This window comes from Arthrobacter sp. ISL-30 (assembly GCF_018613855.1).
In the GTDB taxonomy this organism is placed as follows: Bacteria; Actinomycetota; Actinomycetes; order Actinomycetales; family Micrococcaceae; genus Arthrobacter.
The window spans coordinates 112,592-194,890 of record NZ_JAGGPK010000009.1 but is presented as its reverse complement, the minus strand read 5'-3'; the positions used below and the strand labels follow the sequence as shown (position 1 = coordinate 194,890).

The 82,299-nt window shown below is 63.7% G+C and carries 80 protein-coding genes, 3 pseudogenes and 1 riboswitch; of the genes and pseudogenes, 33 read left to right on the top strand and 50 right to left on the bottom strand.

From position 1 onward, the window contains the following. Window positions 1-253: 253 nt before the first annotated feature. Both J7E82_RS03765 and J7E82_RS03760 read right to left on the bottom strand, forming a co-directional pair. The gene (locus J7E82_RS03765) at window positions 254-1,549 is read right to left on the bottom strand and encodes an MFS transporter (protein WP_214860496.1); all 1,296 of its coding nucleotides are present in this window, start codon (window positions 1,547-1,549) and stop codon (window positions 254-256) included. A 50-nt stretch (window positions 1,550-1,599) separates the two neighbouring features. Further along, window positions 1,600-2,820 carry a M20 family metallopeptidase gene (locus J7E82_RS03760; RefSeq protein WP_214860495.1) on the bottom strand — a complete coding sequence of 407 codons (1,221 nt, stop codon included), beginning with the start codon at window positions 2,818-2,820 and terminating at the stop codon, window positions 1,600-1,602. Window positions 2,821-2,971: 151 nt separating this feature from the next. Here J7E82_RS03760 and J7E82_RS03755 point away from each other — a divergent pair, with 151 nt between their 5' ends. Further along, entirely contained in the window at window positions 2,972-3,985 is a 1,014-nt protein-coding gene (locus tag J7E82_RS03755) for an Lrp/AsnC family transcriptional regulator (protein ID WP_214860529.1), read from the top strand. A gap of 119 nt (window positions 3,986-4,104) precedes the next feature. Here the strand turns inward: J7E82_RS03755 and J7E82_RS03750 are convergent, their stop codons facing one another. After that, entirely contained in the window at window positions 4,105-4,752 is a 648-nt protein-coding gene (locus tag J7E82_RS03750) for a cyclopropane-fatty-acyl-phospholipid synthase family protein (protein WP_214860494.1), read from the bottom strand. A gap of 393 nt (window positions 4,753-5,145) precedes the next feature. Between J7E82_RS03750 and J7E82_RS03745 the strand changes: the two genes are divergently transcribed. Beyond that, window positions 5,146-6,870 (top strand): DEAD/DEAH box helicase, encoded by a 1,725-nt coding sequence (locus J7E82_RS03745; RefSeq protein ID WP_214860493.1) that lies wholly within the window; start codon window positions 5,146-5,148, stop codon window positions 6,868-6,870. A 116-nt stretch (window positions 6,871-6,986) separates the two neighbouring features. On the opposite strand, the gene J7E82_RS03740 is transcribed toward J7E82_RS03745, so the two are convergent. The 5 genes from J7E82_RS03740 to J7E82_RS03720 form a co-directional block, all read right to left on the bottom strand. After that, window positions 6,987-7,637 carry an MBL fold metallo-hydrolase gene (locus J7E82_RS03740; protein ID WP_214860492.1) on the bottom strand — a complete coding sequence of 217 codons (651 nt, stop codon included), beginning with the start codon at window positions 7,635-7,637 and terminating at the stop codon, window positions 6,987-6,989. A gap of 66 nt (window positions 7,638-7,703) precedes the next feature. Beyond that, window positions 7,704-8,705 (bottom strand): aldo/keto reductase, encoded by a 1,002-nt coding sequence (locus tag J7E82_RS03735; RefSeq protein ID WP_214860491.1) that lies wholly within the window; start codon window positions 8,703-8,705, stop codon window positions 7,704-7,706. An 89-nt stretch (window positions 8,706-8,794) separates the two neighbouring features. After that, a complete protein-coding gene (locus tag J7E82_RS03730; protein ID WP_214860489.1) occupies window positions 8,795-9,145 on the bottom strand; it encodes a multidrug efflux SMR transporter in 351 nt (116 codons plus the stop codon). Between the two features lie 2 nt (window positions 9,146-9,147). Continuing rightward, on the bottom strand, window positions 9,148-9,471 hold the full coding sequence (locus tag J7E82_RS03725) for a multidrug efflux SMR transporter (protein WP_214860487.1): 324 nt from the start codon (window positions 9,469-9,471) through the stop codon (window positions 9,148-9,150). Between the two features lie 10 nt (window positions 9,472-9,481). Then, window positions 9,482-9,546, bottom strand: a riboswitch (guanidine-III (ykkC-III) riboswitch). Window positions 9,547-9,619: 73 nt separating this feature from the next. After that, entirely contained in the window at window positions 9,620-10,270 is a 651-nt protein-coding gene (locus J7E82_RS03720; RefSeq protein ID WP_214860485.1) for a HutD family protein, read from the bottom strand. 97 nt (window positions 10,271-10,367) lie between these two features. On the opposite strand from J7E82_RS03720, the gene J7E82_RS03715 reads away from it, so the two are divergent. From J7E82_RS03715 to J7E82_RS03690, 6 genes are all read left to right on the top strand, one after another. Continuing rightward, window positions 10,368-10,967, top strand: coding sequence for a phosphoribosylanthranilate isomerase (locus J7E82_RS03715; RefSeq protein WP_214860483.1), 600 nt, complete (start codon window positions 10,368-10,370; stop codon window positions 10,965-10,967). Between the two features lie 107 nt (window positions 10,968-11,074). Further along, window positions 11,075-11,452: a helix-turn-helix transcriptional regulator gene (locus J7E82_RS03710; RefSeq protein ID WP_214860482.1), complete on the top strand. Its 378-nt coding sequence runs from the start codon at window positions 11,075-11,077 to the stop codon at window positions 11,450-11,452. Beyond that, window positions 11,449-11,925, top strand: a complete 477-nt coding sequence (locus tag J7E82_RS03705; RefSeq protein WP_251041381.1) for an SRPBCC domain-containing protein — start codon at window positions 11,449-11,451, stop codon at window positions 11,923-11,925. Before J7E82_RS03710 ends, J7E82_RS03705 begins: the two co-directional genes overlap by 4 nt. A 151-nt stretch (window positions 11,926-12,076) precedes the next feature. Then, a complete protein-coding gene (locus J7E82_RS03700) occupies window positions 12,077-12,523 on the top strand; it encodes a hypothetical protein (RefSeq protein ID WP_214860481.1) in 447 nt (148 codons plus the stop codon). A gap of 88 nt (window positions 12,524-12,611) precedes the next feature. Beyond that, on the top strand, window positions 12,612-13,013 hold the full coding sequence (locus tag J7E82_RS03695) for a YccF domain-containing protein (RefSeq protein ID WP_214860480.1): 402 nt from the start codon (window positions 12,612-12,614) through the stop codon (window positions 13,011-13,013). A gap of 11 nt (window positions 13,014-13,024) precedes the next feature. Next, window positions 13,025-13,921: a DMT family transporter gene (locus tag J7E82_RS03690; protein WP_214860479.1), complete on the top strand. Its 897-nt coding sequence runs from the start codon at window positions 13,025-13,027 to the stop codon at window positions 13,919-13,921. Here J7E82_RS03690 and J7E82_RS20515 read toward each other — a convergent pair. Both J7E82_RS20515 and J7E82_RS21150 read right to left on the bottom strand, forming a co-directional pair. Continuing rightward, the gene (locus J7E82_RS20515) at window positions 13,911-14,018 is read right to left on the bottom strand and encodes an Lrp/AsnC ligand binding domain-containing protein (protein WP_308113595.1); all 108 of its coding nucleotides are present in this window, start codon (window positions 14,016-14,018) and stop codon (window positions 13,911-13,913) included. The genes J7E82_RS03690 and J7E82_RS20515 overlap by 11 nt on opposite strands. Window positions 14,019-14,247: 229 nt before the next feature. Continuing rightward, window positions 14,248-14,292, bottom strand: a pseudogene (locus J7E82_RS21150) (hypothetical protein); the annotation flags it as partial. 59 nt (window positions 14,293-14,351) lie between these two features. On the opposite strand from J7E82_RS21150, the gene J7E82_RS20965 reads away from it, so the two are divergent. Then, window positions 14,352-14,582, top strand: coding sequence for a hypothetical protein (locus J7E82_RS20965; RefSeq protein ID WP_214860478.1), 231 nt, complete (start codon window positions 14,352-14,354; stop codon window positions 14,580-14,582). 92 nt (window positions 14,583-14,674) lie between these two features. Here the strand turns inward: J7E82_RS20965 and J7E82_RS03675 are convergent, their stop codons facing one another. Next, complete coding sequence (locus tag J7E82_RS03675) at window positions 14,675-16,090, bottom strand: PLP-dependent aminotransferase family protein (protein ID WP_214860476.1); 1,416 nt, start codon at window positions 16,088-16,090, stop codon at window positions 14,675-14,677. 58 nt (window positions 16,091-16,148) lie between these two features. On the opposite strand from J7E82_RS03675, the gene J7E82_RS03670 reads away from it, so the two are divergent. Together J7E82_RS03670 and J7E82_RS03665 are read left to right on the top strand one after the other, a co-directional pair. Further along, window positions 16,149-17,072: a DMT family transporter gene (locus tag J7E82_RS03670; protein ID WP_374223584.1), complete on the top strand. Its 924-nt coding sequence runs from the start codon at window positions 16,149-16,151 to the stop codon at window positions 17,070-17,072. A gap of 19 nt (window positions 17,073-17,091) precedes the next feature. Continuing rightward, complete coding sequence (locus J7E82_RS03665) at window positions 17,092-17,739, top strand: FMN-binding negative transcriptional regulator (RefSeq protein ID WP_214860472.1); 648 nt, start codon at window positions 17,092-17,094, stop codon at window positions 17,737-17,739. A 2-nt stretch (window positions 17,740-17,741) separates the two neighbouring features. On the opposite strand, the gene J7E82_RS03660 is transcribed toward J7E82_RS03665, so the two are convergent. Continuing rightward, on the bottom strand, window positions 17,742-19,091 hold the full coding sequence (locus J7E82_RS03660; protein ID WP_251041401.1) for a permease prefix domain 1-containing protein: 1,350 nt from the start codon (window positions 19,089-19,091) through the stop codon (window positions 17,742-17,744). Continuing rightward, on the bottom strand, window positions 19,091-19,453 hold the full coding sequence (locus J7E82_RS03655) for a PadR family transcriptional regulator (protein WP_214860467.1): 363 nt from the start codon (window positions 19,451-19,453) through the stop codon (window positions 19,091-19,093). Before J7E82_RS03655 ends, J7E82_RS03660 begins: the two co-directional genes overlap by 1 nt. A gap of 185 nt (window positions 19,454-19,638) precedes the next feature. On the opposite strand from J7E82_RS03655, the gene J7E82_RS03650 reads away from it, so the two are divergent. Then, entirely contained in the window at window positions 19,639-22,029 is a 2,391-nt protein-coding gene (locus J7E82_RS03650) for an excinuclease ABC subunit UvrA (RefSeq protein ID WP_214860459.1), read from the top strand. Window positions 22,030-22,515: 486 nt separating this feature from the next. Here the strand turns inward: J7E82_RS03650 and J7E82_RS03645 are convergent, their stop codons facing one another. After that, the gene (locus J7E82_RS03645; RefSeq protein WP_214860457.1) at window positions 22,516-22,758 is read right to left on the bottom strand and encodes a hypothetical protein; all 243 of its coding nucleotides are present in this window, start codon (window positions 22,756-22,758) and stop codon (window positions 22,516-22,518) included. Window positions 22,759-23,348: 590 nt separating this feature from the next. Here J7E82_RS03645 and J7E82_RS03640 point away from each other — a divergent pair. From J7E82_RS03640 to J7E82_RS03630, 3 genes and pseudogenes are all read left to right on the top strand, one after another. Next, window positions 23,349-23,651 carry a DUF4193 domain-containing protein gene (locus J7E82_RS03640; protein ID WP_214860527.1) on the top strand — a complete coding sequence of 101 codons (303 nt, stop codon included), beginning with the start codon at window positions 23,349-23,351 and terminating at the stop codon, window positions 23,649-23,651. 52 nt (window positions 23,652-23,703) lie between these two features. Then, a complete protein-coding gene (locus tag J7E82_RS03635) occupies window positions 23,704-24,090 on the top strand; it encodes a VOC family protein (protein WP_214860455.1) in 387 nt (128 codons plus the stop codon). Between the two features lie 478 nt (window positions 24,091-24,568). Further along, a pseudogene (locus tag J7E82_RS03630) lies at window positions 24,569-25,940 on the top strand (CoA-acylating methylmalonate-semialdehyde dehydrogenase). Window positions 25,941-26,009: 69 nt separating this feature from the next. Here the strand turns inward: J7E82_RS03630 and J7E82_RS03625 are convergent. From J7E82_RS03625 to J7E82_RS03615, 3 genes are all read right to left on the bottom strand, one after another. Then, window positions 26,010-26,771, bottom strand: coding sequence for a class F sortase (locus J7E82_RS03625; protein WP_214860453.1), 762 nt, complete (start codon window positions 26,769-26,771; stop codon window positions 26,010-26,012). Between the two features lie 79 nt (window positions 26,772-26,850). Next, on the bottom strand, window positions 26,851-27,420 hold the full coding sequence (locus J7E82_RS03620) for a hypothetical protein (RefSeq protein WP_214860450.1): 570 nt from the start codon (window positions 27,418-27,420) through the stop codon (window positions 26,851-26,853). Between the two features lie 245 nt (window positions 27,421-27,665). After that, window positions 27,666-29,198: a PucR family transcriptional regulator gene (locus J7E82_RS03615; protein ID WP_214860448.1), complete on the bottom strand. Its 1,533-nt coding sequence runs from the start codon at window positions 29,196-29,198 to the stop codon at window positions 27,666-27,668. A gap of 131 nt (window positions 29,199-29,329) precedes the next feature. Between J7E82_RS03615 and J7E82_RS03610 the strand changes: the two genes are divergently transcribed. Together J7E82_RS03610 and J7E82_RS03605 are read left to right on the top strand one after the other, a co-directional pair. After that, a complete protein-coding gene (locus J7E82_RS03610) occupies window positions 29,330-30,658 on the top strand; it encodes an aspartate aminotransferase family protein (RefSeq protein WP_214860446.1) in 1,329 nt (442 codons plus the stop codon). Between the two features lie 509 nt (window positions 30,659-31,167). After that, window positions 31,168-31,554 carry a response regulator transcription factor gene (locus J7E82_RS03605; protein WP_214860444.1) on the top strand — a complete coding sequence of 129 codons (387 nt, stop codon included), beginning with the start codon at window positions 31,168-31,170 and terminating at the stop codon, window positions 31,552-31,554. A gap of 58 nt (window positions 31,555-31,612) precedes the next feature. On the opposite strand, the gene J7E82_RS03600 is transcribed toward J7E82_RS03605, so the two are convergent. The 9 genes and pseudogenes from J7E82_RS03600 to J7E82_RS03560 form a co-directional block, all read right to left on the bottom strand. After that, the gene (locus J7E82_RS03600) at window positions 31,613-32,797 is read right to left on the bottom strand and encodes a glycosyltransferase family 4 protein (protein ID WP_214860443.1); all 1,185 of its coding nucleotides are present in this window, start codon (window positions 32,795-32,797) and stop codon (window positions 31,613-31,615) included. A gap of 611 nt (window positions 32,798-33,408) precedes the next feature. After that, window positions 33,409-34,218 carry a 2-phosphosulfolactate phosphatase gene (locus tag J7E82_RS03595; protein ID WP_214860442.1) on the bottom strand — a complete coding sequence of 270 codons (810 nt, stop codon included), beginning with the start codon at window positions 34,216-34,218 and terminating at the stop codon, window positions 33,409-33,411. Beyond that, on the bottom strand, window positions 34,215-35,084 hold the full coding sequence (locus J7E82_RS03590) for a DUF4031 domain-containing protein (protein WP_214860441.1): 870 nt from the start codon (window positions 35,082-35,084) through the stop codon (window positions 34,215-34,217). Before J7E82_RS03590 ends, J7E82_RS03595 begins: the two co-directional genes overlap by 4 nt. 60 nt (window positions 35,085-35,144) lie before the next feature. Further along, window positions 35,145-36,479, bottom strand: a complete 1,335-nt coding sequence (locus tag J7E82_RS03585) for an FAD-binding oxidoreductase (RefSeq protein ID WP_214860440.1) — start codon at window positions 36,477-36,479, stop codon at window positions 35,145-35,147. A 269-nt stretch (window positions 36,480-36,748) separates the two neighbouring features. After that, window positions 36,749-37,234 carry a flavin reductase family protein gene (locus J7E82_RS03580; protein ID WP_251041380.1) on the bottom strand — a complete coding sequence of 162 codons (486 nt, stop codon included), beginning with the start codon at window positions 37,232-37,234 and terminating at the stop codon, window positions 36,749-36,751. After that, window positions 37,167-38,159 (bottom strand): TauD/TfdA family dioxygenase, encoded by a 993-nt coding sequence (locus J7E82_RS03575; RefSeq protein WP_214860438.1) that lies wholly within the window; start codon window positions 38,157-38,159, stop codon window positions 37,167-37,169. The genes J7E82_RS03580 and J7E82_RS03575 overlap by 68 nt, the downstream gene beginning before the upstream one ends. 68 nt (window positions 38,160-38,227) lie before the next feature. Continuing rightward, a pseudogene (locus J7E82_RS03570) lies at window positions 38,228-38,994 on the bottom strand (ABC transporter permease); the annotation flags it as partial. Window positions 38,995-39,132: 138 nt separating this feature from the next. Further along, window positions 39,133-40,056 (bottom strand): ABC transporter ATP-binding protein, encoded by a 924-nt coding sequence (locus tag J7E82_RS03565; protein WP_308113594.1) that lies wholly within the window; start codon window positions 40,054-40,056, stop codon window positions 39,133-39,135. Next, window positions 40,053-41,105: an ABC transporter substrate-binding protein gene (locus J7E82_RS03560; protein ID WP_214860436.1), complete on the bottom strand. Its 1,053-nt coding sequence runs from the start codon at window positions 41,103-41,105 to the stop codon at window positions 40,053-40,055. The genes J7E82_RS03565 and J7E82_RS03560 overlap by 4 nt, the downstream gene beginning before the upstream one ends. Window positions 41,106-41,568: 463 nt before the next feature. On the opposite strand from J7E82_RS03560, the gene J7E82_RS03555 reads away from it, so the two are divergent. From J7E82_RS03555 to clpB, 5 genes are all read left to right on the top strand, one after another. Continuing rightward, the gene (locus J7E82_RS03555; RefSeq protein WP_214860435.1) at window positions 41,569-41,979 is read left to right on the top strand and encodes a molybdopterin-binding protein; all 411 of its coding nucleotides are present in this window, start codon (window positions 41,569-41,571) and stop codon (window positions 41,977-41,979) included. Next, window positions 41,976-42,812, top strand: coding sequence for a molybdate ABC transporter substrate-binding protein (modA, locus tag J7E82_RS03550; RefSeq protein ID WP_214860433.1), 837 nt, complete (start codon window positions 41,976-41,978; stop codon window positions 42,810-42,812). The genes J7E82_RS03555 and modA overlap by 4 nt, the downstream gene beginning before the upstream one ends. An 8-nt stretch (window positions 42,813-42,820) precedes the next feature. Beyond that, window positions 42,821-43,633, top strand: coding sequence for an ABC transporter permease (locus J7E82_RS03545; protein ID WP_214860431.1), 813 nt, complete (start codon window positions 42,821-42,823; stop codon window positions 43,631-43,633). After that, window positions 43,630-44,685: a sulfate/molybdate ABC transporter ATP-binding protein gene (locus J7E82_RS03540; RefSeq protein WP_214860429.1), complete on the top strand. Its 1,056-nt coding sequence runs from the start codon at window positions 43,630-43,632 to the stop codon at window positions 44,683-44,685. The genes J7E82_RS03545 and J7E82_RS03540 overlap by 4 nt, the downstream gene beginning before the upstream one ends. 194 nt (window positions 44,686-44,879) lie before the next feature. Then, window positions 44,880-47,552, top strand: a complete 2,673-nt coding sequence (gene clpB / locus J7E82_RS03535; RefSeq protein WP_214860427.1) for an ATP-dependent chaperone ClpB — start codon at window positions 44,880-44,882, stop codon at window positions 47,550-47,552. Window positions 47,553-47,596: 44 nt separating this feature from the next. Here clpB and J7E82_RS03530 read toward each other — a convergent pair whose 3' ends face one another. Next, window positions 47,597-48,427, bottom strand: coding sequence for a septum formation family protein (locus J7E82_RS03530; protein ID WP_214860425.1), 831 nt, complete (start codon window positions 48,425-48,427; stop codon window positions 47,597-47,599). A gap of 257 nt (window positions 48,428-48,684) precedes the next feature. On the opposite strand from J7E82_RS03530, the gene J7E82_RS03525 reads away from it, so the two are divergent. Further along, window positions 48,685-48,918 carry a DUF3073 domain-containing protein gene (locus tag J7E82_RS03525; RefSeq protein WP_214860423.1) on the top strand — a complete coding sequence of 78 codons (234 nt, stop codon included), beginning with the start codon at window positions 48,685-48,687 and terminating at the stop codon, window positions 48,916-48,918. 312 nt (window positions 48,919-49,230) lie between these two features. Here the strand turns inward: J7E82_RS03525 and purM are convergent, their stop codons facing one another. From purM to J7E82_RS03505, 4 genes are all read right to left on the bottom strand, one after another. Further along, the gene (gene purM, locus J7E82_RS03520) at window positions 49,231-50,376 is read right to left on the bottom strand and encodes a phosphoribosylformylglycinamidine cyclo-ligase (protein WP_214860421.1); all 1,146 of its coding nucleotides are present in this window, start codon (window positions 50,374-50,376) and stop codon (window positions 49,231-49,233) included. Then, window positions 50,373-52,043, bottom strand: a complete 1,671-nt coding sequence (purF, locus tag J7E82_RS03515) for an amidophosphoribosyltransferase (protein ID WP_214860419.1) — start codon at window positions 52,041-52,043, stop codon at window positions 50,373-50,375. The genes purM and purF overlap by 4 nt, the downstream gene beginning before the upstream one ends. Before the next feature lie 87 nt (window positions 52,044-52,130). Beyond that, on the bottom strand, window positions 52,131-52,379 hold the full coding sequence (locus tag J7E82_RS03510; RefSeq protein WP_214860526.1) for a hypothetical protein: 249 nt from the start codon (window positions 52,377-52,379) through the stop codon (window positions 52,131-52,133). Between the two features lie 211 nt (window positions 52,380-52,590). Next, the gene (locus J7E82_RS03505; protein WP_214860417.1) at window positions 52,591-53,253 is read right to left on the bottom strand and encodes a metalloregulator ArsR/SmtB family transcription factor; all 663 of its coding nucleotides are present in this window, start codon (window positions 53,251-53,253) and stop codon (window positions 52,591-52,593) included. Window positions 53,254-53,385: 132 nt separating this feature from the next. On the opposite strand from J7E82_RS03505, the gene J7E82_RS03500 reads away from it, so the two are divergent. Next, window positions 53,386-54,222 (top strand): methyltransferase domain-containing protein, encoded by an 837-nt coding sequence (locus J7E82_RS03500; protein ID WP_214860415.1) that lies wholly within the window; start codon window positions 53,386-53,388, stop codon window positions 54,220-54,222. Window positions 54,223-54,249: 27 nt separating this feature from the next. On the opposite strand, the gene uraH is transcribed toward J7E82_RS03500, so the two are convergent. Both uraH and uraD read right to left on the bottom strand, forming a co-directional pair. Beyond that, window positions 54,250-54,591 carry a hydroxyisourate hydrolase gene (uraH, locus tag J7E82_RS03495; RefSeq protein ID WP_214860412.1) on the bottom strand — a complete coding sequence of 114 codons (342 nt, stop codon included), beginning with the start codon at window positions 54,589-54,591 and terminating at the stop codon, window positions 54,250-54,252. Continuing rightward, entirely contained in the window at window positions 54,588-55,085 is a 498-nt protein-coding gene (uraD, locus tag J7E82_RS03490; RefSeq protein ID WP_214860409.1) for a 2-oxo-4-hydroxy-4-carboxy-5-ureidoimidazoline decarboxylase, read from the bottom strand. The genes uraH and uraD overlap by 4 nt, the downstream gene beginning before the upstream one ends. Window positions 55,086-55,427: 342 nt before the next feature. Between uraD and J7E82_RS03485 the strand changes: the two genes are divergently transcribed. Further along, window positions 55,428-56,558, top strand: a complete 1,131-nt coding sequence (locus tag J7E82_RS03485; protein ID WP_214860407.1) for an alanine--glyoxylate aminotransferase family protein — start codon at window positions 55,428-55,430, stop codon at window positions 56,556-56,558. Window positions 56,559-56,618: 60 nt separating this feature from the next. On the opposite strand, the gene J7E82_RS03480 is transcribed toward J7E82_RS03485, so the two are convergent. The 13 genes from J7E82_RS03480 to J7E82_RS03420 form a co-directional block, all read right to left on the bottom strand. Further along, on the bottom strand, window positions 56,619-57,362 hold the full coding sequence (locus tag J7E82_RS03480) for a ThuA domain-containing protein (protein WP_214860405.1): 744 nt from the start codon (window positions 57,360-57,362) through the stop codon (window positions 56,619-56,621). A 1-nt stretch (window position 57,363) separates the two neighbouring features. Next, a complete protein-coding gene (locus J7E82_RS03475; protein ID WP_214860398.1) occupies window positions 57,364-58,467 on the bottom strand; it encodes a Gfo/Idh/MocA family protein in 1,104 nt (367 codons plus the stop codon). Window positions 58,468-58,499: 32 nt separating this feature from the next. Next, entirely contained in the window at window positions 58,500-58,931 is a 432-nt protein-coding gene (locus J7E82_RS03470) for an ATP-binding protein (RefSeq protein ID WP_214860396.1), read from the bottom strand. Further along, window positions 58,924-59,256 carry an STAS domain-containing protein gene (locus tag J7E82_RS03465; RefSeq protein ID WP_214860394.1) on the bottom strand — a complete coding sequence of 111 codons (333 nt, stop codon included), beginning with the start codon at window positions 59,254-59,256 and terminating at the stop codon, window positions 58,924-58,926. The genes J7E82_RS03470 and J7E82_RS03465 overlap by 8 nt, the downstream gene beginning before the upstream one ends. After that, on the bottom strand, window positions 59,246-61,195 hold the full coding sequence (locus J7E82_RS03460; protein ID WP_214860392.1) for a glycosyltransferase family 2 protein: 1,950 nt from the start codon (window positions 61,193-61,195) through the stop codon (window positions 59,246-59,248). The genes J7E82_RS03465 and J7E82_RS03460 overlap by 11 nt, the downstream gene beginning before the upstream one ends. 26 nt (window positions 61,196-61,221) lie before the next feature. Next, window positions 61,222-62,415, bottom strand: a complete 1,194-nt coding sequence (locus J7E82_RS03455) for a PP2C family protein-serine/threonine phosphatase (RefSeq protein WP_214860390.1) — start codon at window positions 62,413-62,415, stop codon at window positions 61,222-61,224. 273 nt (window positions 62,416-62,688) lie between these two features. Then, window positions 62,689-63,156, bottom strand: coding sequence for a thioredoxin-dependent thiol peroxidase (gene bcp / locus J7E82_RS03450; RefSeq protein WP_214860388.1), 468 nt, complete (start codon window positions 63,154-63,156; stop codon window positions 62,689-62,691). A gap of 96 nt (window positions 63,157-63,252) precedes the next feature. Continuing rightward, the gene (locus tag J7E82_RS03445) at window positions 63,253-63,939 is read right to left on the bottom strand and encodes a winged helix-turn-helix domain-containing protein (protein WP_308113592.1); all 687 of its coding nucleotides are present in this window, start codon (window positions 63,937-63,939) and stop codon (window positions 63,253-63,255) included. Between the two features lie 10 nt (window positions 63,940-63,949). After that, window positions 63,950-65,293 (bottom strand): allantoinase AllB, encoded by a 1,344-nt coding sequence (gene allB, locus J7E82_RS03440; protein WP_214860386.1) that lies wholly within the window; start codon window positions 65,291-65,293, stop codon window positions 63,950-63,952. Continuing rightward, a complete protein-coding gene (locus J7E82_RS03435; RefSeq protein WP_214860384.1) occupies window positions 65,286-66,461 on the bottom strand; it encodes a glycerate kinase in 1,176 nt (391 codons plus the stop codon). Before J7E82_RS03435 ends, allB begins: the two co-directional genes overlap by 8 nt. A gap of 30 nt (window positions 66,462-66,491) precedes the next feature. Further along, window positions 66,492-68,270: a glyoxylate carboligase gene (gene gcl / locus J7E82_RS03430; protein ID WP_214860382.1), complete on the bottom strand. Its 1,779-nt coding sequence runs from the start codon at window positions 68,268-68,270 to the stop codon at window positions 66,492-66,494. Window positions 68,271-68,378: 108 nt separating this feature from the next. Beyond that, complete coding sequence (locus tag J7E82_RS03425) at window positions 68,379-69,263, bottom strand: 2-hydroxy-3-oxopropionate reductase (RefSeq protein WP_308113598.1); 885 nt, start codon at window positions 69,261-69,263, stop codon at window positions 68,379-68,381. A gap of 37 nt (window positions 69,264-69,300) precedes the next feature. Next, window positions 69,301-70,101 carry a hydroxypyruvate isomerase family protein gene (locus tag J7E82_RS03420; protein ID WP_214860379.1) on the bottom strand — a complete coding sequence of 267 codons (801 nt, stop codon included), beginning with the start codon at window positions 70,099-70,101 and terminating at the stop codon, window positions 69,301-69,303. Between the two features lie 286 nt (window positions 70,102-70,387). Here J7E82_RS03420 and J7E82_RS03415 point away from each other — a divergent pair, with 286 nt between their 5' ends. Continuing rightward, entirely contained in the window at window positions 70,388-70,756 is a 369-nt protein-coding gene (locus J7E82_RS03415; RefSeq protein WP_214860378.1) for a hypothetical protein, read from the top strand. A gap of 372 nt (window positions 70,757-71,128) precedes the next feature. Further along, window positions 71,129-72,505 (top strand): FAD-binding oxidoreductase, encoded by a 1,377-nt coding sequence (locus J7E82_RS03410; protein WP_308113590.1) that lies wholly within the window; start codon window positions 71,129-71,131, stop codon window positions 72,503-72,505. A gap of 67 nt (window positions 72,506-72,572) precedes the next feature. On the opposite strand, the gene J7E82_RS03405 is transcribed toward J7E82_RS03410, so the two are convergent. Beyond that, window positions 72,573-73,283: a GntR family transcriptional regulator gene (locus J7E82_RS03405; RefSeq protein WP_214860376.1), complete on the bottom strand. Its 711-nt coding sequence runs from the start codon at window positions 73,281-73,283 to the stop codon at window positions 72,573-72,575. A 288-nt stretch (window positions 73,284-73,571) separates the two neighbouring features. Here J7E82_RS03405 and J7E82_RS03400 point away from each other — a divergent pair, with 288 nt between their 5' ends. Genes J7E82_RS03400 through J7E82_RS03385 form a run of 4 tightly spaced genes read left to right on the top strand, consistent with a single transcriptional unit; the run spans window position 73,572 to window position 77,427 of the window. Beyond that, the gene (locus J7E82_RS03400) at window positions 73,572-74,492 is read left to right on the top strand and encodes an ABC transporter substrate-binding protein (protein ID WP_214860375.1); all 921 of its coding nucleotides are present in this window, start codon (window positions 73,572-73,574) and stop codon (window positions 74,490-74,492) included. Between the two features lie 5 nt (window positions 74,493-74,497). Beyond that, complete coding sequence (locus J7E82_RS03395; protein ID WP_214860373.1) at window positions 74,498-75,460, top strand: amino acid ABC transporter permease; 963 nt, start codon at window positions 74,498-74,500, stop codon at window positions 75,458-75,460. Next, entirely contained in the window at window positions 75,457-76,221 is a 765-nt protein-coding gene (locus tag J7E82_RS03390; RefSeq protein ID WP_251041379.1) for an amino acid ABC transporter ATP-binding protein, read from the top strand. Before J7E82_RS03395 ends, J7E82_RS03390 begins: the two co-directional genes overlap by 4 nt. A 30-nt stretch (window positions 76,222-76,251) precedes the next feature. After that, window positions 76,252-77,427 (top strand): alpha-hydroxy acid oxidase, encoded by a 1,176-nt coding sequence (locus J7E82_RS03385; RefSeq protein ID WP_214860371.1) that lies wholly within the window; start codon window positions 76,252-76,254, stop codon window positions 77,425-77,427. Window positions 77,428-77,462: 35 nt separating this feature from the next. Here the strand turns inward: J7E82_RS03385 and J7E82_RS03380 are convergent, their stop codons facing one another. Continuing rightward, entirely contained in the window at window positions 77,463-78,359 is an 897-nt protein-coding gene (locus tag J7E82_RS03380; RefSeq protein ID WP_214860369.1) for a hypothetical protein, read from the bottom strand. A 9-nt stretch (window positions 78,360-78,368) separates the two neighbouring features. Continuing rightward, window positions 78,369-79,448: an SPFH domain-containing protein gene (locus J7E82_RS03375; RefSeq protein WP_251041378.1), complete on the bottom strand. Its 1,080-nt coding sequence runs from the start codon at window positions 79,446-79,448 to the stop codon at window positions 78,369-78,371. 105 nt (window positions 79,449-79,553) lie between these two features. Here J7E82_RS03375 and J7E82_RS03370 point away from each other — a divergent pair, with 105 nt between their 5' ends. After that, the gene (locus tag J7E82_RS03370; protein ID WP_214860367.1) at window positions 79,554-80,288 is read left to right on the top strand and encodes an NUDIX domain-containing protein; all 735 of its coding nucleotides are present in this window, start codon (window positions 79,554-79,556) and stop codon (window positions 80,286-80,288) included. 77 nt (window positions 80,289-80,365) lie between these two features. On the opposite strand, the gene J7E82_RS03365 is transcribed toward J7E82_RS03370, so the two are convergent. Next, on the bottom strand, window positions 80,366-80,947 hold the full coding sequence (locus tag J7E82_RS03365; RefSeq protein WP_214860366.1) for an AAA family ATPase: 582 nt from the start codon (window positions 80,945-80,947) through the stop codon (window positions 80,366-80,368). Window positions 80,948-81,453: 506 nt separating this feature from the next. Here J7E82_RS03365 and J7E82_RS03360 point away from each other — a divergent pair. Then, window positions 81,454-82,299: DUF222 domain-containing protein (locus tag J7E82_RS03360; RefSeq protein WP_214860364.1), on the top strand; the 846-nt coding region annotated here is incomplete at its 3' end.

Here is an 82,299-nt window from a genome sequence, read left to right as displayed (position 1 = left end):
GGAGATCACCGGGGAAAAAGGAATCTAGTCCTCGTTCTCGGCAAAAGAAACAGTGAAGGGCCCACGGCGTGATCCCCAACGCCCGGCTAGCTCACGGCCTCAACGAACCATAGATGGACGGCGTCGGCAGGCGACCACAAGGACATTTTCAAACCCGAACGGGCGTCCCACAAGAGACAAACCGGCTAGGTCGCAGTTGTTGTCGCTATGGGGGTCCATAGCGACAACAACTGCCAGCCGGTTGGGAGGGGAGTTAGTGCGTCAGGTCCTTGCCCTTGGTCTCCGGAATCGTGAAGACGCAGAGGGCGCTGATCCCCAGGAGCACCACCGCGTAAATGTTGAACAGCTGAGCCTGGTTGATGCTCCCAAAGAATGTCTGCAGGTAGGGTGCCGTTCCGCCGAAGGCCGCTACGCAGAGGGCATATGGCACGCCGACGCCGACAGTGCGGATCTTGGTGGGGAACAGTTCGGCATAGACGGCCGGGACGATGGCAGCACTTCCGGCGATGAAAACCAGCATCACGGACATCGAGACGGTCAGCTGCCACGGCGAGTCCTTGAGCAGCCACGTCATGGGGAAGTGGAAGAGTGCCGAGCCGGCGGCGCTGATTACCAGAACCGGCTTGCGTCCGATCCGGTCGGACAGCCTGCCCCACAGCGGCAGTACACCAATGAAAACCACCATGGCAATAACGCTCGCCCAGAGCGCGGCACCACGATCCATCTTCAGTGCGGTCGCGGCGTAGGTGGGGGCCACAACGCCCCAGACGTAGTAGATCACCGTCAGGCCAACGGTGAGGCCGATCACCTGGAGCGCCTGACGCCGGTGCCGCACGATCTGCGGCCATATAGGTTCGTGTTTCTCGGCTTCGCTTTCGTGTTCGAAGGCTGCCGTTTCCTTGAGCCGCGAGCGCATGATGAGCGCGTACAAGCCCAGCGCCGCCCCGATCAGGAACGGGATGCGCCAGCCCCAGGCTGCCATGTCGTCCCTGCTGAGCAACCCGTTGAGGACGGCGCCCAGGATGGTTCCGGCCAGGATGCCCACCGTCCCTGAGGTGTAGATGAGCGTTGCCCAGAAGCCACGCTTTTCCTTGGGAGCCATTTCTGACAGGTACGTCTGCGACGACGGCAGCTCGCCTCCGTGGGCAAGGCCCTGGATGAGCCGCGCCACGAGGAGTAACAGTGACGCCCAGAATCCCACGGCCTGGAACGTGGGGGCGATGCCGATGAAGAGGCTGCCGAGCGCGGCGAGGCCCACCGCGAGCGTCATGGAGGACTTGCGCCCGATCCGGTCACCGATCCAGCCGAAGACGAAGCCGCCGAACGGACGGGCAACGAATCCGACGGCGAAGATCGCCAGCGTGGACAGGATGGCCGACGTCGGGTCTGCAGAGCTGAAGAGCTGGCCGGCGAAGAACGGGGCGAAGGTGGCATAGATGGTCCAGTCATACCATTCGACTGCGTTTCCGATTCCAGTCCCGACGAGGGTACGAACGTTCGAACGGTGAATCGGAACGGCGGACGCGGTGGTGTTGGTGGTGGCAGTCATATCCTGCTCCAAAATCTGCTCGGGGAGGTGTGGACGGTGCATCGGAGGGATCAGTTTGCTGCAGCCAGGGCTGCGATGCGTGAGACCGCGAGCCCGGCGTAGAGGGCCGCGCCGTCGGCGAGGACGCCGTCGTCGAACGTTGCGAAGGCCGAGTGGTTGAACGGCGACGTGGTGTGGTCGGTGCCGAGCGGAACCGCGCTCAACCCGATGAAGGTGCCCGGCACTTCCGCCAGGATCCGGGAGAAGTCTTCGGAGCCACCGTGCGGTACAGCAAGGCGGGTAAGCCTGGACTCTCCGAACATACCGGCAATGACCTTTTCCGCTGTATTGGTTTCATCCTCATCCGTGATGGTTAGCGGGTATTCCTCCTGATAGTCGACGTCGACCTCCACCCCGTGAGCGGACGCGATGCCCTGCAGCAGCCGAGGAACGGCCTCCATCATCTTTTTTCGCGATTCCTCTGAGAATGTCCGAATGGTCGCCTCGATGCGGGCGGATTCGGGAATGACATTGCGTTTGGTCCCAGCCTGCAGGACGCCGACCGACAGGACTACGGGGTCGAACATGTTGAACTGCCGGGTGACCATGACCTGCAGCGCCGTGACCATTTCGGCGGCGACCGTCACCGGATCCTTCGCCCAATGCGGCGTGGAGCCGTGGCCGCCCGCTCCCAGCACCGTCACGTAAAGGCCATCTGAGGCACTCAGCAGCACGCCGGGTTTCGTGCTGAACTGCCCGTGGGGTTCCAATGAGGAGAACACGTGTAGGCCGTAGGCGGCATCCGCGCGGCGGCCGGCGGCGTCCAGCACGCCTTCACGGATCATGTAGCTGGCGCCGTCGAAGCCTTCTTCACCCGGTTGGAACATCAGGACGACGTCGCCGGGCAGCTGATGCTGCCGCTCGGCCAGGAGGGTCGCGGCACCGGCGAGCATGGCCGTGTGCAGGTCGTGGCCGCAGGCGTGCATGGCACCGTCGAGGCGCGAGGTGTAATCGACGCCGGTACGCTCCTGCACGGGCAGCCCATCCATGTCCGCTCGGAGCAGCACCACCGGCCTCTCGGCGGAGGAGTGCCTGGCGCCTCCCCGCAAGACTGCCGTGACCGACGTCGTGTCCTTGCCGAGGGCGATTTCGTACGGGAGGCCGTCGAGCGCCTTGAGGACCTTTTCCTGAGTGCGCGGGAGCTGCAGGCCGATCTCGGGTTCCTGGTGGAGCTCGTGGCGGAGGCGGACAATGTCGTCCTGCAGTTCATGGGCATCGGCGGTGATCGTCATGCTTCTCCTGGTAATGGGGGGCTCGTGGGGCCGTTTCGGGGCGTCTATGCCATTCTGTGGTGACTTCGTTCACAGTCTTTGGAACAACTCGAAAAATGCAGAAGTGTGCCACTATTAACAGGATTCGTGCATGACAAGGAGGAAGGTGCAGATGGAGCTCAGCGAAGAAGATCTTCGCCTCATCAATGCGCTGCAGATTTCGCCGCGCATCGCCTGGTCCGACGCCGCCGACGTCCTGGGCATCCATGCCACCACGCTGGCCGCCCGCTGGGACAGGCTCCGGGAGGCTGGGGCGGGGTGGACCACGGCCCATCTCATGGGCGACCCCAAAAGCGCCTGCCTGGCCATGGTGGATGTGGACTGCGAGATGCACCTCAGGCCCGATGTCACCACCGCCCTCGCCGCCCTTCCCCAGGTCATCACGATCGAGGAGGCTGCGAGCAACAGGGACCTCATGCTGACGGTGATCACCCGGGACCTGGGCGAATTCAGCAACGAGTTGGTGCCGCGCCTGAAGGAAATCCCCGGGCTCACCAAGTACCACACCTCGCTCTGCACCCGTATCCACACGAGCGGTTATGCGTGGCGGCTCAACGTCCTCAGCCGTGGCGAGCAGCAGGCGCTGCGGGCGCTCGCCGGTCCAGAGGCAGCGAATCCATCAGCCCCTGACGCCGTACTCCTGCCCCTGCCGGAGAGCCACCGTGCGCTCTTTCCCTTCCTGGCCCGCGACGGGCGGGCCACCGCGGCCGAGATCGCCCGCGCCCTTGGGCGGAACCCTGCCACCGTGCAACGGCAACTGGGCCGCGTGCTGGCCAGCCGATGGTTGTCTTTTCGCTGCGAGGTGGCGCAGAAATTCTCGGGCTATCCAATTACGTGCCAGTGGTTCGCCAACGTCCCGGCAGGCCAGCATGAAGCCGCGGCCACGGAACTGCGCGCCATCCGGAACGTCAGGTTCACGGCCTCCACCACGGGACGGACCAATTTCGTGATCATCATGTGGCTTCGGTCCCTCGGCGAGGTCATGGAGTTGGAACTTGCCGTGCAGCAGCGCATCCCGGGGATTGAACTTGTGGAGAGCGTCGTCATGCTGAACACAGCCAAGCGGGTGGGCTGGATGCTGAACCCGGACTCGACGGCAAGCGGCGCCGTCGTACCGGTCGCATAGCCCTCCTCTTTCGAGACCCTTCGAAACCCATCTGAGTCGCAGTCGTTATAAGCCCTCACAACGACGTTAACTGCGAGTCACTTTGGGGGGGAGGCCGGAGGAGGGGTGGCCCCTCGCGTTCAGGCGCGGCGTCTTGCCTTCAGGACCGAGTCTCCGATGGTGACTTCGCCGCCCTCGGGACCGGTGACTGTTCTGTCGCGCCTTTCCAGCACCTGCACTTCCCAGTCGGGCCCCTCGATGCCGAGTTCCCGAACCAGGTCATCGGGCCTGTAGAACATATCTTCCGTGACGTGGTTTCCCCCGGGCGGCAGCGCGTCGGGATGGTGGCCCACAATCAGCAGCGTGCCTCCGGGCACCACCGCATCTGCCGCTGAGCCCAACGCCTCCTGCCACGGCAGGACAGTGGAATGCAGGTACTGTGCGCTAACCAGGTCGAATCCGCGGTGCGGTGCCCAGGTGGCGAGGTCTCCGCGGACAAACTTGATGCGGTCAGCCAGTTCGTCGCCTCCGGCTTCGGCTGCATGTGCCGCGGCGCGGTGAAGGGCGACGGCGGACACGTCCACAGCGGTGACGCTCCACCCCCGTTCGGCGAGCCAGACGGCGTCGGCACCCTCACCGCAGCCAAGGTCCAGGGCGGTTCCCGCCGGGAGGTCCGCGGCTTCGGCCACAAGTTGCGGATTGGGACGGCCGCTCCAAGCCTTTGGCCTGCTGCGATACATCTCGTCCCATACCTCTGCGGACGTCCTTCCACCGTGATTGTGCTCCATGACGTACTCCTCCCGTGCCGGTCACCCTCCAAACACCAAGCTACCCTTCCACGGCAGCCGATGCCGGGGTAAGCCGTGCCCGAATTTGGTCCGCGTCAGGGTCCCCTCGAGGCGGATGCTAAACTTGTATCACTTGATGTGCGGTGATGCCCTGGGTTGTCCGGCAACTGGTTTGTCCAGCAACGGCAAACGGGGCTTTTTTCATGTGAGAGGCACATCCTGCGTCGATGAACGCGTTCTATTTGGTCCCGGCCAACGCCTGACTTGTCTGGCTGCAGCCTGGTTGATCACCTGACTTTTCCTCGGCGACCCCCTGGCCCAACCGGCGTCGGGGGCCGATGTCCCTCAAGGGACATGTCCGCAAGGACACCGCCCGAAAGACCGAACATACACATGACTACTTTTGCTGCCCTGGGAACCCCCAAGGCCATCGCCGATTCACTCGCTGCGGACGGCATCGAGTCGGCCTTCCCGATCCAGGTGAAGACCCTTCCGGACACACTGGCCGGACGCGACGTCCTGGGCCGCGGACGCACCGGCTCCGGCAAGACCATCGCCTTCGCCATCCCGCTGGTTGCCCGTCTCGCCGAGCGGGAAGCCAGGCACTTCCGCAAGGCCGGACGCCCTATGGGCCTTGTGCTCGCTCCCACTCGTGAACTGGCCACCCAGATCAACGCAACAGTTGAGCCGCTGGCCAAGGCTATGGGCCTGAACACCACCGTGATCTACGGCGGCATCTCCCAGGCCCGCCAGGAGAAGGCACTTCGCGCCGGCGTCGACATTGTCATTGCGTGCCCGGGCCGGCTCGAGGACCTCATCCGCCAGCGGATCCTGACCCTCGAAGCCGTCGAAGTCACCGTCCTTGACGAGGCCGACCACATGGCAGACCTCGGCTTCCTGCCAGTGGTCAAAAAGCTCATGGACATGACCCCCACGCAGGGCCAGCGCCTGCTGTTCTCGGCGACCCTGGACAACGGTGTGGACAAGCTGGTCCACCGTTACCTGTCCAACCCGCTGACCCACTCAGTGGACGAGCCGCAGGCCGCCGTGACCACCATGGAGCACCATGTGCTGGTGGCCAACGACCAGACCGTGAAGAAGCAGCTCATCACCCAGCTCGCCTCCGGCACGGGCCGCCGCGTGCTCTTCATGCGCACCAAGCACCACGCCCGCAAGCTCGCCAAGCAGCTCACGGACTCCGGCATCCCCGCCGTCGACCTGCATGGCAACCTGTCGCAGAACGCCCGCGACCGCAACCTGGCCGAGTTCTCCTCCGGTGACGTGCGCGTCCTGGTGGCCACCGACGTCGCCGCCCGTGGTGTGCACGTGGACGACGTCGAGCTGGTCATCCATGTCGACCCGCCCACGGAGCACAAGGCTTACCTGCACCGTTCCGGCCGTACGGCGCGCGCAGGTTCCGAGGGCACCGTGGTCACACTGACCCTGCCGGAGCAGCAGGGCGACGTCAAGAAGCTGATGAAGGCTGCCGGCGTCGAGGTCTCCTTCGAGCGAGTGACGGCGACGTCGCCGCTGGTTGCTGAGCTCGTGGGCGAGATGGCTGCCCCCGTGGACCCCAAGGTCCGCGCGGCACAGCTCGCCTCGAAGCTTCCCGCGCAGGGCGGCGGAACCTCCACCGGTGCCAACGCTGAGCGCAAGCGGGCCCGCCGATCAGGCCAGGGCTCACCTACTGCGGGTGGCCGCGGGGGCCGTGGTGGCCGGGGCAAGGTTGGCGCTGAGCCCGTCCGTACTGACGTGCCGAAGTCCGAGCGCCGATCCGCCAGGAACGACGACGTCGCCCGCGGCTCGCGCGGTCGCGGCAGCGCTGCTTCCACTCACCGTAATGACGTGCCGGGTTCGCACGGCCAGCAAGGATCGGGCCAGGGTGGTCGCGGTGGTCGTCCCGCCACCGGGCAGCGCGCAGGCTCCGGTTCCCGCCAGGGCTCGGCTCCCCGTACGGAATCCGCCACCAGCACGCGTTCCAGCGGCAACAAGGCCGTCTGGTCCTCCAACACCGGCGGCACGTCCGGCGGTTCGTACTCGGGTGGCTCCGGCCGTCCCGCACGCAGCGGCCCTCGCCGCGCCTCTGCTCCGGCATCGAACGAGCGCCGCGGCCGTTAGGTTTCCCTCTGACGACGCGGTTCCGGCGTGAGGACAGGGATCCCGCTGGAGGACGCCTGCATATGGGCGTCCTCCAGCCATGCGCGCGTCCTTGGGCCGAAACCGTGTCGCCAGGATTACCAGCCGCGGGCGCGCCATTCGCCCAAGTGCGGCCGTTCCGCTCCCAGGGTCGTGTGCCTGCCGTGGCCCGGGTGCACAACAGTGTCGTCCGGGTAGGCGTCGAACAGCCTCGTGGAAACGTCGTTCAGCAGCGATGTGAAGCGTGCCTCGTCATTCTGGGTGTTGCCCACGCCGCCGGGAAACAGCGAGTCGCCGCTGAAAATATGCGCCGCCCCTTCGGGATCCTGGTACACATAGGCGATCGATCCCGGAGTGTGTCCGCGCAGGTGCACGGCGGTGATGTCGAAACCGTCGAAGTTCAGCACGTCACCGTGTTCCAGCACCACGTCGACGGGAACCGGCAAAGCCGCGGCATCGTCCTTCCCTGCTGCGGTCCTGACACCGGTGGCTTCCACCAGCTCCTTCAGGGCCCGCACGTGGTCCCAGTGCTGGTGCGTGGTGGCGACCATGGCCAGCTTCGGTTCGGACGTGGAGTCCGCCCGGGAGTCCAGCAGCATCCCGCCGATCGCCGCGAAGTCGTCCGCTGCGTCGATGAGCAGCTGGGCGCCGGACGCCTTCGCGGTCAAAAGATACACATTGTTGTCCATCTCGCTGACGGAGATGCGGCGAATGGTGATGTCACGCAATGAGTGAATGAGTGAATCCATCGTGCCAGTTTACGGACGCGGCTTCACCCACTCGCTCCACCGCGCCCGGAAACCGGCCGGCCCGTGTTACTCGCGGCCCTGCGACACCCAGTTGGGGTCAGCGGACCGTGAGCCGACGACGGCGGAGGCAGCGGCGTCCAGCACGTCCAGCTGTGCGGCAGTCAAGTCCAGGGACAGGGCGCCCAGGTTCTCGTCGATCCGTTCCGGCTTGCGGGTCCCGGGGATGGGGACGACGGCGAGCCCGTACCGGGGGCCCTGGACCAGGAGCCAGGCGAGGGCCACCTGGGCAGGGGTGGCGCCCAGGTCCTCGGCGACGGAACGCACGGCTTCAACCACGGCCTGGTTGGCGTCCAGCACGCCGTCGGCGAAACGGGGGATGTTGTGCCGGAAATCGCCTTCGCCCAGGTCGTTCGCTGTGACGGTTCCGGTGAGGAAGCCGCGGCCAAGCGGAGCGTACGGCACAAAGCCGACGCCGAGTTCGGCCGCCGCCGGGACAACGCTGCGCTCCACATCGCGGCTCCAGATGGACCACTCACTCTGGACTGCCGCGATCGGATGGATGCTGTTGGCCTCGCGCAGCTCATCTGCCGGCACCTCGGACAATCCAAGGTGCCGGACCTTGCCCTCGGCTACCAGTGCCGCCATGGCCTCCACGGTTTCCACAATCGGAACGCGGAGGTCACGGCGGTGCAGGTAGTAGAGGTCGATCACGTCGGTGTCGAGGCGGCGCAGGCTGGCTTCCGCTGCCTGGCGAACATACGCAGCATCACCCCGAACATCCCTGTACCCGTCGAGCGGATTGCCTACGATCCCGAACTTCGTGGCCAGCTGGACCTCGTCCCGGCGATCCTTCAGGAGCCGCGCGATCAATTCCTCGTTGCCGCCGGCGCCGTACACATCGGCGGTATCGATGAACGTTACGCCGGCATCAACTGTATGATGGAGGGTGGCCAGGGCAGCCTCCGGATCGACTCCGCCATAGACGGGAGTTAGCGCCATTCCGCCAAATCCAAGGGGGCTGACTTTCAAACCGTCCCCGAGCAGGATGGGGTTCGTTTCAGAGCTCATAGTGGTTCTCCTTCGCTGGGTGCTTCAGGCCGTCTCTGCGGACAACCCCATGAAGCGGAGGAGTATTCCTGCTTTCCGGCTTTGCCAGGCTACTTCGCAGGCAGAGCCTTGGGTCCTGCCGCACAGCCCACGATTCCGGCGATGAACAGCAGCTTAAGCGGGCTGGCGGGTTCGACGCCGGTGGCCATCGCCCAGCCGACCGTCAGGGCAGCCCCGATCCCCACCCAGACGGCGTAGGCCGTGCCGAGGGGAATCCGCTTCACGGCCATGCCGAGGCCGACCATGCTCAGCGTTGCGGTCACGGCGAACACCACGGTGGGCAGTGGCTTGGAGAAGCCGTCGGACAGGCCAAGGGCCGTTGCCCACACTGCCTCCAGCACCGCGGAAGCCAGCAGGATGGCCCAGGAAGCGCCGGCACGAAGCGTCTTGTCAGCCGCCACGGCTACGCCACCGCCTTCAGGCCGACCACGCACACGGCGATCCCCGAGAGCAGCAGCAGGCGGGGCGCCGTCGGACGCTCCCCCTTGGTGACGATCGCGTAGACCGAGGTCAGCACCACACCGACGCCCACCCAGACGGCGTAGGCGGTACCTATGGGAATGGACTGCATTGCGATGGCGAGACCGGCCGTGCTCGCGATGACGGACGCCAGGAACAGGGCGGCCGGCAGGATGCGGGCGCGGCCTTGGACCTGGGAAGTCCGGTGCAGCGCGGCGGCCCAGACGGCTTCGAGGGCTCCGGAGACGATGAGAATAATCCAGGACATGACGGTTTCCTTTGGCCAGTCTTGTCGCTTGCCGGGTACTGATCCGTCGTCCGGAGGTTCGGAGGGAACCTTGACTTCAGGCTAGCAAGGACGATACGGGCAGGCTGCCGATGGTGGCTAAGCTCACCAGCGTTGACGCCGTCACGGGCTAATGGGCCGGGCCCACCGGATCGATCGAAATGATCGCGATGAAGCCCCGGCCGGTGATCTCGGGCGTTCCTACCTCGGATCCCACCACGGCATCGTAGCGGTCCAGCGCCACGGGTTCGGCAGGAGCGATCTCAGCAGCCGTCCCAGCGGCGGAATCAGCTGGGGTGTCGACGTCGGACGCCGCCTCAACTGCGCCAGGGACCACCGAAGCCTGTCCCTCCAGCAGCACTGCCAGCTGGCCGCCGAACACAGGCTGGGGTCGTTTCTTCGAGAGCTCCACGATGGAGGTGTACCCCTTGAATGCTCCATCGCGGGTCATGACGTTGAGGTCACGGATGTCGCCGGTGGGCAGGGTGCTAGAGGACGGGGCTTCCCCGGAAAAACGGAAGGGCCGATATTTCTCCAGGGGGTACTCTTTGCCGTCCACGTTGAGGACCAGCAGTTCGCCGTCGATCACGGTCAGCACCCGTTCCACTCCCGGGAACGTGGAGAAGTCACCCGCTTTGGAAACCTCGGCGATGCTCACTCGCCAGTCCCAGACTCCATCCTGCGCCGAGGCTGCCTTCGGATGGGTGGCGAGTTCGCGGGTGACCCCGCCGCCGTTGCGCCAGGGTTGGGGTCGGAGTTCGGCAAAGTGGATGATTTCCATGGCCCCAGCGTAGCCGGGCGTAGTAACCCCTGCGCAGACAAGCCGGTCTTGCTAACGTCATATAAGACCTACCCGCAAAACCAGCAAAAGGCGCGAAATGTTCGTCAAAGTGTGCGGCCTGAGCACCCCCGAGTCCATCCAGGCCGCCGCAGCCGAGGGGGCCGACGCCGTCGGCTTCGTCCTCACGTCAAGCCCTCGTGAGGTGACGCCGGAGCGAGCCCGCGAGCTGCTGGCCCATGTCCCCGATGGCATCCAAGCCGTGGGGGTGTTCCGCCACGAAGCTGCGGCAGACGCCGTCGCCACGGCGCGCGCCGCCGGCCTTGAATGGGTCCAGCTGCATGGTCGACGCTCGCCTGAGGACGTCAAGGAAGTGCACGACGCCGGGATGCGGCTGATCCGGGCCGTCACCATGCGATCGGCTGCAGAAGAGTTCGAGGACTGGGGCGAGGAACTGCTCCTGATCGACGCCGCCGTACCCGGCTCGGGAGAGGCGTGGGACTACGCGCTGGTGCGGTCGAAGGGTCTTGGCGGTCGGCAGTGGCTGCTCGCCGGCGGGCTGGCTCCGGCCAACGTTGCCAAGGCTGCTCTTGAAGCCGAGGCTTGGGGAGTTGATGTCTCCAGTGGCGTGGAGTCCTCCCGCGGGGTAAAGGATCTGGGTCTGGTGCATGCCTTCGTGGCTGCAGCGAAGGGCGTGTGAACAGTTCCCAATAAGGGCTCCGGAAGCCCTTGACATGGGTGCTTTTGTGGCCCATATTTAACACATCGGTTAATTAGCAAGAGTGTTAAATACAAAGGCAAACCACGATGTCAACGGACCGGCTCAGCCTCATCTTCTCGGCGCTTGCCGACCCCACCCGCAGGGCCATCCTGGCCCGGCTGGCCGAGGGCGAGGCCACCGTGAATCAGCTGGCTGAACCCTTTGACATCAGCCTCCCGGCAATCTCCCGGCATCTCAAAGTGCTCGAGGCGGCCGGTCTGATTACCAGGAGCCGCAACGCGCAGTGGCGTTCCTCAAAACTCGAGGCCGCACCGCTCCGCGAGGCTACGGAATATATGGACAAGTACAGGCGCTTCTGGGACGCCAGCTTCAGCCGTCTCGATGCGCATCTGCGAAGGATCCAGCAAGATCAGCAAGAACAAGATCACCAGGAACAATCACCAGAACCAGGAGTCAGGCAATGAACATGCAACCAGACACCACTGAGTCCCACACCCTCACCATGACCAGGGACTTCGACGCTCCACGGGAGCTGGTCTTCCGGGCCTTCATGGATCCCGACCAGCTAGCCGCGTGGTTCGGGCCCGAAGGCGTTGATTCCCCGCGTGACCGGATCGTCATTGAACCCCGCGTCGGCGGTGCCTGGAATGTCGTTATGACCTGGGACGAGGGCGGCGAGGCTAAGGAATCACCTGTTAACGCCACAATCTCTGTTTATGAGCCACCGGTGCTGCTGGTGGCCGGCGAAATGGCACACCCCGAGCAAGGCATCCCGCTGCAGCTTCAAATGCGCCTTGAGTTCGAGGATCTGGGCGGCGGCCGAACACGGCTCCACCTGACCCAGGGTCCTTTCGACAGCACCGAATGGGTCGAGATGACCCGCGAAGGCTGGGGCAGCTCCTTCATAAAGCTGGACAAGTTGCTGGCGAACACTTAGGAACGCGTGCGCGTGATGCGCATTCCTGCTCGAGTGGTCAACTTGGAACGTGGACGGCCATCCCCGCTAGACTCCCACACCGGGGACAGAACGCCATTGCCGCCGGAAGTCGAACGGGTTCCGGGCACACGACCAAGCAGAAATGTGACCCTTGAAGAAACTTGCACAGCCTCTGACCGCCGCCGCCCTCTTCAGCGCACTGGCACTGACCGGCTGCTCCGCCCCGGAAGCTGCCAGCGCGCCGTCGGCCGCTGCTCCGGCAGGTTCCGCCGCCGCCAGTGCCAGCCCCAGCAAATCGTCCGGGCCCTTTGGCGAGTTCGCCTCGGCAGCCGAAGCCTGCTCCACCATCTCGGAGCAGGCAACGGGTTCTTCACTGTTGCCGATGTACGTGGCGCAGGGAAAGACTGCTGAACTGGAGCAGTTCAAGGCCGACCTCGCCTCAACTGCTGAGCGGGCGCCGGAAAGCGTCAAAGCTGATTTCACCCGGCTCAAGGACACCGCGATCGCTGGCCTGGGTGACCAGACCGTCTATTCCAGCGGCAAGTTTGAGCAGGCGATGGCACCCGTCACCGCCTGGCTCGGCGCCAACTGCAAATAGCATCTGATCCTTAAACTTGAGAGAGATCAGGGACGGTTCAGGGCGAACCCCTAGGCTTCGGGCAGGGTCGGCAGTGGACAATGGAACCATGAAGACGCTGCTCAACATCATCTGGCTGATTTTCGGTGGGCTGTGGCTGGCCTTGGGTTACTTCCTTGCGGGCATCGTGTGTTGCCTCCTGATCGTCACCATTCCCTGGGGAGTGGCGTCGTTCCGGATCGCGGCCTACACCCTCTGGCCGTTTGGGCGCATGGTGGTGGAAAAGCCCGGAGGAAGCGGGGTGTTCCCGCTGCTTGGCAACGTGATCTGGCTGCTCGTGGCGGGTATCTGGATCGCGATCGGACACGTTGTCACGGCTTTTGCCATGGCCATCACCATCATCGGGATCCCGCTGGCAATCGCCAACCTCAAGCTGATTCCGGTGTCGCTGATGCCGTTGGGCAAGCAGATCGTTCCGACCGACCGGCCGTTCGTGAGCTCCTACCGGTAGCCGCGCCGCGTGTGAAGCTAGCACGACAAGTACCTCGCCTGACCCTGGCCGCCTTCAGCGTGGCGGTCCTCTTGGGCGCAGCCAACTTCGTGGCCGTTCGAGTCAGCAACCAGGAGCTTGCCCCGTTTTGGGGCGCTGGCCTGCGCTTCGGGCTCGCCGCAGTGCTGTTCGTCATGGTCGCCCTCGTCCTGCGTCTGCAGTGGCCACGTGGCCGACTTCTGGCCATGACGGCCGTCTACGGCGTCCTCGCCTTCGCCATCCCGTATGCGCTGATGTACTGGGCGCTGACGCAAGCTACCGCTGGAACCGCGACGATCGTCATGGCAGGGGTGCCGCTCGTGACGTTGCTCCTGGCCGTGACCCAGCGACTGGAGCGGTTCACCTTGAGAGCCGTGGCTGGGTCTGTCCTCGCCATCGGAGGGATAGCCTGGATGGTCCTTGGGTCGCAGGGGGTCAGCGCCCCGGTGGGCTCGGTACTAGCCATGCTCGGGGCGACCCTGGCTATAGGCCAGAGCATCATCCTGGGGAAGCACCTATCTGCCAACCACCCGGCCATGACGAACGCCGTCGCCATGGCAATTGCCGCGCCGCTGCTGATCGCGTTGTCGGCCTCGGTCGGCGAGGCCTGGGCGCTGCCGCGCCAGCCCGACGTCGCCGCCGCGCTGGTCTACCTGGTGACGCTGGGGTCGGTCGGGTTGTTCGTCCTGGTCCTGCTTGTGGTGCGTACGTGGACGTCGTCGGCGGCGTCGTACATGTTCGTCTTGTTTCCGGTGGTCACCCTGGGGCTGGCGGCATGGCTCATCGACGAGCCAGTGACCCTGGCCGCTGTCCTCGGCGCCGCACTGGTCATGGCCGGCGTCTGGTTCGGTGCCCTCTCCAAGGTCAGCTCTTCAAAGGTCAGCTCTTGATGGTTTTCATGGTGAACCGGGAGCTGACCTTTTGGATTCCAGGGATGGTGAGTACCCGGTCGCTGAGGAAGGCTTCGTACGACTGGAGGTCTTTCACCTGGAGGCGGATGAAGTAGTCCGTGAGCCGAACAGCCGGTGCAGTTCGGTGACCTCATCGAAGGCAGCCATGGTGTTTTCGAAGCGGTCGACGCTTGCTCTGTCAAAGCTGGTGAGGTCGACGTCGAGGATAACTTCGAATCCCGCCCGATCGCGTTTGGGTCAATGTCTGCCCGATACCCCCGTATGACGCTGGATGTTTCCAGGCGCTGCACACGTCGCAAGCATGGACCAGGGGTAAGGCCGACTTCCGACGCGAGGTCAACATTGGAAATGCGGCCCGTCTCGCTCCAGCACTTCGATTATTGCTCTATCCAGGGAGTCCATACCCCTGATGCCAGGGCCTATTGAAGGGCTGGACTTCGCACTCTGCGCCCTGTTCGTCACGCTCACCCTTGACGCCGCACGAACCCGGCAGCAGGTTCCCTCCGTTCTGAAAGCACTGGCCCTGTGGATGCCCGTCGGGATCCTTGGGATCCTGGCCGCCACCACGCTTCGCGGCATCCTCCAGGCCGACCCGCCGATGGCGGGGCTGGCACTTATCGCCGTCACGTCACTGCGGTAACCCACCTCTTCGGCCGTCGCCGGACATTGCTGAGTGTTGGCGCCGGAACGCTCAGCTACGTGCTGCTCGTCAACATGTTTTAGCCCCTGTGGTTACTGGACGCTGTTGCGTTCGATCAAGTCGCCAATGATGCGTGCACCTTCCGGGAAGGCGGCAGGGTTCGGTCCTGTGTAGTTAAGCCTGATATACGGACCCGCTGGTTCGGCGGGGAACCATTCGCTGCCGGCGGCAATTGTTACCCCGGCACTCTCGCAGTCGCGGGTGAGGCTTTCGACGTCGGTCCCGTCCGGCAGGCGCACCCACAGGTTCAGTCCTCCCTTGGGAATCTGGGCAATGTGGGCCTGCGGGGCATGCTCGCGCAGGCTTGTGACGAGAAGGTCGCGGCGTGACTGGAGTTGGTGGCGCAGGCTACGCAGGTGCGTGTGCCAGCCGGGTTGTGTCACGACGTCGAGTGCCGCCGCCTGGAGAATGCCGCTGACATACATCGACTCGGCGGCGCGGTCTGCGAGAATGCGCTCACGGGCGGGCCCACGGGCGATGACAGCCGCGACCCGGATGGCCGGGGAGACGCTTTTCGTCAATGACCGAAGGTAGACCACGTGGCCGGAATCGTCGTGTGCTGCTACTGGGGAAGGGGAAGTGGTGATACCGAAATCGTGGGCCCAGTCGTCCTCAACCAGGAACGCGCCGTTCTGGCGCAGGATCGCAAGGACTTGCTCGCCCCGCCCCGGAGACCACTGGGTGCCGGTGGGATTGGCGTAGTTCGGTTGTGCATAGAACATCCGCGCACCTGTCTCCTCGAAAGCCCGGGAGAGTTCATCGGGATCAGGGCCGTCGGGACCACTGGGCACGGGAATGACGCGGACTCCTGCTTGTGCCGCAGCCAGGATGGCTCCCCAGTACGTAGGGGACTCCAACAGAAGGGGCTGGCCCCTGCCGACCAGGGCGGTGAAGATAGAGCTCAGTCCGCTCTGGCTCCCCGGCAGCACGATGACGTCGCTTGCTGTTGGCGGAGTCACCCCCGCAGGGGTTGAGGCTCCAAGCTCCTGTGCGAACCACGTTTGCAGTTCCGGGAGTCCCGCTGCCGGTGGGCGCGATAGCGCCGCATCGCTTCGGGCGGCCCGCGTCAGGGCGGCCCGCACCAGCCGTTCCGGCAGAAGTTCGCGGTCCGGGTAACCGGAGTGCAGGGCGATGACGTCGTTGGCTGCATAGCGCATGGCGGCAGAGGCCGGGCGAAGAGGTGCGCGCGGTGAGCCCAGGGCAGCAGTTTGCCACCCGTAATCTGCCGGCCGTGCAGTCCGAACCGCCCGCACAAATGTCCCGACGCCCGGCCTGCTCTCGATCAGGCCCTGGGCGGTGAGCGTCTGAAGTGCCTTTTGTACCGTGACCGGGCTGGCCTGGTACTCGGCAACTAACGACCTGGTGGACGGCAGTCGGGATCCGGGCGCGACCCCTGAGATCCAATCCCGCAGTCGCGTCACAATCCTGGAACTGCTATCGTTGTTCATGAGAGACAATAGTAGCGCTACTGTTCTTGTTCGGCCAGTGATACCGTCTGCTTCCAACATGGGGGTGTGGTGGGGCCTTCTCGGAGTAGCGGCCTTCTCGTTTACAGTTCCCTTCACCCGGGTGGCGGTCGGGGCCTTTTCCCCATTGTTTATCGGATCGGGCCGTGCGGTCGTCGCGGCGGTTCTTGCCGCATTCGCCCTCGGCCTCACCCGGCAGCGTCTCCCTCGAGGAACGCAGTGGGGACGGCTTGCTGTGGTCGCCGGAGGAGTCGTCGTCGGTTTTCCGCTGCTGACCTCTTTCGCCCTCACCTCCGCTCCGGCCAGCCACGGCGCCGTCGTCATCGCCTTGCTGCCTGCAGCCACGGCCGCGGCGGCAGTGCTCCGGGGCCGAGAGCATCTGCCAGTAGCTTTCTGGTGGGTTGCCGCCGTTGGCGCCTTGGCGGCCATCGGCTTCGCCTTCGCGCAGTCCGGCGGCTTCGTGCAGTCTGGCGGTTTTGGACAGTTTCACTGGGCGGACCTCCTGCTGCTCGGTGCCGTCGTGGCAGCGGCCATCGGCTATGCAGAAGGAGGCCTGCTGGCACGCGAGCTCGGCGCATGGCAGACCGTCTCCTGGGCCCTCGTCCTCGCGTCGCCCCTCATGGTGCCCCTGACGGCGCTCTCCATAGTCCAGCAGCCGCCATCCGGCACGCCGGTCCAGTGGCTCGCGTTTGCCTACCTTGGCCTGGTCAGCATGTTCCTTGGCTTCTTCGCCTGGTACCGCGGCCTCGCCATCGGGCCCATGGCCCAGGTCAGCCAAATCCAGCTCATCCAGCCCGTACTCACTATCAGCTGGGCCGGACTCCTGCTGGGCGAAACCCTGACGTGGATGACCATCATTGGAGGGCTCGCCGTCGTCCTCAGTGCCGGCATCGCCGTCCGCCTGCGGCTGAAGCCGCCGGCCTCGACGCAGAAACCTGACTCCCGAAACCGGATTCCCAAATAACTACAAAGGAAGATGCACCATGTACATCCCAGCGCACTTCGCTCCCGGCCCCGACGCAATCCATGACCTGCTCGCCCGGCCAGCCGCGGGCAATCTGGTGACCATGACCTCGCTGGGTCTGCTCGCCACGTTCGCGCCCTTCATCTACGACCCCTCGATCGGTGAACATGGCGCGCTTCAAGGACACCTCGCCCGGAACAACGCCCAGTGTTCGGAGTCACCAATCGGGGAATCACTCGTCATCATCCAGGGTGCGGACGCCTACATATCGCCCTCGTGGTACGCATCGAAGGCCGAACATGGGCGTGTTGTCCCCACGTGGAACTACTCCACGGCCCACGTCTACGGCAATCTGGTACTCCATGACGACCCGGTCTGGCTCGCGAATCTCGTCAGGCGGCTCACGGATCTCCACGAAGCGGACCTCCATGAAGCCGATTCGGGTCGGCCCTGGTCAGTAGACGACGCACCGGATCGTTACATCGCAGGGCAATTGCGTGCGATTGTCGGCGTCGAACTGCTTATCACCAGGATCGAAGCGAAGACCAAACTTAGCCAGAACAGGCCAAGCACCGACATCGACGGCGTGGTGGGCGGACTTACTGCTCGCGGGCAGGCAGAGATCGCCGCTGACGTGGAGAGAGCCCGACGAGAACTTCCAAACTGAACTCAGCTGAAGCCGAAGACGGGCGGGAAGACCACGACCACGATGGCTGCCCAGGCGCCGTAGACCGGCAGGTACCGCGTTTGCCAGCGTTCGACGGCGGCAAAGGGTCGCCGGCGGCGCAGGAATCCAACGGCGAGCCAGCCCGCACGGGCCAGATGCACCAGCAGTAGAAGGTTCAGGCCGAGCGCAGCGATCTTGTTGGGACTGAAGCCGAACTCGGCGATGCGGGTAAGCATGGCTGTCAGCATCACGGCGTCGACTGCCAGGGCCGCGACAACGAGGACCAACTGCAGGGCATCGAACAGTCCGGGAGGCGCGAGCGGGTCGCGGGCGGAAATTGAGTAGAGCAGCAGGCACAGGACCAGCACGAGGATTGCGTCCATGAGGATGAGCAGGTTGCGGTCGGCGTCGACAAAGCCACCCGCGCCTGCGAGCACGGCCAGAAGGACCAGCAGCATGGCAACGGTCAGGGGCGTGAAAACGCGGGTGAGGACCGGGGCGATGTTTTCGACGACGTGCTGCTTGGCTTCGACTAGCCAGGCGGCGACTACGAGCGCCCCGGGCACCGCGAACGGCAGGATCCAGTCCTGCAGCACCGGTTCGAAGTCGATGCCCACGATCTGGAGGGTCGCGAGTGTGAGTGCGATCAGGACTGCACCGCCCAGCGCAAGGAGCGTGTAGTAAATCGCGAGCTCTCCGGTAAACCGGACGAAGTCCATGCGTCGTTTGTCAGACCGCCACCTGCCTCCGACGTATGCCACTCCGACCAGCAGCCACAGGATGACCGGGGCATGCAAGGCGGCGAGTAGCTCGGTGGAACCGCCTGGGGCGAACGGGTAGAGATTCAGCGCGACTGCCAGCGCGGCGAATGGGACGAGCAGCACCGCCGTCGCCGGCCCGGTGAAGCGGCGCTTCCACGCGAGATACGCAGCCAGGAACGGGAAGACGAGCAGGCCGAGGTTGCGCATCAGCGCTCCGCCGTCGTCGAGCCAGGCAAAGCCGGCCTTGACCGCCACACCTGCCCCGACGGCGAGTGCGAGGACGATTGCCAGCTCGCGCCACCGTGGTGTGCTGGCGTCGTCGGAACCCTCCGGCACCAGGACGAGCTGCTTCCACAGCCGTTCGGAGTGCTCGCGGGCAAACTCGTGCGAGACGGCGTCAAGGTTGCCCAGGCGTTTGATGGCGACGAGGAAGGCCTCCTCGTCATCGAGGCCGGTGGCTTGCCGGTCGGCGATCTGCTCGCGGAGGTGGTCCTCCAGTTCGTCGACGTCGGCGGGGGAGATTGCCTGGCTCCGCTGGACGTATCCGCGCCACCGGTCGATCTGGGCCTCCAGCTCAGCGTGTGACTCCATCACGCCCACCCCTCGACCACGGCCTGGGGCCGCTGCGTGGCCTGCCACACCTGCCGCAGTGCGTCTGCCACGACGGTCCACTGCTTCTGTCGATCTGCGAGTTCGTCCCGGCCCGCCTGCGTGATCGCGTAGTGCTTGCGCCGGCGCCCGGCGTCGGACGTCCCCCACGACGACGACACGTAGCCGAGCCGCTCGAGCCGGTGCAGTAGCGGGTAGAGCATCCCATCGGTCCACTGCATCCCACCACCCGACAGCTCACTCACGCGCTTGAGGATTGCATAGCCGTACAGGTCGCCGTCGGACAGGATGCCCAGTACAAGCGGAGTGGCTGAGGCGGCCACCAGGTCTTTATCAATGCGCACCGCGCCTCCTATACCTAGATCTGAAGGGTATCAAACATAGTAGCTCTAGGTATGGGCTTTGGTGAGTAAGCGTTGCCGCCACAGTGCCGACGAAGGAGAATCAGACGTACTGTTCGAAGCTGGTTGGATCGAGCCAGGTGCCGACGGAGACTGCGAAGGCGGCTCCGCTAACAGATGGAGACACGATGAGCATAGCCACGAGGTCCGAGACACAGTCGACTGCCGTGCACGTTGCCGACATCCACGACCTGATTCGACTGCACGGCGCGCGCGAGAACAACCTTAAGGACGTCAGCGTCGAGCTCCCGAAGCGCCGGCTGACGGTGTTCACCGGTGTATCCGGCTCGGGCAAGAGCTCGCTGGTCTTCGACACGATCGCCGCGGAATCGCAGCGGTTGATCAACGAGACCTATAGCGCCTTCGTGCAGGGATTCATGCCGACGCTGGCACGGCCTGACGTGGACGTGCTCGAAGGATTGACCACCGCGATCATCGTCGACCAGCGGCGAATGGGTGCCGATCCCCGATCAACAGTCGGCACGGCCACCGACGCCAACGCGATGCTGCGCATTCTTTTCAGCCGTCTCGGAAAGCCGCACATCGGCTCGTCGCGGGCGTTCTCGTTCAACGTAGCGTCGATCTCGGGCGCGGGAGCGGTCACTATCGAGCGCGCCGGCACCACCACGAAAGAGCGGCGGAGCTTCAACATCACCGGAGGCATGTGCCCACGCTGCGAGGGACGGGGGTCAGTGACGGACTTCGACCTGTCTGCGCTATACGACGACAGCAAGTCGCTCGGCGAGGGTGCGCTGACGATTCCCGGTTACAGCATGGACGGCTGGTTCGGGCGGATCTTCAGCGGCTCCGGCTTCTTCGACATGGACAAGCCGATAGGGAAGTACACCAAGAAGGAGCTGCACGACCTGCTCTACAGGGAGCCGACCAAGATCAAGGTCGAGGGCATCAACCTCACCTACGAAGGCCTGATTCCGAAGATCCAGAAGTCCATGCTCTCCAAGGACCCGGAAGGGATGCAGCCGCACATCCGCGCCTTCGTGGAGCGGGCCATCACCTTTACGACTTGTCCGGACTGTGGAGGCACCCGGCTCAGCGAGGCGGCCCGGTCGTCGAAGATCAAGGGGATCAACATCGCCGATGCGTGCGCCATGCAGATCAGCGACCTCGCCGAGTGGGTGCGCGGGCTCGACGAGCCGTCGGTGGCTCCGCTGCTGGCGACGCTGCAGCACACGCTGGACTCGTTCGTGCGGATCGGGCTGGGCTATCTGTCGCTGGAGCGGTCGTCCGGCACCCTGTCCGGCGGCGAGGCGCAGCGCACCAAGATGATCCGCCACCTCGGGTCGTCGCTGACCGACGTGACCTACGTCTTCGACGAGCCGTCCATCGGGTTGCACCCGCACGATATCCAGCGGATGAACGCCCTGCTGCTCCAGTTGCGCGACAAGGGCAATACGGTGCTGGTCGTGGAGCACAAGCCGGAGATGATTGCGATCGCCGACCACGTCGTCGATCTTGGCCCCGGCGCAGGTACTTCCGGCGGCACAGTCTGCTTCGAGGGCACGGTCGAGGCACTGCGGAGCAGCGGCACCATCACCGGCCGCCATCTCGACGACCGGGCCTCCTTGAAGCCGACGCTGCGGGCGGCGTCGGGAGCCATCGAGATCCGCGGCGCCAGTACCAATAACCTGCAGAACGTCGACGTCGACGTCCCCCTCGGAGTGCTGGTGGTAGTGACCGGCGTGGCCGGGTCGGGGAAGAGCTCACTGATTCACGGCTCGGTGTCGGGACGGGAGGGAGTGATCTCGGTCGACCAGACAGCGATCAAGGGCTCGCGCCGCAGCAACCCGGCGACCTACACCGGGCTGCTCGACCCCATCCGCAAGGCCTTCGCGAAAGCCAACGGCGTGAAGGCCTCCCTCTTCAGCGCAAACTCCGAGGGCGCCTGCCCCACCTGCAACGGTGCCGGTGTCATCTACACCGACCTGGCAATGATGGCCGGCGTCGCCACCACCTGCGAGGAGTGCGAGGGCAAGCGGTTCCAGGCGGCGGTGTTGGAGTACCGGTTCGGTGGCAAGGACATCAGCGAAGTGCTCGCCATGACGGTCACCGAGGCCGAGGAGTTCTTCGGCAGCGGTGAGGCTAAGACCCCGGCGGCCCACAAGATCGTGACCCACCTGTCCGACGTCGGGCTCGGTTACCTGAGTCTCGGCCAGCCGCTCACCACGCTTTCCGGCGGCGAGCAGCAGCGGCTCAAGCTGGCCACCCATATGTCCGAGAAGGGCCGCGTGTACGTCCTCGACGAGCCGACCACAGGCCTGCACCTCGCCGACGTCGAGCAACTGCTTGCCCTCCTCGACCGGCTCGTCGATTCCGGCAAGTCGGTCATCGTCATCGAGCACCACCAGGCCGTTATGGCACATGCCGACTGGATCATCGACCTCGGGCCCGGCGCAGGCCACGACGGCGGCCGCGTCGTCTTCGAGGGCACACCCGCTGACCTCGTCGCCGCACGTTCCACCCTTACCGGCGAGCACCTGGCGGCCTATGTCAGCGGCTGACAGGGCGAACGGCTCCACACGGACATCCTGCGCGCGCCTACTCGAGTTCAGGGCTGTTTTTCGGGCCGGGAAAATGAGTACACGCTACTCGTGTCAAGGGGCCGCGAAGCCTGTTTACTGGAAAGTGCAGGAAGGCCAAACAAACTATTTGGCTCAATGCATTCGCCCCGGAAATGGCGGTAGACGGGGCATCTGGGGACCGGCGATGAGGCCTTACTTTGTAGAGAGATGCGGCCTACCCCAGACGTCGCCGGCCCCCTTCTAATTCCTTTGAAACCACCACGGCGATGAACGACGCCGGCGGGTTTTCCTTTACGTTTGTCGTGCCGCCCATACGGCAGCGGGAGAAGCCGCCGTAACGGCGGTGCCTTACAACATCGACTGGTGCGACGACACCGGCAGGAACAACCGTGCGGCAGGCCTCGGCGACCTCCCTTTGGAACACGTATCGTGTGCGGTGCCTATCAAGACGCTGACAATTACTCGCTAACGTGTGGCCCTGTGCGCATCATCCAAGAAGCGGTGCAGGGAAGCCTTGGTGCAAGTGTGCAGCTGCAATTGCGCCGTTAGTCGAGCGATTGAGAGCCCAAATCCCTTCTGGGAGACGATGCGCAGGCCGGTGAGACCCAGTCGCTTATCCCAGCCCTCGGCAAAGTATCGGTGCCTGCGGATATTGGTGATAATCAAGCCCATCGAGACGTTCGGCACGTCGAGCAGCAGTCGTTCCATTTCCCCTGCCTCCAATTCGCCACCGTCTCGAAGCCTCTGAAGATATACTCCTGCAGTTTGGTCAATTACTGTTGGCACCTTGGGCACTACAACAGTGCCGTGAGGAGCACGCGCGTAAATTGTTGCCCCGGACGCGGACGACAGGGCCCAGTAGGATGACCCGTCTGTCGTGTTGACCGCGTAAAAGCGATCTGGGGAGACAGCCAACAGCTCCGTCCCCGCCTTCTCTGGGGTGACCGTAAGGGGTGTGGGCCTGGGAATGTCTGGGTGTGTCCATCTCATGCCCAGGAACCTTCGAGGGCGCCTGCCGGAAACGCCGTGCTGGATGCTTTGGTGATAGACGGGTGAAACGTGGGCAGGCGCGGAGGCGGGCACGACAAAATTCCTCAAATGAGAAGGTTGGGGTTACCCCTAATTCTACCGGCCCAGCGGGCAGTTCTTAGCGAGAATCCTCCTTTAGCGCTGTGCTGACGGAGTGATCATGGACACCCGTGACGAAGCCATTGGCTACTTAGGGGCTGGGGAATTTTCTCGGCATGGCGTACGTTGCACGTCCGACAACCCCTAATAAGAAAGAGATGTATACCTCATTGGCAACTGATTACGACGAGCTCCGTACTGAAGTCAAGGAATCGCAGAACGACTCGCTGGAGGCGCTCAAGTCAGCCAACGCACCCGATGCACGCAGCGTCGTGCGCGAGCTTGACGAAGGGGACGACATGGACAGCGCCGGAATCCCCGGCGGAGAATTTGTGGCGGAGGAACTGATCGTCCAGGTCATTCCCAAGGGCGACGACGAGTTCACCTGCTACTCCTGTTTCCTGGTCCGCCACCGTTCACAGGTGGCCCGGGAGAAAGACGGTCACGCCTACTGCATCGAGTGTGAGGGCTGAATCCGCTCCTCCTCCCTGCTCCTGATGCTGCCCCTGGCGTAGCCTTGGCACCATGCGACTGAAAATGTGCAGCATTCACGTCAAGGACCCTGTAGCGGCCCACCAGTTCTACACCGGGATCCTCGGCTTCGACACCCTCATGGCGATGCCCGAGTACAACCTGTTCATCGTTAAGGATCCCGGTTCGGGCGACAAAGCCGGCACGGTGGGCCTGCTGCTTGAACCAAGTGACAATCCTATTGGCGCCGCTTATATGAACGGATTGCACGACGCCGGAATGCCCGCCATTGTACTGGGCGTTCCGGATGTGCAGGCAGAGTACGAACGCCTGCCCGGGCTAGGGGTCACTTTCCAGGCAGAACCCAGCGAAGGACCTTCGGGGACGTCCGTAGTGTTCGATGACGGCTGCGGAAACTTCGTCCAGCTGCACCAGGACTGAATAGGGCCCCCGAAGGCCAAATGCTGGCAGCAGGCCTCCACCGCACGTAGTCCGCGCACGTAGTCCGCGCCAGTGATGTCGATGGTGGCGTCGGTTGTGTGGCGAGAGTGGCGAGAGCGAGGAAGGCGATCATCTCGGCGGCGCCTTCTGGCGGTGTGACTTCCCCCAGCGGCAGATGCTTGAGCGATCCGTCGTCGGGGGAGAGATGCGCGGCGATATCGGTGGCCCCCCAGCCGGGGGCGACGGCGTACGCGAGGATATTGTTTCCTTGCCGTATCCGCGGGCAATGCCCTTGGTCAGGGCAGCCAAGCGAAAATTCAGCTGACCAAAGGGTGCAGATAGACGTTTGTTGAGTCATGAGGGAAAGAATCGACATGTGTAGTGCAGCTTGACCCCGAGCCGTATACCTACGGTTGCTACAGATGATTTCCATCGTTCCGACGTCACGAGAGAGAAGACAGTGTCTGATATCAACGAACTGCAGGTTGTCCCGCACTGGATCGGAGGGCAAGAGGTGCCGTCGTCCAGCGACCGGACTTCCCCCGTCTTTGATCCAGCCTTGGGCAAGGAAACCAAGCTGGTCAGCCTGGGCTCCGCCGAGGACATCGAATCGGCCATCTCCTCCGCGCACAAAGCGTTTCCGGCTTGGCGAGACTTGTCCATCACCAAGCGCCAGCAGATTCTCTTCCGCTTCCGCGAGTTGCTTCCCGCACCTGATCAAGGGTGAGCATTCGGAGAACGTCTCCAGCGGCGTCGACGTCTACTCCACGAAGGCGCCGCTCGGCGTCGTCGGCATCATCAGCCCCTTTAACTTCCCGGCCATGGTGCCGCTTTGGTTCTTCCCCATCGCCATCGCCGCTGGTAACACGGTGGTCCTCAAGCCGAGCGAGAAGGACCCCTCCGCTGCTAACTGGCTTGCCGCCCTCTTCACCGAAGCCGGCCTGCCTAACGGGGTCTTCAACGTCCTTCATGGCGACAAGGAAGCCGTCGACGGCCTGCTTGAGCACCCCGACGTCAAGGCAATCTCCTTCGTCGGCTCGACGCCGATCGCCCAGTGCATCTACGAGACGGCTGCACGGAACGGCAAGCGCGTCCAGGCCCTGGGCGGCGCAAAGAACCACATGCTGGTACTGCCCGACGCCGACCTGGACCTGACAGCCGATGCCGCCATCAACGCCGGTTTCGGTTCCGCCGGCGAACGCTGCATGGCCATCAGTGTCGTGGTCGCCGTCGAGCCCGTCACGGACGAGCTGATCGAAAAGATCACCTCCCGCATGGCCACCCTGCGCATCGGCGACGGCCGCCGCAACTGCGACATGGGCCCACTGGTCACCAAACAGCACCGGGACAAGGTCGCCTCCTACATTGACATCGCAAACACCGACGGCGCCAAGGTTGTGGTGGATGGCAGGAACATCGAGGTAGACGGTGACCAGGACGGATTCTGGCTGGGCCCCACCCTTATCGACGACGTCCCCGTTACCTCGCGCGTCTATCAGGACGAAATCTTCGGACCCGTCCTGTCCGTCGTCCGGGTACGGAGCTACGAAGAAGGCCTGAACCTCATCAACTCCGGCGCATTTGGCAACGGGACCGCAATCTTCACTAACGACGGCGGTGCGGCCCGGCGCTTCCAGAACGAGGTGGAAGTTGGCATGGTGGGCATCAACGTACCGATCCCCGTACCCGTGGCCTACTATTCCTTCGGTGGGTTCAAGGACTCCATCTTTGGCAGCTCCAAGGCCTATGGCTTGCAGGGGTTCCAGTTCTTCACACGGGAGAAGGCCATCACCTCGCGGTGGCTGGATCCGAGCCATGGCGGAATCAACCTCGGATTCCCCCAGAACTAACAAAGCAACGCGGGGTCACCTAGGGCCCGTTTGTGCATAACATGGGCCGTAGGTGACCGCGCGTTCCTATTAGGAGGCGACAGGGGAGGCCACGACCACTACGTTCTTGCCCCATGGATCCTCGGTGTAGCAGCTGACGAGAACAATGCGATTGGGGGTCGCCTCCCAGATTGGGCTGTCTTTCAGGGTCGCCTTCTGGTAGGTGTCGACGGAGTCCACCCTGTACCGCATTGTTCCTGCTGCCGTTGTTGCCTCGAAAATGTCTCCAGGGGAGCTAGATGAACTGAGCCGGTTGAATGGAGCATCCCGGCCCTCCCAGCTGTGCCCGATGATGTACGTCGTATTGGTGGATCCTGCACCGGGCATGCCGAAGGCGGACACCCAGTAACCATCCATGGTGATTGGGGGAACGATGGCCTGGGTCTCTAGTTCCTCGGCGCTTGGATTCAGTGCATGGACGGCGACGTCGAACCCGGCGGCCGGATACACGATGCGGGTCGGAGCTGCGGCCGGGGGAAAGTTGGGAGCGGGCTCTTGTGTCACTTGCGCCGTTGTTGGTGAACCCGTGACGCTTTCCGCCTCCGGCGCTGCTTGGCCATCGCCGGGGATTGTGGCGGCAGGCATAGCGTGCGGTGGAGTACTTGAGTATGAAGTCCCTGTGGGCTGGGTGCCGGCCTTGCCTGGTGCTTCTCCTGAGCTGAAGATTCCGGGCGCAAAAGTGAGGACCAGGAAAGCCACAACCCCGAAGGCCAAAAGCAGTAGATCCACGCGGTTCAATCCCCTGAATTTCGTACCCACTCCCACGCGGGGATGGCGACGGGGGAAGGACATTGGAACTCCTCGGTGTTCTCTGGTGTGGACGGGCACCACACCGCGATGGTGGGCGCCCGTCCTCCCGGCAGGACCGGCCCTAATTCACAGCGGGGGAGTCTTGCCGACGTCCCCTTTGCCTCAGGGCAACTGCCGCAGTTGCCGCGACCAGTGCAGCCAGGCCGCCGAGCCAGCCTGGAACCTGGCCATCAGCCTGGTTGCCAACGGCAGTCTGGGCATTGAACCCGCGGTTGACTACCTTTGGCGCTGCTGCTGCTGCTCCGGCCGGCACCACTGCAGGTGCCTTGACGGCAGGAGTCTCTACCGACGGCGTTACGCCGGGTGTGACGGCCGGCGGTGTCACTTCGGGCGTCTTGCCTGGCGGTGTTACAGGCGGTGTCACAGGCGGGGTTTCCGGTGTCTCTGGCTCCTCTACGACGCAGCCGCCGGCCGCAGCCGGAATGATGTCGTGTTCGTGAACGGCTTGGCCGCGGCCATGTCCGTTTAGCGCGTTTTCACTCACTGTGATTTCGACATGAGGGTTCTTTTCGGACCCGGTGGCGTGGCAAATGGTGATTTTATCTGCCGGGCCTGGACCGGCAATCGCCGGCGCGGTGGAGCCGAGCATAGCAAGGCCTAAAATCCCGGCCGTTGCGAGGACTCTTTTCATGGGTTCTCCATCTGGATCAATTTGGACTGACCAGACTGCGTGAGTGGCAGGCCCTTGAGAGGAACCACCCTTGGCCGTAGGCACCCAGACCACCTCAGGCTCTCACGCAGAGTTGTCATAAGCTGACACGCTCATGCTAGGTCCTGTCGAATTGATAGTCGCGAGTAGGCGCTACTTGATTGGATACCCGATTTTCGCCACCGTTTCCGCGGGATTAAGCGCGTAGTGAGTGACCCCGCGTTGCCTTAAGAGGTTTCCTCGGCGAACTGCAGCGCAGCAAACAGTTCCAGCCTGTCCCGCAGTCCGTCCAGGTTGAGGCCCAAAACTGTACCGGCGGCGTCGATCCTGTTCCGCAGCGTGTGGCGGTGTATTCCCAATTGCCTGGCTGTCCGGTCCCAGACACAGTTGTTAGCCAACCAAGCGGCCACCGTTGGCAAGAGCTGTGTTTGCTCGGCGTCATCATGCTTTGCCAGCGGCTCCAGCAACCGCTTGGCAACAGACCCGGCTTCCTCGCGTGGAAGCAGGCCCAGCATCCCGCCTTCAGAAATCTCCTCGAACCTAACCAGCGGGCGGGACAACTCAATGGCCCGGCGCAGGGCCCGCTCGCCTTCCTTCAGGGCCCGCTCCAAGCCTGGAAAGCCGGTTTCCGCGGAGGTTCCGGCTGTCGCACCGTACCGCCCCAGCAGCAGGGTAACCTTCTGCTGGTGAGAGGGGCCGGCCAGCACGACGACGTTCTCGTTACGTTGTGCATAGAACACGGCGCCGCGGTGGTCGTCAGACAATAGTTCGAGTGCTTCCAAAAGATTCTGCCCCTGGCCCGGGGGCTGGACCACTGTAACGATCACAGGTTCAGCGGGAAGGCGGCCCCACACCTGTCCCGCAGTTCGCGCCGCGACGTCCATGCTTCCTGAAACCAGCTGTTCGAAGACCCCTGCGCGCAGGTGGCGGCGTGCAGTGTCCAGCGTCCGCGCTTGTTCAAGGGCAAGGCTGGCCAGGGCGATCACGCTGTTGATGATGTCCGTCCGCGCAGGGTCCAAGGGTTCGATGGCGCCCAAAGCCAGCACACCGCGCAGATGATGCCGCCGCCCCAATGTCTGCAAAGTAACCTGCTGGCCTTCAATGCTCGGTTGCGAGACTGACCGCGCTCCCTGGTCTAATGCCTTCCTGACGGCCTCGTTGACTCCTGGCGCAAGTGTCGAGGGCATCGGACGGTTGTTGGGCATAAGGATGTGGTTTCCTGCCGCATCGAACAGGGCAACCCATCCATGGAGCTGGCGCTCCAGTTCGGCAAGAATGGACCGGAGTCCGTCCGGGCGGAGGGCAGCCCGTGCGATGGCTCTCTGGGCCTGCAGCGACCATTCGGATCTCGCGTTCTGCTCCCTGGCCAGCCAATCTGCTACGAACCGGATAATGGCGATGAAGGGGGTCAGGTCCGGTACCTCCAGCAGCGGCAGGCCCTGTTCCCTGCACGCGTCCTCCAGTCCTTGCGGAAGCGTGCCGTGGACTACCTGGGTGGCAAAGCCGAGACCACAAATTCCGTGCTCCACCAGCCGCCTGACGTAGGTATCGAACAGGTCAGGAGACGCGTCCGAAACCCGGAACTGCGTCCCGTCGGTCAACAGCAGCTGGCCCGGATCGAGGAAAGGCGTTGGATCATCAAGGTCCGAACTGTGCACCCAGGAAACCGCCGAATCGAGGATCTTGCTTTCCGCGTCCGGAACGACGAGCCGCAGGTTCAGGGAGGCGTTGTGCAAGAGCGTGTTGATGGTTGGCGGCACTGTGGTAATCCCCTTGGCAAAAAGTAGTTCGCGACGCAGTCAAATATACAAATGTCTAACGAACTAAAACAGTCCTCCGCCTGATCATGAAAGGGAAGCCCCCGAATTGCTCCTAAGAGAGGAACCTCCTCATGACTCCTACCCGGACCGCTCTCGCCGCACCAGTCACAAACGCCGACGTCGTAGCCCTGGATAGAGCCAACGTCTTCCACTCGTGGTCAACCCAAAAGACCCTTAATCCTTTGGTCATCGCCGGAGGCTCCGGCAGCACGGTATGGGATCATGACGGCCGGACTTACCTCGACTTCTCCAGCCAGTTGGTCAACACCAACATCGGCCACCAGCATCCCCGCGTCATTGAGGCAATCAAGCAGCAAGCCGAAGCCCTCGTCACCGTTGCTCCCGCACACGCAAACCACACCCGGGGCCTGGCCGCTGAGCGGATCCTTGCCCACGCGCCGGCCGGTATGGACAAAATCTTCTTCACCAACGGCGGCGCCGACGCGAACGAGAACGCCATCCGCATGGCACGCCTGCGCACCGGTCGCGACAAGGTCATCTCCCGTTACCGCTCCTACCATGGCAACACAGGCGCTGCGGTCGTCGCCACCGGCGACTGGCGCAGGATCCCCAACGAATACTCCCGCGGCCACGTCCACGTTTTCGGACCCTACCTTTACCGCTCCGAGTTCTGGGCCGAAACCCCTGAGCAGGAAGCCGAGCGCGCCCTGCACCACCTGCGACGGACCATCGAATTGGAGGGGCCGCAGTCCGTAGCGGCCGTGCTGCTCGAAACCGTTCCGGGCACAGCTGGAATCCTGGTCCCGCCGCCCGGTTATCTCGAGGGCGTCAGGGCCTTGTGCGACGAGCACGGGATCGTGCTCATCCTTGACGAGGTCATGGCCGGCTTCGGGCGCACCGGCGACTGGTTCGCCCTGGACGCCTTCAACGTCAAGCCAGACCTGATCACCTTCGCAAAGGGTGTCAACTCCGGATACGTTCCGGTTGGCGGAGTCATCATCTCCGAGGAGATCGCCAGCACGTTTGACGAGCGGGTCTTCCCCGGAGGCCTGACCTATTCCGGCCACCCTCTCGCCGCGGCCTCGATCGTCGCTTCCATCGACGCGTTCGAGGAAGACAACATCGTCGGAAACGCCGAACGCATCGGCCGGGATCACCTCGCTCCAGGCCTGGCTGCGCTTGCTGCCCGGCACCCGATCATCGGGGAAGTCCGGGGTCGGGGTGTCTTCTGGGCCCTGGAACTGGTTCAGGATCGCCAGACCAGGCAGCCCGTGTCCGCCGCGATCATGGGGAAGATCAAGGCCGAGCTGATGAACCGTGGCCTGCTGCCGTTCATCGCGGACAACCGAATCCACGTCGTCCCGCCGGCCGTCGTCACCCCCGAGGAAGTGCGCATGGCGCTGGAGATCTACGACGAAGCCCTCAGGGCAGTCAGTTGATAGAGCCACCGGCCTGATAACAGGCCGATGAAGCACTGAGGGCGGGCACCAAAAGGTGGCCCCGCCCCCAGTAATCCCTCACGGACTTAGGTTTCGAACATCCTCTCGATGTCACAAGTCCGCTCGCGCCGACTACCAAAACTTTCATACTTCCGTAACCGGCCACAGGCGCAGCAACAGGGCATTCTCAGAGGCTACCCAGAAGAAGGAGCTGAAAAGTCATGCCCGCCACCCAGTCGTCCAAGGGTAGGTACCCGAATAGCTAAGCTCAAAAGTCCTTCGGAAACGAGTACAAACTACTCGTGCGAGAGTGCTGGCGCGACGGTTTACTGGAAAGTCCAGCGTCGCCCGATCTGCCTGAGGGGCTTGCTGAACATGAAGTCCCGCACACAACGGTTCGGGTCCGATGTGGCATGTTGGGAGGCCGACAGTGAGGCATTTTTAGATGAAGCCTACCCAATCTATGTCGGCCACTTTCAGAGCAGACCTACCAAAAATGCAGGGGGGCCATGTCTAGGGGTATCTGCCTCGTTGTCGAAGACGATGGGGACATTTCCGATCTGATTTGTTTGATCCTCGCCGAGGAGGGCTTCGGGGTTCGCGCAGTGCACACTGGCAGTGCCGCACTGGAAGAGGCCCGCAGGATGAACCTCGCATTGATTACCCTGGATCTCGGTCTGCCCGATGCTGACGGACTGCATCTAGCCCGCGATCTTAGGAAAGTGTCGGCAGCGCCTCTGCTGATACTCACGGCACGAGCAACAGTCGCCGATGAACTGGATGCCATGGCCTCCGGGTCTTCCGCCTACCTGGCCAAACCATTCCGCCCCTTTGAGTTAAGGGACGTAGTCAACAGAATATGTTCGCCCACACCTGACCCACCGTTCCGACGCTGAATTTTCCTCCCCGCGCTGAGTCATCCTCGCCGCCCCATTCGTTGCGCTGATTTCGTTGCTAGATCTGCCAGATTGGGACATCGGCGGATCCGGCAGCCGGTTCAGTTGGTTCCACGGGCCTCGATTGCTGGATGATCCGGCGGACTTCCGGGAGAAACGCCTCGGTGAGCCTGTCCGGGGAATGGAGTTCCCTGATGGTTGCGGCGGCCCTCCGGCGGATTTCGGTAATCGAAGGACCGCCGTTGACCGCGCGGCGCATGCACCGGCGAAGGTCCGGCAGGGAAGGCTCCGCCCATCTCTGATTCTGGTAGTAGGGCCATTCATGCACGGCTCCAGGCGAGACATCCGTTAGTTCAGACTTCACCAGAAGTGAGTTTGAGCTGTTCATGAAGTCGAGGTGACCGCCCCATCCGGTGCCTATGGTGATCAGGCCGCACGCCATCGCTTCCATGAAGGGGCGACCACAAGCTTCTCCCCGCGTCGGCAATACAAAGGCGTGGCATCTGGCGTACAGGCGCCGCAAGCGACCGGGCGGCAGAGTGTTGGGCAGGAAGGTAACAACCGGGGTGTGGAAGGGTCGGACGGTCTTGACAGTCTGTGCAATGGTTTCGGCGATGTCGGGTGTTGCCGGGCCAAACGGATCTGCTCGGATCACGAGCTCGACGTCGTCGTTCCGGTTGAACTCCTGCAGATAGGCGCGGAGCAGGAGGTCCCATCCTTTCCGTTCCTGCCACCGGAAAACCGACAGAAACCTGAAAGTCCCGTTTGGAGCGGGGGTTGCAGCCCGGGTCTGGAACCAATGCCGGTCGATCACTTCCGGGATGACCCTCAGCTTGCTCCGGGACACACCCGCAGCGGCGAATGTGGTGGCGTTGAACGTGGACGGAACCCATACCTCGTCCACGTCGTCCAGGCGCTGGCTCCACGCCGGCGGCACTGAGGCCGTTTCGAACATCGCCCGCCACACCACAGGCCGGTGCAGGTTATCCCAGCCTTTGTCATGCCAGGGAAGGTGCACAATGGTCAGCGCAGGGACGGTTTGCCTTCGGGACCGCTTTATCCCGGTGCCGAGAATGGATTTCGCTGGAGGTAACTCGGACGCCCCGGGGACGGCCGGCGTCGTAATTCCTTGAACCTTATAGCCGGCTCCACGCAGGCAGGCGATCATTCCGCGCGCCTCCACGGCGAACCCGCTGTATCCGTCCACGCGGCCGCGCCAGTCAATCACCGTCCGTCCGTCCATCAGCTGCCCCTTCGCCCGATGCCCGTGCCAAAGGTCCGGAAGGCTATTACCTTCGCGGGCTCATATAAGGGATCATGACGGTTCTGCGTTTGACCAACAAGGGCCGAAAGGCATGGGACAACAACCCAAGACAGGGACGTTCTTTGGGCCGCGTAGTTAAGACGCGCAGTTAATCAGTCGTACCATTGCCAGCCCGGCGGGACCCAGCCGTCGGGGGCATTCTGGTGATAGTGATGGCCGCAGTGCCTGCAGCTGAAGCTCACCACCGAGGGCACGAGACCTTTCTGCTCTGTGCTGTAAGAGGCAGGGATGAAGTTTTCAAAACTTAGATAGGCATCCGTCCGGCAAACGCCACAGATCGGTCCAGTCGATGATGACGGCAGGGATACATCGGTACCGTGGCGCCGTTCAGGGGTCGCGTGCATCAAGCGGTTCACCAAGCTCTGCTATTCGATGCCTGAAAACCGTCCAGGCTGGCGGCAAACATGCGGGGCGTCGCCGCCCGGGCCTTCATCGGACAAGACGGCTTCCTTCACTTTACCCGCACTGATCCCAAGACGGCAGTGCTGAGGGACGTCAAAGATTCCGGGCCGATTCTCGCCGGCTAGCCGTCAGCGACGGCGGAACGCCCCGTCCGCCCAGATTGCCACCGCAGAACTGTCGTCAAGTTCGGCGGCGATGTTGACGTCGTCCGCGTATCCTTCACCGGACAATTCCCGGCCGCTCGAACAGCCGTGCAGCATCTCGCGGAGCCGGGGTTCGGCGGCGTCGAAGACGGCCATGGCGGCAACGGCCTCCGGAGCGTAGCCGTGACTGCCGTCCTCCGGTTCATAGCCCCCCTTCCCGCCCGCCAGCAGCCCGGCAATGAATGCTCCGGCGCCGATCTGGTCCTCGACTCCCGGTCGCAGCGAGCCGTCCGGCCAACGCTCTCCGGCGGCGATGACCGCTATCACTGCGTCTTCCGGCAACTGCGAAACAGCCCAGTCCGCAGTCGCCGCAGCGTTGCGGAGCGACACGGCCGCGAGCAGTGGAACCTCGGCTGACAGCTCGTGGCAGATCGCGGATCCGTTTGGTGAAGGCAGCACCAGGCGGTCCAGGGATTCAGCGGCGCGCAGGCTTGCGGGGGAGAGGCTGAGCCCGCCGCCATTGCGGGGACCTGCCAGTTGGGCGCTGTGATGCGCGGCGAAGTCCTCGGCGCCCGGGTCCTTCCAGGGATAGGGAATGACTTCGGCTCCCCGGTCGATTGCAACGCTGACGCAGGTGGTGAAGGACAGGATGTCCACCACTACGGCGAGGTCGGCACCAGGAGCGACCGTCCGGGCGCCGTCGAGCCCCCATTCGAAGCGCACGGTGTACGGCAACTGCCGATGCACCGCACCCGCGGAATGCTCATGGAGGGTATGCGAAATAGGCGCGTTCATCTCAGTTCACCCTCCAGGTTCCTTTTGGCGGCGTCGTTCCAGAGCGCCTTGGCCCGGTCGCTGTGGAAGAGCGGGTCCAGGTCCAGCAGTCGGCGTACGACGGCGGCGCGCCCCTTCGCGAAATCGGCGTCACTGACGTGCGCATAGTCTTCGCGGACGGCCTTCAGGTACTGGCCGTACTCTTCCGGGGTGCCGCCCAGGACGGAAAGATCGGCGTCGCACAGCAGCGCACCCGGGCGGTCCCCGGGCTCAGGCCGATGCGTGGAAGTCAGCCGTACCAGGCGCGCCGCCTCATGGACTTCGCTGTCGTCAAGCCCTGCCGCGCCAAGCCGGTCCTCGGCCAGCCACGCGGACTGCTCCTCGTCCTGCCCGGCGACCCCCTCGTAGACGGCGTCATGGAACCAGGCTGCAAGCGTGACAGCTCGCGGAATTGGAGACGAACCGGCCAGCAGGTCAAGCGCCTCAAGCACAGCCAACAGGTGCGTCCTGCTGTGATACTTCCGGTGCTCCTCTCCCCAGCGCTCGAGCAGCTCCAACCCCAGGACCTCCTGCCCCGGGAGCGTTGCATTCCAGCGTTCCAGAAGGGGAACCGTGAGCGCCTTGCTCCGCTGGCGGGCGGGAATTCGCAGGCCACTCGCGATCAACTTCCGGACCAGGACCCTCGCTTCCACGGGGATCGCTCCTGCAGCGAGCAGGTCGTCGTAGCGGCGCTCCGGAACGTCGTAGTGGTCGCCGTCGAACGCGCGGTCCGGAACGCCTGCGGCCGCGGCGAACTCGTGCAGCTCCTCCAAAGACTCATCAGAGACCAGGTGGGAGAAGACAGTGCCGTGGGCGGGCCACAGCGGCGGGTCAAGGTACACGGCCATGGCGCAAGTGTAGACCTGAGGATACGACGGCGGCTCGGCGTTCGGTCTCGCGCTCAGGTTCTAGTGTCCGGCTGGCAGGATGTTCTGGTTGCCCCGGAAAGTGTTATCCGGATCGAAGTCCCGCTTGACCCGTGACAGCCGACGGTAGTTCTCTTCGCCGTAGGCTGCCATAATTCGGTCCTGGCCTTCGTTGCCAATGAAGTTCAGCCAGACCCCACCTGTGGTGTAGGGAGCTATATCCTGCCGGAATTGCTTGACCCAGGCCTCGCCTTCCTCGCCTTCCTCGCGTGTCTCCGCGAGGCCGAAGGGGTGGCTGACCCATTGGGCGTTTCGGTGCTGGAGCGGTGTCGATGCAGCAGCCGGGCCGCCCACGGCTCCACCCCACGGCAGAATCAGCTGCTGCGAGGCCGGGCCAGGCAAGCGGTTGGCAGAATCGACAAACAGATGCAGGGCATCGTCGCTCAGCTCATTGTGATAGTCGGCGCTCCAGTAGTTGTAGTGTCCCGGAGGATCATCGATCATGCACTGGAAGTCCGAATATGGCATAGGCCCCACGAGGTCCACTGCCGGTTCAAATTCCCTGAACGGCTTGACATGTTCCTCCCCTTCCTCGGAATCTCCGGCATATAGATATGCAACACCCACCGCCATCTTGCCCACCATGTCCTCGGGGACGAACGGTTCCGGCGGCGCCGTGAGGAAGACGAATCCTGTGCCGACACTGTCCGGTGCGGCCATGGCGGCATCCCGATAAGCGCGTGCAATCTCGGTAGCAGCCTCGCCCGGCCATAGCAACAGCCCGGCCTGGACCGTTGGCCCCAGCTGGTGCATCTTGAAGGTGAAGGAGGTAGCCACTCCGAAATTTCCACCGCCGCCATGCAATGCCCAGAAAAGTTCAGGATTCTCCGTGGCGCTCGCCGTGACGCGTTCGCCCTTGGCGGTAACAAGGTCTACCGACTGCAGGCTGTCGCACGCGAAGCCGAATGAGCGCTCCAGCCATCCTGAGCCACCGCCCAGGGTGAAGCCGGCCAGGCCCGTCGTCGAAGCCCGGCCTCCTGTGACTGCTAGCCCATGCTCCTGCGCGACCCGGTCGAACTCGCCCCAAGTAACCCCGGCCCCAGCCGTCACGGTTTGGTTCTCGGGATCAGCTGAGATGGCCTTCATGGGGCGGACGTCCACCACCAGGCCGCCGTCGTTCATCGACATCCCGGCTACGGAATGGCCGCCAGCCCGCACCGCGATGTTGAGGTTGTGGTTGTGCGCGTAGGCGAGGGCTTCGGCCACGTCCGCCTGGTCGGCACATTGCGCGATCACGGCCGGGCGCCGATCGATCATCGCATTGAACAGCTTCCGTGCTTCGTCGTAATCCGGGCTATCAGGCCTGATCCATTTCATAGCGACGTTCCTTTATGCTCACGGCCCACCCCCACCAAAAGGGTACGACTTTGGGGCTCGGGGAACTACGGCGAAAGCTTACGAAAAAGCATCCGACTCCCAGGGCAAACGCCCACGCAAAAACCACATGCGAAACGCCCGGCCGGGATAATCCGGCCGGGCGCCTGGACAACGCTATGCGAAGCTGGGCACTTTCAGGCTTCGGAAGTCGGACGCATGGAAGATGAGTGGATCGTGCCTGTTGTGCCCGGCGGAGAAGCCGTGGACCCTTAGCAGCACCACTGTGTGGTCCCGGCCGGAGTTTCCGACTCAATCGAGCAGTCCAGCCAGAGCCCTGCCCCATCGAGGAAGACGGCGCCGGAGGGAGTGGTGGTCACGCTGACATCAGCAAAACGGTTTCCAGACTTTGAAGCGATTTGGCGGCGGACCTGCGCTTGGTCAGCCGCCAGGATGGAAACGCCGATTCGTTCACCGTCACGGATGAGTGGCCATGTGCGCGAGGAGTTCTGCACGGCGAACATCACCAGCGGAGGATCGAGCGAAACGCCCACCGTGAAAGTCGACGCTATGATTCCCTGGCTTACCCCGTTTCTATCCGAGCATAGGGCGGCGACTCCGGACGGAAAGTGCCCGAACGTTTCGCGTAAGGTCGCGCTATCCAGGTCATAGTCCTGATTGCTGCCCCGCTCACGGCTGCGCCCCGATCTTTGCCAGTTCGGGGACTGAGGTTGCAACTTCGGGAACGGCGTTCGCATTTTCCGGCAGAACCACCGTCTCGGAATAGGTGGAAGAATCCCCATGAATGGGCGTACTGCTGCGTCCGTCGATTCCGCGGGGGATGTCCCCGGCGATCGTGACCCGGTTCAACTGCCGGGATTGGCCGTCATAGTTGTCCGGGGCGTAATGCTGGGTGATCCGGTTATCGAACAGCACCAGCTGATTCGGTTCCCAGTTCACTCGGACCACGTTTTCCGGCCGGGTGATGTATGCCTGAAGCAGCCGAAGGATGTCCCTTGATTCAGTATTGGACAGCCCCACGATCCGCAGCCTTTGGGCAAAGCCGCCGATAAACAGGCCCCGCTCGCCGGTCAGCGGATGGACACGGACCACCGGATGGGCCGTTTCGAAATGGATCCGGGTGAATTCCTTGCGCCGCTCTTCCGCGTTGGCGTGCTCAAGGTTCTTCGGAACGGAATAGTCGTAGTCATTCGTGTGGATGGCCCAGAGGGTATCGGCGAAGTTCCGCAATTCCTCCGGCAGGTCGCGATAGGCGGCAGCGGCCGACGCGATCAGCGTCTCGCCGCCGTACGCCGGCAGCACAATGCTGCGCAAGGTGGAGGCCTGGGGCGGATTCACGACAAACGTGACGTCCGTGTGCCAGGTATTGGCGCTGCCGTTTTCGCTATCGACCGGCAGGACGGCCGGCTTGCCGTCCACGGACGCTACCGTCGGGTGGGCTTTGGTGAGCGGCCCGAAGCGGCTGGCGAACCGAACCTGGGCGTCGTCGTCGTGCACGTTGGCTTCGCGGAAGACCAGGGCCTTGTGAACGTTCAGGGCTTCGCGTATTTGGCCGATGGTACTTTCGCTAAGTTCGCCGCTGAGATCCAGCCCGCGGATTTCAGCGCCGATGCGGGCGCCGAGCTTCCGGAATTCGAGCCGGGTTTCTGTGGTTGCTGACATGGGTTCTGCTCCTTTGGATGGTCTTGGCTGAGGCGGGTGTTGCAGCTTGCGCCGGTGGTTCAGGCTGCTTAGAGGGATTGGGAGCCGACGGCGGTGCGCCAGCGGGAGAAATGACGTTCGACGGCGACCAGCAGGTAGTTGACCAGCAGCCCGAGCAGGGAGACGGTCAGGATCCCGGCGTACATATCCGGGATGAGGAAGCTCATCTGCGAATTGACGATTAAGTACCCGAGTCCGGCCTTGGCGCCGACCATTTCGGCGGCAATCAGAACCAGGATTGAAGAGGTTCCAGCCATCCGGATCCCGGTGAAGATCGTGGGTACTGCGGAGGGAAGGATGACTTTCTGGAAAAGCCGGAAGTTTGACAGGCCGAGGGACCGTGCCGCACGGATCAGCAGGGGGTCCATTGTCCTGACGCCGGCGATCGTGTTCAGCAGGACCGGGAAGAATGCGGCGTACGCCACGATGCTGATCTTGGAAATCTCCCCGATGCCCAGCAGCAAGGTGAACACCGGCAGCAGGGCCAGGGCCGCAGTGTTTCGGAAGACCTCCAGCAAGGGGTTCAGGAAGCGGTCAAGGGATCTGTACCAGGCGACCAGAAGGCCGAGGACGACGGCGGTCACGACGGCGATTTCAAAGCCGCTGGCTGAACGGGTCAGGCTCGCAGCAAGGTGCGTTTGAAGTTGCCCCTTGCTGATCAGCGAGCCAAGGGCGTTGAGGACCTCATGCAACGGTGGAAGGATACCCTGGTGGCCTCCGGTGCCAGGTACACGGGTGCGAACTCCCACAGGAGCAGGAACAGGATGATTGCTCCCGAGGCCCAGGCGGCGCGCCCTGCCCTTGCGAGCGGGATACTGAACCAGGCTGGAGAGAGTCGGGCAAGACGTGACCCCTCTGCAGTTTCCGAAGAATTCTCCGACGCCGACTTTCCAGGACCGCGATGAGGCGGTCTTTGTGAGCGTTGGGGTTGCCATCACGCGGCCTTTCCGTGGGTAGTCTGTGGTGTTGCATCCCAGGTCTCATCCGGCGCCGACCCATCGGGCTGGATTTTGGCGTGCCCGGCTTCCTGGGCGCGCAGGACTTCCTCGTGCAAGAGGGACCAGACGCGGTGGCGGTGCTCCACGAAAGCTGCGCCTGAACGAAGGTCGACGTCGCCGTCCCGATCACCCAGGTCAATGTCGACCAGTTGCTTCAGCCGGCCTGGCCGGGAGCTAAGGACTGCCACTCGCTGGCCCAGGTACACCGCTTCATCGATGCCATGGGTGATGAAAATGATCGTTTTGCCAGTAGATCTCCAGATGCGCAGCAGCTCGTCCTGCAATTGCTCACGGGTCTGGGCGTCCAAAGCCGCGAATGGCTCGTCCATGAGCAGAATGTCGGGCTCGTAGGCAAGGCTGCGGGCAATGGCAACGCGCTGCTTCATGCCCCCGGAGAGTTCGTGGGGGAAGCGTTCCTCGAAGCCGGCCAGTCCCACGAGTTGCAGGTACTCCCGGGCCTTTTCTGCACGCTGGCTGCGGCTGAGTTTCCTGCCATCCAGGCCAGTGGCGCCCTCAAGTCCGAAAGAGACATTGGCCGCGGCCGTCCGCCAGGGGAAGAGGGCGTACTGCTGGAAGACCACGGCCCGGTCCCTACCGGGACCCGTGACTTCCTTGCCGTCCACCAAGACCTGCCCGTTATCTGGCTTGGTGAGCCCCGCAAGGATGTCCAGGAGGGTGGTCTTGCCGGAGCCGCTGGGCCCTACGAGGGTCAGGAACTCTCCGGCCGCGACCTCCAGGCTGATGTCCTGGAGGGCAGTGAGCCTGCTCCCTTGGGGATTCTCCTTAGTGGGGCGGACGGTGAATTCCTTGCCGATGTGGCGGAGGCTGATCTTGGGTGCGGGATATCCGGGGGCCGTCACGATGCTGCTCCTTTCAGGAGGTCGTTGAAGTCGTTGGTGTAGTACTTGGACGGGTTGATGTCCCCGCTGACGATGCCGGTGTCGTTCAGCCATGTGGACCAGCGAGTGAAGTCCTCGTCGGTGATTTCGCCCTTGGACGGAACACCGACGGACTTCCAGTACTGCAGCGTGGCCGTGCTTTCGGCGCGCTGGCGCCGGTCAATGATGTCCTTGAAGCGCGCGATCACTTCTTCCCGCGGGGTGGTGCGGGCCCACTCGATGGCCTTGGCAACGCCCGTGGTGAAGATCCTGGTGGTGTTGGGGTTCTTTTCGATGAAGTCCTTGCGCAGCACGTACTGGCCCCCGGCAAACGCGCCAAAGAGTTCGAAGTCGTTGAAGAGGGACCTCAATCCGCCCTTGGCGATGGCATTGTCCTGCAAGACACCGCCCAGGGATCCGACGTCGACCTGTCCGCGCCGGACCGCTTCTTCCGTGTCATTGGGGGGAACCACCACGAGCTGGACCTGCTTGATCTCGTCCTGGCTGAGGCCGTTCTTCTTGAGATAGCTATTGATAACGGCATCGGAGTGCGCGCCCAGGGTGTTGACCGCGATCTTCTTGCCGATCAGATCCCGTGGATTCCGGATCAGGCTGTCCTCCTTGACATAGAAACCGTTGAACGTTTTCTCGTCTTCGCCGTAGTAGTTGATGACTGCAGTGACCGGGGCGCCCGCTTCGATGAGTTTGACGACGGCCCCGGAGAATGCGCCGCCAAAGTCCGTGGCTCCTGTGGCAGCCGATTGGATGCTCGCCGGCCCACTGATGCTGTTGCCCACCCAGTTCAGCTTCACGTCCCCCAAATAGCCGAGGTCCGCCGCCAGTTCGGGGAGGGTGACGCTGTTCGCAGCACCCTCATACCGGAGTTCGGTCACTTCGGGACCTGTGCCTTTCCCGGTTCCAAGCCCGGCCGTTGCCGGCCCGCCGCATCCGGACACCACCAGTGAGACCGTGAGGGCTGCGGCCAGGCCCAGCGCGGAGGAAAGGCCTGCAGGTATGAGTCGGTTTTTCATGAAGAGTTCTTTCTGGATTTGGAGGTCTGGATTCGATGTTTGGTGCCGCGGTGTCCACCATCAGAGCAGAGATGAATAAGGGCCATAAGGGCCATGTTCACGCGAAGAAACGGGGCGTAACCCGTCGCCGGGGACGGCTCAGGACGGCGATCACGTCGCGCAGCGACACACGAAGAAACCCTGCGCGAACGGGGAGTCGCAGGAAGAAACACGAGTGCCCGTCGGGCGTCACATTCGGGCTCTCCGGGTCCAGCTTATGAAGCCTGAACTTAGCCGGGTTTCTACCTGTGACAGGCCCTGCCGCCGAGACCAGCTGTCAATGGCCGTGAAAAGTTTCTTGAGGTTTCGATGATTTGTTACGCATAAGCTCGCATTTAGGGAGGCTGAGGTCCAGCAAAGGCAGTAGCCGCAATCGCGGATAAATACTCCCTTTGAAGTCGCAGATGAGGACTAAACTGGACTCATGCCAACTATTAGAGTCGCTGACGCCGCGCGCTTTCTTGGGGTCAGCGACGACACCATCCGCAGATGGACCGAGAACGGGACGTTGAATCCGGTCAAGGATGATTCGGGTCGGCTGGCGGTGGACGGGCTGGAGCTCGCCCAGCTGGCCCGCGATCAATCGCGGCTTCCCGAGGATCCGACCCGCATTGGGAGTTCGGCCCGGAATCGCTTCGTTGGCCTCGTCACCGGCATTATCGCGGATACCGTCATGGCCCAAGTGGAACTGCAGTGCGGCCCGTACAGGGTGGTTTCGCTGATGAGCAGTGAAGCCGTCCGCGAACTCGGCCTCGAACTCGGCTCGGTGGCCACCGCCGTCGTCAAGGCCACCACTGTCATCATTGAAACGCCGCAGGGAAAGGGCGTTGTATGAGATTCTTCCCAAGGGGCGCAAGGTCCCTGATATTGGTGATTGCCCTTGCTGGCGTTCTTACCGCCGGTCTCACCGGCTGCGGTTCGGCAGGCTCGCCGCCCGGCAATAGCAGTACGACGGCGGTGGGCAGCGAAGGGCTCTCCGGCAACCTGACAGTCTTCGCAGCAGCATCACTGAAGCTGCCTTTCACCAAACTGGCCGACGAGTTCGAGGCCAGGAATCCGGGCAGCTCGGTGGTCCTCAGTTTCGCCGGCTCCTCCGACCTCGCCACGCAAATCACGCAGGGCGCGCCGGCCGACGTCGTGGCAACCGCGGACACCAGGAACATGGCCAAGCTGGCCGACGCGTCGCTGCTCGACGGCGCCCCCACGAACTTCGCCACCAACGTCCTGACCATCGCCGTTCCACCCGGCAACCCGGCGTCGATCCGTTCCTTCAATGACCTCGCCCGACCAGGGACCAAGGTGGTAGTCTGCGCCAGCCAGGTTCCCTGCGGGGCGGCGGCGGACGCCGTCGAACAGGCCGTCGGCACAACGCTCAAGCCGGTGAGTGAGGAATCCTCGGTGACGGACGTCCTTGGCAAGGTCACCTCGGGGGAGGCCGACGCCGGGCTGGTCTACGTCACGGACGTGAAAGGCGCCGGGGACAGGGTCGTGGGCGTACCGTTCGCGGAGGCCGGCAGTGCGGTTACCACCTACCCCATCGCCAGCGTGGCAACAAGCCGGAACAAAGAGCTGGCGTCGGCGTTCATCGCGCTCGTCACCGGGGCCGAAGGCGCAAAGGTCCTGGCCGAGGCCGGTTTCGGCGCGCCGGAAGTCCCCAGCCATGGGTAGCGCCAACCATGAGTAGCGCCAACAGGGGCTATGCCGGAGTTCCGGCCTGGATCTACGTCGTTGCGGCCTTGGGCGGCCTGCTGGTCCTCCTACCCTTGGGCGCCATGTTGGCCAGGGTCAACTGGGGTCGGTTCATACCTCTGATCACGTCGGAGTCCTCACTCACTGCCCTGTGGCTGAGCCTCCGGACATCCGCCGCGAGTACGATCCTGTGCGTTGTCCTGGGCGTACCGCTGGCCCTTGTCCTGGCACGGGGTTCCTTTCCGGGGCAGCGCGTGCTGCGTTCCCTCGTGTTGCTTCCCCTTGTGCTGCCGCCGGTGGTGGGTGGCATTGCCCTGCTGTACACCTTTGGCCGGCAGGGCCTGCTGGGTCGCAGCCTTGAATTCGCCGGAATCCAGATCGCCTTTTCAACGACGGCGGTAGTGCTGGCCCAGACGTTCGTGGCCTTGCCGTTCCTGGTAGTCAGCCTGGAAGGCGCGCTGCGGACAGCCGGCAACCGCTATGAGGCCGTAGCCGCGACCTTGGGCGCCCGCCCCACCACCGTGCTCCGGCGGGTGACGGTGCCACTGGTCCTGCCGGGACTCGCCTCCGGTGCCGTTCTGTCCTTCGCCCGGAGCCTTGGCGAATTCGGTGCCACGCTAACCTTTGCCGGCAGTCTTCAGGGCGTCACCCGGACCCTCCCGCTGGAGATCTACCTGCAGCGAGAAACGGACGCTGATGCCGCCGTCGCGCTGTCCTTGGTGCTGGTGCTGGTAGCCGTGATCGTCGTCGGGCTCTCCCGCCGCCCTTCACGTAGCACCAATCTGGGGGCCGCACCGTGAGCTTCCGCTTCTCTGCGACCGTCCAGTCCCGTGGCTTTGAGGTGTCCCTGGCCCTCGGACCCGCCGAGACCGTCGCCGTCCTGGGCGCCAACGGCGCCGGAAAGTCCACCCTCCTCGCTGTCATCGCGGGCCTGCTTCGCCCGGATTCCGGCCAGGCCGACGTCGATGGTAAGGTCCTGTTCGACCTCGGCGAGGCGGCTGCCGGAGGGATCTGGACCGCACCGCACCGCAGGGGTACCGCCCTGCTCGCCCAGGAACCGTTGCTGTTTCCGCACCTCAGCGCGCTCGACAACGTAGCCTTCGGGCCCCGCAGTGCAGGCCTGTCCCGGCCTGCCTCACGTGAAGCAGCGCGGCATTGGCTCCGCGAGGTCGACGCCGAATCGCTGGCTTCGCGTCGTCCGGCCCGGCTGTCGGGAGGACAGGCGCAACGTATTGCCATCGCGCGTTCCCTGGCTGCGAACCCCGAGATCTTGCTGCTCGATGAGCCTATGGCCGCCCTGGATGTCCATGCTGCACCCCTGCTGCGCCGGCTCCTCAAGCGCGTGTTGGCTGGACGGCGGGCCATCATCGTCACCCACGATGTCCTGGATGCCCTCATGCTGGCGGACCGGATCATCGTGCTGGACAACGGCGGCATCGCCGAGGAGGGTCCCACCAAGGAGGTCCTCCGGAAGCCGCGCAGCCCCTTCGCCGCCCGCCTCGCCGGGCTGAATCTCCTGACAGGAACCCTGTCAGGAGACGGCATTACCTCGGGCGACGGCCTTCACCTGGCAGGACACCTTGAAGACGGCGGCCAGGCGGGGGACGACGGCATCGCCGTGTTCCCGCCGTCGGCGGTTTCCGTGTTTCCGACCGCGGCGCATGGCAGCCCCCGCAATACACTGCCGGTCACTATCACTGATCTTGAGCCCCATGGCGACCAGGTGCGGGTGCGCGCGGGCGGACTGTCAGCGGACATCACTCCCGCTGCTTCGGCAGACCTCGGCCTGGCGCCCGGAATGACCGTGTACTTCGTGATCAAGGCGACGGCGGTCTCCATCTATCCCGCCTGAGTTCCATTTCGGCCGGCCTACTGCCTGCCGGCAGGGGTGTCGAGTACTCGCTTTTCCTGGGAGTCCCAGGGGGCCAAAGTCCTCTGGACAGCCCTTTCGCTGTGGGCAAACATGGGGAACGGAACCTCCGAAACAAACTTGAGCGTAGTAGACTCAACTTCAGGATTAATCAGATTCCCGAAAGGAGCTCTTCCATGGACGTTAAATTCACTACCAAGAGCCAGGAGGCTCTTTCCGCCGCGGCAATGAACGCCTCTACGGCGGGCAATCCGCAGGTGGAACCGGCACACCTGCTCAAGGCGCTCATGGATCAGCGTGAGGGAGTCGCCGTCGCCCTTCTGCGCGCCACCGGCGCGGACCCGGATACCGTGAGCGTCCAGGCGAGTTCCGCGATCAAGGCACTCCCCTCGACGTCGGGAAGTTCAGTCCAGCAGGCGCAGCTTTCCCGTCCCGCGTTGCAGGCTATCCAAGCGGCACAGAACGAGGCCGACAAACTCGGTGATTCCTTTGTTTCTACGGAACACCTCCTGTTGGGGCTTTCGGCCGGAAGTGACGTCGTAGGTAAGCTCCTGCGCGACGCCGGAGCGTCCCACGAGGCGCTGTCTGCTGCGCTGCCGGGAGTTCGGGGTGACCGGAAGGTGGATTCGCCGGATCCCGAAAACACGTTCCAGGCATTGGAGAAGTTCGGCGCGGACCTGACGGCCGTGGCCCGCGCAGGCAAGCTGGATCCTGTCATTGGGCGCGACAGCGAGATTCGCCGCGTGGTGCAGGTGCTCAGCCGCCGTACCAAGAACAACCCTGTCCTGATCGGCGAGCCCGGCGTCGGCAAGACCGCCGTCGTCGAGGGTCTTGCCCAGCGCATCGTGGCCGGGGACGTTCCGGAGAGCCTGCGCGGCAAGAGGCTGATCGCCCTCGACCTCGCGTCGATGGTGGCCGGCGCCAAGTATCGCGGCGAGTTCGAGGAACGCCTCAAGGCCGTCCTGGAGGAGATCAAGAACTCCGAGGGCCAGATTGTCACGTTCATCGACGAGCTCCACACCGTAGTGGGGGCCGGCGCAACGGGCGAGAGCGCCATGGACGCCGGCAACATGCTCAAGCCCATGCTGGCGCGCGGTGAGCTTCGCCTGATCGGTGCCACCACCCTGGACGAGTACCGCGAAAACATCGAAAAGGACCCGGCGCTGGAGCGCCGCTTCCAGCAGGTCTTTGTGGGGGAGCCGAGCGTGGAGGACACCATCGGCATCCTGCGGGGGCTCAAGGAGCGCTACGAGGCCCATCACAAGGTGGCCATCGCGGACTCCGCCCTCGTGGCAGCGGCCACGCTGTCCAACCGCTACATTTCGGGGCGCCAGCTGCCGGACAAGGCTATCGACCTGGTGGACGAGGCTGCGTCCCGGCTGCGCATGGAGATCGACTCCGCTCCTGAGGAAATCGACCAGCTGCGCCGCGCCGTCGACCGCCTGACCATGGAGGAACTGGCGCTCCAGGGCGAGACTGATCCCGCTTCCGTGGAACGGCTCGCCGCGCTGCGTGCCGACATGGCGGACAAGAAGGAAGCCCTGGCCGCCCTGAACGCCCGGTGGGAAGCTGAAAAGGCCGGCCTCAACCGGGTGGGCGACCTCAAGGCCAAGATCGACGAGCTGCGCTCCGCTGCGGAGAAGTACCAGCGCGAAGGTGACCTGGAGTCCGCCTCCCGCATCCTGTACGGCGAACTGCCGGCCCTGGAACGCGAACTGAATGCCGCCGCGGAGGAGGAATCCGCCCGCACCGGCGGAGCCGGCAAGCCCGAGCTCATGGTGGCTGAGGAAGTGACGGCGGATGACATTGCCGAGGTCATTTCCGCCTGGACCGGTATTCCGGCTGGGCGCATGCTGCAGGGCGAAAGCCAGAAGCTGCTGCACATGGAAGAGGAATTGGGCAAGCGACTGATCGGCCAGAGCAAGGCCGTGCGCGCAGTTTCCGATGCCGTCCGCCGAGCTCGAGCCGGCATCAGCGATCCCAACCGTCCCACCGGCTCCTTCCTGTTCCTTGGTCCCACGGGCGTGGGCAAGACGGAACTCGCCAAGGCACTGGCGGATTTCCTGTTCGACGACGAACGCGCCATGGTGCGGATCGATATGTCCGAGTACAGCGAGAAGCACTCAGTGGCACGACTCGTCGGTGCTCCTCCGGGCTACGTTGGCTACGAAGAGGGCGGCCAGCTTACCGAGGCCGTCCGCCGTCGGCCGTACTCAGTGGTGCTGCTGGACGAAGTGGAGAAGGCCCACCCCGAGGTCTACGACATCCTCCTGCAGGTGCTCGACGACGGCCGGCTCACCGACGGCCAGGGCCGCACGGTGGACTTCCGCAACGTCATCCTGGTGCTGACCTCCAATATGGGCAGCCACTTCCTGGTGGACCCGAGCCTGGATGACAAGGCCAAGAGGGACGCCGTCATGGCGGTGGTCCACGCATCGTTCAAGCCCGAGTTCCTGAACCGCCTGGACGACATCGTCCTGTTCGATGCCCTCTCCGTGGATGAGCTCGCCAGGATCGTTGAACTGCAGGTGGCCGAGCTGGGCCGCCGGCTGCAGGAGCGCAGGCTCAATCTCGAGGTCACCGACGGAGCCCGCGCCTGGCTGGCGATGTCCGGCTACGACCCCACATATGGTGCCCGTCCGCTGCGCAGACTCGTCCAACGCGAGATCGGCGACCGCCTCGCAAAGGAAATCCTGGCGGGCGAGATCACGGACGGCGACACCGTCCTGGTGGATACAGCGGCCGACGTCCAGGAACTCACCATCGAGGGACTCGAGTCCATGGCCAACCCCGACGGCGGACAGCCCTCCGGCAGCGGACTGTCGGTCCGGCGCAAGGTGGCCGCATAGCGTGCGCGCTAGCTGAAGCGTTAGCTGAACGGCCTGCTGCAGAGTTACCGCTGCAGCAGGTCGTGCATGATCGTGTTGCCGGTACCCACCATGACGAAGCAGTCGACCCGCCGATCTCCCTTCTCCCAGCTGGTGTTGCTCGGGTAGACCAGCTGGAAGGTCAGCGCGTACTCGTTCGATTTTTCGTTCAGCTTGGCGTTCTTGCAGGAATCCTGGGCCCTGACTTTCAGTGCGTCACGGCCCGGGTAGGCTTCGTCGTCGGGATAGCGATGCACCGCCACTAGCTGCGCGGAATGGCCGGTATCGCACTCTACGGCTTTGGCCTTTGTCGACTCCGAGTCAAAGTCGGCAAAACAGTCGCCCAGTTGGAACTCCATGGCGTTGGCTTCGCGCGGCAGCGGGCCGGCACTCTGCGACGATTCCAACGGCGCCGGTTCGGTGGCAGCGGGCTGCGCCGTCGAGTTGCTGCTGAGGACGTTCATGAGCAGCCAGATGCCGACGCCGATGAGGAGCAGGACAGCCGCCACAATGGCACCGATGATCAGGCGCTGGCGGCTTCCCGTGTTCTCAGGGGTGGGTCCTGAGGCTCCGGTATGGGCTAGGGGTGCGTAGCCTGTTGGCGCGTCGGCCGGTGGCGGTGGCAGGGGTGCCGGAGCCAGGCCCAATGAGGTCACGGCTTCCTCGACTGTGTCCTCCTCATTCCCGGGCGAGGCGGCCTCTTCCGTTGCGTCAAGCGCATGATCCCACGTGTCGAGGTCTTCCTCAGGGTGCAGCCAGTTGTGAGCGTTTGGGTCAGGGTTGTGGCTTCCCAGATCAACGGGCGTACCGTTGACCTCCGGTTCGTCCTTGCCTGGCTTGTTGTTGTCCTGGCTCATCTTTCGAATCTGCACCTTCCTTGCCGTCGAGCCCCCAATAGTGCAACTTAGTTGCGACTCTACCCAAGTTTTTTATGGGGCGATAAGGACAGCAAGCCCTATGTGGTCTACGACGCACCCTAAACCGGCCCCTAGTGGCAAGCACCAGTGGGCGAAAGCATGTAACCTAGACATACGACAAATTGACCAAACATTCCGGGGCCTCACCGATCGCCATGGTGACCACCTCCGGTCCAAGTACAAAAGGGGGTCACGCCATGGGGCGCGGCCGTCAAAAGGCAAAAGCTACCAAGCAGGCTCGGGACATCAAGTACTACTCCCCGAACACTGACTATTCGGCCCTTCAGCGTGAGCTCACGGGTCCATCCAGTCGTGCGACGAGCCGCTTCGCGGATGATCCTACTGAGCCGGACTACTCGGCTTACGAGGACAAGTACGCAGAAGACTTGGAAGACGATGACGACGAGGTAGACACCCGCCGCATCCGCTAGCTGTCGTATCCCAGAGATGGGAAGCGTACTAGTCGTTGTATTTCTTGACCTGTCCCCGCGGGTCCGAATACTGCATTCGAACCAGGGGCCGCCAGGTTCTTCGGTATCTCCAAAAGGTCCTTTGGCATATCCAAAATGCCAGGCCCTCCTTAGGGAATAACCGCCACGAAAAAGCCCGCAGGGGCACGCTGTGATTCGGCGTACCCTGCGGGCTTTCCTGCTTTGTTCCGCACCCAACTGGCTCGCAGTAGTGGTCGTTAAAGCGGGTTTTAACGACAACTACTGCGAGCCAGTTGGGCTTGGGCGGAACTCCTAGGCGTAGGCGTTGACCAGGCGGACAGCTCCGCCGTCGACACCCTTGGCGCCCTGGACGTAGTCCGGGCCGGTCTTGTCGATCGAGGCGGAATCGGCGTCGACCGTTCCCATGATCCAGGACGGCAGGCCGCGCTCGTTGAGGCGGGCCACAGCAGCGTCGGCGATCTGGGGGGATACGATTGCCACCATGCCGACACCGAGGTTGAGGGTGCGCTCCAGGTCGGCCAGCGGAACGTTGCCCAGCTCGGAGACCAGCTTGAAGATGGCGGGGAGTTCCCAGGTGGCACGGTCCACGGTGGCCACGAGGCCCTGCGGAAGGACGCGGGCCAGGTTGGCAGCCAGACCACCGCCAGTAACATGGCTGAAGCCGTTGACGCCCTGGCCGGAGTTGACCGGGAAGGCGCGGGCGAGATCCAGGCAGTCAGCGGCATAGACGCGGGTAGGCTCCAGGAGTTCTTCGCCCAAGGTGCGGCCGAGTTCGGAGACCTGGCGATCCAGTGCCCAACCGGCATGGTTGATCACGCGGCGAACGAGGGAGTAGCCGTTGGAGTGCAGGCCCGAGGAGGCCATGCCGATCACAACATCGCCGGCGCGGACGCGGTCCGGGCCCAGCAACTGGTCGGCCTCGATGACTCCGGTGGCGGCACCGGCGACGTCGTACTCCTGCTCTCCCAGCAGTCCAGGGTGCTCGGCGGTCTCCCCGCCGACCAGGGCGGTGCCGGCTACGGAACAAGCGGACGCGATGCCGCGAACGATGTCCGCGATCCGCTCCGGAACAACTTTGCCGCAGGCGATGTAGTCGGTCATGTACAGCGGCTCGGCGCCAACCACCACGATGTCGTCCACCACCATGCCCACCAGGTCGAAGCCGACGGTGTCGTGGATGTCCATGGCCTGGGCGATGGCAACTTTGGTTCCGACGCCGTCTGTGGAGGTGGCCAGCAGCGGCTTCTTGTAGGTGAGGAGCCTTGAGACATCGAACAGTCCGGCAAAACCGCCGACGCCGCCGATCACCGATGAGTTGTGGGTGGCCTTGACGGCGTCCTTCATGAGTTCGACGGCGCGGTCGCCCGCTTCGACGTCGACGCCCGCGGAAGCGTAGGTGATGCCGGCGTTGTTCCCGGAGGGGGAGGCGGAGGTCATACGGAAGACTCTTTCTTTTCGGCGGCGTTCAATCCAGCGGCGTTCAATCCATCAGCGTCCAAACGATCAGCGTCCGTCAGCAGGTTCTCGAATTCGGAGTCGGGTCCGGGATCGCAGCCCGTAGCGCCCGGCTTCTCTGCCGGATCTGCGGTGGCGGGGACGGCGGCGTTAGCGGAAGGGCCCGACGCCGGGAGGCCGCCGAGGTCGGTGCGCTCCAGCAGGTTCTTGCCGAGTTTGTCCGAGCCCGGGAGTTCGATGGGGTACTGGCCGGTGAAGCAGGCAGTGCAGAGGCGTTCGCGCGGCTGCTGCGTTGCGCCGATCATGCCTTCTTCGGAGATGTAGGCCAGGGAGTCGGCTCCGATGGCCTGGGAGATCTCGTCGATGGTGGCGCCGTTGGCGATGAGCTCCGCCCGTGAGGCAAAGTCGATGCCGTAGAAGCAGGGCCACTGGACGGGCGGGGAGGAGATCTTGATGTGGACTTCAGCGGCGCCGGCTTCCCGGAGCATCCGCACGATTGCGCGCTGCGTGTTGCCGCGTACGATCGAGTCGTCCACCACCACAACACGCTTGCCGCGGATGACGGACTCCAGCGCGTTGAGTTTCAGGCGGATGCCCAGCTGACGGAGCGTCTGGGAAGGCTGGATGAACGTCCGGCCCACATAGGCGTTCTTCACGAAACCGTGCGCGAACGGGATACCGGATGCTTCGGCGTAACCGACGGCGGCCGGGGTGCCGGATTCGGGGACCGGTATGACGATGTCGGCCGCGTGGGTGTTTTCGCGGGCGAGCTGTCGGCCCATCTCTACGCGGGATTCGTACACGGAACGGCCGGCGATGGCGGCGTCCGGACGCGCGAGGTAGACGTACTCGAAAACGCAACCGGCCGGCGTCGCATCCGCGAAGCGCTGGGAACGGACGCCGTTCTCGTCGATGGCGATGAATTCGCCGGGCTCGATCTCACGGATGAAGCTGGCGCCCACGGTAGCCAGGCCTGCCTGCTCGGAGGCGACAACCCAGCCACGCTCAAGGCGGCCGAGGCAGAGGGGACGGATGCCGTAGGTGTCGCGGGCGGCGTAGAGGGTGCCTTCATCCATGAACACGAAGCAGAATCCGCCACGAATCTTGGGCAGCAACTCCATGGCGGTCTCTTCGAGACTCTTGCCTTCTTCGCCCTCCAGGAGCGCGGTGACCAGAGCAGTATCGGAGGTGTTGCCCTGCTTCATTTCACCGCTGAGCTGTCCGCCGTTGCGGGTCAGGATCATGTCCTTGAGCTCGGCAGTGTTGGTCAGGTTGCCGTTGTGGGCGAGGGCTACGGTCCCGGTGGCGGTTGCGCCGAGCGTCGGCTGTGCGTTGGCCCAGTGGCTTGCTCCAGTGGTGGAGTAGCGGCAGTGGCCCACAGCCAGGTGGCCAGTGAGGGTATTGAGCGTGGTCTCGTCGAACACTTGGGACACGAGGCCCATGTCCTTGTAGACGTTGATGCGCTTGCCGTCGCTGGTCGCAATGCCAGCCGACTCCTGTCCGCGGTGCTGCAGCGCGTACAGCCCGTAATAGGTGAGTTTTGCTACTTCTTCCCCAGGAGCCCAGACACCGAAGACGCCACAAGCATCCTGAGGTCCTTTTTCGCCGGGGAGAAGATCATGAGAAAGTTTTCCGTCGCCACGTGCCACTGATCGATTGTCTCACGATGTTGGCGTGGTATTTTCACCGGCCGGGATTGTGACCGGCCGCCGGCGTTGGTGCCCTTAGCGGCGGGCTCAGGCGTCGGGGTCGTCCGGAGCGTTGTCCGGCACGGATTCCACCACTGCACGCTCTGCACGGCGGACGCTGAGGCGGTCCAGGACCAGGGCCACGATTGCGCCCAGGATCACTCCGCCCGCGCCGAAAGCCACGAGGAAGAAACCGAATACTGAGTTCGCATCGAAGCTCGGATCGCCAGGAAGTCCGTAGGCCACCACGGCGGCGACGATGATGCCAACGAGTCCACCGAGGACCATGAATGGCACAAACCTGGGTGCACGGCGGACAGTGACGCCGCGCCGTTCGGGAGAATTGCTCGGGTTGGTGCTGTTTCCGCCTGTGCCGTTGCCGTTAGCGTTGGTGCCGTTCCCGGCGGTGCCGTTAGCGTTGGTGCCGTTCCCGGCGGTGCCGGAGCCGCCGTCGGGGGTGTTCGAGTCCTCAAAAGCCATGCGTTCAACCCTACCGGTCGTGGAATGGTCAGTTGGTCTGAACGGGCAGGCCTGCGTCCTGCCATTCCGGATATCCTTCCTCGAGCCTGGCCGCCTGAATGCCACGCTGACCGAGTGCCCGGACTGCATCATCCGCATAGACGCAATACGGGCCCCTGCAGTACGCCACTACTAACCGGCTGTCTGGTAAGCCATCGAGGCGCTCCTCCAACTCCTTGACTGGAATCGAAGTTGCACCGGCAATGTGGCCGGCCCGGAATTCGACTTCAGGGCGGACGTCGATAACCATCACGTCGCCGGCGTCAAGGCGGTCAGTGAGTTCACTGCGTGTCATGGTGGTGAGCGTGGATCGGTCCCCGAGATAGGACGTGGCCAACTCCTCCAGGTGCTCGATGTGTTCCTCCGCAACCTGCCGGATGGTGCCCCAGAGGTGCGAGACGGACGGGCTGCTCAGGGAGTAGTAAATGCGGGTGCCGTCCCGCCGGGTATCCACCAGGCCCGCCCTCAAGAGATGCTGAAGGTGTTGTGACGTGTTGGCCACAGTTTGACCGATTTCGCTGGAAAGTTCCTCGACGGAACGCTCGCCCTGAGCGAGGACATCAACGATTTCTGCCCTGCGGCCATTGCCCAGGACCTTGGCGACTGAAGCCAGGGCATCAAACAGTTCATTCTTTGCGTCCCTGCTGCCCATCCTGGCCCCCTGAAACCTTATTCAAGTAATTACTTGACAAGTGTATCTCAGCAGATCAGTATTCAATCATCTACTTGAATATGAGCCTGGGTGCGGGGGCCTCCCCGCCGATGGGGAAAAGGGGCGAGAGGCATGGAAGTCACAGAAACCGTTCGCGACAGTTCTCGAAATCCAGTGAAGGTGGGGGAGGATTTGGGCATCACAGAATTTGCCGTTGATCGGACTGCGCTCGAAGCCAAGGTCAAAGATATCTACCGGCAGGTTGCCAGCCATCCGGAGGGTAACTACCACTTCGAACTGGGCCGTCCACTAGCGGAGAGGCTTGGCTATCCTCAGACGCTGCTCGATGCTATCCCTGCAGGTGCAATCGAATCCTTTGCCGGCGTTGGCTACTTCCTGGACCTGGCCGTACTTAGGCAGGGAGAAAGGGTTTTGGACCTGGGCAGCGGATCCGGCACAGATGCCTTCGCCGCAGCGGTGGCAGTGGGAAGCACGGGGAGTGTGGTGGGAGTGGACATGACGCACGAGCAGCTGCGCAAGGCAGAGGACCTTCGCCAGCAGTCCGGTTTTGGCCATGTCAGATTCGTGGAAGGTCGCATAGAGAAGCTGCCTTTCGATGGCGCAAGCTTCGATTGCGTCATCTCAAACGGCGTTATCAACCTCTCACCGGACAAGGAGGCTGTCTTCCGGGAGGCGTCTCGCGTGCTGAGGCCGGGTGGACGATTGGCCTTTGCCGATATCGTCACCCAGCGTCAGCTCTCCTCGAAAATCGTCTGTAGCGCAGACTTGTGGGCGGCCTGCGTCGGTGGAGCAGAGCAGGTGGATGCCTATAACGCCCTGATCGCGGACAGTGGACTGGACCTGGTTCAAAAGAGGAAAAACCAGTATGAGTTCCTCTCCGGAAGCGCCCGTTCCGCAACTGAGAAGTACGGCGTCATGAGTCTCTCGCTTCTTGCGCGGAAGGTGTGACGCCTACAGAACTCAACTTTTGAGGCCTTAGCTGCCCCGGTACGTTGAGAAGGCGAAGGGGCTCAGGAGGAGCGGCACGTGGTAGTGCTCGCCGCCGTCAGAAATGGTGAAGTTCAGATCAACTTCAGGGAAGAACGTCTCTGTGCCGAGGCCTGCGTAGTAGTCACCCGTGGCGAAGTTGAGGCGGTAGCTGCCTGCAGGAAGGTGTTCAGGGCCCAGGTCCTTGATGCGGCCGTCGGCGTCGGTGGTGCCAGCGGCAACGGGTGTCCAGCCGTCGCCGTCGCGCGCGTAAAGTCCGACGGCGACTCCGGCTGCCGGGCGACCGGAACCGGTGTCGAGGATATGGGTGGTCACCTGTGAAACGGTCATTCGCTGATCACTCCTTCAAGGCGCAGCAGGGCGATTTCGCGCAGCTGCTGGGCAACAATGGCATCTTCTTCTTCCGGCGTATGGCCGAGCCGCTCCTGAAGTGCGGCGAGGATTTCGGGGGCCGTGCGTCCGGCGGCCCGGATCAGGAAGACCCTGCCAAACTTCTCCTCGTACTCCCGGTTCCCCTTTGCCAGGGCTGCCGCGACGCCGTCGTCACTGGGGTCGACGCCGGACTGTTCGGAGCGGGACATTGCTGCCTCAGTGGTCTGGGCGTTGGGCCGGTCACCGATGCGGGGATGGTGGGACAGTGCCCCCTGCACTTCCGCGGACGTGAACGGCCTGGCCGCTTCGTTCGCGAAATCGAGAAGGGCGTTCCGGTCTGTGAAGGGGCGGGCGTCTGCGATCTGGTCCACCCAGCGGTCAATGTCCAGGCAGGGCCGGAGGACGTCGACGACGTCCACACGATCCACGCTGTTGAATTCTGCAAGCTGCATGCTTGTGTCGTCCTCGTGCAAATGCTGGCATCCATGGTGTGGGCTATACGGAATCCGGCCGATGAATGCCGGACTTGGTACTTGCCAAGCTTCCGTATCATGGAACTGTTATTTCAGCATACGTAATAGTCAATCCGATTCGTTGCTCAGGTGTCAAGAGACTATCCCAGAAGTTGGCGGATCGCGGCTGGCGATGCGGGACGGCGTTGGATTCTGCCGAGTCATTCACCCTGGCGCGTGCACCTGGCCCGGAAAGACGCGGCCCGGGCCGCTCGTCAGGAATGATCGAGCAGAATCCGACTCAAAGGGGGACAATGGCGGCACGAACCCGGAGGAGTTGCCATGACGCCCGAGCAAGTGCAAGCCAGCCCCGAACCAGCCCAAGCCACCCTGACTTTCCGGCACCTCTTCGGGCCGGGGCCGAGCAACTGCTATCCCGAGGCCATCGCCGCCATGGCCTACCCGGTCCTTGGCCACCTTGATCCGCTGTTCATCCAACGCCTGGACCGGACCTGCGAAGGCCTGCGCAAAGTCTGGGGCACGGCCAACGCGCGGACGCTTCCCCTCAGTGCCACGGGCTCGGGTGGCATGGAGGCCGCCTTTGTGAACATGGTGGCCGAGGGCGACGTCGCCGTGATCGCGGTCAACGGGCTCTTCGGCGAGCGCATGTGCGAGATCGCCCGACGCTGCGGGGCCACCGTGGTTCGCGTTGACCATGAGTGGGGCCAGCCGGTGGATCCCGAACGCGTCCTCGCCGCCCACCCGCATCCGAAAGTCATCGCCGCTGTCCACGCCGAAACCTCCACCGGTGTCCTCTCGGACATCGCGGAGCTCGGTCGCGACAAGGGCGACGCGCTGCTGCTCGTGGATGCCGTGACCTCGATCGGCGGGCTGGAGTTGCTGGCGGACGAGTGGGGGATCGACCTCGGCTATGCCGGGACGCAGAAATGCCTGGGCGTGCCCCCGGGGCTCTCGCCGTTTACGGTCTCCGAGCAGGCCTTCGAGCGGCGCATCAGGGACCCACGCTCCTGGTACCTGGATATCGGCCTGCTAGGCGGCTACATGGGAGCGGCAACGGGCAGCCGGACCTACCACCACACCGCGCCGGTGACCATGATCGCGGGTCTGGAAGCGGCCCTGAACCGCATCCTGGCCGAAGGGCTGGATCGCGTGCAGGCGCGCCATCGGGAGGCGGCATCCGCCTTGCAGTCCGGGCTCCAGGACCTGGGCCTGGAACTGTTCGCCGCAGAAGGCCATCGGCTGCCCAGCCTTACTACGGTCAAAGTGCCCGACGGCGTGAACTCCGGTGCCGTCCGACGCTACCTTCTGGAACACTTCAGCATCGAAATAGGTTCGGGGGCTGGAAGCTTCGCGGCGAGCATTTGGCGAATCGGCACCATGGGACCGAACGCCAACGCCGGCTCGGTGAAGCTGGTGCTTGGCGCGCTGGAGGAAGCGCTCGCGAAGGCCTGAAACAGCGGCACTCCCCTGAAACGGCGGCACTCCCCACAAACAGCGGCAAATAACCAGGAGCTAACCCGCGAACCAGTTCCGGGCGGGGTTTCCCACGGAAGGCGCCTGCCGTCGCACATCCGGCTGACCCACCCATCCGACGCCGTTGGCGATGACCTTCCTGATCTGCGGCTGGTGATAAATCGGATAGTCCTGGTCACCTGGGCTGAAGTAGAAAATCCGGCCCCTGCCACGGGAGAAGGTGACGCCGGAGCGGAACACTTCGCCGCCTTCAAAGGAACTGATGAAGATGAGGTCGTCCGGCTCCGGAATGTCGAACAGTTCGCCGTACATCTCGTGCTCCGGAATGACGATGGGACTCTCCACACCGGCGGCGATGGGATGCGACGGCTTGACCGTCCAGATCAGCTCGCGTTCGCCCTCGTTACGCCACTGCAGCGAGCAGGTGGTGCCCAACAGCCGGGTGAAGATCCTGGAGAAGTGGCCCGAATGGAGAACAACCAGCCCCATGCCGCCGAGCACATGCCGCTGGACGCGCTCCACGACGTCGTCGCTGACTTGCTCGTGGGCCGCGTGGCCCCACCACAGCAGCACATCGGTCCCCGCGAGGGTGTCCTCCTCCAGGCCGTGCTCCGGGTCGGCGAGTGTCGCCGTCGAAATGTCCGCCTCCGGGTAGGAATCACGCAAGCCGTCCGCGATGGCCCCATGCATGCCACTCGGATACATCCTGGCCATGGTCTCGGGCTGGTTGCGTGCCTCGTGGACGCCTTCGTTCCATACGAGGATGTTCAGCTTTTCCGCCATGTCACAGCCTGACTTCGCGCTGTTCCCGCGCGGATTCGTAGCAGGCGTCGAGCACCAGCGCCCGGGTCAAGGCGAGGGAGCCGTCGTGTTCACTCCACACGGCCGAACCGCCTCGAATGGCGTTAATGAAATCCTCGACGACGGCGTGGTGTCCCCTGCCAGCCTCGGCCACCACCACGTAATCGGCGTTCTGTCCGTTCTTTTCCTTGAAGATCCGCAGGTCCCCGACAGGGGCGCTGGGCGTTCCCAACGCGCGTAGGTCCGCGCCGCCGTCGGTGCCATAAACCATAAAGTCGAGCAGGTCGTCCTCGTCCCGATAGGCGGCCCAGCCCGCCTCGAGGATCAGCGTGCCGCCTCCCTCCAGGCGCATGAACGCGGCAGCGAAGTCCTCCACCTCGAATTTGTGGCTTGACTTCATCGCCGAATACCGGGCGTTGCCGCCCAGTCCACGAGGGCCCAGCTCCGAGTGCGTGGCAGCGCTCACAGACAGAACCCGGGGCTCTCCCAGCAGATGCAGGGAGTAATCAAGCACGTGCACGCCGATGTCGGCCAGTGGACCGCCGCCGGCGAGCTCAGGACTGGTGAACCAGCTGCCCAGCATCGGGATTCCGGAGCGGCGCAGCCACGATGCCTTTGCGTAATAGGGCCGGCCCAACTCTCCAACGTCGATGAGGTTTTTCAGCTGGGCGATGTCACCGCGGCGGCGGTGGTTGAAGGCGACATCGAGGACTCTGTGTGCCTTGCGGGCGGCTTCCACCATGGTCAGGCCTTCCTGCCCGTTCCGTGCCAGCGGCTTTTCACTGAGCACATGGAGCCCCCGCTCGAACGCCGCGATAGCGATCGGCGCGTGGAGGAACGTCGGAACGGCCACGCTGATGGCGTCCAGGCCCTCGAGCTCGATGAGGTCCTCCCAGCGGGAAAAACTGTGGGGAATCCCGTACTCGGCTTTGAGGTCCCTGACGAGGTCTTCCTCCATGGCTGCCAACGCCACGAGCTCGACGCGGTCCATATCCTTGTACGCCTTGAGGTGCTGCCGGCCCGCCCATCCGACACCCACCACCCCGACTCTCAGCGTTTCGGGCTGGGTTCCTGGCTGGTTGGTCATGATTGCCTCCTTCTCCTGCGCACCGGCTGCTTCTATGCCGCCGACGTGGAATTTCGGGTCAGAATCCAGGTATTCGTTGCATCCTGGCGTTCAAACGTCACCGTGGTGACCAGGGCTTCAATCAGGGCAAGGCCCCGCCCGGACTCGGAGTCGTCGTCGGGCAGGCCTGTCTCGGGTGGGGAAGCGAAGGGTTCCTTCGCGTTGAAGGCGGTCACGCGCGCCACAAGGCGGGTGGACCACACACTGATATCGACCCCCAGCTCGACCGGGGCCTCGGCGACCGGCTCGGCATGCTGGACAATATTGGACGCCGCCTCGATCACAGCCGTGGTGAAGGTCATGCGGTCCATCTCGGGGACGAAGTCGGCATCCTCCCACAGCGAGTCCAGTTCAGTATGAACAGCCTCGATGGCCTCAGGGACGGACTCGCCGCGGTAGCCCCGGCGAGCCACCATCTCAGTCATCGCTGAACGCCGCCTCAGCTGTGGGGTAGGACGTTAGCACCCGGTCCATATTGGTCAGCTCGAGGACCATCCTGACCTGGGGCTGCACACCTGAGATGCGGAGGTCGCCGCCAGCCTGTCGTGCAGCTTTGAGGCAGCCAATCAAGGCGCCGAGGCCGGAGGAATCCATGAACACCGTCTCCTCGAGGTTGACCACCACCTTACTGGAGCCGGCGGCCACCACTTCGGCCACCACTTCACGGAGCTTTGGAGCGGCCACCATGTTCAGGCGGCCGGAGCCTTTCACCTCCGCATAGGAGTCCTTAACCTCATAGCTAAACTGCATCAGCGTTCCTCTCCTCAGGGATAAAACCTTTGTACCTGACAGCCCTGAACAGAACGCTCATGACCACTAGATCGAAAGCCACCCACACTACGTTCACCAGCGTACCCACCGGCTCCAACAGGCCGGCAGCAAGGCGCGCCACTCCAACGATGAGCGCGACCACCAGGAGCGCGGACACGACGATTTGCGGACGGATCAGGCTCCAGCCGGGCCCGCCGCTCTGCCTGGCCTTGGGCGTAACGGCGAATCCCAGGGGGCGCCCGAACCAGACGTTCCGGGCCGCCGTCGTGCAGGCCTTGATCCAGGTGGGGAACAGCGCGAGGCTGTACTGCTGCCCCCGCCAGGTCTTGATGCCGCGGCCGGCCACCCAGAACAGCAGCTGGTTTGCCAGCATGAACGGAATGAACCGGATAAAGAAATCTGTACTGAGGCTGCTGACAGGGAGGACGCCAAACGCCAGGTAGACGATCGGGGCGGCAAAGTAAACGACGGCGGTGAAGCCGCCCAGGTAGGTCCACATGGTGGCGAAGTACATCAGCCGCTGGCCCCACGAAAGTCCTCGCTGCACCAGCGGGTTCTCACGGAGCATCACCTGGACGGTGCCCTGCGCCCAGCGAAGCCGCTGCGTGAGCATGGTCTTCAGGTCCTCCGGGGCCAGGCCGTTCGCCAGGACCTCGTGGTGGTAGACGCTCTGCCAGCCCAGGGCGTGCAGGCGCATGGCGGTGGCCATGTCCTCGGTGACCGAGATTGTGGCCAACGGCATGACCGGCTGTGCCTCATTGATGCGTTCCACGGAGATGGCGTCCAGTATCGCCTGGACGGATTCCAGGGCGCCCAGCGGTGACCACTCCCGGCCGGACATGACTTCGACGGCGTCGCCTGCCACAACGGGGAGGCCGGACTCTCCCACGTGGGCCAGTTCGAGGGCGGCGATTTCCTCCAAGTCGGACTGCAGTGCGGAAAAGTCAGCCTGTACGAGCGTCTGGACGGCCTGCTCTACCTTTCGGCGGACGCGGTAGGTGATTTCGCTCAGAGAGGCGCCCGTCTCGAGCTGCTCCTGGGCTTCATTAGTGACGGCCTCCACCTCATTGAGCATGTGTTCCACGAGGGGATTGTCGGCGTCGGCCGATCGCCTGGCTTTTCGGATGGCCGAACGCGAGGCGGCGAGTGCCTGGCGGATGTTCCGCTCGGTTTCCCTTACATAGCCCACCAGGCCCAGCTGCATGAGCGCCTCGCGACGAAGCAGGGCATTCGATCCGCAGAAGAAGGCGGCATTCCACCCGTCCTTGCCCTGCTGGATGGGGCCGTAGAAGAGCGGGGCCTGGCTGCCAAGCGGGTCATCCTTAGGGACGTTGATGAAGTATTGCGGCGTCTGGACCAGGGCCACCCGGGGGTTGTTGAAGTAGCCCAGCGTCTTGTCCAGGATGTCCGGCTCGGGGATCTGGTCGGCGTCGAGGATCAGCAGGAATTCCCCGTGCGTGACCATGAGTGCGTTGTTCAGGTTGCCGGCCTTGGCGTGCCTGGGCATATCCGCCCAATCCGCGCTTCGGGTAACGTAGCCGATTCCGTGCTCTTCGGCGAGCCGCCTGAGCTCCTCCCTGTCGCCGTCGTCCAGGATCCAGGTGCTGTGGGGGCGGTGGATATCCTTTGCCGCCAGGGCTGTCGTCATCACCAGGTCCAGGGGCTCGTTGTAGGTGGTGATGAAGACGTCCACAGTCGCATCATCGGGCGCCGCCGGGGGAGCACCCCGGCTCTTGAGCCGCCACACGGTCATCCCGAAGAGCAAGACGTCGATCAGGCTGTACGTTTCGGCGGCCACGAGCGGCACGGCGATCCACCAGGCGTCCCAGTTCAAAGATCCAAGCCAGCGCCATGCCACGTAGTTCACGCCCAGGACGACGGTCATCACCACGATGAGCCGGGTCCAAAAACGAGTCAATTCCCACCCCTGTTCGACGCCGGAATTCAGCCCTGCCGGTCTGATCCGTCAGGCGTGGCGGAGGGAGCTGCAGAGGCTGTCGCCAGTTCGCCGGCTTCGCTGGCGGCTTCCGGCAACTCGCCACTCCCGTCCAGGCGCCGCACGATTAGTGCCGTGACGTCGTCGCCCGCTGTGTCAGCCGGAGCGAGGTCCAGCACGGCTTGGCAGGCGAGTTCGGCCGTCTTCTGGGCGCGGACCGCGGCCTCCACATGCTTCGTGAATTCGTCCAGGTCCTGGAAGGCATCCAGGACGCCGTCGCTGACCACCACCAGGCTGTCTCCCGGCGCCAGGTCAACTTCGGACGCCGGCCACTGCTGTCCACTCCATGCGCCCACCGGCGGCCCTGCCGCAGCCAGCCGAGTCACGCTGCCGTCAGCGCGGAGGTGCAACGCAAGGCCGTGTCCGGCGTCGATGTAGCTGACCTTGCCGGTGGCCGCATTGAGGCGCGCATGAAAGAGCGTGACGAAGGAATCGGACTGGTCAAGATCCGCGGCGATAGTAGCGCTCGCCGCCCGGAAGGCGCTGTCAATCCCGGCCCTGCTGGCCACGGAGCGCATCACTGCGCGGACCGTGGCCGCAATCAGGGCCGCCCCCATACCTTTACCCATGGCATCGGCGAACGTAACGTGGAGCCCGTCCGGTGTCTGGTACCAGTCGTAGAAATCGCCGCCGACACTGCGTGAGGGCCGGAAGCTGCCGGCGACATCATAGTCGTCCAGCATCACCGCCTCCTTCGGGAGCAGGCTCTGCTGGACCTCCGCTGCGCGTGCCAGCTCGTCCTCAACGGCCGTTGATGACGATGCGCGCGATCTGCGGAACATCGCCTTGATGCGAGCCTGGATTTCCTTGGGGCTGAACGGCTTGTTGATGTAGTCATCGGCACCGGTGTCCAGGCCCGTCAGCCTGTCGATCTCTTCTGCCCGCGCCGTGAGCATCATGATGTAGGCGTCGGAGAATTCGCGGAGTCGACGGCAGACCTCCAGGCCGTCGATGTCGGGCAGGTTCAGGTCCAGCGTCACGAGGTCCGCGTGGGTCTCCCTCACGGCCCGAATGCCGTCCAGCCCGGTTGATGCCTCGGTTACTTCGAAGTCCAGCTTCTTAAGCATTAAAACGAGCAGCCCACGAATATCCGGGTCATCCTCGATGACTACGGCGCGGCGCTGGTCGGGGCTGGAATCCATAGGGCTAATTAACTATCGATTCGGGGGTGTTTGTCACATGAGACCGTTCCCCGCAATGCGCGCGAACGCAAGTGTGGTTACGCGTAAATGGAAATTCAAGCCGAAACATAACATCCCTGATCAGCTTCATGACAGAACCGTGGAAATGCTTTACAGCTCAGTAATACCACGCTTCGGCCCGTTCCAACACGCTACCCAACACGGAACTGACTGGCGGTAGATGATGTCGCTTAGAGCGCCATAACGACATCTACTGCGAACTGGTTGGGTTGGTTAGAGGCCCAGTTCGGCGCGCAGCTTGGCCACGTGACCCTGGGCCTGCACCTGGTACTGGGTCAGCTTGACCCGGGCATCGCCGTCGAGCACTACCGTGGAGCGCACGAGGCCCTCAACGATCTCCCCATCCCGGACCTTTTCGCCCCAGGCGCCATAGGCCAGCGCGACAGCGTGGTCCTCGTCAGAGAGCAGCGGGAAGGTGAGCGAGTATTCGTCAACGAAGCCTGCGATCTTTTCCGGGGCGTCGGGCGAGATGCCGAGGACATCGTAGCCGGACGACTGGAGGCTGGCGAGGCTGTCGCGGAAGTCGCAGGCCTCAGTTGTGCAACCCGGGGTGGAGGCTTCCGGGTAGAAGTAGACAATGACGTTGCGGCCTCGGTAGTCGGACAGCGAGACCTTGTTGCCTTTGGCGTCGGACAGGGTGAAGTCCGGGGCCTGCGATCCGGCGAGGAGTTTCTGGGTCATGGTGATCCTTACATTCAATGCCGCCGTGTGGGCGACCTGGTTTTGGCCGTGCCGGCGCTTTCTGCCGGCAAATGGTCTATCCGGGTAACCGCGCAGCTAGATACTGTATTCCGCAGGTCCACGAACGGTAGCGTGCGGACCGGGAACAAACTGGTAGCCGCCGCCGCGCACGGTGGCAACGACATGGCGAGCCGAACCGAGCTTCCGCCGGATGCGTCCAACGTACACGTCAATCGAGCGGAATGCGGCACCGGGGCAGTCAAGGAACTCAATAAACCGCTGCAGCTCCTCCCGCCCGATCGCCCTCGAACAGTTCACCACGAGGTAGCGCAGCAGCTTGTATTCCATGGACGTGAAGGCCACGGGATCGCCGTCCAGGAGCACGACGTCGGCCGCCAAATCTACTGCCACCCGGCTGCGGCGGCCGGCGAGGGGAATGGTCGCGCCAGCTGTCGGTTCGGCAGGCGGGGCGCCTTTCGGGTTGGCCTGTGGTGGTGGGTTCCCGGCGTCGGCGGTCTCCGTCGGAGTGCCGCCGTCGGAGCTGGCGCCGACGCCGGAAGTGTGGGGTCCCGAGGCGGGCCAGATACTGATCTGGGCGCCCGGGGCAAGCTGCTGGGCCTTGAGGCGGATTAGCTCCACCGCACGGGCCATGGTGGCCGCATCGATCTCCTGGCACTCGCTGGGCTGAACCCAGAGGGCCAGGCCCCGGGCTTCAGCCCGGGTGCTGCTCAGGGCGGGCCTGGGGAAACCAGCGGGCCTGGGGGTGTGGACGTTGACGGCCACAGGGGTCCCCTCAGACGCCGCCGCGGCGGATCAGCTTGCCGCCGGGAGTCCGGCCGTCTACCGCTTTGCCGCGCAGGAAGGTCTTACGTACGACGCCGGAGAGGGCCTTGCCGTCGTACGGGGTGATCGGGTTCTTGTGCTTGAGCTTGGAGACGTCGACGACGAAGGCCTCGTCCGGCGCGAAGACCGAGAAGTCGGCGTCGTAACCCAAGGCGAGTTGGCCTTTGTTCTGCAGGCGGGCCAGTTCGGCGGGCTTCTTCGCCATCCAGGAGACCACTTGCTCCAGGGGGATGCCGCGGTGCCGGGCCTCGGTCCAGATCAGGGACAGTCCCAGTTGCAGCGAGGACACGCCGCCCCATGCCACGGCGAAGTCGCCGTTCTCCAGGTCCTTCAGGTCCAGGGTGCTGGGGGAGTGGTCGGAGACGATGCAGTCGATGGTGCCGTCCTCCAGGCCCTTCCACAGCAGCTCACGGTTTGAGGCCTCACGGATGGGCGGGCAGCACTTGTAGGCGGTGGCGCCGTTGGGGATTTCCTCGGCCATGAGGGTCAGGTAGTGGGGGCACGTCTCCACGGTGAGGCGGACGCCGTCGCGCTTTGCCGTGGCGATCATGGGCAGCGCGTCCGACGACGAGAGGTGCAGGATGTGGGCGCGGGCGCCGGTCCAGCGGGCGCGCTCGATGACCTCGGCGATCGCCTTGTTCTCGGCGCCGCGCGGGCGGGAAGCCAGGAACGTGGCGTACTGGTCACCGCCGGGATGCGGGGCGTGGTCGATAGCGTGCGAGTCCTCGGCGTGGACGATCATGAGCGAGTCGAAAGACTTCAGCTCACGCATGTCCTCTTCCATCTCGTCCGCGTCCAGGTGCGGGAATTCGTCCACGCCGGAGTGGAGCAGGAAGCACTTGAAGCCGAAGACGCCTTCGTCGTGCAGCGGGCGGAGGTCCGCCTTGTTGCCCGGGATCGCGCCGCCCCAGAATCCAACGTCCACAAAGGCCTGGTCCTCGGCCACCTCGCGCTTGAGCTTGAGGCCGTCAACATTGGTGGTGGGCGGAATGGAGTTCAGCGGCATATCGATGATCGTGGTGACGCCGCCGGCCGCTGCGGCACGCGTAGCGGAGGCGAAGCCCTCCCACTCTGTGCGGCCGGGTTCGTTGACGTGGACGTGGGTGTCCACGAGGCCGGGAAGGAGCGTCTCGTCGTCGGCGAGCTCGATCACTTCACGGCCGTTGAGGCCGTTGCCGAGGGGCTCGATGGCGACGATCACGCCGTCGCGCACTCCGACTTCGCGGGCGGCGATGCCGGCCGTGGTGAGGATCCGCTGGCCCCGGATGACCAGGTCAAAGGTTTGTTCAGACATTCAGGGGCTCCTTCGTGGTGGCACTTTCGATCAGGTGCACGCCGATGTGCCTACCTAATTCTTCAAGCAGGCGTCCTGCTTCAGCTATACATATCTCTACATTGCTTTCCAGCGCCGTCAGGGGGTAGACCTGCCGGAAACCGGATTCATTTATTTGGGTGGCGTCCAGGGTCGTGCGGCCGCAGACCGCCACGGCCGGGACGTTCGCTCGGGCAGCGGCGCGGGCAACGCCCATGGGCGTCTTGCCGAGCAGGCTCTGTTCGTCCAGGCTGCCTTCGCCCGTGATCACCAGGTCCGCGCCGGCCAGTCGCTCTTCGAGGCCGGTGAATTCGAGGACAACGTCGATGCCCGGCCTGCGGGTTGCCGCCAGCGCCGCGATGGCCGCGTAGCCGGCGCCGCCGGCCGCACCCGCGCCTGGGGCTTTGGCCGCACGCACGGCGCGGTCGCCGATTTCGTTGGCGAGGACGTCCACGAAGCGGGCCAGGGCGGCGTCGAGTTCGGTGACGTCGTCCGGCGTCGCACCCTTTTGCGGCCCGAAAATCGCAGGGGCGCCTTCGGCTCCGAGGAGGGAATTGTCGACGTCGGACGCCAGCACGAAGCGGGCCTCCTCAAGCCGGACGTCCAGCCCCGAGAAGTCGATCCAGTCCAGTCGGGCCAGGGCAGCGCCGCCGAGCGGAAGTTCCTGGCCGTCGGCGTCGAGCAGTTTTGCGCCGAGGCCCTGCAGGACTCCGGCCCCGCCGTCGGTGTTGGCGCTGCCGCCGACGCCGAGGATGATCTTCCGGCAGCCAAGGTCCAGGGCGGCGCGGATGAGCTCCCCGGTGCCGAGGCTGGTGGCTGTCTTGGCGGTGTCCGACGTCGGCCTGCCGGGGAGCAGCGCCAGTCCGGACGCTGCCGCCATCTCGATGACGGCTTCCCGGCCGCGGACCGCGAAGTCGGCCTGGACGGGCTGTCCCAGAGGGCCGGTGACAGTGGCGGTCCGGCGGGTAAATCCGGAGCCGACGGCGGCGTCGAGCGTTCCCTCGCCGCCGTCGGCCACCGGAATGAGTGTGGCCTCGAACGCCTGACCTGCTGCCTCGGCACCCTGCCGCAGTCCCGCACTGAGGCGGCTGGCGACGTCGGGGGCGGACAGCGAACCCTTGAATTTATCCGGGGCTATGACCACACGCATTCCGGTACCTCCTTCTGTTTACTCGTGAAGCTAGTTCTGCAGCGCGAGGATCGCCGTGGGAGCGTCCTCGGCCGACTCGGCCAGCTCTTCGAACTCGTTCACGGCGTTGATTTCCAGGCCCATGGAGATGTTGGTGACCTTTTCCAGGATCACTTCCACCACAACGGGAACCTTGAACTCGTCGCGCAGGGCCTTGGCCTTGTCGAAAGCGGCCGGCATGTCCTCCGGGTTCTCCACGCGGATGGCCTTGCAGCCCAGGCCTTCAACTACCTTGATGTGGTCCACGCCGTACCCCATGGTTTCCGGGGAGTTGATGTTGTCGAAGCCCAGGGACACGTGGTAATCCATCTGGAAGCCGCGCTGGGACTGGCGGATCAGGCCCAGGTAGGAGTTGTTCACCACCACGTGGATGTACGGCAGGTTGAACTGCGCACCCACAGCCAGCTCCTCGATCATGAACTGGAAGTCGTAGTCACCGGACAGGGCCACCACGTTCTCGCCCGGCTTGCCGCGAACGACGCCGAGGGCGGCCGGAGCGGTCCAGCCCAGCGGGCCTGCCTGGCCGGCGTTGATCCACTTGCGGGCGCCGAACACGTGGAGCATCTGGGCACCCGCGATCTGCGACAGGCCGATGGTGGACACGTAGGTGGTGTCCTTGCCGAAAGCCTTGTTCATTTCCTCGTATACGCGCTGCGGCTTGATCGGCACGTTGTCGAAGTGGGTCTTGCGGTGCAGGCTTCCCTTGCGCTCAACGCATTCGGCAACCCAGGCGGAGTAGTCCGGCAGGGTCTTTGCTTCCTGGCGTTCGCGGGCCAGTTCCAGCAGCCCGTCCAGGGCGGCACCGGCGTCGGAGGCAATGCCGAAATCCGGGGAGAACACGCGCCCGATCTGCGTGGGCTCGATGTCGATGTGCACGAACTTACGGCCTGCCATATAGGTGTCCAGGCCGCCGGTGTGGCGGTTGGCCCAGCGGTTGCCGATGCCGATCACGAAGTCGCTGCGCAGGAAGTTCTCGTTGCCGTAGCGGTGGCTGGTCTGCAGGCCCACCATGCCGGCCATCAGCTCGTGGTCGTCCGGGATGGCGCCCCAGCCCATCAGGGTGGGGATCACGGGAACGTTGAGCAGCTCGGCCAGTTCCACCAGCTGCGACGAGGCGCCGGCGTTGATGATGCCGCCGCCGGCCACGATCAGCGGGTGCTTGGCCGCAGTCAGCATGTCCAGGGCCTTTTCCAGCTGCTTGCGGCTGGCCCGGGGCTTCTCGACGGGCAGGGGCTCGTAGGTGTCGATATCGAATTCGATCTCGGCCATCTGCACGTCGATCGGCAGGTCCAGCAGCACGGGGCCGGGACGGCCGGAGCGCATCAGCTGGAAGGCCTTCTGGAAGGCGCCGGGAACCTGGCCGGGCTCCAGGATGGTCATGGCCATCTTGGTGACGGGCTTGGCAATGGACTCGATGTCCACGGCCTGGAAGTCTTCCTTGTGCAGCTTGGCAACCGGTGCCTGGCCGGTGATGCAGAGCATCGGGATGGAGTCGGCCCAGGCGGCGTAGAGGCCGGTAATCATGTCGGTGCCGGCAGGGCCGGAGGTGCCGATGCAGATGCCGATGTTGCCATCTGCTGCCCTGCTGTAGCCGTCGGCCATGTGGCTGGCGCCTTCGACGTGTCGGGCCAGGGTGTGGCGGATACCGCCGTGGGCTTTCATCGCGGAGTAGAACGGGTTGATCGCCGCGCCTGGCAGGCCGAACGCCTCGGTGGCGCCCTCCTTTTCCAGGATGGCGATGGCAGCGTCTACGGTGCGCATCTTGGTCATGGTGTGCTCCTAGTAAGTCTGTTTTGGGTGTGGTGGGCTGAGCCGTCGTCGCTGAGGTACGACGACGGCTGCCGGGTTTTGCCCTTGGGCCCCTTGGGCCTGCTGCTGTTAGCTGCGGCCGCTGAGCTGGAGGACCTGCTTGAAGAGGCCCGAGTGGTCCAGTCCGCCGTCGCCCTGGTTGACGGTGGCGGCGACCAGCTGTGCGACGACGGCGCCGAGCGGGATCGACACGTTAGCTTCGCGGGCTGCGGAGGTGACGATGCCGAGGTCCTTATGGTGGAGGGCCAGGCGGAAGCCGGGCTCGAAGTTGCGGTCCAGCATCTTCTGGCCCTTCTGGTCCAGGACCTTTGAGCCGGCCAGGCCGCCGCCGAGGACCTTGAGGGCGGCGTCGGTGTCCACGCCGTAGGCCTCGAGGAAAGCGATGGCTTCGCCAAGGACTTCAATGTTGACTGCCACGATCAGCTGGTTGGCTGCCTTGACGGTCTGGCCGGAGCCGGAGGGGCCGACGTGGACGATCGTCTTGCCGACGGCGTTAAGGACGTCCTGTGCTGCTTCGAAGTCTTCCTTCTCGCCGCCGACCATGATGGAGAGGACGGCGTCGATGGCGCCCTGCTCGCCCCCCGAGACCGGGGCGTCGAGGGGGCGGATGCCTGCTGCCTTGGCGTCTGCTGCCAGTCGGGCTGCAACGTCGGGGCGGATGCTGCTGGCGTCGATCCAGAGGGTGCCCTGCTTGGCGTTGGCGAAGACGCCTTCTTCGCCGCTGACTACACCTTCGACGTCGGGGGAGTCCGGCACCATGGTGATGACGACGTCGGCGTCCTTGACGGCGTCGGCGATGCTCGTGGCGCCCTTGCCGCCTTCGGAGACGAGCTTGTCGATCTTGTCCTGGCTGCGGTTGAAGCCGGTGACGGTGTGACCGGCCTTGACCAGGTTGATGGCCATGGGCAGGCCCATGATTCCGAGTCCGATGACTGCAACGTTGCTCATTGTGATTCTCTTTCTGAAGTCTTGTGGTGGTGGCTGCCGGTGGTTAGTGGGCGGCGCGTTCGCGGATGGCCCAGCTGAAGGCGGTTTCCTGCGGTTCCTTGTATTCGAGCCCGATGTAGCCTTCGTAGCCGAGTTCGCGGCTGCGGGCGATCCATTCGCCGAGGGGAAGCTCACCGGTTCCGGGAGCCCCGCGGCCGGGGTTGTCGGCAATCTGGATGTGGCCGAAGTCCTTGGCGTGGTTCTCGATGACGGCTGCGACGTCGTCGCCGTTGACAGCGAGGTGGTAGAAGTCGGCGAGGAGCTTGATGTTCTCCGTGCCGGCTTCGTCCCTGACTCGGGCGATGACGTTGAGCGCGTCCTGGGCTTTGAGGAGCGGGTACTTAGGGGCGCCGCTGACGGGCTCGAGGAGCACTGTGCCGCCGATGGACGCGACGCCTGCGGCTGCTGCGGCGAGGTTCTCGGCAGCGATCTCGTCCTGCTTCTCGGGTGATTCACCGTCAATCCTGTTGCCATAGAGGGCATTGAAGGCCTTGCAGCCGAGGCGCTCGCCGATGCCTGCCACGACGTCGATGTTGTCCAGGAACTCGGTGGAGCGGGCGGGCCAGGAGACGAGGCCGCGGTCACCGCCTGGCATGTTGCCGGCGTTGAAGTTCAGGCCGGTGAGCTGGACTCCGGCGTCGAGGATGGCGTTTTCGAACTCAGTAACCGAGGCGTCGGTGGGCACGGAGGTGTCGAACGGCCACCAGAATTCGACGGCGTCAAAGCCGGCAGCCTTGGCGGCAGCGGGGCGCTCGAGCAGGGGCAGCTCCGTCAGCAGGATGGAGCAGTTCACTGTGTACGTCATCGTAGGTCCTTCCAAGGAGGGCTGGGATCTAAGTTCCTGGGGCTCCGGCCTTCCGATTGTTTCCGCCTTGTGGAATTTAGATTCTGCTTTATGAAAAGTGTAAGGAAGGAGAGGGGGAGGAGTCAAGGGGAAGGAGTTGGAGGGTGCTTGTCGTCCGCCCACCCACGAAGCAAATTACTGCCAAGCTTGCTTACAACCTGAATAGTAACCATGCTTACTGTTGGGAATGCGAAGACAGGCATTCGCGGGAGGCTACGTTTCCTGGGCAGACAGTGCAGGAGGAGCAATGGGCAGGATTTTCGCGTCGTTCGGTTTGTTGATGTTGTCGGCCTTGGCGGCACTCTCGCTGTCCTGGCCCGCGATCGCCTCTACGCAGGCGGACGCCCACTATGACGCCCACTATGTCGCCGAGGCGCCCGCTGACATCCAGCTCAGCGAGCCAATAAGCCGCGAAGTCAGCACCCAGCCACAGGGCCAAATCAGCCCCAACCCCGGCCAGACCAGCAATCCGGCGAATCCGGGAACCGGTGAAACGGCCGAAGCCGAAGGTACTCGCCTCAACCTTGCGCCTTACGTCCTTGGCGCTCTTGTTGTACTGACCATCGCCGTTGCGGTTATCTGGTGGCGGCGGCGGGGCAAGAAGACAGTCATTTGATCTTCCGCGCCGCAGCCCACCCCGAGGCGATAGCCCTGAACCCAGGTGGCGTTAGCAAACCGTTCGATTTGCTTCTTGACCACTGAAACAGCCGGGCGTACTTTACGGTTAGTCGACGAGCCGAACGTGCCCTGCGGCATCCCCTGCGGCAGGCCGCAGGGCACACTTTTCTTGAATCACGCCGGCAGGCAGGGCCAAGGTGGCGCGCCTGGCGGTGCATCAGGTCTCCACTGCTACAGAAGGCTTGCGAGCCTGCTCCCGGCTCTGGCCGGGGCCGCGGCACTTGTCACATGAAAGATCAGGCACGGTTGGAAGGGTTGCCGTGCCAGACCCCTGATCGTGCAGGCATGCTCAGGGGGCATGGGAGTCACCGTGGACAACAATTCATTACAGGCCCTGCAGGAAAAGGTGCGGGGCCAAGTCATCACCTCCGACCACCCCGACTATGAGGCCGCCCGGGCTGTCTATAACGCCATGATCGACAAACGTCCGGCTGCCATACTGCGTGTTTCGCAGGTCGCGGACGTCATTGCGGCAGTCAATTTTGCCCGCGACGGCGGCCTGGACCTGGCGCTGCGGGGCGGCGGTCACAGTGCATCCGGATTCGGGACCTGTGACGTAGGCCTCGTGCTCGACTTCACCGATCGTCGTGGCGTCCGGGTGGATCCGGCTGCATCAACGGCTCGGGCTGAAGCAGGAGCCACCTGGGCAGACTTCAACTACGCAACAACCGCCTTCGGGCTCGCCACGACAGGCGGCATTATCGGATCTACAGGCGTTGCTGGCCTAACCCTCGGCGGCGGAATTGGCTACCTTGCCCGCAAGCATGGTCTCTCCTGCGACAACCTCAAGTCCGCTGACGTAGTCACAGCAGACGGGAAGTTCCTAACGGCCAGCGCCATCGAGAACGAGGATCTCTTCTGGGCGTTACGCGGCGGCACAGGAAACTTCGGCGTCGTCACTTCCCTGGAATTCGATCTGCATCCTATCGACTTGCTGTACGGCGGCGTGGTCATCTATCGGCAGGAGCACACTGAAGCTGTTGCTCAGCTGTACCGGGACTATATCGCCACGGCGCCGGAAGAGATGGGGATCTTCCTCGGCTTTCACCAGGGTCCGCCGGTGCCCTTCCTGCCTGAGGAGCACCACGGCAAGCCCGTGGTGGTCATAGTGGGCGCATGGACAGGTCCCCACGATGAAGGTGAACGGCAGTGGCAGCAGTTCATGGATGTCGCCCCAGTTGCCGGGTCGTTTGTGGGGCCGCTCCCGTACGCGGTGCTCAACACGATGTTCGATCCCCTTCACCCGAAAGGTAACCAGGGTTATTGGAAGGCAGAGTTCCTTCGAGAGCTAAGCGACGACGTGATCGGCGTCGCCCAGAAGTTTGGAGCCGGGGTTCCCAGCCTCCAAACAGCCAACCACTACTACCCCATTAACGGCGCCGCACAGCGGGTAGGGCAGGACGAGACTGCGTTTCCTTACCGGGACGTTAATTTCTCGGTGGCTATCGCAGGAATGTGGGAGTCACCTGCCGACAACGATGCCAATACTAATTGGGTCCGCGACTACTACGGCGCCCTCCACCCCCACGGGGCAGGCGTTGGCTACGTCAACTTCCTCGACGCCGACGACCAGCCCCGCATCGAAGATACCTACGGAGGCAACTACGCCCGGTTGGCGAAGATCAAGGCGAAGTACGATCCCGGCAACCTCTTCCATGTCAACCACAACATCAAACCGGCGGTCTGAGAGGCGGGAAGTTTTCGCTAATGCTTGGGGCCTGCCTCCGCGATGCCGGCGGCAGGCCCCACTCGCGCTAGGCGCCGTCGGGATCTGAGAATTTGGTGAGGTTCGACGAGCGCGACCTGATTCCATCAATGTGCTTATTCATTGCAGTCCTGGCGCCTTCTGCATCGTTTGCCTGAAAGGCGTCGATGATCGCTTGGTGTTCGCGTACCGTATGCTCACCGCTCATGTCGTTGTGAACCATGAGCCTGAACCGCTGGATGTGCCCTTCGACTGAACTGTAGGCCCTCAGCAGGAATTCGTTATTTGTGGATTCCACGATCCGGCGGTGGAACATCTCGTCGGCTTTCCAGTAAGCGCGATAATCCGCGAATCTGTCCCCGCCACGGCGGGAGGCGTCGAGTTCCTTGTTAAACCTGTTGAGCTCAGCCACCAGGCTGGGGGTTACGTTATCGCAGGCAATATGGGTGATAGCCGGTTCGAGCACCTGCCGAGTTGTCAGGAGAGCGTCCACGTCTGATGCCGTCGGTGCGGGGGCAACCTTGTATCCCCTAAGCGCTTCCCGCCTCACCATCCCGGTCGCCTCTAGTCGGGCCAATGCTTCCCGGACCGGCGTCGACGACACTTTGAAGCGCTTGGCCAGTCCGTCGATGTTCAGCGGTGAACCCGTTGGAATTTTGTCGTCCAATAGCAACGACAGGATGGCCTCAAAGACGAAATCCACCAGCATCTGGCGGTTTCCGATCAGCTGGACCTCTTCCTGAGGTGAAGTGGCGTTCATTTCGAAATCCTATGTGAAGTATTGGTGGTCTGGCCCGGGATATGGCGGTTCCGGTGCTAAAGGATCCGCCACTGAAGTGGTAAATGGGCCCTCAGTCAGGGCCCTTGTTCCAAATCGTGCATGATGTACTATGCATGAAGTGGATCACATCAGTGATCTGAAACACAAGTTGTGTTTGAAGCGGGAACGGTTGCGCTTTGGCCAGCGCCTGGTGGCACGGGCTGTTCAGGTTTCCCGGGTTTCCCCACCAGTCCCCTTACAGCTGTTGACTCTCAAAAAGGTGTGCAGATGATGACGAATAAGTTCAAAAGGGTGTTCATGTCCCTCGCCGCTGTTTCCCTGGCAGCCGTCACCCTCTCCGGGTGTTCGAATCCCGAGATGTCCAATGCTGCCCCTCCGGAGTCCTCCAAAACGTCGGAGTCCACAAAGAAGGTTGAGGTCAACGAGGCCGCTGCGGCTGCCCTTCCCCAAGCCGTCCGCGACAGGGGAACCCTCACGGTGACCATGAGCCAGAGTTCGCCGCCTCTGCACTTCATGGCAGAAGACGGCACTACCACCATCGGTGTGGATCCCGAAATAGCGGTCGCACTGGGGAAGACCCTGGGCCTTGAAACCACGGTGGTCAGCGGACCGTTCGACGGGATTATTCCGGGCATTGCTGCCGGCAAGTTCGACATGGCTATTTCCCAGATGTCGCCCTCGGTCGAGCGGAGGAAGGTCCTCGACTTTGTGGACTACTACCAGTCAGGCAGCGGCATCGGTGTCGCACCCGGAAACCCCCAGGGCTTGGAAATTGACAATCTATGCGGCAAGCGCGTCGGCGTGCTGAAGGGATCGTTCCAGGACCTCAAACGGCTTCCAGCCCTGTCAGAGGCGTGTACGTCCGGAGGTAAGGAGGCCATCCAGGCCATGACCTACCCCGACATGCAGGCGCCTAACCTCGCCCTCACGGCAGGCCGCATAGACGCCGTCTACATTGACGGCCCTACCCTCGGCTACGCGATCAAGCAGGGTGGCCAGATCGAGCTGCTCGGCGAGAAGGACCTGTCACCGGTCAGCATCGGCTTCAAGAAGGATGCCGGCCTGGAAACGGCTATCAAGCTCGGTATGGAGTCCCTCGTCGAGAGCGGCGCGTACAAGGAAATCCTCGATAAGTGGGGTGTTGGCAGTGGCGCCATCACAGACTTTGCCTTCAACAAGGAACAGTAGGCGCCATGAGTGATACTGCCACGGACTCAAGCACCGAAGCGGTTGCCGACGACGGCATAGACCGCAAACTTCTCCTTGGACGGCCGCATCAGCACCATGGGATGTTGTGGCTGACTGCGTCAATAGTCCTGTTTGCCATCTTCCTGGTCAGCTATTCGCTGGTTACCAACCCCCGGTTCGAGTGGGGCGTCGTATTCGGCTGGTTTTCCTCGGAACGGCTGTTCACCGGACTTCTGCGCACCCTTGGACTGACTGCCATTTCCATGGTTGTCGGGATTGTCGTTGGGGTCATTCTGGCTCTGGCAAGGCTGGCCCCCAACTTCATCATTGCCGGGGTAGCGGCCTTCCTCGTCTGGATCTTCCGTGGCGTGCCGGTATTCGTCCAACTCCTCTTTTGGGGCTTCATCGCGGCCATCTATCCCCGGATTGCGATAGGGATACCGTTTGGTCCGGAATTCTTCTCAGTGGATGCCAACGTTCTCATCACACCCTTCCTGGCTGCCATTCTGGGACTCGGCCTCAATGAGGGCGCATACAAGTCCGAAATCGTTCGGGCCGGACTCCTAAGCGTGAACCGCGGACAAACTGAGGCCGCCAAAGCCCTTGGAATGCGTCGGTTCACGATCCTCTGGCGGATTGTCCTCCCGCAGGCGATGAAGATCATCATTCCTCCGACGGGCAACCAGACCATCTCGATGCTCAAGACGACGTCCCTGGTCAGCGTGCTCGCTTTCCCGGAGCTGCTGTACTCCGCTCAGCTCGTGTACAGCGCGAACTTCAAAACAATCCCGCTCTTGATCGCCGCAAGTCTGTGGTACCTGCTGGTCACCAGCATTCTGAGCTTGGGTCAGTTCTACATCGAACGGCATTACAACAGGGGTTCAGGGAAAACGGATCAGCTACGCAACTTCCCCCGCTTCTCCAAGACATTACGTTCCCGGCCGCCCAAGCAGGAGGTTCAATCATGAGTGAAGTAGTGGTCGAGGCCAGGGGTGTCGTCAAGAACTTCGGTGATCTCAACGTCCTCAAGGGGATAGACCTGACGATTCGCAGGGGCGACGTCACATGCATCATCGGTCCTTCCGGATCTGGTAAATCAACATTCCTCCGCTGCATCAACCAATTGGAAACGCTCGACGGCGGATACATCATCGTCGAGGGACAGCCAGTGGGAGTGAAGATCAAGAAAGGCCGGGTAGAGGCGCAGAGCAATGCCGAGGCCGCGCGGTCCCGCGAAAACATCGGCATGGTCTTCCAGAGCTTCAATCTCTTTCCCCACATGACGGTCCTGGGAAACATTTGCGAGGCTCCAATCCGCGTGAAAAAGGAAAGCCGTGCCGTGGTCCGGAAGCGGGCCTACGACCTCCTGGATCGGGTAGGCCTTGCAGCCAAAGCGGAGGTGTATCCGGCCGCCCTGTCGGGCGGCCAGCAGCAGCGTGTCGCCATTGCCCGTGCTCTAGCCATGGAACCAAGGCTGATGCTCTTTGACGAGCCGACGTCGGCACTGGACCCCGAGCTTGTGGGCGAAGTGCTGGATGTCATGCGCGGCCTGGCCGATGCAGGGATGACGATGATCGTGGTCACTCATGAAATCGGCTTCGCCCGTGAAGTCAGTGACCATCTGATCTTCATGGACGACGGGTGCGTCGTGGAGCAGGGCGATCCGCGGTCCGTTCTCCATTCACCCCAGCACGATCGAACCAAACAATTCTTGGCGAAAGTACTTTAGGCCTTCATCTTCCACATTGGAGCAGGAACCATGAGAAACAAATGGATTGTCAGCATGGATGACTACCGTGTGGCATCGCGGAAGCGCCTTCCCAAGATGATCTCCGACTATCTTGAGGGCGGTGCCCTGGACGAAACCACCATGCTGGCGAACGAGGACCGGTTCAACGCCCTGATGCTTCGCCAACGCTCCCTGGTGGACGTGTCAGACATGAATACTTCAACCACAGTGCTTGGGCATTCCTTGGCCCTGCCTCTAATGGTGGCGCCGATGGGCATGTTGACCATCTTTCACCCCGGCTCGGATCCTGCCGTTGCCCGGGCAGCAGCCAGGGCGGGATCGATCTTCATCCACAGCGCCTGGGCCGGCTGTTCGCTCGAAGAGGTTGCAGGGGTGGCTCCCAACAATCTTTGGGCGCAGGTGGCCTTCTGGAAAGACCCGGGGGAAACTGCCAGCTACATCAAGCGTGCCGGGGCCGTTGGCGTGGAGACGCTGGTTGTTGCTGGCGACGTAGGTTCCTCCAGCAAACGGGAACGCGACCTGCACCACGGACTGTCCATGCCGCCGCGTCCCCCGGTGGCTGATTACTTCAATGCGGCAACTCGCCCGGGGTGGCTGTGGCGGTGGCTTACCGGACGGAAGATGACGTACGGGAACTATGAGATCAACGGCCGTCCACTCCGGATGGACGAGATGAACAGCTGGATGGCATCCAACAAGAATCCCGGTGCCACCTGGGAGCAGTTTGCCAAGCTCCGCTCAGAGTGGTGCGGAAACCTGGTGATCAAGGGAATTATGGACGCCGAGGACGCTGTTCGCGCTGTCGAGGAAGGAGCCGACGGGATCTTTGTGTCAAATCACGGTGGCCGGCAGTTCGATTCGCAACCCGCCACCATCGACGTCCTGCCATCCATCGTGAAAGCCGTCGGCGGACGCGCTGAGATCTATCTTGACGGCGGGATCCGGCGGGGCCATGACATTGCGAAGGCTGTGGCCCTGGGTGCACGGGCAGCCCTTGCCGGCCGCCCGTTTGCCTACGCTCTTGCTACCGGGGGCGAATCGGCAGTGGACCATGCATTCAGCATTCTTCATGACGAACTCAAGGGAGCCATGGGCTTTGTGGGCAAGACCTCCGTGGCCTCCCTGGACGAGTCCATCTTCGTGCGCAACACCCACGCTTATGCACCCGAAAGCGCTCTCGTGTAGCGACGACAAACTTGGTCTAGGGGTGCAGGGTGCCCCTAGGCCACCAGCCGCAACGGCTTTTCCCCCAGGTGCACCGTAATCTCCTGGCCCCAGGAAGCGGCGAGGCGGTCGTCCTCCATGCCGTCGCCGAATACAACGAGTTGGTCGGACGCTACGGTGATTCGGAGGAACTGGTCCGCCTCAAGTAGTCCCTCGGTCAGGGACGTGCCCGTGATGGGGGAGGGCCATGCTTCGCGCACGAACCAGGCGAGCCGGGGATCTGTGGGCGCAGGCAGGAGACGTCCGCCTCGTTCCAGAGCGATTGACGCGCACCAGCCGGTTGCGCCGGTGCCAGTGGAGACGATCAGCCCCGAGGACGATTGCCGCTCCGACTGGCCGTTTGGAGTCCTGAGGTGGTAACGGGCTGACTGATGCGAGCTGTGCCCGATGAAAACTTCGTTTAGCCCCGACAATTCCTGCCCGTCGTCGAGCCGGGCCGTAACAGTGGCCAGCTCCTGGCAACGTAGCTGCCCCGGCCCCTCGTGGGCGGCCTGCTGCAGCAGCCTCGTGGCGGACCGGGGCGTATGCCGGACCAGTACCCCCGGATTCGAGCCGGGCTCCGGATCGATCCCGATGACGGGCTGCCCGTTAAGGTACTTGGCCATGTTGGCCACCAACCCGTCCTGCCCCACCACCGCGATGATGTCCTCAGCAGTGAAGAGGAAACGGCTCAGGTCCGTCCGCTCCACCTCGGCGGAACGCCATCCGGCAGGAACCGCGGCACGCGTTGTCACTAGTGCCTCCTCTAGCCTGTCGTGGCGCTCCTGAACATCCTGGATGCTACGGCCCCTGGTGCGGAGGAAGAATTCCGCCTGGCCTCGGGTAGCATGCCGGTCGAGCAGTTCCTGCAATTCGGTCCGCCGGCGGACGATCACGAGGCGCGGTTTAGCCATGACGAGACCCTACCTGTCAGTTCCGCTGGCTGGGCCGGCGGTTCCGCCTGAGGCTGGGCCGGCGGATCGGCCTGCCGGGTTGGCCGGTACCAGGGCAGGCTGCCGGAAGAGACCGGCCAGCGCTCCACTGAGCAGGTCCGGCGTGATGGTGAGGTTGCCGATGTTGGGTAGCGAACCAGCCGCATCGCGGAGGGCCAGCGCCAGCAACGTGGGCTGCTCCATGCCCCGGTAAACTTCCATGGTGGCGGCTTCGCGGGCGGCGGCAGCCTCGCCAACCAGGCGGATCTGGTTGGCATCTGCCGTTGCGGCAATACCCTTCCGCTCGGCCGCAGCATGAGCGTCGATTAGGCCTGCTGCAGCCTTTTCCTCTGCCTCACGCCGTGCATTGGTGCCCTCCTGGGCGACCAGCTGCTCCCGACGCGTTGCCAGCTCGATCTGGCTGGACATCTCGTTCTCCGAAATCGTGCGCTCGCGCTCCACCGCAAGTGCTCGGCGTTCGTACACGGCCCGGTCGGCTTCGGCTTGCAGCTGTTCACGGACGGGCGTCTGCAAGGCGCGTTCGACGTCGGACTGCGGCCGGACGGCCAGGACCTGCACCCCGAGGATTTCGATGCCGGTGGACAGAAGCCGCGTATCGGCGCGCAGTGCTTCGCTGAGGAAGGCGCGGAGCTGGCTCACTCCACGCTCTAATGCCTCGCTGAGTGTTGTGGTTGCAATCTGGTCGATCGCGTGGCTCTGGCACAGCTGGCCGATGATGGTTGCCACCTGCTCCCGCCCTGTCGCCGGTGCCGTTCCCGCGCTCTTGAGGCCGAAATCCAGTCGACTGGAAACGGCCACCGGGTCAATGAAGCGGTAGGTGACATTGGCCTGCACGCTCACGTCCTGGTGGTCGCGGGTGATGGCGTGGAAGAGCGTGGGCAATTCCTGGTCATCCACCGGAACTTCGCTGAGTACCGAGTTTTGTGGTCGGAACCAGAAGGCCTGGCCCACGCCCTGATGTTTGATCATGCCCCGCTGTAAGTGGACGACGTAGCCGGTGGGGCTGCCCAGAAAATGGCTGACCCAAGGGTAGCGCTTGATGCTGGCCATGAGACTCTCCCTAACTCTCCAGATTCTCGTCAGTTTGACGATAAGCAACGATAGGTTCCTTTTGGATTTATTGTCAAGATGACGATAAATCCCTAGAGTGGTCCCATGCCTGAATCGCACACACAGCCTGCTCGCTTCCCGGTGACGGTCGACGTCGTCGCCCTCACCGTCCGCAACGATGCCCTGCACGTCCTTCTCATCACCCGCCTGATTGAGCCCTTCCGTGGCATGCTCGCGCTGCCCGGCGGCTTTGTTTTGGCGGGGGAGGACTTGGCGACGGCGGCGAGCCGTGAACTTGCGGAGGAAACCGGCGTCGGCCGCGTTCCGGGGCACTTGGAGCAGCTGGCCAGTTACGGGCCGAAGGGCCGCGACCCACGAGGGGACGTCCTCACCGTCGCCCATCTCCTGCTCGCGCCAGATTTTCCTGTCTTATCCGCCGGAAGCGACGCCGAACATGTCGCGTGGTATCCAGTCAGCCACGTCCTGGATGGGGAGCTGCAGCTAGCCTTTGACCACGAACGGATCTTCGCCGATGCCCTGGAACGCGCCAGGTCGAAGCTTGAATACTCACCGTTGGGGGCGGCATTTTGCGGCGAGGAGTTCACGATCGCCCAGCTCCGTGCCGTGTACGAGGCGGTGTGGGGGACCCGCCTGGATCCCCGGAATTTTCATCGCAAGGCCACCGGCACTCCCGGCTTCCTTGAGGAGACGGGACGGACCACGGCGGGCGACGCCGGGAGGCCGGCGGCGCTGTTCCGGCTGGCAAGGGAGGCCCGGATGTCGATTGGCCAGCCGGCCCGGGCCGTGCTCAACCCGCCACTGATGCGTCCCCGGGAGTGATGGTGGGCACGTGGCGTGGGGCGGCGTTGAGCAGGGGTCGCGCGGACTTCGGCTGAGGCGCTCAGTTCGCTCCGTTGTTAGCGAACAGGCTCGTCCACTCCTTTGAGAATTCTCGAAAGGCGTTGGTGGACTTCGGCGGCGGGGGCATCGGCGTCGATCTCCACGAAGTCCTCGTACTCGGGCAGGGCGCGATATGCGTCACGGAAGGACGCCAGGTGTGCCAGCGACTCCTCATCCGTGCCACGGGCCACGATCCGCAGGTACGCCTCTTCTGCGTCGATGTCCAAGTGGATGATGAGGTCCGGCTCGGGGAGCGAATCGATAAGGCGGGGAAGGAGCCATCCTCGTGGGATGCCCCTTGTCTCGCGCAGCGCCAGCTGGCAGTGAAGATGACGATCCATGACTACGAGGCCCTCGAAATTTCGTGCCCGCGCGTGCGAAACCAGCACGTTCCACACGCGGATGCCCGTCTCCACGGCGTCGGCCAGCCGGGGCTGCAGGTTGATCCCAAGTTTGGCACTGATCAGCGACATCCTTCGCCTGCCAGCATGGTTGCTGAGCAGCAGGGTGTTCCTGCCTTCGCCGCGGGCAGCGTCAACGAGGGCGCGTGCCGCCGTCGACTTTCCCGAACCGTCAATTCCCGTCAGAACAATGAGCACATGGCCTCCCTTCGTTATTTCTTTCAACGAGGCCTATCGGAGGATTGTGCCGGGATGCGGTGGACATCACAAGTTCGCCGGCTGGAGTGCCGGCGTCGATTGGAGTCGGGGCGGGGGCTTGGGGTAAGGGGCCGGCGGGGCCAGGGAAGCAAGACCAACGGTGTCTCTCCTGTGCTGGATGCGAGAGCAGGGGAATTGCCCGGAACTTTCTGACGAAGATTGCTGCCCGTGTTGGTTCAGGGCCTAATAATGTCGTACCCCCTTGGCATTGTTGAGTTATGGAGGTCATTGGACAGCTTGCAGCCCGGCCGGCCGGTTCAGCCGGCGGCGGCCTTTTTACTGCCCGAAGTCCTCGCGAGGAGCGCCTGGCTGCGTGGCGGCTTGCGGCTGTACCGGATCCACTCCTGCCATCTAAGCCGGCCTTCGCGTCTGATCCTGATCCTTTCTCTGATCCATTGTCTGATCCTGTGTCTGTGGAGGCGGGCCATTTTCTGACAGCCGTGGGCATGCCAGGCCCGGCCGGTCTCGGCGGTCCGCTGGAGGTGTTGCGTGAGTGTTCCACGACCCTGCTGGATGCTGCGGGGACGGCCGTTGATGAGGTCAGGCTCCTGGACGGTGGAGAGGCCGGTGAGTACGCGCACTTGGTTGAGGAGCTGTCCCGGACGGTTGAGTTCCTGCAGATCGTTGCCGCGGGTCTCGCGCAACGGGTCCTCCAGGAAGCCCTGGCCAGCCCTGCCTCCGGAATCACGCTAGCCGTTAACGAAGGGTGGGGCCGTAACGGGATCTCGGCCGCCGCCAGCACTGGAGGCTGGGGCACCAACGATACCGGCACCTCCGCAACCGCGATAGGTTGGCGCAGCAGCGAAACCTCCCCGGCCAGCACCGGTGGCTGGGGCGGCGAGGATACCTCCGCGGACAATGACAGGACTGCCGCCGACCATGGAGGCGCTGTCTCCGGCGGGGTTCCTGCCCGGGCTTATGGGGTGGGGCCTGGGGCTCCGGAGTTTCGGAACACGGCGGAGTATTTGCGGGCGTGTTTGCGGATCAGTGCCGGTGAGGCCCGGCGACGCCTGGCCTTGGCCGGGGCGGTCCTGCCCCGCACCGGGCTGACCGGTCAGCCGATGCCGCCGGTTCGGGAAGAACTCGCCGAAGCCATGACCACAGGTGCGGTGTCCTCCAAGGCGGCCACCCAGATCACCGTGACCCTGGAGAACATCAGGCCCCTGACCGATGAGGCGACGATGGCCCAGGTGGAGCACTCCCTGACCAGCATCGCGATCGACCATGACCCGGAGTTCCTGGCCAGCGTCGCCAAGCGCTGGACCAACGCGATCGACCAGGACGGCGGGGAA

Excerpts from the sequence above, each read along its gene's own strand:
- J7E82_RS03765 (WP_214860496.1), bottom strand. The coding sequence starts at position 1,549 with ATGACTGCCACCACCAACACCACCGCGTCCGCCGTTCCGATTCACCGT.
- J7E82_RS03760 (WP_214860495.1), bottom strand. The coding sequence starts at position 2,820 with ATGACGATCACCGCCGATGCCCATGAACTGCAGGACGACATTGTCCGC.
- J7E82_RS03755 (WP_214860529.1), top strand. The coding sequence starts at position 2,972 with ATGGAGCTCAGCGAAGAAGATCTTCGCCTCATCAATGCGCTGCAGATT.
- J7E82_RS03750 (WP_214860494.1), bottom strand. The coding sequence starts at position 4,752 with ATGGAGCACAATCACGGTGGAAGGACGTCCGCAGAGGTATGGGACGAG.
- J7E82_RS03745 (WP_214860493.1), top strand. The coding sequence starts at position 5,146 with ATGACTACTTTTGCTGCCCTGGGAACCCCCAAGGCCATCGCCGATTCA.
- J7E82_RS03740 (WP_214860492.1), bottom strand. The coding sequence starts at position 7,637 with ATGGATTCACTCATTCACTCATTGCGTGACATCACCATTCGCCGCATC.
- J7E82_RS03735 (WP_214860491.1), bottom strand. The coding sequence starts at position 8,705 with ATGAGCTCTGAAACGAACCCCATCCTGCTCGGGGACGGTTTGAAAGTC.
- J7E82_RS03725 (WP_214860487.1), bottom strand. The coding sequence starts at position 9,471 with ATGTCCTGGATTATTCTCATCGTCTCCGGAGCCCTCGAAGCCGTCTGG.
- J7E82_RS03720 (WP_214860485.1), bottom strand. The coding sequence starts at position 10,270 with ATGGAAATCATCCACTTTGCCGAACTCCGACCCCAACCCTGGCGCAAC.
- J7E82_RS03715 (WP_214860483.1), top strand. The coding sequence starts at position 10,368 with ATGTTCGTCAAAGTGTGCGGCCTGAGCACCCCCGAGTCCATCCAGGCC.
- J7E82_RS03710 (WP_214860482.1), top strand. The coding sequence starts at position 11,075 with ATGTCAACGGACCGGCTCAGCCTCATCTTCTCGGCGCTTGCCGACCCC.
- J7E82_RS03705 (WP_251041381.1), top strand. The coding sequence starts at position 11,449 with ATGAACATGCAACCAGACACCACTGAGTCCCACACCCTCACCATGACC.
- J7E82_RS03695 (WP_214860480.1), top strand. The coding sequence starts at position 12,612 with ATGAAGACGCTGCTCAACATCATCTGGCTGATTTTCGGTGGGCTGTGG.
- J7E82_RS20965 (WP_214860478.1), top strand. The coding sequence starts at position 14,352 with ATGCCAGGGCCTATTGAAGGGCTGGACTTCGCACTCTGCGCCCTGTTC.
- J7E82_RS03675 (WP_214860476.1), bottom strand. The coding sequence starts at position 16,090 with ATGAACAACGATAGCAGTTCCAGGATTGTGACGCGACTGCGGGATTGG.
- J7E82_RS03670 (WP_374223584.1), top strand. The coding sequence starts at position 16,149 with ATGGGGGTGTGGTGGGGCCTTCTCGGAGTAGCGGCCTTCTCGTTTACA.
- J7E82_RS03665 (WP_214860472.1), top strand. The coding sequence starts at position 17,092 with ATGTACATCCCAGCGCACTTCGCTCCCGGCCCCGACGCAATCCATGAC.
- J7E82_RS03660 (WP_251041401.1), bottom strand. The coding sequence starts at position 19,091 with ATGGAGTCACACGCTGAGCTGGAGGCCCAGATCGACCGGTGGCGCGGA.
- J7E82_RS03650 (WP_214860459.1), top strand. The coding sequence starts at position 19,639 with ATGAGCATAGCCACGAGGTCCGAGACACAGTCGACTGCCGTGCACGTT.
- J7E82_RS03645 (WP_214860457.1), bottom strand. The coding sequence starts at position 22,758 with ATGGAACGACTGCTGCTCGACGTGCCGAACGTCTCGATGGGCTTGATT.
- J7E82_RS03635 (WP_214860455.1), top strand. The coding sequence starts at position 23,704 with ATGCGACTGAAAATGTGCAGCATTCACGTCAAGGACCCTGTAGCGGCC.
- J7E82_RS03625 (WP_214860453.1), bottom strand. The coding sequence starts at position 26,771 with ATGTCCTTCCCCCGTCGCCATCCCCGCGTGGGAGTGGGTACGAAATTC.
- J7E82_RS03620 (WP_214860450.1), bottom strand. The coding sequence starts at position 27,420 with ATGAAAAGAGTCCTCGCAACGGCCGGGATTTTAGGCCTTGCTATGCTC.
- J7E82_RS03610 (WP_214860446.1), top strand. The coding sequence starts at position 29,330 with ATGACTCCTACCCGGACCGCTCTCGCCGCACCAGTCACAAACGCCGAC.
- J7E82_RS03605 (WP_214860444.1), top strand. The coding sequence starts at position 31,168 with ATGTCTAGGGGTATCTGCCTCGTTGTCGAAGACGATGGGGACATTTCC.
- J7E82_RS03600 (WP_214860443.1), bottom strand. The coding sequence starts at position 32,797 with ATGGACGGACGGACGGTGATTGACTGGCGCGGCCGCGTGGACGGATAC.
- J7E82_RS03595 (WP_214860442.1), bottom strand. The coding sequence starts at position 34,218 with ATGAACGCGCCTATTTCGCATACCCTCCATGAGCATTCCGCGGGTGCG.
- J7E82_RS03590 (WP_214860441.1), bottom strand. The coding sequence starts at position 35,084 with ATGGCCGTGTACCTTGACCCGCCGCTGTGGCCCGCCCACGGCACTGTC.
- J7E82_RS03585 (WP_214860440.1), bottom strand. The coding sequence starts at position 36,479 with ATGAAATGGATCAGGCCTGATAGCCCGGATTACGACGAAGCACGGAAG.
- J7E82_RS03580 (WP_251041380.1), bottom strand. The coding sequence starts at position 37,234 with ATGCGAACGCCGTTCCCGAAGTTGCAACCTCAGTCCCCGAACTGGCAA.
- J7E82_RS03575 (WP_214860438.1), bottom strand. The coding sequence starts at position 38,159 with ATGTCAGCAACCACAGAAACCCGGCTCGAATTCCGGAAGCTCGGCGCC.
- J7E82_RS03560 (WP_214860436.1), bottom strand. The coding sequence starts at position 41,105 with ATGAAAAACCGACTCATACCTGCAGGCCTTTCCTCCGCGCTGGGCCTG.
- J7E82_RS03555 (WP_214860435.1), top strand. The coding sequence starts at position 41,569 with ATGCCAACTATTAGAGTCGCTGACGCCGCGCGCTTTCTTGGGGTCAGC.
- modA (WP_214860433.1), top strand. The coding sequence starts at position 41,976 with ATGAGATTCTTCCCAAGGGGCGCAAGGTCCCTGATATTGGTGATTGCC.
- J7E82_RS03545 (WP_214860431.1), top strand. The coding sequence starts at position 42,821 with ATGAGTAGCGCCAACAGGGGCTATGCCGGAGTTCCGGCCTGGATCTAC.
- clpB (WP_214860427.1), top strand. The coding sequence starts at position 44,880 with ATGGACGTTAAATTCACTACCAAGAGCCAGGAGGCTCTTTCCGCCGCG.
- J7E82_RS03530 (WP_214860425.1), bottom strand. The coding sequence starts at position 48,427 with ATGAGCCAGGACAACAACAAGCCAGGCAAGGACGAACCGGAGGTCAAC.
- J7E82_RS03525 (WP_214860423.1), top strand. The coding sequence starts at position 48,685 with ATGGGGCGCGGCCGTCAAAAGGCAAAAGCTACCAAGCAGGCTCGGGAC.
- purM (WP_214860421.1), bottom strand. The coding sequence starts at position 50,376 with ATGACCTCCGCCTCCCCCTCCGGGAACAACGCCGGCATCACCTACGCT.
- J7E82_RS03505 (WP_214860417.1), bottom strand. The coding sequence starts at position 53,253 with ATGGGCAGCAGGGACGCAAAGAATGAACTGTTTGATGCCCTGGCTTCA.
- J7E82_RS03500 (WP_214860415.1), top strand. The coding sequence starts at position 53,386 with ATGGAAGTCACAGAAACCGTTCGCGACAGTTCTCGAAATCCAGTGAAG.
- uraH (WP_214860412.1), bottom strand. The coding sequence starts at position 54,591 with ATGACCGTTTCACAGGTGACCACCCATATCCTCGACACCGGTTCCGGT.
- uraD (WP_214860409.1), bottom strand. The coding sequence starts at position 55,085 with ATGCAGCTTGCAGAATTCAACAGCGTGGATCGTGTGGACGTCGTCGAC.
- J7E82_RS03485 (WP_214860407.1), top strand. The coding sequence starts at position 55,428 with ATGACGCCCGAGCAAGTGCAAGCCAGCCCCGAACCAGCCCAAGCCACC.
- J7E82_RS03480 (WP_214860405.1), bottom strand. The coding sequence starts at position 57,362 with ATGGCGGAAAAGCTGAACATCCTCGTATGGAACGAAGGCGTCCACGAG.
- J7E82_RS03475 (WP_214860398.1), bottom strand. The coding sequence starts at position 58,467 with ATGACCAACCAGCCAGGAACCCAGCCCGAAACGCTGAGAGTCGGGGTG.
- J7E82_RS03470 (WP_214860396.1), bottom strand. The coding sequence starts at position 58,931 with ATGACTGAGATGGTGGCTCGCCGGGGCTACCGCGGCGAGTCCGTCCCT.
- J7E82_RS03465 (WP_214860394.1), bottom strand. The coding sequence starts at position 59,256 with ATGCAGTTTAGCTATGAGGTTAAGGACTCCTATGCGGAGGTGAAAGGC.
- J7E82_RS03455 (WP_214860390.1), bottom strand. The coding sequence starts at position 62,415 with ATGGATTCCAGCCCCGACCAGCGCCGCGCCGTAGTCATCGAGGATGAC.
- bcp (WP_214860388.1), bottom strand. The coding sequence starts at position 63,156 with ATGACCCAGAAACTCCTCGCCGGATCGCAGGCCCCGGACTTCACCCTG.
- allB (WP_214860386.1), bottom strand. The coding sequence starts at position 65,293 with ATGTCTGAACAAACCTTTGACCTGGTCATCCGGGGCCAGCGGATCCTC.
- J7E82_RS03435 (WP_214860384.1), bottom strand. The coding sequence starts at position 66,461 with ATGCGTGTGGTCATAGCCCCGGATAAATTCAAGGGTTCGCTGTCCGCC.
- gcl (WP_214860382.1), bottom strand. The coding sequence starts at position 68,270 with ATGACCAAGATGCGCACCGTAGACGCTGCCATCGCCATCCTGGAAAAG.
- J7E82_RS03420 (WP_214860379.1), bottom strand. The coding sequence starts at position 70,101 with ATGACGTACACAGTGAACTGCTCCATCCTGCTGACGGAGCTGCCCCTG.
- J7E82_RS03415 (WP_214860378.1), top strand. The coding sequence starts at position 70,388 with ATGGGCAGGATTTTCGCGTCGTTCGGTTTGTTGATGTTGTCGGCCTTG.
- J7E82_RS03405 (WP_214860376.1), bottom strand. The coding sequence starts at position 73,283 with ATGAACGCCACTTCACCTCAGGAAGAGGTCCAGCTGATCGGAAACCGC.
- J7E82_RS03400 (WP_214860375.1), top strand. The coding sequence starts at position 73,572 with ATGATGACGAATAAGTTCAAAAGGGTGTTCATGTCCCTCGCCGCTGTT.
- J7E82_RS03395 (WP_214860373.1), top strand. The coding sequence starts at position 74,498 with ATGAGTGATACTGCCACGGACTCAAGCACCGAAGCGGTTGCCGACGAC.
- J7E82_RS03390 (WP_251041379.1), top strand. The coding sequence starts at position 75,457 with ATGAGTGAAGTAGTGGTCGAGGCCAGGGGTGTCGTCAAGAACTTCGGT.
- J7E82_RS03385 (WP_214860371.1), top strand. The coding sequence starts at position 76,252 with ATGAGAAACAAATGGATTGTCAGCATGGATGACTACCGTGTGGCATCG.
- J7E82_RS03380 (WP_214860369.1), bottom strand. The coding sequence starts at position 78,359 with ATGGCTAAACCGCGCCTCGTGATCGTCCGCCGGCGGACCGAATTGCAG.
- J7E82_RS03375 (WP_251041378.1), bottom strand. The coding sequence starts at position 79,448 with ATGGCCAGCATCAAGCGCTACCCTTGGGTCAGCCATTTTCTGGGCAGC.
- J7E82_RS03370 (WP_214860367.1), top strand. The coding sequence starts at position 79,554 with ATGCCTGAATCGCACACACAGCCTGCTCGCTTCCCGGTGACGGTCGAC.